Raw genomic sequence first — 115343 nt, 5'->3', positions numbered from 1 at the left:
TGGCGCGCAAGCCGGCGCTCGGCGGCCTGCTGCTCGGCCTGGGCGCCCTGATCAAGGTCTGGCCGGTGCTGGCCCTGACCGGCACCCCGCGCGGGCGCCGGACCAGGCGGTCCTGGACGGCCGCCGTGGCCACCGCCGCAGCGCTCGGCTTCCTGCTGACGGCCGGCATGAACGGCGCGTTCGACTTCCTGAAGTTCCAGAAGGAGCGCGGGATCGAGATCGAGTCGCTGGGCGCCCTGCCGCTGCACTTCGCCCGGCTGTTCGGCGGCTGGGACGGCCAGGTCACCATGAACTACGGCGCCCAGGAGATGCTCGGCCCCTGGGTGCCGGTGATCGCCAAGCTGTCGCTGGCGGGCACCGCGATCGGCTTCGGCTGGCTGCTGGTCTGGCGGCTGCGGGCCACCCGGTGGCAGGCCGCGACCCCGTTCGACGCGGCGCTGGCCGCGCTGCTGGTGTTCACCGTGACCAGCCGGGTGATCAGCCCGCAGTACATGATCTGGCTGATCGGCCTGGCCGCGGTCTGCCTGACCGTCCGGGGCACCAGCCAGAAGCCGGTGGCCGTGCTGATCCTGGTCGCCGCGGTGCTGACCACCCTGGAGTTCCCGCTGCTCTTCGGGCAGGTGCAGCGCAGCCAGGCGCTCGGCGTCGCCGTGATCAGTGCGCGGAACCTGACCCTGCTGGCGGCCACCCTGATCTCCTGCCGCCGCCTGTGGCGCTCCACCCGGCGGATCGAGCCGGCCACCACCGTGGTGCTGCCGGCCGCCGACCCCACCCCGGTCGGGTACCCGGTCCGGCCCGGCATCGCGTACGAGCAGGCCCTGCTGGACGGGCTGGACCAGCCGGTCGGCCGCGGCACCGCGTCCTGAGCCGGCCGGCGGGCCGCTGAAACTTGCTGCAAGCCCTTGCAGCGCATGCTCTCCCCCTGGCACGATCGGGAGCCGTCCGGCCCCGCCGCCCACCCCTGGGGGATGCCTCATGTCCGAGTACGACGTCCTGGTCGTCGGCGGTGCCGGCGTGGACACCATCGTCCGGGTGGACCGGCTGGAGCTGCCGGACGCCGACTCGGTGCAGGTCCCCCCGGTCCACGACTACGTCGGCCACACCGGCAGCGGGGTGGCCCTGGGCTGCCACGCGCTGGGCCTGCGGACCAAGTTCATCGACTTCCTCGGCGACGATCCGCAGGGCGCCCAGGTGCTGGCGGCGTACGGCCGGCACGGCCTGGACTTCAGCCACCTGGTCTCCCCCGCCGGCACCCCGCGCGGGGTCAACCTGGTCGACGCCGCCGGCCGGCGGCTGTCCTTCTACGACGGCCGCCACCCCGCCGGGCTGCGGCTCCCCCGGGAGTTCTGGCTGCCGTTCCTGGAGCGGGCCGCCCACGTGCACCTGTCGATCACCGGCGTCAACCGCGACCTCTACCCGGACATCCACCGCCTGGGCCTGAGCTGCTCCACCGACCTGCACGCCTGGGACGGCGCCGACGAGCACCACCGCCACTACGCCCTCAACTCCGACCTGGTCTTCCTGTCCACGGCCGGCTGCCGGGGACGGCACGAGGAGGTCATGCGCGCGGTGCTGGCCGACGGCCGGGCCCAGCTGGTGGTCGCCACCGCCGGTGAGCACGGCAGCTACCTGCTCACCCGGGGACGGGACGAGGTCCGGCACTTCCCGGTGGCCGACCCGGGGCTGCCGATCGTGGACAGCAACGGCGCGGGCGACGCCTTCGTCACCGGCTTCCTCCGCGCCCGACTGGCGGGCCACCCGCCGGAGGCCTGCATGCGGGCCGGAGCGGTGGCCGGGGCGTACGCCTGCACCGGCGCCGGCACCCACACCTCGCTGATCGACCGGGAACGGCTCACGGCCGCCCTGCCCGGGATGTTCCAGCTCCCGGGCCGGACCTCGGACGGGGCCTGACCTCGGACGGGCCTAACCCAGGAAGGCCGCCTCGCTCCTCCAGCGCGCGGTGAACTCCGCCGCGCCCACCCCGAGCCGCCCGCGCAGCAGCCGGTCCAGCACCGCGTCCGCGCTCTCCCCCGCGACGGGCCGGCCGGAGGTGCCGAAGTCCCGGTAGAGGCCGACCAGCTGCCGCTCCCCGTAGTCGTGGGCGATCACGTGGCAGGCGAGCCAGGAGAGCTCGTACGCCTGGCCGATCCGGTCGGCGCCGGCCGTGAAGTCGGCGTCGGAGGGCAGCGCCGCGGGCAGCCGGCCGGCCGTCACCTCCTGGGTCAGCGCCGGGGCGATCTGCCGGGGGGTGCGCCCGGAGCCGAGGTACGCGGTGTGGTCGGCGACGCCCTCGGAGAGCCACATCGGGGTCCAGGCGTGGGTGTCGGCCCGGGTCGCGACGTGGGTGGCCTCGTGGGTGATGACGACCCGCCGGCCCAGCTCGCTGAGGCCCCGGTACGCCTCCGGGTTGACCGCGATCCGGTCCGCCGGGGTGTGCTCGGGGGCGCCGCCGGCGGCGACCGTGACGGCCGCGATGCCCTGGTAGGGCTCCGGCCGGACGTCCAGCAGTGAGGCGAACTCCAGTTCGGTGGCGGGGAGTTGGAGCAGCAGCCGACCCGGCCAGGCGTCCCCCCAGACGGACTGGACGGCCGGCACCGCCTGGTCCGCGCGGGCGGCCAGCCCCGCCAGGTCCTGGTCCGCCCCCAGCCCGAGCACCAGGCAGCGGCTGCCGCGCACGGCCTTGACCGGGCCGAGGTCCCACAGCGCCGGGGCCCCGACCGGCTCGTCCGAGACCAGTCGCCAGCCCTCGGCCAGCCGGACCAGCTCCAGCCGCCGGTTCAGCACCGCAGGGTAGCGGTCGAGGTCGGCCAGCCGGTGGCCGAGCTCGGCCGCGACGGAGATCCGGTCGGCGCCGGGCGGCGGCTCGGTGAAGGAGGTCAGCCGGTAGGAGAGCTCGGCCAGCGGCACCTGGGCCATCCGGTCCAGCAGCCCCTGCTGGACCGGCCGGGCCGCCGGCGCGGTGCCCGCCGCCAGCGCCGCGCCGTCCCGCCCGAGCAGGGCGGCGGCCCGGGCCGCGAGCAGTTCCTCCACCACCGGCCGCAGCGGGGCCGCGACGGGGGGCCCGGCAGCGGCGGGCCGGCCCGGCGGGCGCAGCAACGGCAGCGAGAGCTGGGCCGCCCCGGCCCCCGCGAGCAGCAGGGCGGCGCGCCGGGACAGCACGGGACGACCCGCCCCCGGCTCGGGGGGCAGGTTCGTCACCAGCCGCTCCAGCTCTCCGCTCAGACCCGCACCACCCCGGCGACGGGCATCGCGTTGACGCTCTCGTAGCGGACCTGGGCGCCCGGGTACGGCGCGTGCACCACCACACCGCCGCCGGCGTACATGCCGACGTGGTGCATGTCCTTGTAGAAGATCACCAGGTCTCCGGGCCGTGCGTCGGCGAGGCTGATCCGCTGCCCCGCGTGGGCCTGGGCCTGCGAGGTCCGCGGCAGGGTCACTCCGGCCTGCCGCCAGCTCCAGTACATCAGACCCGAACAGTCGAACGTACGGGGGCCGGTCGATCCGTAGACGTACGGCGAGCCGATCTTGCTGACGGCGGCGGCCAGCGCCGCGGCGGCCCGGTCGGAGGAGGGTGGCAGGCTACCGAGGTCCAGCCGGTCGGTGCCCCGGGTGGCGCGCTGCTCGGCGGCCCGGGCGTCGTCGGCGACCATCCGGGCCCGCTCGGCCGCGCCCAGGCCGCTCAGCAGCCGCTGGGCCTTGAGCAGCCGCTGCCGGATCTCGGACTTACTCTCGGCCAGCGAGCGGCGCACCTCCTCCAGCTCGGCCAGCTTGGCGGTCGCCTCGGCGCGGCGCTGGTCCAGCCGGCGCTGGCGGTCCAGCACCTGGCGCAGGGTGTCGTTCTGCCGGTCGGTGGCCTGGCCGAGCGCGCGGGCCCGGGCCAGGTAGCCGTCGGGGTCGGAGTCCAGCATCAGCTGCACACCCGGGCCCATCCCGCCCGAGCGGTACTGGGCGCCGGCCAGCGCGCCGAGGTCCTGGCGCAGCCGGTTGAGCTCCTCCTGGCCGCCCGCGATCTGGCTCTGCAGCGCGGCGGCCTCGGTCTGCAGGCGCCGCTGGTCCTCCTGGGCCGCGTTGTACCTCTCCGAGGCCTGCTCGGCCTCGTCGTAGAGCTGGTCGACCTGGGCCTTGACGTCGTTCTTGGCCACCGGCTCGGCCGGCTGGCCGGGGAGGGCCTGGGCGCTGCCCGCGACCGTCACTCCCAGCGCGGTGGTGGCCGCGGCCGTGACGGCCAGGGCGCGGGCGATCCGCCGGACGCCTGGCAGTGGGGGACGGCGGTGCACGGTCATGCTTCGGCGACTCCGTTCCTGCGGGCCGGGCCACCGCCGCCGCCCGGGGGTGGGCGGCCGTCCGTGCGGAGGTCCGGGGGCAGACGTTAGCGAGTCAGGCCGAGCTAGTCCAAACCCCTCCAGCAGCGAATATTTGACCACTAATCGGACACCTGGCCCACCGCTCGGTCCCGCCGCAGGCCGGCGGCCGTGACGCCACCGGCCCGGCACTCACGGGGAGTGCCGGGCCGGTGGACGTGGACGGGGACGCGACGGCGTCAGGGCCGCACGATCGCGTTGATCGGCGCCATGGTGGCGGTCTCGTAGCGGACCACGGAGCCGGTGTGCGGGGCGTGGATGACCTGGCCGTTGCCGACGTACATCGCGACGTGGCTGGCGTCGCTCCGGTAGATGATCAGGTCGCCGGGCTGGGCGTTGGCGATGTTGGTGCCGACGTTGGTGCCGGCGCCGCGCTGGTCCTGCGAGGTCCGCGGCAGGGACACGCCGGCCTGCGCGTAGGCCCACTTCATGAGGCCGGAGCAGTCGAAGCTGCTCGGACCGGCCGCGCCGTAGGAGTACGGGCTGCCCAGCTTGGACTGGGCGGCGGCGATCGCGGCGGCGGCGTGCGAACCGGCCGGCACGTTGACGGCGATGTCCGTACGGGCCGAGTCGCGGGAGGCCCGCTCGGGGGCCGGGGCGGCGGTCGCCTTGGCCTTGGCCTCGGCGGCGGCCTTGGCCTCGGCAGCGGCGAGCTCGTCACGCTCCTGCTGGGTGAGCGTCTCCAGAAGGGCGGTCGCCTTGGCGATCTTCGCCTGGACCTCCTCCTTGTCGGCCTTCAGCCGCTTGGCGGTGGTGTCCAGCTCGGCGAGCTTCTGCTCGGCCTCGTGCTTCTGCTGGTCGAGCTTGCCCTGCTCGTCCTTGAAGGCCTTCAGCACGTCGGCCTGCGAGCTGCCGACCTGGTTCATCGCGCCGGCCTGGTTGAGGAAGGAGTCCGGGCTGGCGGAGAGCATCAGCTGCACGGTCTGCGGGATCCCACCGGTGCGGTACTGCTCGGCGGCGATCTCCCCCAGGCTGCCCTGAATGGTGCTCACCTGCGCCTGCTGGCGGGCGACCTGGTCCTGCATCTGGGAGACCTGCTTCTGCAGGTTCTGCTCCTTCTCGACCGCGGCGTTGTACTCCTCGGTCTTGGACTCGGCCTCCTCGTTGAGGGCGTCGACCTGGGCCTTGACCTGGTCCTTGGTCGGAGCCGGGTCGGCGTGCGCACCGGACTGCGAGGAGAGCGCCACGGCGGTGGCGGCGGCGGCCGTCAGGATGGAGACGCGGGCCCGGCCTGCGGGCTTGGGACGACGATGGGACGCCACGAAGGCGGACTCCTTCTTCCTCACACCGCCTACCGGGTGAGCTGACGGGTTCGGGCCGGAAGACAAGCCCTACAACGCCTCACCGACTGCCCGTCAGGCGCGCGGACCAACTCCGCGCGCCGCCCCTGCGGTCGACCTGGCGCCGATTCACCCCGAGGAACGTGGTTCCCCGGCTCCGATGCACAGCACCCCCTCAGGGGCTCCCCCACAGGCAGTCAGACTGCCCGGCTGCTTCTCGGACTCGGCGGTGACCACCGTTGCCACCCGGGCTGGGTGGACGACTGCGCGGCGGTCCGTGACATGACCCTAGTAACCCATCCGTGATCCGTTCAAATCCTTGTCGGAAAAAAGTCGGAATCATTGCCATGTTTGATTCCGATTACGACCGACAGTGACAGAACACCTACCCAGGGCTGATAAATACTCAGCATATGGTCGCACAATGAAACGCCCGGCGTGTCGGAGATCACAGCGGGATCTCGACCCGTCCGGGCGTGTCATGGAGCGTCAACTAGCCCCTCAAGAGGGCAAATGTCCGAAATGGGACTGCAGGGTCGGGGTGTCGATCCCGTCCCGGAGCGACCGGTCTCAGACCCGTCGGATGGTCTTGATCGGCATGGCGTCGGCCTTCATCACCTTCACCACGTCACCGGTGCGCGGGGCGTGCACCACCAGGCCGTTGCCGATGTACATCGCCACGTGGTGGGCGTCGCTGTGGTAGATCACCAGGTCGCCCGGCTGGGCGTTGGCGATGTTGGTGCCGACGTTGGTGCCGACGGTCGCCTGGCTCTGCGAGGTGCGCGGCAGCGAGACGCCGGCCTTCGCGTACGCCCAGACCATCAGACCCGAGCAGTCGAAGGTGCTCGCGCCGGTGGCGCCCCAGACGTAGGCCGAACCGCGCTTGCCCATGGCGGCGTCCACCGCGACACCGGCGTAGCCGCCGGGGGCCGGGAGGTTGGCCAGGTCGAAGCGGTCGTCGCTGCGCGAGGCCCGGTCGCCCATCACGGCGGCCCGGTCGGCCGCGCTGAGCTGGCCCAGCAGCTTCTGCGCGTCCTTGAGCTTGTTCTGGACCTCGGTCTTGGCGTCGTTCAGCGTCTGGGTGCTGCGGTCCAGCTCGGCGAGGACGGCCGCGGCCTCCTGCTTCTGCTGGTCCAGCCGGCGCTGCTGGTCCTTCAGCGACTTCAGGGTGTCCGCCTGGGTGCTGGCGGCCTGCTCGAAGCTGGACGCCTGGGCCAGGTAGCCGTCCGGGTTGGTGGAGAGCATCAGCTGCATCGACGGGTCGATGCCGCCGGAGCGGTACTCCTGGCCGGCCACGGCGGCCAGCCCGGACGCCAGCTCGGTCATCTGTCCCTGGCCGCGGGCGACCTGGTCCTGGAGCTGGTCGGCCTGCTTGCGCAGCTGGTCCGACCGCTCCTTGGCGCCGTTGTACTTCTCGGCCGCCTGCTCCTGCTCCTCCAGCAGCTTGTCGACCTGCGCCTTGACCTCGTCCTTGTTCGGCTTGGCCGGTGCCGCGTGGGCGCTGACCTGCGCGGAAAGGGCGACCGCGGTCGCTGCGGCAGCGGTCAGCACGGTCACTCGTGCGCGGCTGGGCTGCTTAGGACGGCGGTGGGAGGCCAAGGGGGTTGCTCCTTCTTCCTGCTGGACTCACCCGAACGAGGGAAAGTCCGGAATATAGGTTTGACGCCAGACCCTAGTGAAGATCATGCTCCGGCGCCACTCCCCTACTGGAACGAACTTCCTTCCCGCCACGGGATTTCACCCCACCGACACAACCCGGTCAACGGGGGCTGACGCGAGGTCACCGGAATCAGGCCCGGGCCAGGCGGTTGAGCAGCAGGATCGACGCCACCGGACGCGCCCCGGCCTGACGGACGCCGTCCGCGACCTCCCGGTCGGTGGACACCACCACCACCGGGCGCCCCTGCGGCTCCGCGCGCACCAGACGCCGGATCAGCTCGTCCGCCGTCTCCCCGGTCCGGCTGAACCGCACCCGCACACCGCGCGGCGGCGCCATCATCACCGGGACGTCCAGGTCCTGCCCGTCGAAGACGCAGGTCACCTCGGCCTGCGTCCGCTGCGCCAGCATCGCCAGCCCGCCGAGCAGCCGCAGCCGCTGCTGCTCCAACGGCAGCGTCGGGTAGCCGGACTTGGTCACGTTGTACCCGTCCACCACCAGATGGACCTGCGGGATCGCCAGCAGCTGGTCCAGCAGTGCCGGGTCATCCTCCGCGAGGCCGCGCCGGGCCACGTCGTTCGGCGAGGCCGACACCGGGACGACCGCGTCCACCAGGTCCGCCGGGCGCAGCTGGGCGACCGGCAGCGCCAGCTCCCGCTGAAGGCCCTGCGCGGAGTGCAGCACGGTGTCCAGCAGCAGCCGCAGCCGCATGTCCTCCACGGTGCGGCCCTCGCGCGCCGACCGGCGGCCGGCCTCGACCGCCGTCTCCAGCTCGGTGATCCGGTGCTTCAGCCGCCGGGCCTCGCTCTCGGCGGCGCTGCGCTCGGCCGCCCCCGCCGCCCGCAGGGTCTCCAGCTCGCCCTGCAGCTTGCGGCTCTCGGCCTGGGCCCGCCGGGTGTCGCTCTCCAGGGTGCGGACGCGCTTGCGCAGCGACTCGGCCTCCTTGCGGACGCCCTCCGACTCGGCCCGCTGCCGGTCCAGGTCGGCCCGGGCGGTGGCCCGTACCTCGGCCAGTTCCTCCTGGAGCTTCTCCACCTGCCGGGCCGCCTCGGCCGCGGCACCCTCCGCACCGGCGCGCTCGACCTCCTCGCCGGCCTCCACGACCACCCGCGTCCAGCCCGCCGTGCGCAGCAGGTAGGCGCCGGCGGCGACGTCCATCGGGTCGGCGGCCCCGGGCACGGTGCCCGACTCCAGGGCGGTCACCAGGTCCGGCTGGCCGAGCCGCAGGCGGTCGGCTATCCGCAGCCGGAAGACCGGGTCGGCCTCCAGCGCGGCGGCCAGCGCCGTGCCCGCGTACTTGGCGCGGCGGGCGGGGGTGAACTTGGCGTACTGGCGCAGCGAGGCGGGCAGGTCTGCGGCCGGGATGCCGCCCAGCGCGTCGGCCGCCAGCCCGACCACGCGGCGGCGGACGCCCTCGGGCAGCGGACGGTCCAGGTGCTCGGGTGCCGGCGCGGGTCCGCCGTCGCCGTCGGGAGCCGCGCCCTCGTCGGGCGCCGCCCGGTCGGCCTCGGTCGCGGGGACGGTCTCGTCCGTGCCGGGGAGCACCGGCCCCGCAGCGGGCTGCTGCCCCTGCGGCTCGGCGGGCCCCCTCGCTGCGTCCACCACGTCCTCGGCTCCGATCCTGGTCCGGCGGGGTCCGTACGGCCGTCTGCCGCCGCCCCGGAACTCACCGCTCTCTGCAATTGTCCCGTCTACCGTGCCCCACCGACAGCACGCCACACATCCGTGCCGGACGCGCCGGGCCGGCGCCCCGCGGGGATCCGACCCGGAGGCCGGCCGACCGCGGGGCCGTCCGGGTCAGGCGCCGGGCGCTTCCCCGGCGCTCTCGGGACCGTCCTCGTCGGCGCCCGGACGGGCCACCAGCTCGACCTGGTCGACGGCGTTGCACCAGCGGCAGCGCACCGACTCCAGGGTCTCGCTGAGCACCTCGGTCTCCTCCACCTTGGACTCGCCGGCCAGGTCGAAGTGCAGGTACTCGACCACACGGGCGGTACGGGTCACGTCGAAGCGGGTGAGGTTGCCGCACAGCGTGCAGCGCCAGCGGGTCTCGGCGGTAGGGGCGGCGATGGTCATCGAGGTCCTCTCGGATGGTCCCTGTTCCGGGCCCTCAAGCCTATTGCCTGCACCTCGGCGCACGATCACCGGCCACCGCGAACACCCGTTCACCCACCCGCAGCAACCGCGGTGTCGCCCGCCCGGCCGGGAGGGATGCTCGGGGAATGGCGCTCCCCGTTCTCACCCGGGCCGGCCGTCCGCCCGCCGTCCCGTCCGGGCGGCCGCCGGTGGTCACCCTCACCCTGATCGCATTGAGCGCCCTGGTCCTGCTGTGCGGCCCCAGCTTCGGCCTGAACCCGGTCTACGGCACCGGCGACGCCCGGGTCTGCGCCGAGCAGCGCTACGAGCAGCGCTGGGGCGCGGTCCCGGTCGAGCTGCTGGAGCGGCACCCGCTGACGGCCGACCAGCTGCGCGCGCTCGCCCCCGCGGCGGACGGCTGCGCGCTGCCGCCGAACCCCGGCAAGAGCCCCGTCCTGTCGGTGCTGACCTCGCTGTTCGTCCATGCGGGCTGGTTGCACCTGCTCGGCAACATGTTGTTCCTGTTCGTCTTCGGCCCCGGGGTGGAGGAGCGGCTGGGGCGGATCAGGTTCCTGCTCTGCTACCTGGCGATCGGTTACCTGGCCACCTACGGCTACGCGCTGGCGGAGGCGCACTCCGACGAGTCGGTCCGGGCCCTGGTCGGCGCGTCCGGCGCGATCGCGGGGGTGCTCGGCGCGTACCTGCGGCTCTTCCCGCGGGCCCGGGTCACCACCCTGGTGCCGGTACTCCTCTTCCTCCCGCTGCGCTTCCCGGCCTGGCTGGTCCTGGGCCTGTGGTTCGCCCTGCAGTGGTGGTCGGTGCGGGCCGGCGGCTCGGGGGTGGCGTACCTGGTGCACGTGATCGGCTTCGCGACCGGCTGGCTGATCGCCTGGGCGGGGAGTGCGCGGGGCAGCAGACGGCCCACCTGACGGCCGATACGCTGGGGCCGTCCCCTCACACAGGAGCCCAGCCGTGATCACCGCGATCGTCCTCATCAAGACCAGCGTCGACCGGATCCCCGAGATCGCCGAGGCGATCGCCGCCATCGAGGGCGTCAGCGAGGTCTACTCGGTCACCGGGAGCTACGACCTGGTGGCGATGGTCCGCGTGCGGCAGCACGAGGACCTGGCCGAGGTGATCCCCGGCCAGGTCAACAAGGTGCCGGGGGTCGAGCACACCGAGACCCACATCGCGTTCCGCACCTACTCCCAGCACGACCTGGAGGCCGCGTTCGCCCTCGGCCTGGAGTAGGCCCCCGGGCGGGGCCGGCCGGGGCCTATCCGCGGGCGGGCGACAGCACGTCCGCGACGCAGCGGCCGCCCTCGTTGCGGTAGCTCCAGCGGGCGCCGTCGGTGACCAGTTCGCGGACGGCGCCCAGGAAGCGGTCCAGGTGCTCGTCGGGGGTGCCGGCGCCGAAGCTGACCCGGATCGCGTTCAGGCTGCGCTCGCCGGGGAGCGAGGCCTCCGGCGCACCGCACTCGGACGGCGCCGCCTCCTCCCCGCCGAGCAGGGTCCGCACCAGCGGGTGGGCGCAGAACAGGCCGTCGCGCACGCCGATGCCGTACTCGGCGGAGAGCGCGGCCGAGAAGTGCGAGCTGTTCCAGCCGCGCACCACGAAGGAGAGCACGCCGACCCGCTCCGCGTCGGTGCCGAACAGGCTGAGCACCTTGACCTCGGGGATCCCGGCCAGTCCGGCCTTCAGCCGCTCGATCAGCCGCTGCTCGCGGGCCCGGAGGGCGTCGAAGCCCGCCTCGGTGAGCGCCCGGCAGGCGGAGGCGATGGCGTAGGCGCCGATCACGTTCGGCGAGCCGGCCTCGTGCCGGGACGGCCCCCGGTGCCACTCGACGGCCACCGAGCCGTCCGCCTCGCGGGCCACGGTGCGGCTGGCACCGCCGCCGGCCAGGTACGGCTCCGCCTCGTCCAGCCAGTCGCTGCGGCCGGCCAGCACGCCGGCGCCGAAGGGGGCGTAGAGCTTGTGGCCGGAGAAGGCGATCCAGTCGACGTCCAGCTCGCGGACCGAGACCCGGTGGTGCGGGGCCAGCTGGGCGGCGTCCAGGACGATCCGGGCGCCGTGCCGGTGGGCGGTGGCGGTCAGCTCGGCGACCGGCCAGAGCTCGCCGGTGACGTTGGAGGCACCGGTGACGCACAGCAGCCGCGGCCCGTCGGGGTGCTCGGTCAGCGCGGCGTCCAGGGCGGCGACCGCCTCGGCGTGCGAGCGGGGCGCGCGCAGGTAGTGGACGGTGACGCCCTCTCGACGCCAGGGCAGCAGCGAGGCGTGGTGCTCGGTCTCGAAGGCGAACACCCGGGTACCGGCGGGCACGGCGGCGGCCAGCAGGTTGAGCGAGTCGGTGGTGGCCCGGGTGAAGACCACCTGGTCGCCCTCGCGCAGGTCGAGGAAGTCGGCGACGGTGCGCCGGCTCTGCTCGAACAGGTCGGTGGACAGCTGGGAGAGGTAGCCGGCGCCGCGGTGCACGCTGCCGTAGTACGGGGCGTAGGCGGCGACGTCGTCCCAGACCCGCTGCAGGGCGGGGGCGCTGGCGGCGTAGTCGAGCGCGGCGTAGGTGACCTTCTCCCCGCCGACCAGCGGGACCTGGACGTCGTGGCCGAGGACGGCGAGCGGGGCGCAGAGGTCGGTCGACAGGGTCATGGGGGTGCACTCCTCCTGGGAAAGGACCCCGGGAGTGCGATGCCGGCGGTCCGCGCTTGCCACGCGGACGGATCGCCGAGTGGCCCGGTCCTCACCCAGGGCACCCCGCCACGGACGGAGGGTTGCCGGACAGCAAGCTGGGGCTTGTCGCTGTCACTCATGACCTGGCACGGACTCTAGGTCAGCATCCGGAGAGTGGTCAAACACCGTTCCGGCATTCGGACGCGACGGGGCCCGCCGGGCGGATCGCCCGGCGGGCCCCGCCCGCCGCGGTCAGTCCCGGGCCGTCGCCTCGACCCAGTTCTTGAGGGTCGCCGCGGCCGCGCCGGAGTCGATCGCCGCGGCCGTCCGCTCGATGCCGGCCGCGAGCTGCTCGGCGAGCGGGGCGTCGGTGAGGTCGAGGGCGACCAGCGCGGCGGCGCTGTTGAGCAGCACCGCGTCCCGTACGGGCCCCTGTTCCCCGGCCAGCAGCCGGCGCACCACGCCCGCGTTGTACTCGGGGTCGGCGCCGCGCAGCGCCTCCAGGCCGACCAGGTCGATGCCGACCTCGCGCGGGTCGAAGGAGCTCTCGGTGACCCGGCCGCCGTCGACCAGCCAGATCCGCGAGGTGGTCGAGATGGTCAGCTCGTCCAGGCCGTCGTCACCGCGGAAGACCAGGGCGGTGGAGCCCCGCCGGGCCAGCACGCCGGCGATCAGGCCGGCCAGCCGGGTGTCGAAGCAGCCGATGGCGTGGGCGGTGACCCGGGCCGGGTTGGTCAGCGGGCCCAGGATGTTGAAGGCGGTCGGCACCCCGAGGTCGCGGCGGGCCTGCGCGGCGTGCCGCATGGCGGGGTGGAACTTGGCGGCGAAGCAGAAGGTCAGCCCGGTCTCCTCGGCCACCTCGGCGACCCGCCGGGCGCTCAGGTCCAGCCGGATGCCGAGCCGTTCCAGCACGTCGGAGGAGCCGCTGGCGGAGGAGGCCGCCCGGTTGCCGTGCTTGACCACCTTGGCGCCGGCGGCCGCCGCGACGATCGCGGACATGGTGGAGATGTTGACCGTCTTGGCCCGGTCGCCGCCGGTGCCGACGATGTCCACCGCCGGGCCCGGGATGTGCAGCGGCTCGGCGTGCGCGTACATCGCGTCGACCAGGCCGGAGACCTCCTCGACGGTCTCGCCCTTGGCGCGCAGCGCGACCATGAACCCGGCCACCTGGACCGGGGTGGCCTCACCGGTCATGATCCGGTCCATCGCCCAGGCGGTGTCGGCCTGGGCGAGGTCCTCCCCCTTCAGCAGTGCGGTCAGGACGTCCGGCCAGGTGCGGACCACCTGCGCGGGGTCGTCGCCGCCGTTCGCAGGGTGCACGTTCACCATGGCTGACTCCAGCTCTCATCGGTACATCACCATCGGGTCGGAGCCAGCCTAGCGAGCGGCGCGGGGCACGCGCCGGAATCCAGGGACGGCTTCTCTCCTGCTGAGACGACCGGTCGAACCGGGCCGGTGGGGGCCTACTGGTGCGCCGGGGCCCGCCGGGCGACCCGGGCCCGCAGCAGCGCCGCGGCGGCCTCGGCCAGCGCGACCGGGTCGACCGGGTGCGACACGGCGGCGTCGGCCCGGCTCCAGGCGGCCAGCCAGGAGTCCTGCGGGCGTCCGATCAGCACCAGCACCGGCGGGCAGCCGTAGATCTCGTCCTTCAGCTGCCGGCCGAGGCCGAGCCCGCCGGCCGGGGCGGCCTCGCCGTCCAGCACGCAGAGGTCGACGCCGCCCTTCTCCAGGGCCCGCAGGACGGCGGGAGTGGTCGCGCACTCCAGGTACTCGATCTCCGGGAGGTCGGCGGCGGGCCGGCGGCCCAGCGCCAGGGTGACCTGCTCGCGGATGTTGCGGTCGTCGCTGTAGACGAGAACGGTGAGCGTCTCGTCGGTCCTGTGCGCCATGGGCCCTGCTCCCGGGTGCTCGTCCCCATTAATAGGTGTCGTGCGTGTCGGCTCCGCGCGACCCGGTGTGATCCGGACCACGTTCACCTCGGATGCTACTCCCGCCCACCCCCCGTGGTGAGCCCCTGACGCGATCTCGCTCAAGCCGCCGCGCCCGCCGCTCACCCTCCCGGGCGTAACGGCGTCACCCTCCCCGCCGCAGACCACCCGGACGGCTCTGCCGGTACACCCCCAACGAGCGGCGGGCGCCGGGGGACACGCCGGGCAGACGGGTGGTGGACCCGGTCCGGGCCCCTCGAACAACCGTCAGAAATCGGACAACGCCCAGCCAGCGGCACCCGCGGGCGGCCGGCCCGAGTCCACCGGGGCATACCGCACGCACCGGACACTCCGAGGGAGACCCCCCGACGTGAAGACGGAATAAGGGACCGACATAATGTCCGTCGTGGCGACAGCAACAGCAACAGAAACCGGACACGCGCACGGAGCGGTCAACAGGCCGAACCTGGTCAGCGTCGGAACCATTGTCTGGCTGAGCTCGGAGCTGATGTTCTTCGCGGCCCTGTTCGCGATGTACTTCACGCTCCGCTCGGTCAAGGGCGCAGAGTTCTGGACCGAGAAGGCGAGCGCGCTCAACGTGCCGTTCTCCTCGGTGAACACCACGATCCTGGTGCTCTCCTCCCTCACCTGCCAGCTCGGCGTCTTCGCCGCCGAGCGCGGTGATGTGAAGAAGCTCCGGTCGTGGTTCGTCATCACCTTCGTGATGGGCGCGATCTTCATCGGTGGTCAGATCTTCGAGTACACCGAGCTGGTGAAGAAGGACGGCCTCTCGCTGTCCTCCGACGCGTACGGCACGGTGTTCTACCTGACCACCGGCTTCCACGGTCTGCACGTGACGGGTGGTCTGATCGCCTTCCTGCTGGTCCTGGGACGGACGTACGCAGCCAAGCGGTTCACGCACGAGCAGGCCACCGCCGCGATCGTGGTGTCGTACTACTGGCACTTCGTCGACGTCGTGTGGATCGGCCTGTTCGCGACCATCTACCTGATCAAGTAACCAGCTGATCAGGTCGCTGGCCGCCGGCCGGAGACTGCGCCTGCCCCTCGGCTCGCGCCGCACCGACCCGACCGCGCGTCCCCGTGCCCGGCCTGAGCAGCCGAGGCACCCGGACGCAGCCACCAGCCGACCAGATCCTGACACCGGGGTTATTCCGTGAAAAAGCTCTCCGCACGACGGCGCCACCCACTGGCGGCGCTGGTCGTCCTACTTCTCGCCCTGGCGACCACCGGGGGGCTGTACGCCGCATTCGCGCCGGCCGAGAAGGCCCAGGCCGACACCTCCGCGCAGTCCCTGGCCATCGACGAGGGCAAGAAGCTCTTCGCCCTGGGCTGCTCCTCCTGCCACGGCCTCAACGGCGAGGGCAGCTCCGACGGTCCGAGCCTGGTCGGCGTCGGTTCCGCCGCGGTCGACTTCCAGGTCGGTACGGGCCGCATGCCCGCGCAGCAGCCCGGTGCCCAGGTCCCGGCCAAGAAGAACATCTACTCCCAGGCCCAGATCGACCAGCTGGCCGCCTTCGTCGCCTCCCTGGGCCCCGGCCCGGTGACGCCGACCAAGGAGCAGTACACCGCGACCGACGCGGACGCCGTGGCCAAGGGCGGAGAGCTCTTCCGCACCAACTGCGCCCAGTGCCACAACTTCGCCGGCCAGGGCGGCGCCCTGACCAAGGGCAAGTACGCGCCCTCGCTGGAGGGTGTCGACGCGAAGCACATCTACGAGGCCATGCAGACCGGCCCGCAGAACATGCCGTCGTTCCCCGACACCACCATGCCGGAGGAGCAGAAGAAGCAGATCGTGGCGTTCGTGCGCCACACGACCAACGATGAGCCCAACCCGGGCGGCCTGACCCTGGGCAGCCTCGGTCCGGTGACCGAGGGCCTGTTCGGCTGGATCTTCGGTCTCGGCCTTCTCATCGCGGTTGCGATCTGGGTCGCCGCCCACACCACCAAGGCCAAGAAGTCATGAGCCACGACATCTCTGAAGAGAACCTGCCGGAGTCGCACGGCGACTCCCACGGCCACGCGGTCGCCGTCCACGACGACCCCTTCGCCGACCCGGGCCTGCCGGTCCACGAGCCGCGACGCACCGACATCGACGAGCGGGCCGCCAAGCGGGCCGAGCGCCAGGTGTCGCTGATGTTCGTGATCTCGATGCTCGCGACGATCGGCTTCATCGCCTCGTACGTGATCTTCGACATCGACAAGATCGTCTACATCTTCCCGCTCGGTCACGTCAGCGCGCTCAACTTCGCGCTCGGCCTGACCCTGGGTGTGGCGCTCTTCTGCATCGGCGCCGGCGCGGTCCACTGGGCCCGCACGCTGATGTCGGACCACGAGATCCCGGCCGAGCGTCACCCGATCGAGGCCGACGACGAGGTCCGCGCGGACGTCATCGAGCAGTTCAGGACCGGCGCCGCCGAGTCCGGCTTCGGCCGCCGCAAGATGATCCGCAACACCATGATCGGCTCGATGGCCCTGGTGCCGCTGTCCGGCGTCGTGCTGCTGCGCGACCTGGGCCCGATGCCCGAGCAGAAGCTGAACCACACCGGCTGGGAGGTGGCGACCCCCAAGAAGCCGCTCCAGCTGATCAACATGAACACCAACGAGCCGATGAAGCCCGAGGACGTCATCGTCGGCTCGCTGACCTTCGCCAAGCCCGAGGGCCTGGAGGAGGAGGCGGAGGACTTCCAGGTCCAGATCGCCAAGGACGCGCTGATGCTGGTCCGGATCGCTCCGGACGACATCAAGGACAGCGAGTCGCGCGACAAGGGGTTCGAGGGCATCCTCGCCTACTCGAAGATCTGCACCCACGTCGGCTGCCCGATCAGCCTGTACGAGCAGCAGACCCACCACGCGCTCTGCCCCTGCCACCAGTCGACCTTCGACCTGGCGGACGGCGCCCGCGTCATCTTCGGCCCGGCCGGTCACCCGCTCCCGCAGCTGAAGATCACCACTGACGAGCAGGGCTTCCTGGTCGCCACCGGCGACTTCGACGAGCCCGTCGGTCCGAGCTTCTGGGAGCGCAAGCGATGAGCACCACGAGCGGCGCCACCTCCAGCGCCTCGAAGCCGGCCAGCACCCGTGCCAAGCCCGCCAACAAGGCGGAGTCGGTCGCGGACTGGGCGGACGGACGGCTCGGGATCTACACCCTGGCCAAGTCCAACCTGCGCAAGATCTTCCCGGACCACTGGTCCTTCATGCTCGGCGAGATCTGCCTCTACAGCTTCGTCATCATCATCCTCACGGGTGTGTACCTGACGCTGTTCTTCAAGCCGAGCATGGCCGAGGTCGTCTACCACGGTCCGTACACGCCGCTCGAGGGCATCCGGATGTCCGAGGCGTACGCCTCGACCATGAACATCAGCTTCGAGATCCGCGGCGGTCTGCTGATCCGCCAGATCCACCACTGGGCCGCGCTGGTCTTCGTGGCGGCGATGCTCGTGCACATGATGCGCGTCTTCTTCACCGGCGCGTTCCGCAAGCCCCGCGAGATCAACTGGGTCTTCGGCTTCCTGCTGCTCGTGCTCGGCATGTTCGACGGCTTCTTCGGCTACTCGCTCCCCGACGACCTGCTGTCGGGCACCGGCATCCGGTTCATGGAGGGCGCGATCCTGGCGGTGCCGATCGTCGGCACCTACATCCAGATGTTCCTGTTCGGCGGCCAGTTCCCGGGCACCGACATCGTGCCGCGGTTCTTCACCATCCACGTGCTGCTCATCCCGGGCATCATGCTGGGCCTGCTGGTGGCGCACCTGATCCTGGTCTTCTACCACAAGCACACCCAGTGGGCGGGCCCGGGCAAGACCGAGAAGAACGTCGTCGGCATGCCGCTGATGCCGGTCTACATGGCCAAGGCCGGTGGCTTCTTCTTCCTGGTCTTCGGCATCATCTCGGCCATCTCGGCGATCGCCACGATCAACCCGATCTGGGCGTACGGCCCGTACCGTCCGGACCAGGTGTCGACCGACGCCCAGCCCGACTGGTACATGGGCTTCTCCGAGGGCCTGATCCGCGTCATGCCGGGCTGGGAGATCTCGGTCTGGGGCGGCCACACCCTCAACCTGGGCGTGATGATCCCGCTGGCGATCTTCCCGCTGGTCCTGGTCGCGATCGCGGTCTACCCGTTCATCGAGGGCTGGATCACCGGCGACAAGCGCGAGCACCACATCCTGGACCGCCCGCGCAACGCCCCGGTCCGCACCGCGCTCGGCGCCGCCTGGATCAGCCTGTACCTGGTCCTGCTGGTCGGCGGTGGCAACGACCTGTTCGCGACCCACTTCCACCTGTCGCTGAACTCGATCACGTACTTCGTGCGGGTCGGCTTCTTCGTGGTGCCGGTCGTCGTCTTCTTCGTCACCAAGCGCTGGTGCCTCGGCCTCCAGCGCCGCGACAAGGACAAGGTGCTGCACGGCCGCGAGAGCGGCGTCATCAAGCGCCTGCCGCACGGTGAGTTCGTCGAGGTCCACACGCCGCTGGCGGCCAAGGACCTGCACACCCTCACCGCGCACGAGCAGCCCCAGCCGGTCGAGCTCCCCGCGGCGACCGACGAGAACGGCGTCGCCCGCAAGGCCGGCGTCCTGGCCAAGACCCGCGCCAAGCTCTCCGAGGGCTACTACGGCGAGGGCGGCCAGATCGCCAAGCCCACGGTGGAGGAGTTCCGCGAGATCGAGAGCGGCCACGGCCACCACTGATCCCGTCCTGAACGGTCACCACTGATCGCCACCGCACGAGGGCCCCTGCGCAGTCCGCGCAGGGGCCCTCGTCGTACCCGTCCCGCGAGGCACAATGGGTGCCCCACGTACCGTCAGGAGCGCCCGTGCAGCTGTCCGTCGACCACGACTCCCCCGTCCCCCCGTACGAGCAGGTCCGGGCCCGGATCTCGGAGCTCGCCCACAGCGGCGAACTGCCGGTCGGCCTGAAGCTGCCCACCGTCCGGGCGCTGGCCGAGGAGCTCGGCCTGGCGGCGAACACGGTCGCCCGCGCGTACCGGGAGCTGGAGTCGGACGGGGTGGTGGAGACGCACGGGCGGCGCGGCACCCTGATCGCCGCGGTGGGCGACACCGCGCACCGGCTGGCGGCCGCCAAGGCCGCGGAGTACGCCCGGCACGCGCTGCGCCTGGGGGTCAGCCAGCAGGAGGCGCTGGAAGCGGCCCGGGGAGCGCTCGCCGTGGCCTACGGCGAGCGCTCCCCGCAGGGGGCCTGACCGCGCTCCGCCGTCACACCTGGGGCAGCAGGCCGCCCCAGGCCTGTCCCGGGCCGCCGTCGGCGGTGCCGGAGGTGGACACCGGCTTGCCCAGGGCGCTGTGCTTGACCCAGTCCTCCCAGGACACGTTCCAGTCGCCGAAGCCGTTGCCGAACGGCTCCATCGGGTCGCCCAGGCTGTTGACCACCTGGACGATGTCACCCACCCGGGTGTTCTCGAAGAACCAGTGGGCGTTCTCGGTGCTCATGCCGGTACAGCCGTGGCTGACGTTGGCGACGCCCTGCGAGCCGACCGACCAGGGGGCCGCGTGCACGTACTCGCCGCTCCAGGTCACCCGGGTGGCCCACATGACCTGGAGGTCGTAGGACTCCGAGCTGCCGGCGGCTATGCCTATGCTCTCGCCGCTCATCCGCACCTGGGACTCCTGGCCGAGCACCACCTTGACGCCGTTGCGGGTGTCGAAGCCCGGCTTGCCGGTGGTCACCGGCAGCGTCTTGACCAGCTCGCCGTTGCGTTTGAAGGTCATCTCGTGGGTGCCGGCGTCCACCACGGCCTCCACCCGGTCGCCGGTGCGCAGGCTGAGGCTGCTGCGGTCGCCGCCGTAGAGGCCGTCGGCGATCCGGGCGCCGGCGGCGTCGAAGACCAGCTGCACCTTGGCGTTGGCCGGCCAGTAGGTCTGCGGCCGGAAGTGCAGGTTCTGGTCGTCCACCCAGTACCAGGCGCCGGTCGCGGCCGGCTCGGAGCGCACGGACAGGCTCCGCTCGACCTCCTGGCGGCCCGCCGGGTCCTTGACCGGGGCGGAGAGCTTCACGGTGAGCGGCTGGCCGACGCCGTAGACGCCACTGCCGGAGGAGTCCGGTCCCAGCTCGGCGGTGAGCAGGTTCTGCGCCGTCAGGGTGGTGAAGGCGGTGCTGGTCACGCCCCGGCCGCCCTTGCCGTTGTCAGCGGCGATCTGCACGGTGTAGTGCGTGCCGGCCCTGAGCCGGCCGGTGGTCTGCCAGCTGGCCTGGTCGTCGGCCAGCCGGCCGGCCACCTGCTTGCCGTCCGGCCCGGTGACCGTGACGTCGGTCAGCCGGCTGCCCTGCGCCGCGGTGACCGTGTACGGCTTCGAGGGGTCGACGTCGGTGTCGGCCGCGGCGTGCACCAGTGGCGCCGCGTCCACCGTCGAGAAGGTGCTGGTCTCCCTGGTCCCACCTGCCGACGAGCAGGCTGCCACGGGTACCAGCAGCAGTATCGCGGCGGCGGCTGTCCGTCCGTTCGTGTGTCTCCGACTACGGCCCATCGTGGCCTCCGAGCTCTTCGGGACGATTACTCGGAGCGTAGGAAGCACCCGTCCGGACGGCACCCCGGCGCCCGGCCCGTTGGCCCGGCCGGGTGACGGGCCGCCGGGCGCACGAGGACGGGCCGGGCACCCCCGAGGGGTGCCCGGCCCGTGCCGGGAGCGGGAGGAACCTACTGGTTCTGGTTCTCGCCGCGGTAGAACTCGAAGACCCAGCCGTACAGGCCGATCAGGATGATCGGGATCGACCAGTACAGCAGCCACCAGCCGAAGATGACGCCCAGGAAGGCCAGTGCGCCACCGATCGCCAGGGAGAGCGGCTGCCAGCTGTGCGGGGCGAAGAAGCCCACGTCACCGGCGTCGTCGGCGACCTCGGCGTCCGGGTTGTCACCCGGGCCCGCGTCCACCCGCTTGGCCGTGAAGGCCAGGTAGTAGCCGATGAAGGCGCACAGCGAGAAGGCCAGGAACAGCGCGGTGGTACCGGCCGGCTCCTTCGACCAGAGGCCGTAGGTGATGGCCATCGCCAGGATGAAGACGGCGAAGCCGATGAAGATCTTGCCCTGCTCCTTCATCAGGCGTCACCCTCCTTCTTGCCCTTGCCCAGCGGGGGGCGGTCGTACTGCGCGGGGGTCACACCGGCGAAGTGCTTGGCCGGCTCGCCGTGGTTCTCCAGGTAGTCCAGCGCGGCGATCTCCGGGTAGTGGAGGTCGAACGCCGGCGATTCGGAGCGGATCCGCGGCAGGGTGAGGAAGTTGTGCCGCGGCGGCGGGCAGGAGGTCGCCCACTCCAGCGAGCGGCCGTAGCCCCACGGGTCGTCGACGTCGACCTTCTCGCCGTACTTGGCGGTCTTCCAGACGTTGTACAGGAACGGCAGGATCGACAGGCCGAGCAGGAACGAGCCGATGGTCGAGACGGTGTTCAGCGTGGTGAAGCCGTCCGAGGCCAGGTAGTCGGCGTAGCGGCGGGGCATGCCCTCGGCGCCGAGCCAGTGCTGGACCAGGAACGTCGCGTGGAAGCCGATGAACAGCGTCCAGAAGCAGATCTTGCCGAGCTGCTCGTCCAGCATCTTGCCGGTCATCTTCGGCCACCAGAAGTGGAAGCCGGCGAACATCGCGAAGACGACGGTGCCGAAGACCACGTAGTGGAAGTGGGCGACGACGAAGTACGAGTCCGAGACGTGGAAGTCGATCGGCGGGGAGGCGAGCAGCACACCGGTCAGACCGCCGAAGAGGAAGGTGACCAGGAAGCCGACCGTCCAGAGCATCGGGGTCTCGAAGCTCAGCGAGCCCTTCCACATGGTGCCGACCCAGTTGAAGAACTTCACACCGGTCGGGACCGCGATCAGGAAGGTCATGAAGGAGAAGAACGGCAGCAGCACCTGGCCGGTGACGTACATGTGGTGGGCCCACACGGTCACGGACAGGCCGGCGATCGCGATGGTGGCCGCGATCAGGCCGGAGTAGCCGAACATCGGCTTGCGGCTGAAGACCGGGATGATCTCCGAGACGATGCCGAAGAACGGCAGCGCGATGATGTAGACCTCGGGGTGACCGAAGAACCAGAACAGGTGCTGCCAGAGCATCGCACCGCCGTTGGCCGGATCGAAGACGTGTGCTCCGAACTTGCGGTCCGCCTCCAGCGCGAAGAGCGCGGCGGCGAGGACCGGGAAGGCCAGCAGGACCAGCACGGCGGTCAGCAGGACGTTCCAGACGAAGATCGACATCCGGAACATCGTCATGCCGGGCGCGCGCATGCAGATGATGGTGGTGATGAAGTTGACCGCACCGAGGATGGTGCCGAAGCCGGAGAACGCCAGACCCATGATCCACATGTCGGCGCCGATGCCCGGGGACCGGACGGCGTCGGACAGCGGCGAGTAGGCGAACCAGCCGAAGTCGGCGGCACCCTGCGGGGTGATGAAGCCGGCCACCGCGATGATCGAGCCGAACAGGTAGAGCCAGTAGGCGAACATGTTCAGCCGCGGGAAGGCGACGTCGGGGGCGCCGATCTGGAGCGGCATGATCCAGTTGGCGAAGCCCGCGAACAGCGGCGTCGCGAACATCAGCAGCATGATCGTGCCGTGCATCGTGAACGCCTGGTTGAACTGCTCGTTCGACAGGATCTGCGTCCCGGGACGGGCGAGCTCGGCGCGCATGACCAGGGCGAGGATGCCACCGATCAGGAAGAACGCGAACGACGTACCGAGGTACATCGTGCCGATCGTCTTGTGGTCAGTGGTGGTGAGCCACTTGATGATGGTGGAACCCGGCTTGCGGGTGCGCTGGGCACCGCCGGCCGTGACGGCCCCGGCTCCCCCGCCGGCCGCGGCGGGCTCGTTGAGGATGGTCACTCTTCTTCACTTCCCGTGGTCGTGATGCCCGAGGGCACCGCGCCGGCCTGGCCCTTGGCCCGCAGCTCCTTGAGGTGCTGCTCGTACGCGTCGTGCGAGACGACCTTCACGTTGAAGAGCATCCGCGAGTGGTCGACGCCGCAGAGCTCGGCGCACTTGCCCCGGTAGGTGCCCTCCGCGGTGGGGGTCACCTCGAACTTGTTGACCACGCCCGGCACGACGTCCTGCTTCATCAGGAAGTTGATCGGCCAGAAGTCGTGGATCACGTCACGCGAGGTCAGCCGGAACGTCACCGACTCGTTGACGGGCAGCCACAGGGTCGGCGGCTCGGCGGGGGTGCCGACGTCGTACGCGGCGTTGGTGTTCGCCGGGTCCGGGTTCTCGGTGTTCTCGTAGTTGAACGCCCAGCTCCACTGGAAGCCCACCACGTTGACCACGTGCTGGGGCTTGGCGGAGGTGGAGGTCAGCGTCGCCTCGTCGCGGGCGACGAAGTAGAAGAGCACCGAGACGATGACGAGGGGGACCGCGGTGTACAGCGCCTCGATGGGCACGTTGTACCGGGTCTGAGCCGGGATCTCCACCTTGGTGCGGCTGCGCCGGTGGAAGATCACGCTCCAGAGGATCAGACCCCACATCAGTGCGCCCACTGCCAGCGCCGCGATCCACGAGCCCTGCCACATGTGGAGGACCAGGGGCCCTTCCTTGGTGACGGGGGTGGGGAGGCCAAGCCTGGGGAGGTCGTTGGCCGAGCAGCCGGTGGCGGACGCGATGACGAGGCCCAGTGCCAGCGCCTGAGGCAGCTTCCGCCGCATCGTGCGCCGCGGCGAGCGGTCGGAGCCGTTGGGACTCACGTAGCGCCTTCCCGAAGTCTCGCCCGCGATCGCGCCACCCTGAGCTGGAGCCTTGGCTCCCCCGGCGGCCCGGCCACGGGCACGGTTTGAATGCTTATGCGGGCCAAACGCTACTGCATCCTTATGCGCCACTCACGAGCAGCCCCCGGTAACGCGCCGCCCGGCTACCCGATCAGACCCGGCGGGGAAGGAGCCCCAGGTCATCGTAGGCATCCGAGGGTCGCACAGCCGATCGGGCGACGGCGCTGCGACACGCGGGTGACGGACCGTCGGGTGGGGACGAAACCGACAAAGAGGGCGGTTCGCAGCCGAGCGACCGGTCCCCCGCTGAGCCGGTGTCAGCGAGCACCGGGTCCGGCCGGGCACCGGGATAGCGTGGGACCGTGTCCTACTTCGACGTCGCCTCCACCGCCCCGCTGCACCCCGTCGCCCGGCAGGCGCTGACCGCCGCGCTCGACGAGGGCTGGGCCGACCCCGCGCGGCTGTACCGCTCCGGACGCCAGGCCCGGATGCTGCTGGACTCCGCCCGCGAGACGGTCGCCGAGGTGCTGGGCGCCCGCGCCGACGAGGTCTCCTTCACCGCGAGCGGGACGCAGGCCGTCCAGCTGGGGATGCTCGGGGCCCTGCGCGGCAACCGTCGCCGGGGCTCCCACCTGGTGCACTCCGCGGTCGAGCACTCCGCGGTCCTGCACACCGCCGAGCAGCACGAGGCCGCCGGCGGCGACGTCGGCGTGGTGCCGGTGGACCGGCTCGGCCGGGTCGACCCCGCCGCGTTCGCCGCCGCGCTCCGGGCGGACACCGCGCTCGCCGTCCTGCAGTCGGCCAACCACGAGGTCGGCACGCTCCAGCCGGTCGGCGAGACGGCCGGGCTCTGCGGCGAGGTGCCGCTGCTGGTGGACGCCGCGCAGAGCGCGGGCCGGCTGCCCGTACCGGAGGGCTGGTCGCTGCTGGCGGCCAGCGCGCACAAGTGGGGCGGGCCCGCGGGCGTCGGGGTGCTGGCCGTCCGCAAGGGCGTGCGGTACGTCTCCCCGCTGCCGGCCGACGAGCGTGAGCGCGGCCGGGTGCCGGGCTTCGTCAACGTCCCGGCGATCGTGGCCGCCGCCGCCTCGCTGCGCGCGGTGCGGGCCGAGGCCGAACGGGAGAACGCCCGGCTGCACACCCTGGTGGAGCGGATCCGGGCGAGGGTCCCGCAGCTCGTCCCGGAGGTCGAGGTGGTCGGCGACCCGGTGCACCGGCTGCCGCACCTGGTCACCTTCTCCTGCCTCTACGTGGACGGCGAGGTGCTGCTGACCGAACTGGACCGGGCCGGTTTCGCGGTCTCCTCCGGCTCCTCCTGCACGTCCTCCACCCTGACGCCCAGCCATGTGCTGGCGGCGATGGGCGCGCTGACCGAGGGCAACGTACGCCTCTCGCTGCCGTACGGCGTCGCCGAGGCGGACGTCGAGCGGTTCCTCGCGGTGCTGCCGGACCTGGTCGAGGGGGTGCGGGCGCCGCTCGGACTGGACCTCGCCCGGCCGGCGCCGGGCACCGCGGAGGTGGTCCTGGACGCGCTGGGCAAGCGGTGCCCGCTGCCCGTCATCGAGCTGGCCAAGCGGATCGGCGACGTCGCGGTCGGCGGCACGGTGGTGGTGCTGGCCGACGACGAGGCGGCCCGGCTGGACATCCCGGCCTGGTGCGGGATGCGCGGGCAGGAGTACCTGGGCGAGGCCCCGGCCGCCGCGTACGGCGGCGACCGGGGCCGGGCCTACCTGGTGCGCAGGGTCGACTGAGGGCGGCCGGCGGGCTCCCGCCGAGCTCGTCGGCCTCGTCAGGCGAGCTTGGCGCGGACCTCGGCGGCGGCCTCGGCGCCGTACGCGGCCTCGAAGCGGCCGACGAAGGAGCCGCGGCGCAGCTGGTACTCCTGGGTGCCGACGGTCTCGATCACCAGGGTGGCGAGCATGCAGCCGAGCTGGGCCGAGCGCTCCAGGCCGAGGTCCCAGGACAGGCCCGCCAGGAAGCCGGCGCGGAAGCCGTCGCCGACGCCGGTCGGGTCGGCCTTGCGCTCCTCGGCCGGGCAGCCGACGGTGATGTCCGGCTCGCCCTTGCGCTGGATCCGGACGCCCTTGGCACCCAGCGTGGTGACCCGGGTGCCGACCCGGGACAGGATCTCCTCCGTGCCCCAGCCGGTCTTGGTCTCGATCAGCGCGGCCTCGTACTCGTTGGTGAACAGGTACGCGGCGCCGTCGACGATCTCCCGGATGTCGTCGGCCTCCAGGCGGGCCAGCTGCTGGGACGGGTCGGCGGCGAAGGCGTAGCCGCGGGTGCGGCACTCCTGGGTGTGGCGGACCATGCCCTGCGGGTCGTCCGCGCCGATCAGCACCAGGTCGAGGCCGCCGACTCGGTCGGCGATCGGCTTGAGCTCGATGTTGCGGGCCTCGGCCATGGCGCCGGTGTAGAAGGACGCGATCTGGTTGTGGTCCTGGTCCGTGGTGCACATGAAGCGGGCGGTGTGCCGGGTCTCCGAGATGTGCACGGACTGGGTGTCCACGCCGTTGCGCTCCAGCCAGCTGCGGTACTCGTCGAAGTCCGCGCCGGCCGCGCCGACCAGGATCGGCCGCAGGCCCAGGCGGCCCATGCCGAACGCGATGTTCGGGCCCACGCCGCCACGGCGGATGTCCAGGGTGTCGACCAGGAAGGAGAGCGACACGGTGTGCAACTGCTCGGCGACCAGCTGATCGGCGAACCGACCGGGGAAGGTCGTCAGGTGGTCGGTGGCGATCGAGCCGGCGACGGCGATGCGCACGGAGGTCTCCTCGGGCGGAAGGGGGCCGGAAGCGGTGAACGGGAACTCACCTACGGTACAGGGGAGTGCGCCGAAGGGCCGACCGTCAGCCCCGCGGGTGCTACCCCGCGGTAGGCCTGGCCCGACCGCCCGGGCAGGCCTAGGGTCGCAGTCGGGGGCCGGTACCGACCCCCCCGGACGTCCGCGGCGCCCGCCGCGGCTCGGCGATCGGAGCGATGACCGATGATGCCCAGCCACTCCCCCGTTCGGCCCCCGCGTGCGCTGCGGGGCGACGGCGACCCGGACAGCCTGGCCGCCCTGGTCCGCTCGTCCCGCCGGCTCGGGCGCTTCTGGCCCCCGCTGGCCTCCGGTCCCGAGCCCGTCCCGGCCACGCCGGCCGGTGTCGAGGTGACGGCCGGGGCGCAGCGGCTGGTGGCCGGAATGCCGGACTACGGCGGCTGATCCGCGGCCGGGGAACCGGATTCCTCCGGGGCACGTCAAATCCGCGCAGCGCCGCGGAGAGGCGGGCTGCACAGCCCTCGGGAGGAAGTCACACCATGGACGACAGGACCGCAGCCGTACCGTTCCGGGCCGCCCGCCGTCGCCGGGCCGCCGCCGCACTGGCCGGGCTGATGCTCTCGGTCGGCGCGCTGGCCGCCTGCGCGGAGGGCGGCCCGACCGCGTCCTCGCCCGGACCGGCCTCGGGCAGCGCCGCACCGGGTTCCACCGGCCCGACGGCGTCGGCGTCCCCGTCCCCGTCGGACTCCGCGAGCGCCGCGCCGAGCACCGACCCGCGCCCGTCGACCGCGCCGCCGTCCGCTTCGGCCGCCCCCACCATCCCGGGCATAGCCGTCGGCGAGCCGGACCCGACGGCGCCGCGGTTCCCGGTCACCGGGTACCGGGTGGACGGCGGGACCAAGCTGGTCGTCTCGTTCTACGGCGGGGTCTGCGACCGGTACGGGCTGAAGGCCGAGGAGGCCACGCCCGGGGTGATCCGGGTCCGCGTGGTGATCACCGAGCCGGCGCCCAAGGGCCAGGCCTGCGCGGCCCTGGCCAAGCCGACCGACGTGAGTGCCCAGCTCGACAAGCCGTACCACGGCGAGGCCGTGCTGGACCTCGCCACCGGCGAGCAGGTCCAGCCGGTCGGCGAGCCCGGCCCGCGCTGACCCGCCCCGCCCGTGCCGAAGGGCGGCGCCGGGATCTCCCGGCGCCGCCCTTCGGGTGTGTCAGGGCTTAGCTGAACGAGTCGCCGCAGGCGCAGGAGCCGGTGGCGTTCGGGTTGTCGATGGTGAAGCCCTGCTTCTCGATGCTGTCGACGAAGTCGACGGTGGCACCGCCCAGGTAGGGGGCGCTCATCCGGTCGGTGACGACCTTCACACCGTTGAAGTCCTTGACGACGTCGCCGTCGAGCGAGCGCTCGTCGAAGAACAGCTGGTAGCGGAGGCCCGAGCAGCCGCCCGGCTGTACGGCGACCCGCAGCGCGAGGTCGTCGCGGCCCTCCTGGTCGAGCAGGCCCTTGACCTTGGCCGCCGCGGCATCGGTCAGCTGGATGCCACTCTCGACCTTGGTGGTCTCGTCCTGGACGGTCATGCTTACTCCCGGTCTTTGACGACTGTCTGCCGCCAGTGCCAACCAGCGGCCTCCCGGAATCATTTCCGGTCGGTGGTGCTTCCGGGGGACGTTTTCGTCGCCCGCTCCCCCACACACCCATGCTCGCACACCCGGGAACCTTGTTCACCGTCCGATCTGGGCGAACCGGCCACGTCGGAGGGCTGCCGCGGGGAGGATGGCGGATGTGATCCTTCGTCGGCTCCGGGACACGGCGGCGGACGCCCGCGCCGTACAGGCCGTCGCGCGGGCGGCCTTCCGCCACTTCTACGGGACGTCCCGGGACAGCCCGGACGACCAGGCGCTCTCCGCGCAGCAGCTGGCCCGCACCCGGCACCTGGCCCGGGCGGACGCCGGGGGCTGCTGGATCGCGGAGCGGGACGGCGAGACGATGGGCGCGGCGCTGTCGCTGCGGCGCGAGGGCGTGTGGATCCTGGCCCTGTTCGTGGTGCTGCCCGAGGCCCAGGGGCAGGGGGTCGGACGGCTGCTGCTGGAGCGGGCCGCCGCGTACGGGCGGGGCTGCCTGCGCGGCATGCTGTGCGCGTCGGCCTCGCCGGCGGCTGCCCGGCACTACCGGCGGGCCGGGTTCACCCTGCACCCGGCGATGACGCTCCGGGGCGCGGTGGACCGGGGCGGTCTCCGGGATCCGGGGGACATCCCGGTGCATCCGGGGAACGCCGGCCACCAGCACCTGCTCGACTCGGTCGACCGCCGGCTGCGGGGAGCGGCCCACGGGCCCGACCACGCGTACATGATCGGCCACTACGACGAGCTGCTGGTCGCCGACAGCCTGGCCGGCAGCGGGTACTGCTACCGGCACGGCGGCGAGGTGAAGCTGCTCGGCGCGACCTCGAAGCGGATCGCCACCCGGCTGCTGCGGGAGGCGCTGTCCCGTGTCCCGCAGGGGCGGGAGGCGCTGGTCGAGCACCTCACGGCGGAGCAGGAGTGGGCGGTGGACGTGGGGCTGGAGCTCGGCCTGAGCCTGGAGACCCACGGCTGGGTCGCGCTGCGGGGGATGCGGCCGCCGACGCCGTACGTGCCCAACGGCGGTCTGCTCTGACCGCGCGCACCAGCGGTTCCGACGTTCCGGCGGCTCCGGCTGCGCGGACCGCGGGAGCGCGCGAGGGCGCGCCGGGGACGTCCCGGCGCGCCCTCCCGGCCGGCCGTTCGGGCCGGTGGGGCGGTCAGGCCATGGTGGCGAGGATCTCGTGGACCATCTCCATCGTGGTGCCCGGGTGCACGAAGGCGAAGCGGGCGACGGTCTCACCGTCCCAGCCGGTCGGGGTGACGAAGCCGACCTGGTCGGCGAGCAGTTGCTGGGACCAGCGGTAGTAGTCCTCGCTCGTCCAGCCGGTGCGGCGGAAGCAGACGGCCGACAGCTGCGGGTCGTGCAGCAGCTCCAGGTGCTCGGTGTCGCGGATCACCTGGGCGGTCTCGCGGGCCAGGGTCAGGCCCTCCTCGATCGCGGCGGTGTACGCCTGGGTGCCGTGCACCGCCAGCGAGAACCACAGCGGCAGGCCGCGGGCGCGCCGGGTGAGGTGGTAGGCGTAGTCGGTGGGGTTCCACTCGTCGCCCTCGGTGTGCAGGACGTCGAGGTAGGAGGCGTCCTGGGTGTGCACGGCGCGAGCCAGCTGGGGGTTGCGGTACAGCAGGGCGGCGCAGTCGAAGGGCGCGAACAGCCACTTGTGCGGGTCGACGATGAACGAGTCGGCGTGCTCGATGCCGTTGTAGCGCTCGCGCACGGAGGGGGCGAACAGGCCCGCGCCGCCGTACGCGCCGTCCACGTGGAACCACATCCCGCGCTCGCGGGTGACCTCGGACAGGCCCTGGAGGTCGTCGACGATGCCCTCGTTGGTGGTGCCGGCGGTGCCGACCACGGCGATGACCGTCTCGGGGTTCGGGTCGGCGGCCAGGGCGGCCCGCAGCGCCTCGCCGGTGAAGCGGCGGTCGACGGTGGGGACCTTGAAGGCCTCCACGCCGATGATGTTGAAGGTGTTCTTGACCGAGGAGTGCACCTGGTCGGCGACGGCGATCCGCAGCCGGGCCTCGGGGCCGACGCCGAGCCGGCGCCGGGCGGTGTCGCGGGCGACCACCAGTGCGGAGAGGTTGCCGGCCGATCCGCCCGACACGAAGGTGCCGCCGGCCGTCTCGGGCAGGCCTGCCCGGTCGGCGATCAGGCGCAGCACCTGGTTCTCGGCGGCGATCGCGCCGGCCGCCTCCAGCCAGGAGATGCCCTGGAGGGAGGCGCAGGATACCACCATGTCGAAGAGCAGGGCGGCCTTGGTGGGGGCGCAGGGGATGAACGACAGGTAGCGCGGGCTGTCGGCGGAGATCACCGCTCTGGACAGCTCGTGGTCGTAGAGCTTGAGCACGTCGGTGGCGGCGTTGCCGCGCTCGTTGAGCAGGCCGGCCAGCCGGCTGCGCAGGTGCTCCCCGTCGCCCGGGTGGTCGAGCGGCACGGGGTCGTACTGCAGCCGCTCGCGCATGTAGTCGAAGACCAGGTCGACCAGCTGGTTGTCGGGCTGGTGCATGCGGTCGGGAGCTGAGGACACCGGTGTCCCTCTCAGTCGTTCTCGGGGCTCGACGGGATCGTCCCGGAGCAGGGGTTCCGGTGGCGGGTGGGGTTGCTGGGGGCCGACCGGACGCTCTTCAGCCTAGGCAGCAGAAACGTTCCTCCGCGCGTCGGAAGCGGGCCCACCGGGCAGGATTCGAGCGCGTTGGAGGCACCCCGCGCAGGATTCCTGCGCGGGTGCGGATCCGCCGCCCGGGGCTGCGCGAGGGCGCCCCCGACGGCACCCTCGCGCCGCCCGGGCGGCGTCAGCCGATCAGCCGGGAGAGCACCACCGAGCTGCGGCTGCGCTGGACGCCGGGCTCCTTGCGGATCCGCTCGATCACCGCCTCCAGGTGGCGGGTGTCGGCGGCACGCAGGTGCACCAGCGCGTCCGGGTCCCCGGTGACCGTCCAGGCCGCGACCACCTCGGGGAACTGCCGCAGGCTGGCCAGGATCTCCTCGGGGGCGGTGCGCTCGCGGCAGTACACCTCGACGAAGGCCTCGGTCTGCCAGCCCAGCAGCGAGGGGTCGAGGACCACGGTGAAGCCGCGGACCACTCCCCGGGCCCGGAGCCGGTCGATCCGCCGGCGCACGGCGGTCGCGGAGAGGTTGGCCAGCAGTCCGATCTCCGCGTACGAGGCGCGGCCGTCGCGGCTCAGGTGCTCCAGCAACAGCCGGTCGGTCTCGTCCAGGGACGCCCCGCCCTGGTCTGCCGGTCGGTGCGTGCTCATCGGTGCGGGCTCCACGGGTGGTGCGGGTGGGGGCGGCGGGGCGTCGGGGTCGCCGGCGCACCGCCCCCATTCTGACCAGACCCGGCTCAGTCCACCAGCAGCACGATCTTGCCGCGGGTGCGGCCCTCCGCGTTCAGCGCCTGCGCGGAGGCGGCCTGGGCGAGCGGGAAGGTGGACGCCACCGGCACCCGGAGCCTGCCCTCCTCGGCCAGCGCGGCCAGTTCGGCCAGGCCCGCCGCGTCCGGGCGGACGAAGACGTAGCGGCCGCCGAGGGCCACCACCCCGTAGTCGGCGACCGACACCAGCCGGGACGGATCGGCCACCAGCTGGGCCGACACCTCCAGCGGCTCGCCGCCGCCGACCAGGTCCAGCGCCGCGTCCACCCCGTCCGGGGCCAGCGCGCGGACCCGGTCCACCAGCCCGTCCCCGTACGCCACCGGCTCGGCGCCCAGGCCCCGCAGGAAGGCGTGGTTGCGCTCGCCCGCGGTGCCGATCACCCTGGCGCCGCGGGCGACCGCGAGCTGCACCGCCAGGCAGCCGACGCCGCCCGCCGCGCCGTGGATCAGGACGCTCTCCCCCGCCCGCAGGCCCATCGCGCCGATCAGGGTCTGGTGGGCGGTCAGCCCGGCCAGCGGCAGCCCGCCGGCCTGCGCCCAGTCCAGGGCGGCGGGCTTGCGCGCCAGGGTGCGGACGGGGGCGGAGACCAGCTCGGCGTAGGTGCCGTGCTCCACGGCGTCCTTGCGGACGTAGCCGATCACCTCGTCGCCCGGGCTGAACTCGGTGACCGCGCCCCCGACCGCCAGCACCACCCCGGCCAGGTCCCAGCCCATGATCAGCGGGAAGTGCACGTCCATCAGCCCGTCCAGGTACCCTTCCCGGACCTTCCAGTCGACCGGGTTGATCCCGGCGGCCTTCACTCGTACGAGCACCGAGTCCGGGCCCACCTTGGGGTCGGGGAGCTCGGTGTACTCGACGACCTCGGGGCCGCCGTACTTCCTGATCGCGATTGCCTTCATGGCCCAAGCCAAGCGCGAGCCGGTCCGGATATCGATTCGGCCACGCCGGGAAGACGCCGATTCGGCGAGCGGTTCTCGTCACACTGACAGGGCGGCCATCGTCAGAGTGACGCTAACGGGTTATCATAGATAGTGTCAGATAGACGAGAAGGCTGGTTCGTTCGATCGGCCGCACAGGAGGGCACCCGCCCGTGACCACCACCACCGAGACCTACGGCGTCGACCCCACCCCGACGCCGCTCGCACTGCTGCTGCTCGGCCGGGAGGCCGACCCGAACAGCGAGCGCGGCGTCGAGTGCCCCGGCGACCTCCCCGCCGCCTCCGACCCGGACCTCGTCGAGCGCGCCCGCGCGGCCAAGGAGAAGCTGGGCGACCGCGTCTTCATCCTGGGCCACCACTACCAGCGCGACGAGGTCATCGAGTTCGCCGACGTCACCGGCGACTCCTTCAAGCTGGCCCGCGACGCGGCCGCCCGCCCGGAGGCCGAGTACATCGTCTTCTGCGGCGTGCACTTCATGGCCGAGTCGGCCGACATCCTCACCACCAGCGCCCAGCAGGTGGTCCTGCCGGACCTCGCCGCGGGCTGCTCGATGGCCGACATGGCCACCGCGGAGCAGGTCGCCGAGTGCTGGGACGTGCTGACCGAGGCCGGGATCGCGGACGTCACCGTCCCCGTCTCGTACATGAACTCCTCGGCCGACATCAAGGCCTTCACCGGCAAGCACGGCGGCACCATCTGCACCTCCTCCAACGCCCAGCGGGCCCTGGAGTGGGCGTACGAGCAGGGCCAGAAGGTGCTCTTCCTGCCGGACCAGCACCTCGGCCGCAACACCGCCGTCCGCGACATGGGCTTCTCGCTCGACGACTGCGTGCTCTACAACCCGCACAAGCCGAACGGCGGCCTGACCGTCGAGCAGCTGCGGAACGCCCGGATGATCCTGTGGCGCGGGCACTGCTCGGTGCACGGCCGCTTCTCGCTGGACTCGGTGAACGACGTCCGGGCCCGGATCCCCGGGGTCACCGTGCTGGTGCACCCGGAGTGCAAGCACGAGGTGGTCTCCGCCGCGGACATGGTCGGCTCGACCGAGTACATCATCAAGGCGCTGGACGCCGCCGCGCCCGGCTCCGCGTGGGCCATCGGCACCGAGCTCAACCTGGTCCGCCGGCTGGCCAAGGCCCACCCGGACAAGGAGATCGTCTTCCTGGACCGGGCGGTCTGCTTCTGCTCGACCATGAACCGGATCGACCTGCCGCACCTGGTGTGGGCGCTGGAGTCGCTGGTCGAGGGCCGGGTGCCGAACGTGATCACCGTCGACCCGGAGACCGAGAAGTACGCCAAGGCGGCGCTGGACCGGATGCTGGCGCTCCCGTAGCGACGGCCCACCGGCCCGTCCCCGTCAGCAGAATCGTTTCCGCACATCGGTTCGGGGCGGAGACGCGGGGCCACGGCCCGGGCGGGGACAGCGAGCGGGGCGGCACCCGGTGGGTGCCGCCCCGCTCGCTGTCACGGACTACTCCGGAAGCCCCGGGATCAGGCCGTCGCCCTCGTCCCGCAGCATCGCCCGGACCTCCTCGATGGTCGCCTCGGCGTCCGGGAGGATCAGGTCGGACGGCTCCAGGGAATCGTCCGGCACCGGCGTGCCGAACTCCTTCACCGCGCCGAGCAGGCCGGCGAGCGCGGCCCGGAAGGCCGCTTCGTCGCCCGACTCCAGTGCGCTCAGCAGCTCGTCGTCGAGCCGGTTGAGCCGGTTCAGGTGGCTGTCGCCGACCTGGAACTGCCCCTCACCCATGACCCTCATGATCATGCCGCGCGTCTCCCGGTCCCTGGAGGTCAGGTCACTTGTTGTAGTTGATCGTGGGCGGTGTGTCCTGCTTGCCCTGCTCGATGGCCTGCGGCGCCCCGCCCGGGGTGCCGCCGGTGAGCTCGGCCTTCATCCGGGCCAGCTCCAGCTCGACGTCGCTGCCGCCGGCCACCCGCTCCAGCTCGGCCTCGATGTCGTCCTTGCGGCCGAGGCCGCTGGCGTCGTCGAGCGCGCCGGAGGCGAGCAGCTCGTCGATCGCGCCGGCCCGGGCCTGCATCTGGGCGGTCTTGTCCTCGGCCCGCTGGATCGCCAGACCGACGTCGCCCATCTCCTCCGAGATGCCGGAGAACGACTCCGCGATCCGGGTCTGCGCCTGGGCCGCGGTGTAGGTGGCCTTGATGGTCTCCTTCTTGGTGCGGAAGGCGTCCACCTTGGCTTGCAGCCGCTGGGAGGCCAGCGTGAGCTTCTCCTCCTCGGCCTGGAGCTGCTGGTACTGCACCTCCAGGTCGGTGATCTGGGACTGCAGGTTCGACTTGCGGGTCAGCGCCTCGCGGGCGAGGTCCTCGCGGCCCAGCGAGAGCGCCTTGCGGCCCTGGTCCTCGTACTTGGCGGACTGCTGCTGGAGCTGGGTCAGCTGGAGTTCCAGGCGCTTGCGCGAGGTGGCCACGTCGGCGACGCCCCTGCGGACCTTCTGCAGCAGTTCGAGCTGCTTCTGGTAGGAGTAGTCGAGCGTCTCGCGCGGGTCCTCCGCACGGTCCAGGGCCTTGTTCGCCTTGGAGCGGAAGATCAGCCCCATACGCTTCATGATTCCGTCGCTCATGGGCGTCGAGTGCCCCCTTCTTCGGGCCTGCGGATTCGTCTCGTAACACGTCGAGTGTATTCGCAGCGAGGTCCTCGCCGCAGTGCACGAGCTGCAACAAGACTGCTACAGCACGGGCCCGCGGGGCATCGTCCCTGGGGTGGAGCCGACCCTGACTCCATGATCCACCGGAGGCCGGCGGCACCCTTAGGGACACGCCAGGTGATCGATACCGGTTTGGGTCCGACTGCCCTGGCCGAAAGCACCCGGTCAACACGTACGCTGGTGATGTGTTCCGACGCCGCTCAGAAGATGCCTCCTCCGCCACCGCGCTGGCCGAGCAGGACGAGAAGACCCTGTCCCGTGACCCGCAGGCCCCCAAGGGCCGGCCGACACCCAAGCGCAGCGAGGCCGAGGCCAACCGCCGCACCCGGGTGACCGTGCCCAAGGACCGCAAGGAGGCGAACCGCCAGGCGCGCGAGCGGATGCGCACCGAGCGGGAGAAGCAGCGCACCGCGCTGCTGGAGGGCGACGAGCGCTACCTCCCGGCCCGCGACAAGGGCCCGGTGCGACGCTTCGCCCGCGACTTCATCGACTCCCGCTGGTCCGCCGCCGAGTTCTTCCTGCCGTACGCGGTGGTCGTGCTGGTGCTCAGCGTGATGAAGGTCCAGTCGCTGCAGCTGCTGTCGACGCTGCTGTTCATGGCGTTCTTCGTCGTGGTGATCCTGGACTTCCTGCGGCTCGGCTTCGGCCTGCGCAAGGCGCTGCGCGAGCGCTTCCCCGACCAGAACACCCGCGGTGTGATCGCCTACGCGATGATGCGCACCCTCCAGATGCGCCGGCTGCGGCTGCCCAAGCCGCAGGTGAAGCGGGGCGAGCGGCCCTGACCGCGGAGCCGGTGCCGCCCGCCTGGGTCTCCGCCGTCGATCCCCAGACGCCCGGGCTGTACGCGCTGCCCGGGCAGGGCGGCGGCGGCCACGACCGGTTCGCCGCACCGCCCCTCCCGTCACACCTGCCAGCCCGCGGCAGCGCCCCGCTCGGCAGCTCCACCGGCCACTGGCTGGAGCGGCAGGGCGGGCTGCGCACCCTGGTGCGCCAGGAGCTGGTGGCCCGCCAGCTCGCCGAGCAGCTCAGCGGGCGGACCGGCCTGCGGGTGCTGGACGTCGGCTGCGGCCAGGGCACCCAGGCCCTGCGGCTCGCACGGGCCGGGCACCTGGTCACCGCGCTCGACCCCGACCCGGTCGTCCTCGGCGCGGCGCAGGCCGCACTGGCCGCCGAGCCGGACGAGGTCCGCGCCCGGGTGCGGCTGCACACCGGCGACGGTCACCACTGCGGTCGCTGGTTCGGCCCGCGCAGCTTCGACGTGGTGCTCTGCCACGACGTGCTGCGCTACCTCTCCGACCCGGACCCGATGCTGGCCTCGCTGGCCCGGGTGCTCGCCCCCGGCGGCGTGCTCTCCCTGGTGGTCCGCAACGCCGACGCGCTCGCCATGCGACCCGGCCTGACCGGCGACTGGCGCACAGCGCTGCAGTCCTTCGAGTCCACCCGCTACACCAACCGGCTGGGGCTGTCCGCGCGCGCCGACCGCCTCGCCGACCTGGCCGTCACGCTCGCCGAGGTCTCGGTGCCGCTGCGGCACTGGTACGGCGTGCGGGTCTTCACCGACACGACGCCGGACCACGCCGCACCGGTCGACGGGCGCCAGCTCGCCCAGCTCTTGGACGCCGAGGAGCGGGCCGGCCGGCAGGACCCGTACCGGCAGGTCGCGGCCCTGCTCCACGTGTTCGGCGGCAAGTAGCGGCGGGCCGTCGGCGGGCCGGCGCGCCTGGTGCGGGCCCGGTGCGGGCTCAGCCCTCGTGCAGGCTCATCGAGTAGACGACCTGGTCGTCGTCGCGCAGCACCGCGCGGTCGGCCCCGCCCTCCAGCAGGTCCTTCCAGCTCTCACCGATCCAGGACTCGGCGTCCCCCTGGCTGCTGAACTCCTCGTCGGCGCCGGCCCCGGCCACCACGGAGCCGTCCTCCTTCTCGAACCGCCACGTCCACACCATGCCGTGCTCCTCCCACCGTCCGACCGCTCTTCCGTACGGACAGTAGCGTGCCCGCCGTGATCGCTCCCATACCTCGCCGGGACGCTTCTCCGGCAGGATGGGGCGCATGACCATCCCCCGCACCCTGATCCTCGGTGGCGCCCGCTCCGGCAAGTCCACCCGCGCCGAGCAGCTGCTCGGCGACCGGCCCGACGTGCTGTACGTGGCGACCGGCGGGGACCGCGACGGCGACGCCGAGTGGGCGCAGCGGGTGGAGCTGCACCGCGAGCGGCGGCCGGCGAGCTGGCGCACCGCCGAGACCTGTGACCTGGAGGCGGTGCTGGCCGACCGGGCCGACCCCGCGCCGGTGCTGGTGGACTGCCTGGCGCTGTGGCTGACCGCGGTGATGGACGAGCACGACGCCTGGGACGACGCGGCCTGGGCGGCCGGTGGCGAGCGGGCCGTCCAGGCGCGCTGCGACGCCCTGGCGGCGGCCTGGCACGACACCGGGCGCACGGTGATCGCGGTGAGCAACGAGGTGGGGATGGGTGTGGTGCCCGCGACCGCCGCCGGGCGGCGGTTCCGGGACGCGCTCGGCCGGCTGAACATGGCGGTGGCCGAGGCCTCGGAGCGGGTCCTGCTCGTCGTAGCGGGTCAGGCGCTGATCATCAAGCCTGCTGCTGGCTAGGCACGGCCGCCGTGTAGCCTTCCGACCGATGGACACCACCGTGGATCTCGATACGTTCTCCTCGCTCGTCGAGCGCCCCGACGAGAGTGCCCGGCGCGCCGCCGAGGAACGCTGGCTGGCGTCGCCCAAGCCGCGCGGCGGCCTCGGCCAGCTGGAGGCGCTCGGCAGCTGGCTCGCCTCGGTCCAGGGCGGTTCCCCGACCCGGCCGCTGACCGCGGCCAAGGTGCTGCTGTTCGCCGGCGACCACGGCGTGGCCTCGCTCGGGGTCTCCCGGCTGGACGCCGCCGGCGGCACCGCCCGGCGGGTGCACGCCGTGCTCGACGGCACCGCCCCGGTCGCCGTGCTCGCCCGCCGGTACGGTGCGGCGGTGCGGGTGGTCGACCTCGCGGTGGACGCCGATCCGGGCGAGTTCCCGGCCGAGGTCGTCCGGCACCGGGTGCGCCGCGGCTCCGGCCGGATCGACGTCGAGGACGCGGTGAGCGCCGAGGAGGCCGCCCGTGCCTTCCTGGCCGGCGTCGCCGTCGCCGACGAGGAGGCCGACGTCGGCACCGACCTGGTCGTGCTCGGTGACCTCGGGGTCGGCTCGACCACCGTCGCCTCGGTCCTGGTCGGCGCGCTGTGCGGCACCGACGCCGCCGCCGTCACCGGACGCGGCTCGGGCATCGACGACCGGATCTGGATGGTCAAGTGCGCCACCGTGCGCGACGCGCTGCGCCGGGCCCGGCCCGTCCTCGGCGACCAGCTGGCCCTGCTCGCCACCACCGGCGGCGCGGACTTCGCCGCGATCACCGGCTTCCTGCTCCAGGCCGCCGTGCGCAAGCTGCCGGTCGTGCTGGACGGGGTGGTCTCGGCCGCCTGTGCCCTGGTGGCCCAGCGGATCGCGTTCCGGGCGCCCGAGTGGTGGCAGGCCGGGATGGCCACCGGGGAGCCCGCCCAGGCGACGGCGTACGACCGGCTGACCCTGAGCCCGTTGCAGGACCTGGGTGTCTCGATGGGCGAGGGCACCGGCGCGCTGCTGGCGCTGCCGCTGCTCCAGGCCGCCTCGGACACCCTGGCCGAGCCCTCCGCGGTGCCGGCCGCCGCCCCGCAGGAGCCGCGGCCGCCGGCCCGGCTGCCGAGCGCGGCGGAGCTGCTGGGCCGGGGGTAACCGGGCCGTGCTGGACGGGCTGCGGTTCGCCTTCGGCACGCTCTCGGTGCTGCGGGTCCGGGTCGAGCGCTGGGACCGGCCGACGGCGGGGCGGGCGATGCTCGCGGCGCCGCTGGTCGGTCTGGTGCTGGGCGGTGCGGCGGCCGGGGCCGGCGCGCTGGTCGCGTCGCGCGGCGGCGCCCTGCTCGGGTCGGTGGCGGCGGTCGCGGTGCTCGCCGGGCTCACCCGGGGGCTGCACCTGGACGGGCTGGCCGACGTGGCGGACGGGCTGGGCAGCGGCAAGCCGGCCGAGGACGCGTTGCGGATCATGAAGCAGTCGGACATCGGCCCGTTCGGCGTGCTGACCCTGCTGCTGGTACTGCTGGCGCAGATCGCCGCGCTGGCCGACGCCTTCGCCGCTTCCGCGGGCCGCGGCGCCCTCGCCGTGCTGACGGCCGCCGTGACCGCGCGCTGCGCGCTCGCCTGGGGCTGCCTGCGGTCGGTGCCGGCCGCCCGCCCCGGCGGCCTGGGCGCGATGGTCGCGGGCACCGTCCCGGTCGGCGGGGCGCTGGCGGTGACGGCCGGCTCGGCGCTGGTCCTGGCGCTGGCGGGCGCGGCCGAGGGCTGGTCGACACTGCGTCAGCCGGTCGCGCTGGCGGTCGGCCTGGGCTGCGCGTGGGCGCTGCTGCGCCGGTGCCAACGACGATTCGACGGCGTCACGGGGGACGTGCTGGGCGCACTCGCGGAGACCGCGGCGACCGGCGCGCTGCTGGTGCTGGCGCTCGTCTGACGGCCGGGCCCGGCAGGGCGCCTGACGGTTCGGATGCCGACGCCCGTTCAGCTGACGGGCGCTCGGGCCGCCGGGCCGCCGCTCGGTCACTCGCTGTAGTCGCCGGTCGACGGTCGTGACAGGTGCCGCACAACCCGCGTACCGGGGGCGGCGCGATCCCAGCATGCGGACTACCATGCGGGGAGCAACCGTAGCCCTGCGCCCGTTTCCCCGCGGAACACGCCGGGGTTATGCCGGTACGGCACCGGTGCCGTACCCGGCCGTGGACCGCGAAAGAACAGGACGCATTTACGTGACTGCACTGTCTGTGAGCACCTCCTCCGCCGCAACGCTGCGTGCGGATGCCCTGGTGATCGGTGTGGCGAAGGGCTCCAAGGGCCTGGTCGTCGCTCCCGGCGCCGAGGCCGTGATCGAGGCGTTCGACGGCAAGCTGGCCGAGGTCCTCACCACCCTGGGCGCGACCGGCGCCGAGGGTGAGGCGGTCAAGCTCCCCACCACCGCGGGCTTCAAGGCCTCGCTGGTGCTGGCCGTCGGCCTCGGCGAGGCCGCCGAGGCCGGGTACGGGGCCGAGGCGCTGCGCCGGGCCGCCGGTGTCGCCGCGCGCACGCTGGCGGGCGCCAAGAAGGCCGCGCTGGCCCTGCCGGCCGAGTCGGCCGAGGAGATCGAGGCGGTCGCGCTGGGTGGCCTGCTCGGCTCGTACAGCTTCGGCACCTACAAGGGTGCGGGCAGCGGCAAGGAGCCGGTCGGCGAGCTGGTCGTGCTGGCCGCCCGCAAGGGCAGCAAGGACGCCAAGGCCGCCGTGGAGCGGGCGACCGCGCTGGGCGAGGAGATGAACCGCGCCCGCGACCTGGTCAACACCGCCCCGAACGACCTCAACCCGAAGTCCTTCGCCGCGCTCGCCCAGGCGGCCGGCAAGGAGCACGGCCTCAAGGTCGAGGTGCTCGACGAGAAGGCGCTGACCAAGGGCGGCTTCGGCGGCATCATGGGCGTCGGCATCGGCTCGGCGAACCCGCCGCGGCTGGTGAAGATCGCCTACACCCACCCCAAGGCCCGGGCGACCCTCGCCTTCGTCGGCAAGGGCATCACCTACGACTCGGGCGGCATCTCGCTGAAGCCGGCCGGCCACAACGAGACCATGAAGTGCGACATGTCCGGCGCCGCCGCCGTGTTCGCCGCCGTGGTCGCCGCCAAGCGTCTCGGCCTGGCCGTCAACGTCACCGGCTGGCTGGCGCTGGCCGAGAACATGCCGTCCGGCTCCGCGACCCGCCCCGGCGACGTGCTGCGGATGTACGGCGGCAAGACCGTCGAGGTGCTGAACACCGACGCCGAGGGCCGTCTGGTGCTGGCCGACGCGATCGTGCGCGCCGGCGAGGAGAACCCGGACGTCATCGTCGACGTCGCGACCCTGACCGGCGCCATGGTGCTGGCCCTGGGCAACCGCACCTTCGGCGTGATGGCCAACGACGACGAGCTGCGCGACCGCCTGCACGCCACCGCCGGTGCGGTCGGCGAGCAGTCCTGGCCGATGCCGCTCCCGGCCGAACTGCGCAAGGGCATGGTCGACACCACCGTCGCCGACCTCGCCAACATGGGCGAGCGGATGGGCGGCGGCCTGGTGGCCGGCCTGTTCCTCAAGGAGTTCGTCGCCGAGGGCATCGACTGGGCCCACCTGGACATCGCCGGCCCGGCCTACAACGAGGGCGGCCCGTTCGGCTACACCCCCAAGGGCGGCACCGCGAGCGCCGTCCGCACCCTGGTGCGCTTCGCCGAGGACACCGCCGGCGCCTGACGCCGCTGCCCGGAGGGGCCCGGATGCCGTGACGGCACCCGGGCCCCTCCGGCATTACCAGCCGGTAACGGCCCTCCGCAATGCGGGGGCGTGTTCGCCTCCGGCGAAACTTTGTTCCACACAGCGGAACGATCCGGGCCACCAGCCGCCCGACACGGCCACTCGCAGACCCGCCGACACCGCTGTGAGCTGCGACGATAACCACACGTACGGGGTATTCGGCCGCCTGTCGACGCCCTCGACGGACCCTTCGGGGCAGCCCCGGACATCAGCCGCCGCCAACAAGTGCAAAGATGTATTTCCGGCACGACTGGGCGCCTTACAAAGGCCAGCCCGACCACCGGACCGCGACCGGCCCGGCGAACCGCACACCTTTGCATGGAGGACGTGACGTGGCGAACGACGCCAGCACCGTTTTCGACGTAGTCATTCTCGGAGGCGGAAGCGGCGGTTACGCCGCGGCGCTCCGCGCCGCTCAGCTGGGTCTGAGCGTCGCCCTGATCGAGAAGGGTGAGCTCGGCGGCACCTGCCTGCACCGCGGCTGCATCCCCACCAAGGCCCTGCTGCACGCGGCCGAGATCGCCGACGAGACCAAGGAAGCCGCCGAGTTCGGCGTCCTGGCCACCTTCCAGGGCATCGACATCAAGGGCGTCCACAAGTACAAGGACGACGTCGTCTCGGGCCTGTACAAGGGCCTGCAGGGCCTGGTGGCCTCGCGCAAGGTCCACTACATCACCGGCGAGGGCAAGCTCTCCTCGCAGACCTCGGTGGACGTGAACGGCCAGCGCATCGAAGGCCGCCACATCCTGCTCGCCACCGGTTCGGTGCCGAAGTCGCTGCCGGGCCTGAACATCGACGGCGACCGGATCATCTCCTCGGACCACGCCCTCAAGCTCGACCGCATCCCGAAGTCGGCCGTGATCCTCGGCGGCGGCGTGATCGGTGTCGAGTTCGCCTCCGTCTGGAAGTCGTTCGGCGTCGACGTCACCATCGTCGAGGCCCTGCCCCACCTGGTGCCGCTGGAGGACGAGAACTCCTCCAAGCTGCTGGAGCGCGCCTTCCGCAAGCGCGGCATCAAGTTCGAGCTCAAGGCCCGCTTCTCCGGCGTCGAGTACACCGCCGACGGTGTCCGCGTCTCCACCGAGAACGGCAAGCAGATCGACGCCGACCTGCTGCTCGTCGCGATCGGCCGCGGCCCGGTCTCGGCCGGCCTCGGCTACGAGGAGAACGGCGTCGCCACGGACCGCGGCTACGTCCTGGTCGACGAGTACATGCGCACCAACGTGCCGACCATCTCGGCCGTCGGCGACCTCGTCCCGACCCTGCAGCTCGCCCACGTCGGCTTCGCCGAGGGCATCCTGGTCGCCGAGCGGCTGGCCGGCCTCAAGGCCGTGCCGATCGACTACGACGGCGTCCCGCGCGTGACCTACTCCAACCCGGAGGTCGCCTCGGTCGGCATCTCCGAGGCCAAGGCCGTGGAGATCTACGGCAAGGACAAGGTCGTCACGCTCAAGTACAACCTGGCCGGCAACGGCAAGAGCAAGATCCTGAAGACCGCCGGCGAGATCAAGCTCGTCCAGGTCAAGGACGGCGCCGTGGTCGGTGTCCACATGGTCGGCGCCCGCATGGGCGAGCAGGTCGGCGAAGCCCAGCTGATCTACAACTGGGAGGCGCTGCCGGCCGAGGTCGCCCAGCTCATCCACGCCCACCCGACCCAGTCCGAGGCCCTCGGCGAGGCGCACCTGGCGCTGGCCGGCAAGCCGCTGCACGCGCACGACTGATCGCGCCCAGCCACCCCCATTCCTGTACGCAAGACTTGATAGGAGTCGCTGAAACCATGGCGGTCTCAGTAACACTGCCCGCACTGGGCGAGAGCGTGACCGAGGGCACCGTCACCCGTTGGCTGAAGGCCGAGGGTGAGCACGTGGAGATGGACGAGCCGCTGCTGGAGGTGTCCACCGACAAGGTCGACACCGAGATCCCGGCGCCGGCCTCCGGCATCCTGGCCTCGATCAAGGTCGGCGAGGACGAGACCGTCGAGGTGGGCGCCGAGCTGGCGATCATCGACGACGGCTCCGGCGCCCCGGCCGCCGCCGCGGCCCCGGTGGCGGAGGCCGCTCCGGCCGCCGCCCCGGCCCCGGCCGCTCCGGTGGCCGAGGCTCCCGCCGCCCCGGCCCCGGTGGCCGAGGCCCCGGCCGCGGCTCCGGCCGCCGCCGCTCCCGCCGCCGACGCCACCCCGGTCCTGCTGCCCGCCCTGGGCGAGTCGGTCACCGAGGGCACCGTCACCCGCTGGCTCAAGGCCGAGGGTGACACCGTCGAGGTCGACGAGCCGCTGCTGGAGGTGTCCACCGACAAGGTCGACACCGAGATCCCGTCGCCGGTCGCCGGCGTCGTGGTCAGGATCCTGGTCGGCGAGGACGAGACCGCCGAGGTCGGCGCCCAGCTCGCGCTGATCGGTGCGGCCGGCGCTGCCGCCGCCCCGGCCGCTGCCGCTCCGGCCGCTCCGGCTTCGGCTCCGGTGGTCGAGGCTCCGGTGGTCGAGGCTCCGGCTCCGGCCGCCGCTCCGGCCCCGGCCCCGGTCGCCCCGGTCGCCGCGGCTCCGGTCGCCCCGGTGGCCGCTCCGGCCCCCGTCGCCGCCCCGGCTCCGGCCCCGGTCGCCGCCGCTCCGGTCGCCGCCGCGCCGGCTCCGGCCGCTCCGGCCGCCGACGCGGGTGACGCCTACGTCACCCCGCTGGTGCGCAAGCTCGCCGCCGAGCAGGGCGTCGCGCTGTCCGCCGTCACCGGCACCGGTGTCGGCGGCCGCATCCGCAAGCAGGACGTCATCGCCGCCGCCGAGGCCGCCAAGGCTCCGGCCGCCGCCCCGGCCGCCGCCGCGAAGGTCCCGGCCACCGTCGCCGAGGTCTCCCCGCTGCGCGGCACCACGGTGAAGATGTCCCGTCTGCGCTCGGTCATCGCCAAGCGGATGGTCGAGTCGCTCCAGGTGTCGGCGCAGCTGACCACCGTGGTCGAGGTGGACATCACCAAGGTGATGCGCCTGCGCGCCAAGGCGAAGGCCGGCTTCGAGGCCCGCGAGGGCGTCAAGCTGTCCCCGATGCCGTTCTTCGTGAAGGCCGCCACCGAGGCGCTGAAGGCCCACCCGGTCGTCAACTCCCAGGTGAACGAGGCCGAGGGCACCATCACCTACCACGGCGCCGAGCACGTGGGCATCGCGGTGGACACCGACCGCGGCCTGCTCGTCCCGGTCATCCACAACGCGGGCGACCTCAACATCGCCGGCATCGCGAGGAAGACCGCCGACCTGGCGGCCCGCACCCGCGACAACAAGGTCACCCCGGACGAGCTGGGCGGTGGCACCTTCACCATCACCAACACCGGCTCGCGCGGTGCGCTGTTCGACACCCCGATCATCAACCAGCCGCAGGTGGCGATCCTGGGCATCGGTGCCGCTGTGAAGCGCCCGGTGGTCATCAACCACCCGGACCTGGGCGAGACGATCGCGGTCCGCGACATGGTCTACCTGGCCCTGTCGTACGACCACCGGATCGTCGACGGCGCCGACGCCGCCCGCTACCTGGGCGCGGTCAAGGCCCGTCTGGAAGAGGGCGCCTTCGAGGGCGACCTCGGCCTCTGACGGTCGGCACGCCGGTGCCCCGCTCGTCCTCGGACGGGCGGGGCACCGCCGTTCTCCCGCCCTTCTCCCGCCCTTCCCCCGCCGAACCGGACGCGCCCGGCGCGCGCTCGCCCGTGCGCCGCGTGTGCATCGGCGCGGGCGAACAGGGATGCTGGAGCGGTGATGTACGAGACGGACTTCTGGCAGCTGATCGACGAGACCAGGGACGCGGCCGAGGGAGACCCGGACGAGCAGGCCGACGTGCTGGTGGAGCGCCTGGCCCAGCTGACGCCCGACGATGTGATCGACTTCGCCCGGCTGTTCGAGGCGCGGTTCCGGCGGGCCTACCGCACCGACCTGTGGGCGGCGGCCCACCTGATGCTGGACGGCGCCTCCGAGGACACCTTCGACTACTTCCGGTGCTGGCTGATCGGCCAGGGCCGGGAGGTCTTCGAGGGAGCCGTGCACCAGCCGGACTCGCTGGCCGAACTGGTGCCGGACTTCGACGAGGAGGAGGACGGGGACGCCGAGGACCTGGGCTACGCGGCCGACGAGGCGTACGAGCAGTTGACCGGGCTGCCGCTGCCGGACCTCGGGCTCGACCAGCCGGCCGGGCCCGAGGGCGAATCCTTCGACTTCGAAGACGCCGGGGTCATGGCGAAGCGCCTCCCCCTGCTGTGGGAGCGCTTCGGCGACTGACCCCGCGGCGGCGGATCAGGTACCGCTGCCGGAGCCGGTGGTCCGGATGCCCGCGACGATCTGCTCCAGCACCGCGGGCTTCGGGGCCAGTGGGTCGTCGTCCACCCCGCCGCGCAGCAGGACGAACCCGCCGCCCTCGGCCGGGCACGCGATCATCAGGGTGTACCCCTGCGCGCCCTGCTCCGGCGTGACGTACCAGCGCACCGCGTAGCCGTCGACCCCCGCGACCACGATCGGGCCGGAGGCCAGCTCGCGGTGGCCGAGCAGCTTGCCGAAGACCGAGGGCGCGAACTCGGCCATCGCGGCCTCGGCCGCGCTCCTGGCGTCGGCACCCGTGACGGCGTTGCTCTCGATCGAGAACTGGCCGCGCACGCACTGCTGGGCCATGCCGCAGTCGTACGGACCGCTGGTGGACCGCATCGAGACCACGTCGGTCGGGGTGCCGGTCGTCCAGCCGTACGGGACGGTGACCCGCAGCGAGTGCACGGTGTCGGTGACCGTGGTCGGGGCGCCGGTGCTGCGGGACGCGCCGGCGCTCGGGCTCGGGCTCGGGCTCGCACTGGGCCGGGGGCTGCGGCTGGGCGAGGCGGACGCGCTGCGGGAGGCGGAGCCCGACGCGGACGGGCCCGGCGGGGGCGGGCTCGGGTCGTCGCCGCGGGTGAAGGCGTACCCGATCGCGCCGGCCGCGACCAGCACCACGACGACCGCGACGCTGATGCCGATGACCAGCCCGTTGCGCCGGGGCGAGGGCGGCGGCCCGGGGTAGCCGTAGCCACCGCCCGCCAGGCCCTGCGGCGGGTAGCCGTAGGCCGGCTGCGCGGTCGGCGGGCCCACGGGCGCCGCGGGCGGGCCGTAGCCCGCGCTCTCCCACGCCTGGGTCGGCGCGTCGGCGAGCTGCCCGGCCGTGGGCGCACCCGCCTGGCGTACGTCGGCCGTCCAGGCGCTGCCGTCCCACCAGCGCTCCTCGGACGTCCCCTGGACGGGGTACCAGCCGGGAGGAATCGAGTTGGTCACCCCGGAACGGTACCGGCCGCACACCGGCGCGGGGCAGGGGCGGCCGGGTCACGACTTGGCACGGCGGCACCGCCCCCGGGCGCCGCGGCGGCCGGCTGACGCGCCGCCAGAACATCGTCCACGCAGGACCGCTCCGGGCGGAGCCGGGCAGCCCGGCGCCCCGCCCGGGCCGGCCGATCCGCGCGGCCGGGCCCGTGACGGCCGCGGCGGCTGCGAGGATGGGACCATGCGCATCGCGGTGACGGGTTCCACAGGTCTGATCGGTTCGGCGCTGGTCCGCTCGCTGCTGGCGGACGGCCACCAGGTGGTGCGGCTGGTGCGCCGGCGCAGCCGTACCGGCCCGCAGGCGGACGGCACCGTCGGGGTGGGGTGGAACCCGCACCTGCTGCGGGTGGACACCGCCGGCCTGGAGGGCGTGGACGCCGTGGTGCACCTGGCCGGCGCCGGCGTCGGCGACCGGCGCTGGACCGACTCCTACAAGCGCGAGATCCGGGACAGCCGGGTGCTGGGCACCGAGGCGATCGCCGGCGCGCTGGCCGGGCTGAAGCGGCCGCCGCAGGTCCTGGTGAGCGGCTCGGCCGTGGGCTACTACGGCCAGACCGGTGACCGGGTGATCGACGAACGGGACGGCGCCGGCGACGACTTCCTGGCCTCGGTCTGCGTGGAGTGGGAGGCCGCGGCGCGGCCCGCCGCCGAGGCGGGGATCCGGGTGGTGCACCCGCGCACCGGGCTGGTGCTCGCGGCCGGGGGCGGCGCCGGCGCCCGGCTGTTCCCGCTGTTCAAGCTGGGGCTGGGCGGCCGGCTCGGCTCCGGTGAGCAGTACTGGAGCGTCATCTCCCTGGCGGACGAGGTCGCGGCGCTGCGCTTCCTGCTCGACACCCCCGAGGTGAGCGGCCCGGTCAACCTGGTCGGGCCGGACCCGGTGACCAACCGCCGGCTGACGGAGGTGCTCGGGCGGGTGCTCGGGCGGCCGACGGTGTTCACCGTCCCGCACCTCGCTCTTCAGGCCGCCCTCGGCGAGATGGCCGTCGAGGTCTCGGGCAGCCACCGGGTGGTGCCGCGGGCATTGCTGGACGCCGGGTTCGTCTTCCGGCACCCGGACGCGGAGTCGGTGGTGCGGGCCGCCCTGTAGGGCGCGGACGGGCCGCTCGGGGGCTGCCGCACGGGGGCGTCGGGGCGGCCCCGGGGGCGGCGCGGGGCTGCGGCAGGGACGGCGCGGGAGGCGGTCACCGGGGGGCGCACGGAGGCATGCGGGCGGCGCGCTGCGCGCCTGTGGTGACCGTGCGCGCCCGTCACCCCGCTACCCGCCCCCTGATGGCGCACGCTCCGTGACCGTGCCCCCGTACCGTGCCGCCACGCCCCCGCCGTGCCGCCGTAAATCACCGGATCCGACTGTCTGATCAGGACAGTGACTGGGCATCACCCGAACGGACCGGTTCCCGGCACGTCGCCGCCCGCTCGGCCGGAGTTCACCGGTCCGGCGGCGCCCGGCCGCGGAACCCACCGTCAGGGAGGAGCACATCCGTGCCCGCATACGACTTCACCCGCCGCATCCGCCAGCCGTCGGATCCGGACGTCATCGTGGTCGGCGCCGGGCTCGCCGGCCTCACGGCAGCCCGGGCGCTGACCGCCCGCGGCGTCACCGTCCAGGTCCTGGAAGCCACCGATCGGCCGGGCGGCCGGATGGCCGCCCGCGAGCTGGACGGCTTCCGGCTGGACCACGGCAGCCTGCTGCTCAACACCGACTTCCCGGAGCTGGCCCGGCGGTTCGACCTGGACCGGCTGGCCCTGCGCCCGCTCGCCGCCGGGATGCTGGTGCACAGCGGCGGCCGCCGCCACCGGGTCGGCGACCCCCAGCAGACCACGGCCCGGCAGGCCGCCTCCCGCGGGCCGCTGGGCAGCCCGCTGGACAAGGCCAGGCTGGCCGCCACGCTCGCCCGGCTGGCCGCCACCCCCGCCGCCAAGCTGCTGGCCCGCCCGGAGACCACCGCCGCCCGCGCCCTGACGGAGCGCGGACTGTCCCCGCGGACGGTGGACGGCTTCCTGCGCCCGCTGCTCGGCGTGCTGCTCGCCGACCCGGCGCTCACCACCAGCAGCCGGGTCGCCGACCTGGTGCTGCGCAGCTACGCCCGGGGCCGGCTCTGTCTCCCGGCCGACGGGGCGAGCGCGGTGCCCGCCCAGCTGGCCGAAGGCCTGCCGGCCGGGACGGTCCGGCTCGGCGTGCGGGTCACCGCGATCGCGGCGGACGGCGTGGAGACCGCCGGACACAGCCGGATCACCGCCCGGGCCGTGGTGGTGGCCACCGACGCCCGCGCGGCCGCGGCCCTGCTGCCCGGCCTGCGCATGCCCGGCTTCCACCCCGTCACCACGTACTACCACGCGGCGGACCGCTCGCCGCTGGAGGAGCCGCTGCTGCTGCTCGACGCGGACCGCGGAACCGAACGCGGCGGCGTCGCGCACTCCCTGGTGCTCAGCGAGCTGGACCCCTCGTACGCCCCCGCCGGGCGGGCCCTGATCGCCACCACCGTGCTCGGCCGGCAGCGCTTCGACCCGGGCGGCCCCGCCGGGGAGGAGCCGGCCGTCCGGCGGCGGCTGGCGGAGCTGTACGGCACCGGCACGGCCGGCTGGGAGTTCCTGAGCGTGCGGCACCTCGCGGACGCCGTGCCGGCGATGCCGCCGCCGCACAACGTGCGCCGACCCGTCCGGCTGCTGGCCGGCCTGTACGTCTGCGGCGACCACCGGGACACCAGCACCGTGCAGGGCGCGCTGGTGTCGGGGCGGCGGGCCGCGCAGGCCGTGCTCGGCGACCTCGGCGTGCCGGCCGCGGACCGGGCGGCCGACGTGGCGGCGTAGCCCCGGCCTGGCCTGCCGGGCCCCTCCGCCGCCGCGTGTCAGTATGCCGATATGACCATGAGTCGGGCATCGCGGACGGCCGGTGGTGCGCGGTGAGCGCGGCCGACGTGCAGCTCCAGGCGCTGGTCCTGGTCCCGGCCTGCGCGGTTGCCGCACCCCTGCTCGCCGACCGGCTGGGGCGGTGGCTGGCCGTACCGACCGTCGTGCTGGAGATCGTGCTGGGCATCGTGATCGGCCCGGACGCCCTGGGCTGGGCGAGCGCCGGCGGGTTCGTCGAGGCGCTGTCCGGGTTCGGCCTGGCGATGCTGATGTTCCTGGCCGGCTACGAGGTCGACTTCACCCGGCTGCGCGGCGGCCCGCTGCGGCGGGCGGGCGCCGCGTGGCTGCTCTCGCTGACGGTGGCCCTGGTGTTCGGCGGGCTGCTCAACAGCGACCCGCTGAACGGTGCCTTCGCCGGGCTGGCCTTCACCACCACGGCGCTCGGCACGCTGCTGCCGATCCTGCGGGACGCGGGGGTCCTGGCAAGCCCGTTCGGCGCGATGACCATGGCGACCGGGGCGGTCGGCGAGTTCGGGCCGATCGTCGCGGTCGCCGTCCTGCTCAGCGGCAACACACCCCTGCGGTCCGCCGTGATCCTGGCCGCCTTCGCACTGATCGCCCTCGCCGCCCTCGGCCTGGCGCGCCGGCCCCAGCCCGCCTGGGTCGCCCGGGTGATGGTGCGCACCCTGCACACCTCGGGGCAGTTCGCCGTGCGCGCGGTGATCCTGGTGCTCGGCGCGATGGTCGCCGCCGCCCTCTGGCTGGAACTCGACCTGGTGCTGGGCGCCTTCACGGCCGGCGTCGTCGCCCGGCTGCTGCTGGCCGGCGTCCCGCGGCCCGAGCAGGAGGTGGTCGACGCCAAGCTGGAGGCACTCGGGTTCGGCTTCCTGGTCCCGGTGTTCTTCGTGGTCAGCGGGATGGAGTTCGACCTGGCGGCGCTGGTGCACGACCCGGGGACGCTGCTGCTGGTCCCGGTCTTCCTGGCGGGCCTGGTGGTGGTCCGCGGCGTCCCCGCGGCGCTCTTCGCCCCCGACCTGGCCCGCCGCGACCGCGCCGGCCTCGGCCTGTACGCCGCGACCGCGCTGCCACTGGTCGTCGTGATCACCACGATCGAGGTGGACGCCGGCCACCTGCGCACCTCCACCGCCGCCGCGCTGGTGGGCGCGGGCCTGCTCTCCGTCCTGCTGTTCCCCCTGCTGGCCCGGCGCGTGCGCGGCGGGACGACCCCGCCCGTGCCCCCGGCGGACGGGCCGGGGGCACGGGCGGAGAGCTGGTGACGCCCGGGGTTCAGATCACCCCCGACTGCCGGGCGGCGTCCTCGAAGCCGCGGACGACGGTGGTGCTGCGGTACGGGGCGAGGCGGCGGTGGAAGTCGCGCAGGTACTCCACCGTCCGGGCGGAGCGCATCTCCCCGGCGGCGCGCAGCGCGTCGGTGGCCATCCCGCAGGACTCCTCCACCTCGCCCATGCCCAGGCGGGCGGAGGCGAGGACGAGCCGGCAGAGGATGCGGCTGCGGGCGTAGGCGGGGCCCCGCAGGCGCAGCGACTTCTCGGCGTGCTGGGCGGCCGGCCGCCACTGCTGGAGGTCGCGGTAGCAGTGCGCGAACTCGTCGGCCAGCTGGGCGTCGTCGAAGTACTTCGCCCAGGAGGGCACCTCGTCGCCCGGCCGGCTGGTGCCGAGGGCCCGCTCGCAGCGCACCAGCGCGGTGGTGCAGGAGCGGACGTCGCCGAGCAGGCCGTGGCCGCGGGCCTCCGCGGCGTGCATCAGCGCCTGGACGACCGGGACGGCGGTGCTGCCGACGCCCTGTTGGGCGACCCGGGCGAGCTGGATGGCCTCCCGGGCGTGGCCGAGGTGCACGGCCTGCTGGCTCATCGTGGTGAGGATGAAGCCGCCGAGCACTCTGTCCCCCGCCGCCTGGGACAGCCGCAGGGACTGGACGAAGTACCGCTGCGCGAGCCCGTGCGCGGCGATGTCGAAGGACGTCCAGCCGGCCAGCCTGGTCAGGTCGGCGACGGCGCCGAACAGCGCGCGGCCGACCGGCTCGCCGTAGCGGCCGCGCAGCATCGGCTCGGCCTCGCTCTCCAGGTAGCGGACCAGTGCCTGGCGGGCGTGGCCGCCGCCGTAGGCGTGGTCGAGCGCGCGGAAGAGGTCGCCGACCGCGCGGATGGCGGCGATGTCGCCGCGGCCGACCCGGACCGGTGGGCGGTGGTCGCGCGGGCCCTCGGCCGGGTCGGGGCCGGCGGCGGGCGGGCGGCGGGTCTGCTGCGGGACCCGCCCCTGGTGCGGGACCCGCGGGCGGCCGGGGCCCGGGCCGCCCCTGGGGAGCGGCGGCTCCGGGCGGGCGGCCCGTTCCTCCTCCGGGGGCGGCGCGGAGCCGTCCCGGGCGACCCGCTCGTCGGTGCGGCCGATCAGCCAGTCCCGGCTGGGCACCACCAGTCCGGCCGGGGTGAAGGCGATCTTGCGCAGCTCGGCGTACGGGCCGTTGTCCTTGCGCCACATGGAGGCGACGATGTCGACCGCCTCCTGCGGGGTCTCGGCGAACTCCAGGCCCGCGTAGACCGGTGCGCAGGCGTCCAGGCCGACGTCCTGCGCCGTCAGCCGGCGGCCCAGCCGCCGGGTGAAGACCTCCGCGATCAGGGCGGGGGTCGCGCCGCGGGGCTGCTGGCCGCGCAGCCAGCGGGTCACCGAGGTCTTGTCGTAGCGCAGATCGAGCCCGTGTTCCAGGCCGAGCTGGTCGACCCGGCGGGCGAGGCCGGCGTGGGAGAAGCCGGACTCCTCGATGAGGGACGCGAGTTGTGGGTTCTGGGGCCTGGCGGCGGCCGGCGCCGGGTCGGCCGGGTGATCGGCGGGGTGGTCGGCGGCGGCCGCGGCGGGCACGACGGATGCGTGCGCAGGGACCCCGGTCGGCACCTCGTGCCGGTCCAGCGGGTCGAGCGGGTCGAGCGGTCCGTACGCCGGGCTGTCGGTTGCAGGCCGTTGGGGCATGTCTGTCAACACCTCTCGAGCGCCGCACCGGATCCCCCCGGTGCTCGGGGCGGCGCCCCCTGTCGGGAATCGGCGTGAATGTAGCGAGCATTCGGGCGCTATGGGCGGATCTGGGCGGGCAATCCTCCGAACGGGTGACGCATTGGCGCCCGTTGTGGGGAAGCTCCGGCCCCGCGTGTTTGGCTTGGATGTCCGCTGTGCCGAATCCGGGCCCATGGGTCGGCCCGCCACGCCGCGGTCCCGCTCTGTGGCGGTCGGCCACATAGGAGCGCGGGCCCGCGGTTCCTATCGTTCTCGGCCATGGACACCACTTCCGCCCCGCCCCCGCTCGGCGGCCGGACCGCCCTGGTCACGGGCGCCGCGTCCGGCATCGGCCGGGCCTGCGCCGAGGCGCTCGCCGCGGCCGGCGCCACCGTCCGGGTCGTCGACCTCCAGGCGCGCGCCGCCGAGGAACTGGCCGAGCGGATCGGCGGGAGCGCCCACATCGCCGACCTCGCCGACCCGGCCGCGGTGGAGGCCCTGCCGGACGACGCCGACATCGTCGTCAACAACGCCGGGCTGCAGCACGTCGCGCCGCTGCACGAGTTCCCGGTGGAACGGTTCATCCAGCTCCAGCGGGTCATGGTGGAGGCGCCGTTCAGGATCCTGCGCCGCACCCTGCCGCACATGTACCGGCAGGGCTGGGGACGGATCGTCAACATCTCGTCCGTGCACGGGCTGCGCGCCAGCGCCTTCAAGTCCGCCTACGTCACCGCCAAGCACGCTCTGGAGGGCCTCAGCAAGACGGCCGCACTGGAGGGCGCGCCCCACGGCGTCACCAGCAACTGCATCAACCCGGCGTACGTGCGCACCGCCCTGGTGGAGCGGCAGATCGCCGACCAGGCCGTCGCCCACGGCATCCCCGAGGACGAGGTGGTCGAGCGGATCATGCTCGACCGCACCGCCGTGAAACGCCTGATCGAGCCCGCCGAGGTGGCCGCGCTGGCCGTCTGGCTGTGCTCCCCGGCCGCCGCCTGCATCACCGGCGCGAGCCTGCCCGTCGACGGCGGCTGGACGGCGCGCTGACCCCGGGCCCGCCGGCCCGTGCCTCCGCGCCTCCCGCCGCTCCCCGCCCGTACCCCCCGCCCGTGCCTCCCCCGCCCGGAAATCCCCACCCGAAAACCCGAGGTGACCCTGATGTCCAGCTCCCCCGACGCCGCGAGAAGCGGCTCCCGGCTCTGGAAGGTGGTCGGTGCCAGCCTGATCGGCACCACCATCGAGTGGTACGACTACTTCCTCTACGGCACCGCCGCGGCGCTGGTCTTCGGCAAGGTCTTCTTCCCGAACAGCGACCCGCTGACCGGTACCCTGCTCTCCTTCCTCACCTACGCGATCGGCTTCGCCGCCCGCCCGCTGGGCGCCCTGGTCTTCGGCCACTTCGGCGACCGGATCGGCCGCAAGCGGCTGCTGGTGCTCAGCCTGCTGCTGATGGGCGGGGCGACCACACTGATCGGCTGCCTGCCGACGTACCACCAGATCGGGGTGGCCGCGCCGCTGCTGCTGACCGCGCTGCGGCTGGTGCAGGGCTTCGCGCTGGGCGGCGAGTGGGGCGGGGCGGTGCTGCTGGTCTCCGAGCACGGTGACCAGCGCCGGCGCGGCTTCTGGGCCTCCTGGCCGCAGGGTGGCGCTCCCGCCGGGAACCTGCTGGCGGCCGGTGCGCTCTCGCTGCTGACGACCGTGCAGAGCGACGCCGACTTCCTCGCCTGGGGCTGGCGGATCCCCTTCCTGCTCTCCGCACTGCTGGTCCTGGTCGGTCTGTGGATCAGGCTGTCGGTGGACGAGTCCCCACTGTTCAAGCAGGCGCTGGACGCCGTCCGGGCCCGGGGCGGTGAGGAGCGGCCTCCGATCGTCGCGGTCCTGCGGGACCACTGGCGGGACGTCCTGGTCGCGATGGGCGCCCGGATGGCCGAGAACATCTCGTACTACGTGATGACCACCTTCGTCCTCGCGTACGCGGTCGGCCACGTGCACCTGCCCAAGCAGACCGCGCTGAACGCCGTCCTGATCGCCTCCGCCGTCCAGTTCGCGCTCATCCCGGCCTTCGGCGCGCTCTCCGACCGGGTCGGCCGCAAACCCGTCTACCTGGTCGGCGCCGTCGGGGTGGGCGTGTGGGCCTTCGTCTTCTTCGGCCTGGTCGACACCGCGGACTTCGGCTCGCTGGTGCTGGCCGTCACCGTCGGCCTGGTCTTCCACAGCGCGATGTACGCACCGCAGGCCGCCTTCTTCTCCGAGCTGTTCGCCACCAGGACGCGCTACTCCGGCGCCTCCATCGGCGCCCAGTTCTCCTCGGTCGCCGCCGGCGCCCCCGCGCCGCTGATCGCCACGGCGCTGCTCAAGGACTACGGCAGCGCCACCCCGATCTCGGTCTACGTCGCGATCGCCGCGGTGGTCACCGTGCTCGCGGTGCTCTGCGCCCGGGAGACCCGCGGCCGCGACCTGGCCGCGGTCGGACCCTCCGGACCCTCCGGCCCCGCCGGCGAACACCCGGCCGGGCAGGCGGTCACCGTCTGAGCCCCCGTACGGCCCGGCGCGCTCCGCCATCCGCGCCGGGCCGTTCCCCCCTTCACCGAGAACTGGCACGATGTCCCGCACCATGGACGACCCCGCCCACCGCACCGCCCCCGCCCCGGGCGGCCCCGCGCCCACCGGTCCGGCCACCACCGCGGCGCCCGCGCTGCGACGGCTGCTCGACCTGCTCGCCACCGGCGCCGCCACCGAGGACTTCGCCGAGGTGCTCGCCGACGCCCGCCGCCGCGGCGCCGGCGCCCAGGTGCTCGCCGAGATCGAGGACGCCATCTGGCAGGCCCTGCGGGTGCACCGGACCCTGCGTCAGCACCGCCGCCGGGAGACCGAGCTGACGGCGCTCTTCGACACCGCCGGCGACCTCGCCGCCTCCCGCGACCTCGACTCCGTCCTGAGCGCGATCGTGCGCCGGGCCCGGATGCTGCTCGGCACCGACACCGCGTACCTGACGCTCCCCGACGAGAGCGCCGGGGACACCTACATGCGGGTCACCGACGGCTCGGTCTCCCCCCTCTTCCAGCAGTTGCGGCTCAGCCTCGGCGACGGCCTCGGCGGCTTGGTCGCGCAGACCTCCCGCCCCTACGCCACCCCCAACTACCGCACCGACGAACGCTTCCGCCACACCGGCCGGATCGACGCCGGGGTGCTGGACGAGGGCCTGGTCGCCATCATCGGCGTACCGCTGCTGCTCGGCGGCCGGGTGATCGGCGTGCTGTTCGCCGCCGACCGCTCCGCCCGGACCTTCTCCCCCGACGAGGTGGCCCTGCTCTGCACCCTCGCCGCGCACGCCGCGATCGCCCTGGACACCGCCGAGTCGCTCGCCGGGACCCGCACCGCGCTCGCCGAACTCGCCGGCGCCAACGAGGTCATCAGGGCCCACGCGGCCGCCGTCCAGCGCGCCGAGCAGGCCCACGACCGGCTCACCGACCTCGTCCTGCGCGGCGCCGAGGTCGCGGACGTCGCCGCCGAGGTGGCCGCCCTGCTCGGCGGCGAGGTCTCCGTGCACGACGCCGAGGGCCGCCCGCTCACCGGCCGTCCGCTCACCGGCGACCAGCTGCCGCAGGCGCTCGCCGCCTCCCGGACGGAGGCCCGCGCGGTGCGCCACGGGAGCGGCTGGGTGTGCGCCGTCCTCGCCGGACAGGAACTGCTCGGCGGCCTCGCCCTGCACCACCGGCCCGACCTGGACGACGCGGACCGACGGATCTTCGAACGGGCCGGCGTGGTCACCGCCCTGCTCCTGCTGCTGCGCCGGTCCGTCGCCGAGACCGAGAACCGGATCCGCGGCGAACTCCTCGCCGACCTGCTCACCGCACCCGAACGCGACCCGGCCGGGCTGACCGCCCGGGGCCGCCGGCTCGGCGTCGACCTCGCCCGGCCGCACCTCGTGCTGGTCGCCGAGAGCGGCGCCGAGGGCCGCACCCGGCTGGCCGGCGCCGCCGCCCGCCACCTCTTCGGCTCCCGCGGCATCAGCGCGGAGCACGGCGAGGCCGTGGTCCTGCTGCTGCCCGAGGACGGCACCTCCCCCGGCCGGCTGGCCCGGGACACCGCCGAGCGGCTGGCCCGGCTGGCGGGCGCCCCGGTCACCGTCGGCGTCGGCCGCCCCGCCACCGGTCCCGTCCCGCTGGCCGCCGCGTACGCCGAGGGGCTGCGCTGCGTCCGGGGGCTGCGGGTGCTCGGCCGCGAGGGGGACGGCGCGTCCGCCGCCGACCTGGGCTTCCTCGGCGTGCTGCTCGGGGACGGCCACGAGGTGGACCCCTTCGTCGCGGCCACGCTCGGCCCGCTGCTCGACTACGACGCCCGTCGCGGCACCGAACTGGTCCGCACCCTGCGGGCGTACTTCGACTGCGGCCAGAGCCTCACCCGCGCCAAGGACCACCTGCACGTCCACGTGAACACCGTGGTCCAGCGCCTGGACCGGATCGAGGCACTGCTCGGCCCCGACTGGAACCAGCCCGAGCGCTCCCTCGAACTCCACCTCGCGCTGCGCCTGCAACTGCTCGCCGCCTGACGTCACCGGCGGGAGTGCCGCAGCGGCCCCGGCCCCGGCCCCGGCCCCGCAGGAGTGCCCCGGCGCAGGCGTACAGTTCTGGGGTTGGTCTCGAACGCCTGGCAAGGAGCAGTGGTGAGCGAGCAGATACGGTTCGTGCGGTCGGGGACCGGCGAGGGCGCCGTGCCCTACGAGGAAGCCTGGGCCGAGCAGCAGCGCCTGCACGCGCTGCGGGTCGCGGACGAGATCCCGGACACCGTGCTGCTGCTGGAGCACCCGCCCGTGTACACCATGGGCAAGCGCACCAACCCGGCCGACCTGCCGCTGGACGGCACCCCCGTGGTGGAGGTGAACCGGGGCGGCGAGATCACCTGGCACGGCCCGGGCCAGCTGGTCGGCTACCCGATCGTGAAGCTGCCGGACCCGATGGACGTGGTGGCCTACGTCCGCCGGCTGGAGGAGGCGCTGATCCGGGCCTGCACCGAGTTCGGCGTGCAGACCACCCGGATCGAGGGCCGCAGCGGGGTCTGGAAGCTCGGCCAGGAGATCCCGGACGCGGTGGTGGACCCGTCGCAGGTGGTGGAGATCGGCAAGCTGACCCTGCGGATGGGCCTGCCGCTGGGGATCGACCCGCGGCTGGCCGGGCCGGAGTACGCGCCGTCCAACGCCGGCCAGCGCGGCGACGACCGCAAGCTGGCGGCGATCGGCGTCCGGGTGGCGCGCGGGGTGACGATGCACGGGTTCGCGCTCAACTGCAACCCGGACATGACCTGGTTCGACCGGATCGTCCCGTGCGGGATCCGTGACGCGGGCGTCGGTTCGGTCAGCTCCGAGCTGGGCCGGGACTTCCCGGTGGCCGAGGCGCTGCCGGTGGTCGAACGGCACCTGGCGGCGGTGCTGGCCGAGCTGCCGGAACCCTCGCTCGTCCGCTGAGGCGGGGAATCCACACCGGGTTCCGGTTGTTGCCCTGCGATTGCAGGGCCGGGGCCCGGCACAGTTGATGAAAGCACAGGCGTACCCTGGGGGTACCCCGTCTAGTCCTAGGAGTCGCACGTGTCCGCTGTCGCACCCGACGGCCGGAAGCTCCTCCGTCTGGAGGTCCGGAACGCCGAGACCCCCATCGAGCGGAAGCCTGAGTGGATCAAGACCCGGGCGAAGATGGGCCCGGAGTACAACGCGCTGCAGTCGCTGGTGAAGAAGGAGGGGCTGCACACGGTCTGCCAGGAGGCGGGCTGCCCCAACATCTTCGAGTGCTGGGAGGACCGCGAGGCGACCTTCCTGATCGGTGGCGACCAGTGCACCCGACGCTGTGACTTCTGCCAGATCGACACCGGCAAGCCCGCCGACTTCGACCGGGACGAGCCCCGCCGGGTCGCCGAGTCCATCGTCACGATGGACCTCAACTACGCCACCATCACCGGCGTCGCCCGCGACGACCTGGAAGACGGCGGCTCCTGGCTGTACGCCGAGACCGTGCGCCAGGTGCACGCGCTCACCGCCGAGCGCGCCGCCGGCCGCACCGGCGTCGAGCTGCTGATCCCCGACTTCAACGGCGTCCCCGCGCTGCTGGACGAGGTCTTCGACTCCCGCCCCGAGGTGCTCGCGCACAACGTCGAGACGGTGCCGCGGATCTTCAAGCGGATCCGTCCGGCCTTCCGCTACGAGCGCTCGCTGGACGTCATCACCCAGGCCCGCGCCGCCGGGCTGGTGACCAAGTCCAACCTGATCCTGGGCATGGGCGAGACCCGCGAGGAGGTCAGCCAGGCACTGGCCGACCTGGTCGGGGCCGGCTGCGAGCTGATCACCATCACCCAGTACCTGCGGCCGTCCGTGCGCCACCATCCGGTGGAGCGCTGGGTCAAGCCGCACGAGTTCGTCGAGCTCCAGCAGGAGGCCGAGGAACTGGGCTTCGCCGGTGTGATGTCCGGGCCGCTGGTCCGCTCCTCGTACCGGGCCGGCCGGCTCTACCGGCAGGCGCTGGAGCACCGCGCGAAGGCCGCGGTCTGAGTTTCGTCCGATGATGGGGCGGGTCCGGTACGGGCCCGCCCTTCGTCGTGCCGGGGCCGCCACCGGCTCCCGACGTCACCGGCCGCTGACCTTCATCGGCCTTTGACGCCCGGGTCACCGGCCGGTAACACCGCTCGGCCAAGATGACATTGTCGGACCAGCCTCGACAGCCAGGGGAGCACGCGACATGCAGGCAGCAAGGGGAGCGCTCCGGGACGCCCGGGTGCTCGGCCGGGTGCGTTCGGTCAAGGACGCCGTCCGGCTGGCCGAGACCGTGCTGCTGGGCGGCGGCCAGCGCCGCGCCCGGCGCAACGCCTGGTCGGCGGTGTGCGAGAACCGCCGGTACGCGGCCGACCGGGTGGACGGCGCGACCGCGTTCGGGCGGCCGGACCAGGCGCGGCAACGCGCCTGAGCAGCGGCCCGGCTGCGGCCGCCGGGCCCCGCGCCGCGCCCGGGCGGCCTTCCGCGGGCGGCCGTCCGGGAAGACGCAGGTCACGAACCGGCACCGCCCTTGGATATCCCGTACCTGCCACACGTACCATGAGCGGTATGGCGAGGGAAACATCCGAGAACCCCGGGCGGCTGAAGCAGATCCGCACGGCGTACCAAATGACCAAGAAGGTCGACACCAAGATCGGCCTGATCATCGGAGGCATCGGCCTCCTCACCTTCGGCGTGTTCCTCGCCATCGGTTTCCTGATCGGTCACCCCATCTACCTGGGCATCCTGGGCTTCATCGTGGCGTTCCTCGCCATGGCGATCGTCTTCGGGCGCCGGGCCGAGCGGGCGGCGTTCGGGCAGATGGAGGGGCAGCCGGGCGCGGTGGCCGCCGTGCTGGACAACATCCGCCGCGGCTGGAGCGCCAACTCGACCCCGGTCGCGGTGACCCGCAACCAGGACGCCGTCTACCGCGCGGTCGGCCGGGCGGGCATCGCGCTGATCGGTGAGGGCAACCCGAACCGCGTCCGCCCGCTGCTGGCCTCCGAGAAGCGCAAGATGGCCAAGGTCGTCGGCGACGTCCCGGTGCACGACATCATGGTCGGCAACGGCGAGGGCGAGATCCCGCTGAAGAAGCTGCAGATCCACCTGATGCGGCTGCCGCGCGCCATCTCCCCGGCCCAGGTCACCGAGACCAACGACCGGCTGCGCGCGCTGGGCGACCTGCTGTCCAAGGCGCCGATCCCCAAGGGCCCGATGCCCAAGGGCGCGCGGATGCCCAAGGGCGGCCAGGTCCGCTGACCCCGGCGTCCCCGCCTCGGCCCGCTCCGGGCCCCTCTCGACACCACGGCCCCGCCGCGATCCTCTCGCGGCGGGGCCGTTTGACGTGCGCGGTCCGGGGGGTCAGATCCGGATCTCCACGGTGCCGACCGCCTTGTCGTGCAGGCCGCGGGTGTCGCGGTCCCAGACCAGGGCCGGCACCACCAGGCAGAGCAGCAGGGTGCGCAGCAGCACCTGCGGGATGGTGGCGCGGGTGCCGTCCAGGCGGACCACCCGCAGGCCGAAGAGCCGCTTGCCGACGGTGAAGCCGGCCGTGGCCAGCAGCAGGACGGTGACCACGTAGAAGAGCGGGGTGGTCCACAGGTTGGCCGCGGCCTGGTCGCCGCGCGCGAGCAGCCCGTACGCCACCAGGCTGACCAGCCAGCCGTCGACGAACAGCGCGCCGATCCGGCGGCCGGGGCCGGCCAGCGAGCCGGGGCCCTCCTTGGGCAGGCCCAGGCGCTCGCCGCGGTAGCCGAAGTCGGCGCCCATCCGCTCGGCCGCGGCCTTCGGGCCGTCGATCCACGATCCCAACGCTTCTCTGGTATCCACGAATCCACAGTATCCGGACCTCCCGGGCGATCTTCGCCACCCTCCCCCCGGGCGGGTGAATCCGTGTCGACCGCTCTGCACAAGTGGTCTGGACCACTTGGGGAGCACGGCGCCGACCGGGGCTGCGTTTTGTCCGAAACCGTACTGCTTTGCCACCCGCCGGAGCGGGCCGGTTAACATTCAGGAAACGGTGGAGTCACCGGCCGGAAACGGCCCAGCTCTAACGTGAGCCGCCCTAGGGTGAGCCACCAGACCGCACGCTGAGGAGGATGGATGTTCACCAACGCCGACGAGGTGAAGCAGTACATCGCCGACAACGACATCAAATTCGTCGATGTCCGCTTCTGCGACCTGCCGGGCGTCATGCAGCACTTCTCGGTACCGGCGGCGACCTTCGACCCGTCCGAGACCCTGATGTTCGACGGCTCGTCGATCCGCGGCTTCCAGGCCATCCACGAGTCCGACATGGCACTCGTCCCGGACCTGGCGACCGCCCGGCTGGACCCGTTCCGGACCGAGAAGCACCTCAACATCAACTTCTTCATCCAGGACCCGATCACGGGCGAGGCCTACAGCCGCGACCCGCGCAACGTGGCCAAGAAGGCCGAGGCCTTCCTCGCCTCCTCGGGCATCGCCGACACCGCGTACTTCGGCCCGGAGGCCGAGTTCTACGTCTTCGACTCGGTGCGCTTCGAGACCAGCGCCAACGCCTCGTACTACCACATCGACTCCGAGGCCGGCGCCTGGAACAGCGGCTCCGCGGAGGGCGACGCCCGCGGCTACAAGGTCAAGTACAAGGGCGGCTACTTCCCCATCCCGCCCGTCGACCACTTCGCCGACCTGCGCGCCGAGATGTCGCTGGAGCTCGCCGCAGCGGGGCTGGAGGTCGAGCGCCAGCACCACGAGGTCGGCACGGCCGGCCAGGCGGAGATCAACTACAAGTTCAACACCCTGCTGCACGCCGCCGACGACCTGATGCTGTTCAAGTACATCATCAAGAACGTCGCCTGGCGCAACGGCAAGACCGCCACCTTCATGCCCAAGCCGATCTTCGGCGACAACGGGTCCGGCATGCACGTCCACCAGTCGCTGTGGACCGAGGGCTCCCCGCTCTTCTACGACGAGCAGGGCTACGCGGGCCTGTCCGACACCGCCCGCTACTACATCGGCGGCCTGCTCCGGCACGCCCCCTCACTGCTGGCCTTCACCAACCCGTCGGTGAACTCCTACCACCGGCTGGTGCCCGGCTTCGAGGCCCCGGTCAACCTGGTCTACTCGCAGCGCAACCGCTCCGCCGCGATCCGGATCCCGATCACCGGCTCCAACGCCAAGGCCAAGCGCATCGAGTTCCGCGCACCCGACCCGGCGTCCAACCCGTACCTGGCCTTCGCCGCCATGCTGATGGCCGGCCTGGACGGCATCAAGAACAAGATCGAGCCGCTGGAGCCGGTCGACAAGGACCTGTACGAGCTCGCCCCCGACGAGCACGCCGCCGTCCCGCAGGTCCCGGCCTCGCTCGGCGCGGTGCTGGAGGCCCTGGAAGCCGACCACGAGTACCTCCTCGCGGGCGGCGTCTTCACGCCGGACCTGATCGAGACCTGGATCGACTTCAAGCGCACCAACGAGATCGCCCCGATCGCCCTGCGGCCGCACCCGCACGAGTTCGAGCTGTACTACGACCTGTAGGAGCGGCTCTGACCTGCGGAAACGCGGTTCGATCTCTCATCGTTTCCGCAGGTCAGCACCCTGCTGACCTGCGGAAACGCGCTGCACTTGGCAACCGGTCGCACCTCAACCGGTTGCCGATGTGACATGAGTGTGCACGCAGATCGAACTCGCGCAGGGCCATCGGCGGCCATCTGATGTACAGCCTCGTGGGCGGCAGCGGAACCACCGTCGGCCAGGCAGGTACGGGTCGGGATTACTCCGCAGAAGGTTCGGGGATGCGCCAGAGGATGGGGAAGCGATCCGCGTCCGGCAGGCTGAGCGGGCCGGGTGGGCCTATTTGCTTGATCAGGTAGCCGAAGACCATGTGATGGGCCTCCTCGGACACGTCGTCCCAGGTGTCCGGGGTCACGATCATGACCTCTCTCATCAGGCTCAGGTCCGATTCGTTCTCAAGCATCTCCGCCCGGTCGTCGCGGTCCATCGTGTCGTCGGCCCGCATCGCGCGAATCGACTCCGCGAGGAGATTGGGCTCGGCCCGCAGGCGGCGGCGCACTTCCCGGCAGCCGTACTGGAAGGCCGCGTACGCGTCCATCACCTCCCGGTCCATGTCCTGGTAGCCGAACGGCGTGCCTTCGGCAGCTCCGATGTAGTCGCCCTTCAGTGTGTGCAGTAGGACCCTCAGCGCGTGCTCGGCCCCGTCCTCCTCGATGAACTTCTCCATCGCCCGGATCCACACGTCCTCGGAGATGATCGGTTCGTGCGGGGCTGCGAGCCCGGGGGCGATCTGGATGGCGCTGAAAGGGTTGACCAGAATGCCCATGACCATCTCGGGTGTCCACTTTCCGTCCTCACCGCCCCAGCCGCTGTTGGCCAGTTCCTGGAACGACTTCCGGGCGCCCTTCTCTCCTTCGCGGGCTCCCCGCAACAGCAGCAGGATCCTCCCGACCTCGGCTTCCTCGTCCCGAGGCGGGCTGCACAGGCCCGCCAGAACCACGACGATGTCGTGCACCGTCTCCCAGCGCGGCATCTGCTTTCCGTTGATCGCGGACCGCACGGTCTCGTGACTGGGCCCGGACAGATGGTCCTCCCGCTCGCGGATCAGCGTGCTCACCTTGCGGAAACTCAACTGACCCGCCGCCCGGTGCAGTTCCTGCAACGCGTCGACCAGTTCCTGGTGCCAGCCCTCCGGCCGGGACTCGTCCGGGGTGTCTACCACTTGGATCCTCCTGTTTCGGGGCCGGTGAACGGGCTCCGGCCGGGGTGTCAAGTTTCGCCGGCGCGGCGGACGACGCAGTCAGCTTTCGTCAAGTTCGCAGCCCAGCCTTCCACTTGGTGACTAGCGACTGAACGCCCAGGTGAGGATGGTGAGGACACCAGCGGAGCACGACACCCGAGGAGTTCGCCCCGTGCACATCCCTGCCTACGCACACGGCACGATCCGTGCCGCCCTACCCGCCATACCGACGGGCCGGCAGATGGCGAGCCTGGACTGCTGTGTGTGCGGTGCCGCGTTCGGCCGGGACCTCGGGGCGGTGCCGCTCGGCCCCGCCCCGGAGGCCGGTCTGTCCGGGTGCCGCCCGTGCCTGAGCCGACTGGTCACCCGGGCGCGGGAGACCCGGGACGCCGGCCTGGCACGGAACGCCGAGCAGGTCCGCAAGGATTCCGAGGCCTGGGAATCGGTCCGCGACCACTACTCGGCCCGGCTCGACGCGGTCCGGCAGGCCGCGGAGGAAGTCGCCGAGCTGGCCGGGAACGAGGAGGTCCCACCGTTGCGGATCGCCTGGCTGTCGATATCACTGGAGTCGGCCCACGCCTGGATCTCCGACGCCCCGGAGCCCCCGCCCTCGGTCGACCGGGAGGACCACCTGCTGACGAACGCGGAGATGCTGCTGAGCGGCGCCATGATCACGGCCCGCGGGGCGGTGGCCGAGAGGCTCGTCTACCACCTGGTCAATGAGGCACAGCCCGAGGAACCGGAGATGTGCGAGGAGCTGGAGTGCCCCGAGGACTGCTCGGGGCGGCATGACACATCGCACATCGACTGCGGACCGGACGCCATTTTCGAGGACCTCCTGGAGTACGGCGTCTCCATCGAGGAACCCGGCCCGGCTCCCTTGTCCCCGCGGCTCGCCGCACTCCTCGCGCCACGGTCCGAGGAGCAGCCCCCGTTGTTCCCGGGGCTGGAGGAGCAGGCCTCGACCGCACTCGCTCATCTCGGACTCGACGCCAGCGACCCGGAGGTCCTGCTGAGCGCGGCGGCGGCCGGGCTGGCCGCCGAGGCACTGTTGAACGAACCACTCGACGCGATCCGTGCGGCACCCGGCGGGCCGGACTCCGGCGACGTCTTCGCACAGGGCGTCGACTTGTACCGTCGGGCCCGCAAGGCGCTCGTCGCCGCCCGTGACGGCGGGCCTGAACGACTGGGTGCATTCACGGCCGTCGCCTCGGACCTGGACCTCCCGTGGGCAGGCGGCTCCCGTTTCACGCTGCGGGCCGCGTCCGGGCCAGTGGCCGACTTCGTCCGAAACATCGAGGAACAGGTCGGGATCACCGAGGAGTTGATGCGTCGGCAGGGCTGGCACGACGCCGTTCTGCACCGGGCGTTCACAGCTGTCTTCAAGGCCACACACCACTTCGGCATGCCCGGTTGGCCGGGCATTGTCGACGCCGCGATGAAGCGTCTCGCCTCGCTCGATCGCATGTCCGCACCCCCGGAGCTCGCCGATCTCCGTGCCGTGGAGACCGCGCTGCTCCAGGAGCCGGACCGGTTGGGAACGAACGCCCTCGGGTGGCTCGTCCGTCATGCCCTCCTCGGCTAGCGGACGACGGCCTCGGCGGCCGCGGAACCAGTCGTGCCAGCAGAAGGTACGGAGTGTCGAGATGTCCAGAGCCGTTACCGGACTCCTCGGCCCCATCCGGCCGGGCCCTCACGACGAGGAGTCGGCGGAAATCCTGATCACGTCACTCCGAGGTGGGTCGGGTACTTGGGTAGCAGGAGGAACACGGTGAGCTGGGATCGGGTAACGCTGTTCGTTCTCGCGTCGTTCGGCTGTGTCACCTTGCTGCTGACGCAGATCAGCGAGGTGCTGTCGAAAGTGCCTCCGATCATCCGTGCTTGGCGGCGGGTCCGGGATGAGTTGCGCCCCGGCGGCCGTGACTGTCCGGCTGCCGACCGGCCCACCCAGGAGGAAGCCGTGGAGGCAGGAGAAGAAGAGAGCGAAGCCGTGGAACAACGGGCAGAGGGCTGAGGCGGGCTGACAAGTGCCCCGGCCAGGCTCGGCAGTTCAGCCGGTCACACTCGACAGCGCTGCGTGGCGGACCACCGTGAGCAGACAACGTGACCTCTCGGCAGTTCTCAGCGCATCTCACCCGTGTACGACGACCTGTAGGCCGACCCGATAACGGTGCACGGAGGGCCCTCGCCGGTGAGCGGGGGCCCTTCCCCGGGGCGGCGGCCACCGCGGCCTGGCACCCAGCGGGGGGGACGCATGAGCTTCTACGGGCAGCACCGCGAGTACCTCCGGCGCCACGCCCCCGAAGGGGTACGAATCGAGTGGGCGGGCGACACGCTGATATGCAGGCCGCGCCGCGCCGTCCGACATCCACCGGCGGAACCCGACCCTGATCATGCGCCAGTTCGTTCGAACGCCGTGCCCCCGACGGGTATCTCCCCAGCGGCAACAGCGAGTTGGTCAACCCCGATCTCTCCAAGGGCCGTTCCCCCGGCCTCACCGGGGGGAACACGCTGAGCGGTCAGTCCTGCGCCGACAGGCCGGGGAGGGGGTCCTGGTCGCCGGGGAGGACCCGGATGGGGGCGGGCGGGCGGCGGCACTCGCGGCCGAGGCGCAGCATCCGGGACTCGGGGTCGTGCAGCAGCCGGCCGCAGCGCAGGCAGCGCACCTTCGCGGGCAGGCGGGCCGGGATCGGCGGGATCAGTGCGTGGTCGGGATCGGGTTCGGGCACCCCCACAGTGTGCCGCGCCGGGCCGGCGGTCAGGCCGGGGTGAGGGCGAGGACGGCCAGGTCGTCGGCGAGGCCGGTGGAGTGGCCGCGGACGTCCCGGTCGAGGAAGTCGACCACGGCCTGCGGGTCGGTGGTGCCGAGCCCGGCGAGGCGTTCGGCCAGCGGGTAGAACGCGCCGGACCGGTCGCGGGCCTCGGTGACGCCGTCGGTGTGCAGCAGCAGGGTGCGGCCGGGCCGCAGCTCGACCGCGGTCGGCGGCGTGCCGTCGGCGGCCAGGTGGCCTAGGCCGAGCGGGAGCCGCTCCGGGCAGTCGACCGGGCGGGCGGTGCCGGGACCGAGCAGCAGGGGCGCGAGGTGGCCGCGGTTGACCAGGTCGACCCGCCCGGTGTGCGGGCGGTGCTGGAGCAGCAGCGCGGTGACGAACAGTTCCTCGTCGCCGCGGTCGACCGCCTCCCGCCGCACCTGGCGGTCCAACTGCCGTGCCAGGTCGGCGAGGTCGGCCGTCTCGTGGGCGGTGATCCGGAACGCGCCGATCACGTCGGCGACGGTGCGCACCGCGTCCAGACCCTTGCCCCGGACGTCGCCGAGCAGCACCCGGGTGCCGAAGCGGGTCTCGCACACCTCGTACAGGTCGCCGCCGACCGCCACGTCGGGCCGGGCCGGGCGGTAGAGGCCCGCCGCGCGCAGCCGCCCGACCTCGGCGGGAACCGGCCGCAGCACAGTGTGCTGGAGGGTGTCGGCGATGGTGCGGACCCGGACGAGGTCGCGGGCCTGCCGGCGGCGCTGCCAGGACAGCGCCGCTCCCAGCGAGCCCGCCAGCAGGGTGGTGACGTACATCCAGACGTGGTGCTGCTCGACGAGGTGACCGGCGCGCTCGGCGAGCAGCGCCTGCAGGGAGATCGCGAACGCGGTGGCGGAGCCGACCAGCACGGGCCCGAGGCCGAACGCGACCACCACCGGCAGCACGGTGCACAGGAATCCGGCCGCCACCGCCTCCGGCAGCGCGAACTCCAGCGCGAGGTCGACCAGGACCAGCAGCACGGGCAGCCAGAGCACCCAGCGCGGCGCCCGGGTCGCGTCCGCCAGGGCGTGCTGCCAGCGGGCGACGGCGGTGGGCACGGCGGCGGGCGCCGCGTCGGGCCCAGGGGCGGACACGGTGGCGGGCCTCGGAGGCGTGGGCGTCGGGCGGGCGGGCTGGGGACGGGCGGACAAGCGAACCTCCTGGAGCGGCGCGCCGCCCGGACGGCGGTCCGGGCCCGGCGGGGCGGCGCTGCTCCCATGGTCGCCCGGCCGCCCGGCCCGATCGGGCGATCGAAGGTCCCGTGCGGGCGGGACCAAGGGCCCGTCAGCCGGTGGTGACCGGCACCGTGCGGTACCCGCGCAGCACCAGGCGGTCGCGGCGGACCGGCGGGCCGGCCGCGGTGAGGCGGGGGAAGCGGGCCAGCAGGGCGGGGATCGCCAGGTCGACCTCCAGCCGGGCGAGCCGGGCACCGAGGCAGAAGTGGGCGCCGGCCCCGAAGCTCAGCGGGCGCGCGGCCGGGCGCGGCGCCCCGGAGCCGCCGAGGTCGAAGCGGTCCGGCTCGAAGCGGTCCGGCCGCGTGTACCGGGCGGGGTCGCGGTTGGCGGCGCCGAGCAGCAGCAGGACCGCGGTACCGTCCGGCGCGGGCAGGGTGCCCACCCGCAGGCCGTCGCCCCGGGCGATCCGGGAGGTGAGCTGCACGGGCGGGTCGAAGCGGAGCACCTCCTCGGTGAAGGCGCTCGGCGCGAGGTGGCCCGCGCGCAGCCGGGCGCCCGTCCCGGGGCGCTCCAGCAGCAGGGTGAGGCCGTTGCCGAGCAGGTTGGTGGTGGTCTCGAAGCCGGCCACCAGCAGCACCACCAGGTTGGCGATCAGCTCGTGCCCGCCGATCCGTCCGCCGTCCTGGGCGCCTGCCCGGACCAGGGCGCTGACCAGGTCGTCCCGCGGGTGGGCGGCGCGGCGCGCGGCGAGTTGGACGAAGTAGTCGGTGAGTTCCTCGGCGGCCTCGTCGGCGGCGTCCGACTCGGCCGGTTCGACGAGCAGTTCGAGGGCCGCCGTGAGGTCGGCGGCCAGCGCGCGGAAGCGGTGGTGGTCGCGTTCGGGGACGCCGAGCAGTTCGCAGATCACCCCGACCGGCAGGCGGTAGGCGAAGGCGTCCATGAAGTCGACCGGCGCGCCGGCGGCGCCTCGCCCGGCCAGCTCGTCCAGCAGCCGTTCGACGGCGGCGGCCACGGCGGGGCGCAGCGCCTCCACCCGGCGGGGTGTGAAGACCGAGGCGATCAGGGACCGCACCCGGGCGTGGTCGGGGCCGTTGGTCTCCAGGATCGAGCGGCCGAAGACCTCCCGGGCTGCGCCGCCGGACCACGCGTCCGCCGCCGAGGGCTGCCCGGCCTCGTTCTGGACGATGAAGGCGGGGTCGCGCAGCACGCGGTCGGCCTCCTCGTACCCGGTGACCAGCAGGATGCCGCCCTCGCAGGGGATCACCGGGCCGAGCCCGCGGGCGAGCTCGTACAGGGGGTACGGATCCGCCCGCCCCTGTGGTGCCAGCAAGTGTTCGATGACCGCCGTGCCGTCCATGGCGCCGCCCCTCGTGGTCCGTCCCCGTCCTGTCACCGGGCAACGTCCTGTCACCCCGGGCAACGGCGGCGCCCGCGGCGGCGTTCCCCGGTGCTGCGGCTCGTTCCCCGGCGTCCGCGGCGGCCCTCCCGCGAGGCCGGGGGGCGTCGGCGCGCGGGCGTGCCGGTCGGCGGGTGCGGTGGCGCTGAGTAGGGTGGCGGGCATGGAAATCTGGATCAACCCGCGCTGCGGCAAGTGCCGTAGCGCCCTCACCGAGCTGGACGCCGTCGGCGCCGAGTACACCGTCCGCCGCTACCTGGAGGACCCGCCGTCGGCGGCCGAGCTGGAGGAGGTGCTGGGGCGGCTGCTGCTGGAGCCCTGGGACATCACCCGGCTGGACGAGCAGGCGGCGAAGGACCTCGGGATGAAGCAGTGGCCGCGCGAGGACGGCGACCGGGCGCGCTGGATCGCGGCGCTGGCCGAGCACCCGATCCTGATCCAGCGGCCGATCATCACCGCGGACGACGGCCACGCCGTGGTGGCGCGCACGCCGGACGCGGTGCGCTCGGTGCTGCCCGGCTCGTCGGCCTGACCGACCGATCGGCTGACCGACCGATGGGCTGAGCGACCGATCGGCTGAGCGACCGGTCGACCCGATCCGCGCCGCGGGACCGATCAGTCGCGGGTGACCGTCCTGACCTCCTCCCCCGGACGCCAGGAGCGGATCACCAGCCGGTTGTCCGCCACGGTGGTCAGCACCACCTCGGTGATCCCCAGCCGGAAGGCGTGGAACGGGCCGGGCGGCGCCTGCGGGAGGTCGCCCGCGTACGCGGACAGCTCGACCTCGTCGGTGATCTCGACCGCGCGGCCGGAGATCTTGGCGTCGCCGTCGGTCATCGTCTCGTCGCCGGGGTGGCTGTGCAGCGCGTAGCGGCCGTCCCGGCGCAGGTCCAGCGCCTTGACGGCGTTGTCCATCGAGCCGATGGTGAGCTCCGCCCCGATGAACTGCACCTCGGTGCCACTGACCCGAGGGGAGCCGCCCTTGCGCAGGGTGGCCAGGACGTGGTGTTTGCGGGCCTCGAACCGGGCGCGTACGGCGGGCGCGAAGTCCGGCGCCTGCTGCTCGAAATCCTGCCAGGTAACCATGCCGCCAGTCTGTCAGCGGCCACGGACGACGGCCCGCCGCCCGCCGGCCCCGACAGGTCCGCGGCCCCGACAGGTCCATGGCCCCGCCGGGTCGGCGGCCGCTGGCAGACTGGCCCGATGGCACAGACCTACATCGCATTCCTGCGCGCGATCAACGTCGGCGGGCGGACGGTCAGGATGGAGCGGCTGCGGGAGCTCTTCGCCGAACTCGGCCTGGAGCGGGTCCGCAGCTACATCCAGAGCGGAAACGTCTTCTTCGACACCGCGCGGACCGACCGGGCCGCGCTCACCCGCCGGATCGAACAGCACCTGGAGACCGCCCTCGGCTATCCGGTCCCGACCATGCTGCGCACCGTGGAGGAGGTCGAGGAGCTGGTCGCCGCCGAGCCGTTCGCGGGCGTGGAGGTGACCCCGGAGCTCAGGCTCTGCGTGGTGTTCCTGTCCGAGCCGCTGCCGGACGGCCTGGAGTTCCCGGTGCACTCCCCCAAGGGCGACTGGGACATCCTGGGGGCCGACCCGGGCGCCGCGTACGTGGTGGTGCACCTGCGCAACGGCCGGCTCGGGACCAACCCGGCAACGGCCTTCCCGCCGAACTACACCGGGCAGGGCACCTCGCGGTTCTTCCACACCACCGCCAAGATCGTCGCGGCGGCCCGCAAGGACTGAACCCGCCCGGCGCACGTCCCGCCCGGCGCAGGTCCCGCCCGGCCCCGGTCCGACCCCCACCGGCCGGGCCGGGTCCGGTGTCAGTGCGGGAACTGCCGGGGCGGGCGCCGGACCGGCAGGGTGTCGCGGAACTCCTCGACAGCGGAGCTGATCTGGCGGGTGAGCACGGTGTGCTCGATCCGGTCGAGGTAGCGGTGGTGGGCGGCCAGGGCCTCGACGGTGACCGAGAAGTAGAGGGTCATCAGCGGGTTGACGAAGAGTGTGCTGTGCCGGGTGCGCTCGGTGAAGCGGACGTCGCCGAACTCGCCGCGCAGGGCGGCGGCGACCGAGCCCTGGACGATGCTGGGGTGTTCGGGGAAGGCCGCCCGGGCGTGCTCGACGGCGTCCAGGTAGAGGGCGCCCTCCCGGGAGTCGCGCGGCAGCGAGAACGCGCCGAGGTAGCCGCCGGCACGGTCGAGGGCGGCCAGGTTCTCCAGCACCAGGCTGTGGTTGACGCCGTGGTAGGCGTCGACGCCGAAGCCCAGGCAGCTGACCAGCCGTTCGGGGATCTCGGTCAGGCCGGCCACCGCGCCGAGGCTGGCCATGTCCTCCTCGGGAGTGCCGAGCCCGGCCTCGTCCCCGCGCATCAGGATGTCGGTGCCGCCGTCCACCAGCAGGATCGCGTCGATCCCGAGGTGCCGGGTGAGCGCGCGGTAGGCGGCGCGCAGCGGCTGGACGCCGACCGAGGCGAAGGCCCAGACCGTGTCGGGCAGGTGGTGCAGGCGCAGCCAGCGGGCCAGGGTGCGTTCCGGGAAGTAGGACTCGGCCGACCTGGTGTCCGGGCGGATCGCCGCCACGTCGGGCTCCAGCCAGACGTCCGCGTCCAGGCCGTAGAGGTGGCTGAAGGAGAGGTTGGCGAGGTGGACCTCCTTGCCGGCCGCGCGCAGCGCGAGGGCGACCGGCAGTCCCGCGTAGACGTCGAATCCGCCGCCGGCCCCGGCGACGAGGATCCGTTCGGCGGCCTTCAGACGGGTGAGCAGCGGGGGTTCGAAGATCGAGGGCATCCGGGGACGGTACCGCGGCGGCCCGGGCCCGGGCGAACGTGAACTGCTCCCGTACCGACGGCGGTTGCCGCCGCCCGGGGCCGCGGGTCGGCGCCGCCCGGGGCCGCAGGTCGGCGCCGCCCGGGGCCGCGGGTCAACGCCGCGCGAGGGCGGCGACGCCGGCCGTGACGATCGCGAGGCCGCGTTCGAAGCGCCGTTCGTGGTCGCCGAAGAGGTCCTCGCCGGCGGCCGTGGCGAGCGGGTGGTCGGGTCCGATCCTCTCGGCGCGTTCGGCGCTGTCGTAGCCGGGGGTCCGTTCGCCGGGCAGTGGGTGGACGGCCTGTTCCTCGATGACGAAGCCGATGGTGAAGCTGTAGGCGGTGAAGAAGGCGTCGACGGCCTCGGTGGGGGTGAACCCGGCCCGGCGGAAGACGTCGAGCTGGGTTTCCTGCTGCCGGGCGTGGGCGCCGTCGGTCAGCAGGGTGCCGCTGAAGACCTTGGCGCCGTCGCGGTAGCCGAGCAGGGCGCGGCGCAGCACCCGGCAGGCGGCGAGCAGGTGGTCCTGCCAGGGGGCGTCCGGGGCTGGGGGTTCGGCGGAGGCGGTCATGCGGCGGAGCATCTCGGTGGCGAGTTCGTCCAGCAGGGCCTGCTTGTTGGCGAAGTGCCAGTAGAGCGCGGGGGCCTTGACGTCGAGTTCGGTGGCGATCCGGCGCAGGGTCAGGCCGTCCAGTCCGACGTCGTTGAGCAGCCGCAGGGCGGTGTCCGTCACCTGGGCCCGGTCCAGCTTCGCCGCCATACGTCCGCTCCTCCTCGATGGCCCCCTGGGGCGGCCCTCCCGCGATGACCCCTTGACAATTTAACACCGTTAAGGCCACGCTCGGAACGGCAGCAACTTAACACCGTTAAGGAGACCGGAGTGCACACTCCCGTACTGATCGTCGGCGCCGGCCCGACCGGCCTCACCCTCGCCGTGGACCTCGCCCGCCGCGGCGTGCCCACGCTGCTCGTCGAGCGGGCCCCGGCCCTGTTCCCCGGCTCGCGCGGCAAGGGCCTGCAGCCCCGCACCCTGGAGGTCCTCGACGACCTCGGCGTGATCGACGCCGTCCGGGCCGCGGGCGCCCCCTACCCGCTGATGCAGAGCTGGGAGAACGGCGAACGCGGCGCCCGGTGGGACCTGGTGGAGCGCAGCGGGGCCGACGACCCGTCGGTGCCCTACCCGGACATCTGGATGCTGCCGCAGTGGCGCACCCAGGAGATCCTGCGCGCCCGGCTGCGGGAGTTCGGCGGCGAAGCGGTGCTCGGCACCGCGCTGACCGGCCTCACCCAGGACGCCGAGCGGGTCACGGCACGGCTGACCGGCCCGGACGGCACCGTCCGGACCGTCACCGCCGACTACCTGGTGGCCGCCGACGGCGGGCGCAGCACGGTACGGCGCGCGGTGGGCGTCCCGATGGTCGGCGAGACGGTCGACCCGCACCCCGCCCTCGTCGCCGACCTGCGGGTGACCGGTCTCGACCGGGACGACTGGCACATCTGGCCGGCGGCCCCGGGCGGCCCGCTGCTGCTCTGCCCGTTGCCGGGCACGGCGGACTTCCAGCTGTTCGCCCAGTTCACCGACGGCGTCCCCGACACCTCCGCGGACGGTGTGCGCCGGACCGTCGCCGAACGCACCCACCTGCCCGCCGAGGCCGTCACCGACGTCCGCTGGGCCTCGGACTTCCGCCCGCGCGCCGCCCTCGCCGACCGCTTCCGCAGCGGCCGGGTCTTCCTGGCCGGCGACGCCGCGCACATCCACTCCCCGGCCGGCGGCCAGGGGCTGAACACCAGCGTGCAGGACGCCTACAACCTGGGCTGGAAGCTCGGCCAGGTGCTGGCCCACGGCGCGCCGGCCGAGCTGCTGGACAGCTACGAGGCCGAACGGCTGCCGGTCGCGGCCGACGTACTGGACATCAGCACCTCGCTGCACCGCGCCTCGGCCGGCACCGCCCGCGAGAGCGACCGGGCCCCGCGGCGCGGCGAGCGCACCGAGCAGCTCGGGGTGGGCTACCGGGGCGGTCCGCTGAGCCTGGAGACCCGCACCGGGCTGCCCGGGGGCGCCCTGCGGGCCGGCGACCGCGCGCCCGACACCCCGCTGCCCGGCGGCGGGCGGCTGTTCGACGTGCTGCGCGGGCCGCACTTCACCCTGGTGGCGGGCGGCGGTGAGCCGCCCGCGGTGCCCGCGGGGGTGCGCACGGTGCGGCTGGACGACTGGGGCCCGGGGCTGTTCCTGATCCGCCCGGACGGGTACGTCGGGCTGGCCACCACCGACCCGGCGGACCTGGCCGGGTACGGCGCCGCGGTGGGTCTGCGCGGCTGAGCCGGCGGACCGGCCGCGGCTCAGATCGTGGGGCCCCAGAGCTGGTCCGTGCAGCGGGCGTAGGTGTCCCGCCAGTGCGGCCAGTGCCGGACGGTCTCGTCGTCGCAGTCGGCGAGCAGCCGGTCGACCACCCGCTCGTCGACGCCCTCCAGCAGCCAGACCAGCGCGTCCGAGGAGGACGGCCCGTCGGCCGCCCGGAGCAGGTCCAGCAGCTCGGGGAGGGTACCGATCCGCGATCCGGCCGGGAAGACGCCCTCCATCCGGGGCAGCAACTGCCGCTCCTCGATCCGCAGGTGGGTCTCCAGCCGGGCGGCCAGCTCCTCCACGGCGTACGCCACCGGCCAGCTGCTGGCGGCGTCCCGGGTGGCGATCCGCACCAGGGTGGTGACCCGGGTGAAGGAGTGGTCCAGGTTGTGGTGGTCGGCCTCCAGCCAGTTCAGCAGCAGGCGCAGCTCCGGCACGAAGCGGCGCAGCAGCGGCCACAGCCGGCTGTCCTGCTGCTCGTGGTGGCAGGTGATCATGGCGGTCATGAAGTCCCAGTGCCGCTGGAGCGCCTCCCCCGCGACCTGGTCGCCGGGCTGCAGCAGGCGCAGCGCGTTGGGGAAGCGGGCCAGGTCGCGGCGGATCGCGGAGTGCACCAGGCGCAGGCCCGCGAACGGGACGGCCTCGGTGGCGGGCGGCTCGGCGGCAGCCCGGGCACCCTCCCCGTCGGCCGGGGCGGGGACGTGCGGGGTCCTGACGGGCAGCAGGTGGCTGGGCATGGCGCTCTCTTCACGACTGACTGAGGCTGGCCGCTGCGGACACCGCGTCTGTGGTGTCCCGGCCCGGGTCTTCAGGGTGGTGACATGCCATCAGGGTCGAATGAATATCTGATTGACGCGCAGGTCAGAGGCCTGTCGACGGCTTTCTGCCGGACTTACCGGGGCCCACGAACCAGTATGGCGCGCGCGGAGCCGCCGAGGTGGCGGCTCCGCGAAATCCGCGGCGGTCAGTCGCTCTCGGGGCCGGCCACGTTCTTGGTCAGCCACTCCAGGGTGTTCGGGATCATCTTCTTGAAGTCCGAGGTGAGGTGGTTCCCGCCGGGCTGCTCGTAGTAGTCGATCGTCAGCGGCGGCTTGGCCTTCGCCACCCAGGCCTTGACCAGCTTGACCTCACCCGCGTTGGCACCGCCGGCGGTCGCGAGCATCCGCACGTCGGCGGTGCCGGCGGCGACCATCTGGCCCGGGCTGTTGGCCACCCGCTCCTGCTCGTACCCCTTCCAGAGCGGGGAGTCCGGGTTGTAGTAGCCGTCGATCGGCACGGCCGCCTTGAAGACGTCCGGGTACTGCATGGCCAGCTTGGCGCTGCAGAACGCGCCGGTGGAGGCGCCCATCACGGCCCAGCCGTCGCGGCCGCGGACGGTGCGGAAGTTGGCGCGCACGAAGTCCGGGATGTCCTGCGACATCCAGGTGCCGATCTTGGGCTGGCCCGGGATGTCACTGCACTCCAGGGCCTTGGCCTCGTTGGACTCCAGGTTCTGCACCGGCATGATCATGATGAAGGGGTGCGCCCGGCCCTCCTTCGCCATCGTCGCGTCGGCCTCCTCGATGGGCAGCTGGTTGTCCGTCCAGGTGTTGTAGCCGGCACTCTGGCCACCCGAGTACAGGGTCAGCACCGGGAAGCCCGTGTTCGCGTACTTGGGGTCGTTGTACTCCGGCGGCAGCCAGACCCAGACCTTGCCGCTGACCCCGGACTTCGCCCCGGCCAGCGTGGTCATCATGATCGGCCCGGCCGCGGTGTCCCGGACCTTCTTGAGCTCGGCGGCCGGGCCGGTCGGCTTCAGCACCTTCGACGGCTTGGTGGGTGTGGGGCTCGGCGGCGCGGCCGGTGTCGCACCGCCGCCCGACTTGGCGCCGTCGGCGGCCGGACCGGCGGCGTCGGTACTCCCGCAGGCGGCCAGCGCGGCGGCCAGCGCGAACGCGGCGGCGGCGCTCAGGACGGCACGGGTACGGGAGGAGGGCGGCTTCGGCTGCACGGTGGGGACTCTCCGAGCGGTGTCTCGCCCGGTCGGTGTGTCCGGGCGGCGGCCCCGGCGGGGCCTGGGATCGGGCGGCGAACCTCTGACTGTCGGCCGCCCCGGAACGGGCGAGGCGGCCTCCGACCGGAGACCGCGCCATCCGTGATCCTATGACGGACCGGACGGGTGACCCGGTTGCGCCAAGGATCCGGAACCCGCCGTCCGGCGGGTGTGACCCCCGCCGGACGGCAGGGTTCGCACCCGCGCGGCAAGCACCCCGTCCACCGCGGAGCCCCGGCGGGGCCCGCCCGTTCGGGCGGGTGGACCCCGGTGCCGGCCGCGACCCGGCGGACGGCGTGAGCGCCGCACCCGTGACCACTGTCACCCCGCCGCACCGCACCCGGGACCGCGTGCCGCGCCAACGCGGGCAACTGCCACTCGGTCGGCCGATCGGCCGGTGCGCTCCCGCGGCGGCCGGTCCGGCCCGCCCGGGAGATCCGCCAGCGGCCGTGCCCCGCACCGCCGCCCGCCTTGGACGCTCGTACCAGTGACGCCCGGGCCGTCGCTGCGGGATCATCGGGGCAGCCGGGCACTCGCCGAACACCCCGAGGAGCAGCACGTGTCGCAGCAGGTCGCCGTGGTCACCGGAGCCGGCAGCGGGGTGGGGCGCGCCGTCGCCCTGGAACTCGCGGGGGCCGGCTGGCAACTCGTCCTGGCCGGGCGCCGGGACGGGCCGCTGCGCGAGACGGCCCGGCTGGGTGCCCCGGCCGCCACCGTGATCCCGACCGACGTCACCGACCCGGCCGCCGTGGACGCGCTCTTCTCGGAGACCGCCGACCGCCACGGCCGGCTCGACCTGCTCTTCAACAACGCCGGCACCTTCGGCGCCGCCACCCCGGTCGAGGACCTGGACCCGGCCGCGTGGCGGGCGGTGGTCGAGCTCAACCTGACCGGCGCCTTCCTCTGTGCGCAGGGCGCGTTCCGGCTGATGAAGGCCCAGCGGCCGCAGGGCGGCCGCATCATCAACAACGGCTCCGTCTCCGCCCACGCGCCGCGCCCGCACAGCATCGCCTACACGGCCAGCAAGCACGCCGTCACCGGTCTCACCAAGTCGCTCTCGCTCGACGGCCGGCCCTACCGGATCGCCTGCGGCCAGATCGACATCGGCAACGCGGCCACCGACATGACGGCGGCGATGACCAGCGGGGTCCGCCAGGCGGACGGCCGGACGGCGCCCGAGCCCACCATGGACGTGGCCGACGTCGCCCGTACCGTCCGGCACATGGCCGAGCTGCCGCTGGAGGCCAACGTCCAGTTCGCCACGGTGATGGCGACGGCGATGCCGTACATCGGACGCGGCTGAGGCACCGGCGCCGGGCCCGGCGGAACGGACCGCGACCCCCGCCCGCGGCAGCGCCGGGCGGGGGTCGCGGGTGGGGCCGTCGGCCGGCAGGCGGGGTCAGCCGCGCCAGGTGTCGTTCAGCGTGACCTTGCCGCCGGACGGGACGGTGGCGGTGCGGTTGGCGCCACTCTCCCAGGTCACCGTGCCGTTCGCCTCCTTGCGGACGTACTTGTACTCGAAGGCCGTGCCGGCCGGCAGGGACAGGTCGAGCTTCCAGACCGGGTAGGCCGCCGAGGAGAGCGGCAGCGCCTTGCCGGTGTCCCAGTTGCCGAGGGCCGCGGTGTTGCCGACGACGAAGATGTTCTGACCGAGGACCGTGGTGGCGTTCACCGCGAACGAGGCGCCGGTGGCGGCCGACGGGGTCGGGGTGGACGTGGAGCCGCCGCCCGCGCCGACGTACAGGGCGACCGCGTCGCCGGCGCCGACGGTCGCGGTGAACCTCCCGTCCGTGCCCACGCCGTAGCTGGTGCCGGTGCAGCCGCCGCCCGCGACCGGGTCGCCGTGCTGGACGTCGCAGTAGCTGCCGGCGGGGAGCGAGGTCTGGAAGGTCTGGGTGATCGCGCCGTTCTCGTGGTTGATCGCCACGTAGCCCTTGCCGCCGCGGCCGAAGGCGACGGCGTTGCTGCCGTTGGACCACCAGTTGGTCAGCGCCGTGCCGGAGACGGCGTTGCGGAAGCCGACCATGTTGGCCACCTGCCGCCAGGCGTGGGTGCAGTTCCAGCCGTCCTGGTAGCAGGCGTTGACGGTGCCGCCGTTCGGCGGGCCGTCGTCGTGACCGGAGAAGGCGTAGCCGGAGTAGACGTTGGGCGCGCCGTAGGGGTGGGCCAGCATGAAGACGTTGGCCAGGGTGTAGCTGTTGCCGTACCGGTAGGTCAGCGTGGAGCCGTTGCGCTCGGTGTCCCAGTTGTCGACGAAGGTGCGGGCCTGGCCGCTGCCGAGCAGGCCGGAGCCCCAGGAGGAGAGGTCGGCGATCCGGCCGCCGTCGAAGGCGCTCTTCAGCCAGGTGCCGGAGCGGAACTCGTCGACGTCACCGGTGCCGGTGTACTCGCCCGGCTGGATCGGCTCGCCGGCCCCGTAGATGACCTCCTGCACCCAGTACGCGTTCGGGTTGCTCATCTTCGCCTTGATGCCCGCGAGGTCGGAGGCGGCGATGTGCTTGGCCGCGTCGATCCGGAAGCCGTCGACGCCGATCGAGAGCAGGTCGCTCAGGTAGGTGGCGATGGTCTGCTGGACGTACGTGCTGCCGGTGTCGAGGTCGGAGAGGTTGACCAGCTCGCAGTTCTGCACGTTGCCGCGGTCGCCGTAGTTGGAGATGGCGCTGCGGCAGGAGTGGAAGTCCTGGTCCTGGTAGTACCCGGGGTAGTTGTACTTGCTGTAGACGGTGCCGCCGGTCCCGGTGCCGGAGCCGGCCGACATGTGGTTGATCACCGAGTCGGCGATCACCTTGACGCCCGCGGCGTGACAGGTGCTCACCATCGACTGGAACGAGGCCCGGTCGCCGAGCCGGCCGGCGATCCGGTAGCTGACCGGCTGGTAGGAGGTCCACCACTGGGACCCCTGGATGTGCTCCTGGGGCGGCGAGACCTCGACGAAGCCGTAGCCCTTCGGGCCGAGGGTGTCGGTGCAGGCCTTCGCGACCGAGTCGAACTTCCACTCGAACAGGGTGGCGGTGACGTCCTTGCCGCCGCCGGGTGGGGTGGCCGCCGCGGTCGGGGCCAGTGAGAGCCCGGCGCCGATCGACAGCGCCAGCGCCGCGGCGGCGGTGAGCGCGCCGGCGGCGCGGACGGGACGGGAGGTGGGGGAATGGGTGACCACGATGTCTCCAGGGGGCGGGTGGGCGGCCTGGTTCGGCCCGCGGACGCAGGTGCGCGGGCCGGGGTGCGAGGGTGCGAGGGTGCGGCGGTGCGAAGGTGCGGCGGTGCATGGGACTGCGGACGCTGGGGCGCAGTCCGACCGGGGTGGGGCGCGGCGGGGTGGGGTGGGGTGGGGTGGCCGCACTACCGACCGGTCACTTGCTGCAAACTCCATGAAACTTTCTGGAAACTTGCAGTGCGGTGAGAACATATGACCGCGCGAAGGGTGCGTCAAGGCCGCCGTCGACAACGGTTCGATGTCACCGGAAAATCGGCCGATACCTCCGGCGGGTCCACCGCGTCAGTAAGAGTGACGTCAACCAGCAGCAAGCACTCGGGGGAGCAGCGGATGGACGACCCGGACCTCGAATTCGAGGAGTTCGCGAGCACCCGCGCCCGCCGACTGTTCCATGTCGCGTACATGATGTGCGGCGACTGGCACCAGGCCCAGGACCTGGTGCAGACCACGCTCGCCAAGATGTACTCCGTCTGGGGCCGGCTGCGCCGCGGCCAGGACGAGCCGGGACTCGACGCGTACGCCCGGAAGGTGATGCTCCGGTACTACCTGTCGCACCGCCGGCTGCGGAAGTCGACGGAGATCGTGATCGCCGAGCCGCCGGACTCCCCCGACTCCCCGCTCAGCCCCGATCTGCGGGTCACCCTCACCGCCGCGCTGCGGCTGCTACCCCCGCGCAACCGCGCGGTGGTGGTCCTGCGATACCTGGAGGACCGCAGCATCGAGGAGGTCGCCGACCTGCTCGGGATGTCCACCGGCTCCGTCAAGAGCCTCAACACCCGCTCTCTGGCCAAGTTGCGGGGCATTCTGGGCGGCGACCGCGAGCTGATGTTCCTGTCCTGACCCCTTCGCCCCCTCCCCGCCGACCCCGCAGACCGGCAGACCCCGCAGACCCGCAGACCCGAACGAGGAACCCGGCCATGGACCTTGAACGCGACGGCGCCCCCGACGGTGACCTCGACCGCGATCTCGACCGCGATCTCGACAGCGAGCTCTCCCGCCTGTTCCGGGAGAGCGTGGACGACCTCTGCGCTCCCCCGGTGGTGCTGATGGTCTCGCAGGCCACCGCCCGGGGACGCACCCTGCGCCGTCGCCGGCGACTGGCCGTGGCGGCGTCCGCCCTGGTGGCCGCCGCGCTGGTGGGCACGGTCGGCATGGCGACCGTGCGGCACTCCCGGGGTCCGGTCGTCGCCGCCGCGTCCGCCACCACCGCCCCGGGCACCGCGAGCACCCCGGCCGCCGCCCCTGCCCCCGAGCCGCGGTCGGGTCCCGCCGCCGACCCGGCGGCCACCCCCGCCGACGGCATGCTCGCCGTGCTCAGCACGCTGCTGCCGAGCGGGGCGTACAGCAACTACGCCCCCGCGCCCGGATCACCGGCCGCGGTCGGCGGTTTCCGGGTCGACTTCAACGACGGCCGGGGGCCGACCACCGTGGTGGTCTCGCTGACCGGCATGAACGGCAGGGCGTTCGGCTGCCCGCAGGTGCCGGCCCTGCCCGGGGCGGCGACGCCCCCGCCGGACGGCTGCACGCAGAGCGTCCTCGACAGCGGGGACCCGGCGGTGGCGTACCGCAACGCCCCCGGGGAGAGCGGTCTCGCCGGGCGGACGGTCGCGGTCCGGCACGAGGACGGCACCGTGGTGCTGATCACCTCGATGAACGGCACCGCCCACCCGGCCGACGGCGGCGCGGCCCGCGGGACCAGACCCGAACCGGCCCTGGACGAGGAGCGGCTCGCCGCGATGGCCGACGACGAGACCTGGCTCCAGGCGCTGTCCCCGCAGCTGATCGCGGACGGCGCGGCCTGGCGGCGCGCCTGGGCGTGACCCGGCGCCCGGCCGGCCGACCGGGCCGCTCGGACCGACCCGGCCGGTGGCCCGCCCCGGCCCCGGCGCCCGGCCTGCTCAGACGGCGTCGGGCCCACGCTCCCCGGTCCTGACCCGGACGATCCCCTCCACCGGAACGGACCAGACCTTGCCGTCGCCGATCTTCCCGGTCCGTGCGGCGGCCACGATCGCCTCCATCACCGGCTCGGCGTCCTCGTCCTCCACCACGACCTCGATCCGCACCTTGGGCACCAGGTCGATCCGGTACTCGGCGCCCCGGTAGACCTCGGTGTGCCCGTGCTGGCGGCCGTACCCGCTGGCCTCGGTGACGGTCAGTCCGTGCACCCCGATCTCCTGCAACGCGGTCTTGACCTCGTCCAGCTTGAACGGCTTGACGACGGCGGTGATCAGCTTCATGTCCCGGGGGTCCTGTCGGACGAGTGCGTGAGCACGGTGGCGTGGGCCCCGGTGGTGCCGTGGCCCAGGACGCCGTGATCGTACGCGGTCTCGGCGTGCACGGCGAGGTCGAGCCCGGTCAGTTCGTGCTCGGGCGAGGCCCGGAAACCCATCAGCCGGTCGATCGTCTTCCCGATGCCGTACGTCACGGCGAACGCGTACGCGCCGACCGCCAGGACCGCGACCAGTTGCCGGCCGAGCTGGCCGAGGCCACCGCCGTGCAGCAGGCCGTCGGCGCCGCCGGTCATGGTGGCGGTGGCGAACAGTCCGATCAGCACGGTGCCGATCACCCCGGCCACCAGGTGGACGCCGACCACGTCCAAGGAGTCGTCGAAGCCGAGGCGGAACTTCCAGCTCACGGCGTACGAGCAGACCACGCCGGCCGCCAGGCCGATCACCAGTGCGCCGAGCAGGTCCACGCTGCCGCAGGAGGGGGTGATGGCGACCAGGCCGGCCACCGCGCCGGAGGCCGCGCCGAGCGTGGTGGCGTGGCCGTCGCGGCGCTTCTCCACCAGCAGCCAGCCGAGCAGTCCGGTGCAGCCCGCCGCCTGGGTGTTGAGCAGCGCCGCCGCCGCGAGACCGTTGGCGCCCAGCGCCGAACCCGCGTTGAAGCCGAACCAGCCGAACCACAGCAGGCCGGCGCCGAGCAGCACCAGCGGCAGGCTGTGCGGCCGCATCGCCTCCTTCCGGAAGCCCAGCCGCGGGCCGAGCACCAGGGCCAGCGCCAGACCGCTCGCGCCGCAGTTCACCTCGACCACGGTGCCGCCGGCGAAGTCCAGGGCGCCGAGCCGGCCGAGGATCCAGCCGCCGGGGGTGAACACCCAGTGCGCGACCGGGACGTAGACCAGCAGCGTCCACACGGCGGTGAACGCCACCCAGGCGCCGAACCGGGCCCGGTCCGCGATCGCGCCGCTGATCAGCGCCGCGGTGATGATCGCGAAGGTGAGCTGGAAGGTGGCGAAGAGCAGCGTCGGCACGTGGCCGGTGAGGCTGGTCGGGGTGATCCCGGTCATCCCGAGGTGGTCCAGGCCGCCGATCAGACCCCAGCCGCCGGCGTCCGTGCCGAAGGCGAGCGAGTAGCCGGCCAGCAGCCAGACCACGGTGACCACGGCGATCGAGACGAAGCTCATCATGATCATGTTGAGCGTGCTCTTGCTGCGGACCATGCCGCCGTAGAAGAGCGCGAGGCCCGGGGTCATCAGCAGGACCAGGGCGGTGCTGGCCAGCAGCCAGGCGGTGTCGCCGGTGTCGAGACCGGACGCGGATTCGGCGAGCAGCATGCGGAACCTTCCCGTGCGGCGCGGATCGCACCGTGGGTGGGGTTGTGCGCGCGCCGACGCGGAGAGTTTCGCCGGACGGGGTTTCCTGTTGCGGACAGCGGTGTTTCACCGGTGTTTCGTGTTGCGCCGATGTTGCCGAACGCTCACGGGCCCGTCGCGGCCGCAGGACCCGGCGCCGCACGGCCGAAGGGCCCGGCGGCCGAAGCCGCCGGGCCCTTCACCGCCCCGGGGTCAGGGTCAGTTGCTGGTGTTGATCGCGGTGTCGTCGATCACGAAGCTCGTCTGGAGCGAGGAGTCCTCGACGCCGTTGAACTTCACGGTCACCGACTGGCCCGCGTAGGAGGACAGGTCGACCGTCTTCTGGACGTACCCGGTGGCCTTGTTGAGGTTCGAGTACGAGGCGACGGTGGTGCCGTTGACCGTGACGGTCAGCTTGTCGTACGCGGTGGAGGTGGTGGTCTCCGCCGTGTCGATGTGCAGCCAGTAGCTGAGGGTGGCCTTGCAGCCGGCCGGGATGGTCACCGTCTGCGCGGCGGAGTCCGTGTGGGCCGAGCCGTAGCCGTTCAGCCAGGCCTTCCAGGAGCCGGAGTGCGAGGCCTGCGAGGCGCTGTTGTCGACCACGCCGCTGGTGACGGTCCACGGCGCGGCGGTGCCGGTCTCGAAGCCCGCGTTGCCGAGCAGCTGGGTCGGGGTGCAGCCGCCGCCACCACCGGTGTTGACCGTCCAGGTGAAGCTGGCGGTGCCGGTCTTGTTGGCGGTGTCCTTGGCGGTCACGACCACGTTGGAGGTGCCCGCGGTGGTCACGGTGCCGGTGATCTTGCCGGTGGAGGCGTTGATCGACAGGCCGGCCGGCAGGCCGGTGGCCGAGTAGGTCAGCGCGCCGGTGCCGCCGGTGGCCGAGACCTGGAGGTTCACCGCGGTGTTGATGGCGGTCACCTGGTTGCCCGGGTTGGTCACCACCGGCGAGTTGCTGACCACGGAGCCGACGTTGACGCCGGCCCAGGTGTTGGCGACCGCGGTGGCCTCGACGCCGCCCGCGCCGTACAGGTCGTTGGCCGCGTTGATGGTCGCGGTCCGCGCGGCGGCGTAGTTGGTGGTGGAGGTCATGTAGGTGGTCAGCGCGCGGTACCAGATCGCGGCGGCCTTGTCCCGGCCGATGCCGGTCAGGGTGGAGCCGTTCGAGGTCGGGCTGTTGTAGCTGACGCCGTTGATGACCTTCGCGCCGCTGCCCTCGGCCAGCAGGTAGAAGAAGTGGTTGGCGACGCCGGACGAGTAGTGGACGTCCTTGTTGCCGACGGTGGAGGACCAGTTGTCGGCGGACTGGCCGTCCTTGGACGGCTTGTCCATGTAACGGAGCGGCGTGCCGTCCCCGTTGATGTCGATGAGCTCGCCGATCAGGTAGTCCGGGTTGTCGGACGGGATGTTGGCGTAGAACTCCACCATCGAGCCGAAGATGTCCGAGGTGGCCTCGTTGAGGCCGCCGGACTCGCCGGAGTAGTTGAGGTTGGCGGTGGCGGCGGTGACGCCGTGGCTCATCTCGTGCCCGGCCACGTCGAGCTCGGTGAGCGGGTGGGTGTTGCCCGACCCGTCGCCGTAGGTCATGCAGAAGCAGGAGTCGTCCCAGAACGCGTTCACGTAGTTGCTGTCGTAGTGGACGCGGCTGTAGGCGCCGACACCGTCGTTGCGGATGCCGTTGCGGCCGAAGGTGTTCTTGTAGTAGTCCCAGGTCATCGCGACGCCGAAGTGGGCGTCGACGGCGGCCGACTCCTTGTTGCTGGCCTGGCCGTTGCCCCAGGTGTCGGTCGACTTGGTGAACAGGGTGCCGTTGCCGGACGTCCCGTTGTTCATGTTGGTGGTGTACATCCCACCGCGGGTGGTGTCCTTCAGCTGGTACGTCGAACCCGACAGCGATGTGCCGATGGTGACGTTGCCGACGAAGACGCCCTGGCCGGTGCCGGTCTGCACGCCCTCGAACTTGTGGATGACGGTGCCGGTGGCGGCGTCGGTGACGACGTGCAGCTTGCTCGGCGTGCCGTCGGCCTCGGTGCTGGAGACCACGGTCTCCCAGGCGAGGCGCGGCGAGCCGTCGGCGGCCCAGACGACCAGCCGCGGGGCGGTCTGCAGGCTGGAGCCGGCCTCCGCGGCCAGCGCGGTGGCCTGCGCCTTCGGGGCGGCCAGCGCGGGGGTGGTGCTGACGCCGTTGAGCGAGGCCTCGGAGGCCCGGTCGACGCTCTTCACCGTGCCGGCGGGGGTCTGGTGCACCACCATGTCGCCGCCGAGCACCGGGAGTCCGCCGTAGGTGCGCTCGTAGCGGAAGTGCTGGCTGCCGTCGGCGTCGCGGAAGGCGTCCTTGACGACCAGCTTCTCCTGGCTGCCGAGGCCGAGGGTCTGCGCGAGGGCGGCGCTCTGCTGGCCGGCGGCGGCGAGGGCGGCGGTCCGCCCGGCGGGCGCGACCGGGGCGGGGGCGCTCGGCGCGGCCTGGGCGGCGACCACGGGGAAGCCGGTCACCAGCAGTGCGGTGGTGGCGGCGAGTGCGGCCAGACTCGTCCGGACATGGGTGTGACGGGACAATGCAGACTCCTTATCCGACCGTTCGCGGGGTCACGAAACGGTGGAGAGAACCTGGGCCGCGGGGTTGCGGCGCAGCGGGGGCCCTGCCGCCGGGTGCGCGGCGCGGGTGCGGTGCAATCAGGAGCGGTAGCGCTGAACCTGCGCTGGATCGGCTGCCCCCGGGGGGTGGGGCCCCCTCGCGTCTGCAGCCGGGGGAATCGTGGCAGCAAACGGACCGTGAATGACAGATGCATGCCACTGATTGGCCAATTACTGCCAATGGCACCGGACGGCCGGACCGGTGCCACCGCGGAGCCTGCTGGACATGGATGTCATTGCGACCCGGCAGCGGCCGAGCTCGCGGTGCCGCTGCACGCGTAGACCGTCCGAACGACCGGTCGGCGTCAGCGGCGTATAAAGGCCGGTGCATGCCAAGTTTTTCCGGCCTCGATGGACGCCTTTCGGCCATCCGGCGCCCCACGGCCCGAAACGCGCCCCAGGGGCCCCGCGACCGCGGAGCCCCTGGGTTCGTCCGATGCGCCTTCCGGGCACACTTCCTGACGTGTCGTCAGCCCTGCACGAACACCGCCACCGTCCGGCCCGGCACGGTGAAGCTGCCGGTGGCCGGATCGAAGGCCGCCTGCTTGACCACCGGATCGGCGCCGCGGGCCTGCACCGGGTGCAGCGACTGCGCGGTGCCCGCCAGCGCGCCCACCGACTGCCGCTGCGCGGTCGGGGTCGCGTTGAACACCACGGTGACGCCCTTCTCGGCCCCGTTCAGCCCGGTGCCGTCCAGGTGCATGGTGATCACCCCGGGCGTCTCGCCGGCCGTCCCGGAGAGCGGGAAGGACAGCCGCCGCTGGACCTCGGCGGCGGTGCTCAGCGCGAACAGCGGCGAGGAGCGGCGGATCTGCAGGTACTGCTGGTACAGCGCGGTGCTCGCCCCGGTCTCGTTGCAGCCGACGGTCAGCCGGGGGTCGGTCAGCAGGGACTTGGCGGTCGGCCACATCGAGCGGTTGTCGGCCGCCATCGGCACCCCGCGGCCCCAGCCGTTGCCCTGCTTGCAGTCCCAGTGGATCGCGTTGAACCAGTCGCCCGAGTCGTAGGAGTTGGCGTCCAGCGACTTGGAGCGCAGCAGGTCGCTGCCGGCCTGGGCGAAGCCGGGCCCCTGCGTCAGGGCCGTCAGGGACAGGCCGAGCGCCTGCATCCGGGCCCGGTCGGCGGGCGTGGTGGCCTGCGGCAGCTTGTAGGCGAGGGCGTCGAACAGGTCGGCGTTGTCGTGCGCGTCCAGGTACTCCACCGCCTCGCCGGGCGCCGCGGCGTAGCCGGTCGGAGCGCCGTTGTAGTCCACCCCGGCGCCGCTGACGGCCTTGCCCGAGCTGTCGGTGAAGGTGAATCCGGCCAGATTGCCGGTCAGCCCGACCTTGATCTGGTCCATCTGGTGCAGCAGCCGGGCCTTCTGCTGCTCGGGGGTGCCGTTGTCCGGCGAGCCGTTCGGGTCGGTGTACAGGCCGGAGGCGAAGCCCTGCTGCGGCGCGGAGGACAGCTGGAAGTTGCCGCCCCGGCCGGCGTCGCGGACCCGGTCGTTGAAGGTGGCGATCCCGGTGCCCGCCATGTTGGTCTGGGTGGCCTGGACGAACCGCGCGTCGTTGGCGACGGTGCCGAAGTTCCAGCCCTCGCCGTACAGGAAGACGTCCTTGCCCTCGACCCCGTCCCGCTCCCGGGTGAGCCCGCGCAGCGCGGACTGCACGTCCAGCACGGTGGACTTCGGGTCGAGCCCCATCAGGTCGAAGCGGAAGCCGTCGACCCGGTACTGCCGGGCCCAGGTCACCACCGAGTCGACCACCAGCTTGTTCATCATGGCGTGCTCGGGCGCGGTGTCGGCGCAGCAACTGTCGGTGGTCACCTGGCCGTTGTCGCCCAGCCGCTGGTAGTAGCCGGGAACCACCCGGTCCAGCACCGAGTGCTCGGCCTGACCGGCGGCGGCGGTGTGGTTGTAGACCACGTCGAGCACCACCCGCAGCCCGGCCTCGTGCATCGCCTGCACCATCGCGCGGAACTGCACCGTCCGCGCGGTGCCGTTGGGGTCGGTGGCGTACGAGCCCTCGGGCACCGTGTAGTGCAGCGGGTCGTAGCCCCAGTTGTAGGCGTCGTCCGCCTGGACGGCCGCCACGCACTCCTGCTGCTTCTCGCCGTCGGCGGGCAGCGAGGCGAGGTCGCAGGCGGGCAGCTTCTGCTCGGCCCGGTTCTCCCGGATGGTGGCGATGTCGAAGGTGGGCAGCAGGTGGACGGTGGTGACGCCGGCCTTCGCCAGGTCCCGCAGGTGCTGCATGCCGGCCGAGGCGGACTCGGTGAAGGCCAGGTAGGTGCCGCGCTCCGGGGTCGGGACGGTGGTGTCGGCCACCGAGAAGTCGCGGACGTGCAGCTCCTGGATCTGCTGGCGGGCGGCGGGGACGGCGGCCGGGGTGCGGTGGGCGTCCCAGCCGGCCGGCTTGTTCGCCCGGTCGCCGAGGTCGGTGACCAGGCTGCGCCGGGAGTCGGCCGACAGCGCGACCGAGTACGGGTCGGTGACGGTGTTGGTGACCACCTGCTGGACGCTCGGCGCCCACACCTTGACCTGGAACAGGTAGTAGCGGCCGTCGAGTTCACCCGCGTCCCGGGTCAGCGACCAGACGCCGCTGGCGTCGTCCCGGCACAGCGGCACGGTTCTCGGGGTGCCGCCGGTGGCCCGGTCGAAGAGCTGGACGGAGACCTCGGTGGCGGTCGGCGCCCAGAGCGACAGGGTCACCCGGCGGCGGTCGCGGCGCAGCCAGTCGTCCTGCGGGCGGCTGCTGTAGACCGGCCCGAGCGCCGCCCCGGCGGCCTTGCCCGCGTACAGGTCGTCGAGCACGCCGGGGATCTGCACGCCGGTGGCGGCCAGGACGGCGCCGTTCGGCAGGTGCTCGGTGAAGAGCAGCTGGCCGCGCAGGGCGGCGGTGACCCGTCCGGTGTCGCGCTGGTCGACGGTGAAGGCCCGGTAGCCCGCCAGGTGCGGGTACTTGGCCTTCTGGGCCGCGGTCAGACCGGCCGCCGGGGTGAGCCGGATCCAGTGGCCGGGCTTGGTGAGCCCGCCCTTGTCGGCCTTGATCCCGCCCTCGGGGTCGTAGACGAGCTGGGCGCTGGTGCCGCCGCCCAGCGCGGCGTCGCCCGCGCCGTACCCGGCCGGGACCACCACCGTGCGGGCGTCGATCCACTGGGCCCGCGCGGAGCCGAGGTCGAGCTGGGAGCTGCTGCCGGGGGCCTGCGGGAGGAGGTGTCCCTCCTGGCCGCCGATGATCCAGATCTCGCGGCCGGAGGTGGCGAAGTCGAGCGACTGGTCGGTGGGCAGGTCCTTGTCGTTGCCGTTGTGGACGATGTAGCTGAGGCTGGTGGCGCCGGGTGCCAGCGGCACCTCGAAGACCGCGCCGAAGGCGTCCCGGCGGGCGGGCGGCAGCGGCTTGCCCCAGTCGGTCGGGGTGGCGGCGCCGGTCCAGTCGTGCAGGCCCCAGCCGTCGTACTGGCCGTCGGCCCGGTGGTAGTGGATGACGGCGGTGCCGGCCGGGACGGGGACGGCCGGGTCGGGGTCGGCCGTGCGCACGGTGGGGTCGCCCTCCTTCAACCAGACCTCCCCGGTGCTGCCGAGCTCGATGTGGCGGTCGGTGTCGACGTCCTTGACGCCGTCCTTCTCCACGATGAAGCCGAGGTCGGCGGCGCCGTTCCGGAGCTTCACGTAGGCGAAGGCGCCGTAGGCGTCCCGGCCGACGAAGGGGTGGCCGGCCGGCCAGGGGGTGGACTCGCCGTCGGCGAGGTCGCCCCAGGCGTAGAGGTTCCAGCCGTCGTAGTCGTTGTTCCTGCGCTGGTAGTGCACCACCGCGTACGGGCGCGAGCTCGCCGTGGGCACCGGCGCGGGCGCGGGGGTGCCGGTGGTGAAGCTGCCGGTGGCGGAGCGCAGGTGCCCGGCGGAGTCCCGGACCACGGCCTTGTAGCGGACCACCGTGCCCGGTGCCACCCCGGCGAGGTCCTGGGTGACCCGCCAGTCGCCGTTGTCGGCGGTGCCGAGGGTGCGCCAGGGCCCGGTGCCGATCTGCGCGGCGAAGCCGACCCGGTCGAACCCGCCGCCGGCCACCTCGGCGCCGACGGTGACCGTGCCGCTGGAGCCGTCGGCCGGGGGCCGCACGCTCAGCGACGGCGCGGCGGCGGGCTTGGCCAGCCGGCCGGCGGCCTTCAGCACCACGGAGGAGAGCGGTGGCACGGTGACGGTGATCTTCTTGTCGGCGCCGGTGGTCAGCCGCTCCCCGGCCGCCGGGTAGAGCCGGTCGAAGCCCAGGCCGGCCGAGTAGGTGTCCAGGGTGACGGTCTTGGCCTCGGCGGCGTTGTTGACCGCCACCAGGTACTCGACCTGCTCGGCGGCGTCGATCCGGGAGAAGGCGTACACCCCGGGCCCGTCGGCGGCGTGGCGTTCGATCTGCGCGCCGTCGGCCAGCGCCGGGTTGTCCCTGCGGAGCTTCGCGAGCGCGGATATGCCCTGGTAGAGCGGGCCGCTGCGGCCGTACCGGTCGGCCGGGCCGGTGGGGCCGCCGATCACCGGGTCACTGTTGTAGGAGGGTGTCCTGGAAGCGAACATGTCCTGCCGGGCGTCCTTGTCGCCGCCCGCGCCGGTGAAGCCCTGCTCGTCGCCGTAGTAGACGACGGGCTGGCCGCGGGTGAGGAACTGCAGCTCGTTGGCCAGCCGGTCCTTCGCGAGCAGCTGCTCGGGGCTCGCGCCGGGGTTGTCGGCGCGCAGGAAGGACCCGATCCGGCCCATGTCGTGGTTGCCGAGGAAGGTCGGCAGCTCGTACGCGTCGGTGTCGGCGGTGGTGTAGCGGTAGTCCTGGCCGTACACCGAGGCCAGCGCCCTGGCCGAGCCGTTCTGCGAGACGAAGGCGCGGGCCGCCTCCTGGAACGGGAAGTCCAGGGTCGCCTGCAGCTTGCCCTTGGTGACGTACGGCGAGGTGACGGCCGGGTCGCCGGAGTAGACCTCGCCGAACATGAAGAAGCGCCGGTTGCCCTGCTCGGCCGCGTATTTCTTGAGCGCCGGCGCCCACTGCTGCCAGAAGGCGAGGTCGACGTGCTTGACGGTGTCGATCCGGAAGCCGTCCACGCCGGTCTCGCGGACCCACTGCTCGTAGACCTTCCTGAAGCCCTCGACCACCCGCGGGTTCTGGGTGTCCAGGTCGTCGAGGCCGGAGAAGTCGCCCTCGGTGGCGGACTCGCCGGCGAAGGTCGAGTTGCCGCGGTTGTGGTAGAGCGAGGGGTCGTTCAGCCAGGACGGGGTCTTGGCGGTGGCGTCGGCCTTGCTGCGCAGCACCGGGCTGTAGGGGAAGGAGTCGGCGGTGATCGCGGGCCACTTGGCGCCGGCGTCGGCGAGGGCGGTCTCGTCGACCGGGTTGCCGTCGGCGTCCAGCGTCGGGTACGCGCCGGTGGAGCGGTAGCCGGAGGCCTGCTCGCGGTTGTCGAGGACGTCGGCGGTGTGGTTGGTGATGACGTCGAAGAAGACCTTGATGCCCTTGGCGTGGGCCTTCGCGATCAGCTCCTTGAGCTGGGCGTTGGTGCCGAAGTGCGGGTCGACCTGGGTGAAGTCGGTGATCCAGTAGCCGTGGTAGCCGGCCGACGCGTCGGCTCCGCTGCCCTGCACCGGCTTGTTCTTGAAGATCGGGGCCATCCAGATCGCGGTGGTGCCGAGCCCCTGGATGTAGTCGAGCCGGTCGATCAGGCCCTTGAGGTCGCCGCCGTGGTAGAAGCCCTTGTCCGCGGGGTCGAAGCCGTTGTCCAGCCGTCCTCCGGTGACACCGCCGGCGTCGTTGGCGGTCGAGCCGTTGGCGAAACGGTCCGGCAGGACGAAGTAGAACTGCTCCCTGGTCAGGTCGTGCCGGCCCGCGGTGGCCGCGAGGGCGGAGTCGGACGGCGGCGCGGGCGCGCCGGCAGCGGCGACCGGGGCGGCGCCGAGGGTGACGGCGATCAGTGATGCGGCGAGCAGTACGGCGGCTCGGCCGGGACTGCGGTAGGGCGTCGTGCTCCGGGGCGGGCGGGGCTGGACTTCGGCCACGGCTGGCTCTCCCTCGATGCGGCTCGTCGTCGATGAGTGGCCGGACCGTAGCGCGCTGAAATATGTTTCAGCAAGATGCTGAAAATGTTGCAAGCAAGGTCTTGACCGAACCGTTGTGCAGACCGCAGAGTCGGTACCGAGCGCGCCCGCCGGACACCTGACCCCCGGCGGGCACCCTCGCTCGACCAAAGTCCAGGTCAAGAACGACCACCCCGGTTCGACCGCCCGTTACCCGCGAGCAACAATGGTCGATATGCGCCCGGACACTCCTCCTTCCCCTACCCCCACGGGGGGACAGTCGGTGAAGAATCCCCGACCACAGGATGAGCAGGCGGCTACGAGACGTCTGGCAGACTTCTCCCCCATGGGGGAATCGACCGAGATCCACGCAGCCGGCGCCGACCGCGCCGCCACGGCGCCCACCGGCGGTTCCGGACCCGTCGCCGCCCGACCGGGCCGGCCGGCGGACGGAGCCACCCGCGTCGCCCAGTCACCGACCGCCGCCCTGCGCGGCCGGGTCCGGGAGCAGCGTCTGCGCCCCGCCCGCCCGCGACTGTGGTTCGAGCTCGCCCTGATCGGCATCAGCTACTGGCTCTACTCACTGGTCCGCAACGCGGTCCCCGAGCAGGCCTCGATCGCCCAGCGCCACGCGACCTGGATATGGGACTTCGAGCGCGCCCTGGGCGTGGCCGTGGAGCGCTCGGTGAACCACGCGATCGACTCGGTCGGCTGGCTGATCGTGGGGATGAACTACTACTACGCGACCCTGCACTTCATCGTGACCATCGGTGTGCTGGTCTGGCTCTACCGCAGCCACCCCGGACGGTACGCGGCGACCCGCACCGTCCTGTTCGTCACCACCGGCATCGCCCTGGTCGGCTTCTACTTCTTCCCGCTGGCCCCGCCCCGGCTGATGACCGGCGGCAACTTCGTCGACACCGTGGCCGTGCACCACACCTGGGGCTCGATGGCCTCCGGCCCGGCCGCCCACGTGTCCAACCAGTACGCGGCGATGCCCTCGATGCACATCGGCTGGTCGCTCTGGTGCGGCCTGACGATCTTCTTCCTGGCCCGCCCGCTCTGGGTCCGGCTCCTCGGCCTGCTCTACCCCGCCGCCACCCTGGTGGTCATCGTCTCCACCGCCAACCACTTCTGGATGGACGCCGTCGGCGGCGCCCTGTGCCTGGGCGTCGGCTTCCTGGCCGCCCGCGCCGTCTACCACGTGTGGGCCTACCAGCTGCCGAGGGCGCCCCTCGCCCCGCCGCACGGCGACGAGGTCACCGTCCCCGAGCAGTGGACGGCCGAGGTCGGCGCCGGCCGGCCCTGAGACGGCCCGACACCCCGACACCCCAGTGCCCCGCCCGGACCGGATCCCGGCGGGGCACCGCCGTCTCACGGCCCGTAGAACAGCCGCTCCACCACCGCGCGGGCCCGGCGGGTGGTGCGCCGGTAGTCGTCCACCAGCTCCCCGCTGTGACCGGCGCCGTACCCGAGGTAGCGGGCCACCCCGGACAGCTCCCTGGCATCACCGGGGAAGGAGTCCCCGGCCCGGCCGCGCACCAGCATCACCGCGCTGCGCACCCGGGAGGCCAGCAGCCAGGCGGCGTCCAGCACGGCGGCGTCCTCGGCCCCGATCAGACCGGCCTCGGCCGCCGCGGCCAGCGCCCGCCGGGTCCGGGTGGTGCGCAGCGCCGGGACGGCGTGGCCGTGCTGGAGCTGGAGCAGCTGCACCGTCCACTCGACGTCGGCCAGACCGCCGCGTCCGATCTTGGTGTGGGTGGTCGGGTCGGCGCCGCGCGGCAGCCGTTCGGACTCGATCCTGGCCTTGATCCGCCGGATCTCCACCAGGTCCCGCTCGGGCACCCCGTGGCCCGGGTAGCGCAGCGGGTCGATCAGCGCCCGGAACCGCTCCCCCAGGTCCGCGTCGCCCGCCACCGGCTCGGCCCGCAGCAGCGCCTGGCTCTCCCAGACGTGCGACCAGCGCCGGTAGTAGGCCGCGTACGAGGCCAGCGTCCGCACCAGCGGCCCCTGCCGTCCCTCGGGCCGCAGATCGGCGTCGACCAGCAGCGGCGGCTCGGTCGAGGGCGCGGCGAGCAGGGTGCGCAGCTCGTTGCAGACGGCCCGGGCCGCCCGGGCGGCGTCCTCCTCCAGCATCCCGAGCTGCGGCTCGTGGACCAGCAGGACGTCGGCGTCGGAGCCGTAGCCGAGCTCGTGGCCGCCGAAGCGGCCCATCGCGATCACCGCGAGCCGGGTCGGCAGTTCGCCGTGGTCGGCCTCCCAGCCCGCGATGCAGGCCCGCAGCGCACCCTGGAGGGTCGCGGCGTTCAGCGCGGTGAGGGCCTCGCCGGCGGCGTCCAGGGCGCTCGCCTCGTCCGGGCCGAGGCGGCCGAGCAGGTCGGCGGCCGAGGTGCGGAACAGTTCGCGCCGACGGACGGCGCGGGCGGCGGCCACCCCGGCGGCAGCCGTCGGGGCCCGTCCCACGGCGGCCAGGATCTCCTGCTCCAGGGCGGCCCGGCCACGCGGGTCCAGGCCCTGCGGGTCGCCGAGCATGGCGACCGCCTCGGGGGCGCGCAGCAGCAGGTCGGGGGCGAGCCGGCCGGCCGAGAGCACCCGGGCCAGCTGCTCGGCGGCGGCGCCCTCGTCCCGCAGCAGCCGCAGGTACCAGGGGGTGCGGCCGAGCGCGTCGGAGACCTGGCGGAAGGTGAGCAGCCCCGCGTCGGGGTCGGCGGAGTCGGCCAACCAGCCGAGCATGACCGGCAGCAGGGTCCGCTGGATGGCCGCCTTGCGGCTCACCCCGGAGGCCAGCGCGGTCAGGTGGCGCAGGGCGGCGGCGGGGTCCGCGTAGCCGAGCGCCTCCAGCCGGGCCCTGGCCCCCTCGGGGGTGAGCCCCGCGTGGCCGAGCCCGGCCGCGCCGGACGGCAGCTCGGCCACCGCGTCCAGCAGCGGGCGGTAGAACAGCCGCTCGTGCAGCCGCCGCACCTCGACCGCGTGCCGCTTCCACTCCCGGTCCAGCGCGGCGACCGGGTCGGTCCGGGTGTCGCCCTGGATCCCGGCGGCGAGCGAGCGGGCCAGCCGCCGCAGGTCGGCCGGGTCCTTGGGCACCAGGTGGGTCCGGCGCAGCCGGTGCAGCTGGATCCGGTGCTCCAGTGAGCGCAGGAAACGGTAGGCGGCGTCCAGCGAGGCCGCGTCGGCCCGGCCGACGTAGCCGCCGGCGCTGAGCGCGGCCAGCGCCTCCAGCGTGTTGCCGCTGCGCAGGGACGGATCGGTGCGGCCGTGCACCAGCTGGAGCAGCTGGACGGCGAACTCGACGTCCCGCAGGCCGCCCGGGCCGAGCTTCAGCTGCCGGCCCACCTCGGTCGCCGGGATCGCGTCGACCACCCGGCGGCGCATCTGCTGGACGTCGGTGACGAAGTTGTCCCGGGCCGCGGCCTGCCAGACCAGCGGGGCGATCGCCTCGGCGTACGCGGCGCCCAGCTCGGCGTCGCCGGCCACCGGGCGGGCCTTGAGCAGGGCCTGGAACTCCCAGGTCTTGGCCCAGCGCTGGTAGTAGGCGAGGTGGCTGGCCAGGGTGCGCACCAGCGGGCCGTTGCGGCCCTCGGGCCGGAGGTTGGCGTCGACCGGCCAGATGGTGCCCTCGCCGGTGGTGTCGGAGCACAGCCGCATGGTGCGGGCGGCCAGCCGGGTGGCGGCCCGGGTGGCCCGCTGCTCCTCGACGCCCTCGCGCGGCTCGGCGACGAAGATCACGTCGACGTCGGAGACGTAGTTGAGCTCGCGTCCGCCGCACTTGCCCATGCCGATCACGGCCAGCCGGCAGTCCGTGGCGGCCTCCTCGTCCTCCTCGGCGGCGATGTCCAGGGCGGCCTGGAGGGTGGCGCCGGCCAGGTCGGCGAGCTCGGCCGCGGTCTGCGGCAGGTCGGTCGTGCCGCTCAGGTCCCGGGCGGCGATGGCCAGCAGGCAGCGGCGGTAGGCGGCGCGCAGTTCGTCGGCCCGCGCGGCCGGCGCGGCCGCCCGGACCCGGGTGGACAGCTCGCGCTGGAACTCGGCCTGTCCGGGGTGCATGTCACGCTGCTCGAAGGTGACCAGCGCGTGCCAGTCCCGGGGGTGGCGGCCCAGGTGGTCGCCGAGCGCGGCGGAGGCGCCGAGCACCCCCAGCAGCCGGTCGCGCAGCGGCTTGGAGGTGGTGAGGGTGTCCCGCAGGGTGTGCCGCTCGGCCTCGTCCAGGGCCTCCAGCAGGTGGGCCAGGCCGCGCAGGGCGAGGTCCGGGTCCGCGACCGTGCCGAGGGCGTCGAGCAGCACCGGGTCGGCGGCCAGGCCGTGCAGGGCCGGCCCGGAGAGCAGCCGCAGGGCCTGCTCCGGGTCGGTGAATCCCCGGCGTACCAGCCTGGTCTCCGGTCGGCTGGTCCGGCTCCCGGTCCGTTCCTCCACTGCCATGGCCCCTCCGGTGCGGTGGTCGGCCCGAACGAGCTGTGCGGACCTACGAACCTACGAACGAAGCCATGAGCCTACGATCGCCGGGCCTCGGCCCGGGAGAACCGCCTGCGACCCCGTCACTCGCGCTGTCACTGAACCCTGCCTCAACCCTGCCACTTCCGGTGGTCGAACACCCGGCGCGGGGCGGACGGCCCGGGCCGCCCCGGCCCGCACGCTCACCGCAGCTCGGCCGGTGGGGTCCGCCCGGCGTCCACCGGTTCCTCGCGCACCAGGCTGCCCCAGACCGCCATCCGGTAGAGCGAGGTGTACACCGGCGTGCAGGTCGTCAGCGTGATGTAGCGGCCGGGTCCGCGGTACGGCGACCCGGTCGGCACCGGCGCGATCACCCCCGTGTCGTACTGCGAGGTCTCCGGGAGGGTGGCGTCGACCCGGTAGACGTACCAGGTGTCCCGGGTCTCGACCACCACGGCGTCACCGGGCCCGACCTGGTCCAGGTCGTGGAACTTCGCGCCGTGCCCGTCCCGGTGCGCGGCGAGCGCGAAGTTGCCCTCGCCGTCCCAGGGCATCGCCGCCGCGTAGGGCTCGGTGTACACCCCGGCGACGCCGTCGGCGAGCGTCCCCTCGTCCGTCCCCATCCTGATCAGCACCTGGTAGTCCCTGCCCATCGCCGGCACGTGCAGGAAGCCGACGCCGTCGCCGGCGGCGAACGCGGGCGGCGCCGGCGACGGGGCCTCCGGGGTCGCCGGGCCGGCCGGCGGCAGCGGGACGGGCGCTGTCGCCGTCGCCGTCGCCGACCAGGCCTTGCGCAGCCGGTCGCCGGCCTGGTCCGCCCGGTGGTCCGCGATCACGTCCGTCCACCAGAGCGAGTACGCGGCGAACAGCGCCAGCAGCACCCCCAGGGTGACCAGCAGCTCCCCCGCCCCCTGGACGGCCACCAGCACTGCCCGACCCCGGCTCTGACCCTGCGTCACCATCGGCTTCCCTCCTGGAGCGACGACACGGACGGAGCCACTCACTCCACCGCGCGCCCCCACCGTCCGCAAATCGACACGCCCTGCGGCGCCCGACTGCGCGCGGCGGGCGGTCGCGGTGCGGGTGACGGCGTTCGGCCATCGGGAGGCGGCGGCCGTCCCTCGAAACGGTGACCCAGCGGCGTCGCTCAAACACTTACCGTACGAACTGCCATAAACAGAGGATCCGTTTTACCGATCATCTGGGAGAGTCATGCAAACCCGTGCAGCCGGTCTGGTCCTCTCCGGACTGACCTCTTTCGCGCTCGTCTGGGGCGCCAACAGCACCTCGTACGCCGCCACCTTCCCCGACCAGAACACCAGCGTCGACGCGGTGGACGCCGCCCGCGGCGGACCGTGGGTGAACGACCTGCTCCAGATCGCACGCGACGGAGCCGGTCCGGCCGACCACGCCTGGCTCCAGGGCGCCACCGTCGCGGACCCGCGCTCGGCACCGGTGGCCGCACCCGCGGCCGCGCCGGCGACCGACGCCACCGCCCCCGCCGCCGACGACACCGCCCCCGCCGCCGTCGCCACCGACGCCGACGAGTCCGGGGAGGCCGCGGAGGCGACCGGGGCCGACAACGAGCAGGCGACGGCCGACCAGGCGGAGCAGGACGCCCTCGCGTCGGACGAGGAGTCGGACCCGTCGTTCTGGGAGGACGACGCGGACGACTCCATGGACGAGGACGACGCGCTGCGGTCGCACGCCGTCAAGCCCAAGCACTGCCCGCCGAAGCACGGGATGCACGGTCACAAGCCGCCGACCCACGGCAGCCACAGCCACAAGCCGCCCGTGCACCACGAGCACGGCCACAAGCCGCCGACCCACCAGCCGCCGAAGGAGCAGCCCCCGACCCACGGGGAGCACGGCGACCACGCGGACCACAGCGACCACAGCCACAAGCCGCCGACGCACCAGCCGCCGAAGGAGCAGCCCCCGACCCACCAGCCCCCGAAGGAGCAGCCCCCGAAGCACGACGAACACGGGAACAAGCCCGGCGGGACCCAGACCCAGGACCAGGACCAGCTGCAGGCGCAGAAGCAGGACCAGGGGCAGCTCCAGGCCCAGGGCCAGTTCCAGAACGTCGTACTGACGGTCGTCCAGCAGAACCACCAGAACGTGCACGTGTCCAACGACGCCGTCGCCTCCGGCAAGCAGCACCACGCGGAGGCGGCGAAGGGCTCCTACCACGCGAAGCCCGCCACGTCCTCGCACCCGGGCAAGTCCTCGTACTCGGGCAAGTCCTCCTACTCGGGCAAGTCGTACGCCCACGGCAAGGGCTCGCACGGCTCGTCGTCGCACGCCGAGGGGAAGCTGGCGCACACCGGCTCTAGCCAGATCCCGCTGGCCCTCGGCGCTGCCGGACTGCTCATGGCAGGCGGCGCTCTCCTGCGGTTCCGCCACACCCGCCGGTCCTGACCGACTCCGGCCCCGCCGGACACCCCCGGGCCACAACGCCATCGGCCTGTCCGACCCTCGCGGGTCGGGCAGGCCGTTGCGGCGTCCGGGGCGCCGGCCTTCCGGCGATCCACCGACCCGGGGGCCACCTGCGGTTACAGCACCTGGAGGTTCTTGCGCAGCTCGAACGGGGCGACCTCGGAGCGGCACTCCGATGATTGCCCACTCGGCAGCCGTGCAGTGGCGGAGGGACAGCGGTGACGGCCGACGGCGCTCAGGGCCGTCACTCCACTCGCTCACGTCGGATCGGCGCGCGATCGAGATCATGAGCGGACCACGCGCCGAACCCAGCTGGCGTGGGCGCCTTCCAGGCCGCAGAGGCCTCGTCCCACGGGTTTCCCGTCGCCATCACCGGTCGGCCGCCTGGCTCACCTTGGGGGGCGGGCGTTGGCAGACCGGCGGCACGTCGAAACCCCCTCGGACGAGGGCGACTTGGAAAGGTCACCCTGCCCGACGGGGCTTCGACGCGTGTCGCTGCGGCTCCGGCGCACCTCGTCACACCGCCGTGACCTGAACGTTCGCAAGATCACCCCGGCTGCGGGGGTGTCCTTGGCGCGGGTGTGCCGGTGTCGTGCCGGTGGCTGCTCAGAAGTGGAGCATCCACTGGAAGTCGGACTGTGCGTTGCTGACGTGGACGTGGCTGCGAGTGCCGTAGGCGAGGGGGTTGTTCCAGTTGTATTCCTCGACGTCGAAGGAGCCGTCGGAGTAGACGGCGTTGACGTAGGCGACGTGGCCGACCCGGTGGACGTCGTTGACGGCGATGGCGCCGACGGTGGGGGTGGTGTTGACGGTGACGCCGACGCGGCGGGCGGCGTCGTCCCAGGTGCCGGCGTTGCCCCAGGTGGTGCCGCCCCAGGAGTTGCTGAAGTTCGGGACGCCGAGACGGCTGGCGATGCGGTACGCCGCGAAGGCGGTGCAGTTGTCGGCGGCGAAGCCGCGGGTGCCGTGGTCGAAGTCGTTGGTGGTGCTCTCGTTGTCGCCGCCGCCGCTGCTGAGGAACTGGTGAGAGGCCTCGTTGTTCTTCAGGGTGGCGTTGAGGTTGCCCTTGGCGCCGGGGGCGAAGTCCTGGCTGGCGCCGCCGTGGCCGCTGTTGACGTAGACGCGGACGGTCTGCCCGGTGCGGTTCCACACCGATGCGGCGTTGTTCTTGACGCAGATGCCCTGGCCGGCGCCGGCACCCTTGAATTCGTAGCAGGTCGGCTGGGTGGCTCCGAGGTCGCCGATGGAGCCGGTGAAGTCGGAGATCGAGCCGGCCTCGTTGCTGTTGTAGTAGTAGCAGAACTCGCCGGCGTCGCAGACTCCGTCGCGGGACGCGGCGAAGGCGGGGGTGGAGGTGGTGGCGACGAGGGGAAGGGCCATGGCCAGTGCGGTGCCGGCGACGGTGAGCGTGGTGCGTATGTTCTTCATGGTCTCTCTGTTCGTGACGTGTCACCGACGGGTGCTTCGGTCGTGCTCGGGTGGTGCCGTGCGCGGTCAGTGGGTGCGCTGGTACGCCTCCCAGGTCTGGATGGGGATGCGAGGGCCGTCGTCGGCGGCGTGGTTGGCCAGGCCGTTGAGGCCGAGGTAGTAGTCACCGGTCTGGTTCTGGGCCTGGGCGGACAGATCGGTGTCGTTGATCGCTGCGGCGTGGATGTGCCACGGCCAGTCGCCCTGGCTGGGGTTGCGGATCCAGGCGGCGAATCCGACCTGGCGCAGTGCTCGGGCGACGGCGGTGCGGGTGCTGCTGGACATGCCGTCGATGTTGATGTCCACGACGCCACCGCCGTCGTGGGTGCCGGCGGAGGTGGGATCGCCGCCGGGGTTGTAGGAGCCCTGGGACAGGGTGAGGTGGAATCCCAGGAGGCGTTCGGTTTCAGCGAGCATGTTCTGGGTGCGGGTGTTGACGGTGTATCCGTCGCGTTGCAGCTTCGCCCCGGGTCCGATCTGGTGGGTGAGGGTGAATCGGCCCTGCCCGAGTGCGGTGAGGGAGGAGGTGCCGGGCAGTCCGTTGGCGTCCAGGCCGGTGTAGCCGAGGGAGCGCTGGAAGGCGGCGTAGGCGGTGATGGTGGTGGTGCCGAAGTACCCGTCCACCCAGCGGGCGTCGAGGAGGTTACGGGCCTGCAGGGCCCGCTCGACGGCCAGGACCGAGTCCTTGGCCCCCGGGGTCAGCGTGCTGTCGGGGCGTCGCGGGTCGATCTGGGCGGCCAGGACGGTGGCTTCCATGTCCACCACGGGCAGCGTGGCAGCGGTGGCCGCCGATGGCCCGGTTTGGGACGGTGGGGTTGCCGCGTGGGCCTGTGCGGCGCTCAACACCAGACCGCTCAGGACGGCGACGGCCGTGAGCAGTCGGGTGACGGCGTTCCGGGTCTTGACGACGGATGCCATGCGGTGGCTCCTTCTGGTTCGGTGGAGGATCGGCCCCGACCCCGTCCCGTTGTCGGGCAGGGGGTTTGCGTCGTCGGGCCCGCGCCGGGGCCCGAGATCCGTTCGAGACGCTAGGAGGTGCCGATAGCGCGCGCGTATCGCCTCAGGGCGCCCCGGGCAGGCCCGCCGGGCCGCAACGACGGCCCCGCGCACGGGAGTCAGGGCCCGGGCGAGCCGCGCCATCGGGCGGCTACGGCCGCGATACCGCCCTTCGCCGGCATGAATGCGCCACCGGCCGCCGTGATCACCACGGCGGCCGGCATCACGGGGCGGGGAACGGACGGTCGCCCGCGGAGGGCGTCGGACGCCCCGGAGCCCCGTACGGAAGGGTCACCATGGCGATCGGGGCGTTCGTCTCGGCCGCTCTCGGAGAGCGCCGGCACGCCGAGCGACTTCAACACGTACGCGTGGAAGCCCGCCCCGGTGAGCACCGGGGGCTCGGTGCTGCTGGACGCCGGCGAGAGCGTCAAGGCGCTCAGCGGGTACCTCGGGCACAGCGATCCCGGGTTCCACCCTGCGGCGACGCCCGCACCCGGCGGGCCGTCGACGCGCTCCACGAGGCGCTCGGGTGGGCCACCGATCACGGCACCGACGGCCCACAGACGGCCCAGGAACGAAGAGAAGCCCCCGGGGCCGACGGATGCGTTCCGTCGACCCCGGGGGCTTTCTTGCTGCTCAGACCACCGCTGAGCTGCGGTTACAGCACCTGGAGGTTCTTGCGCAGCTCGAACGGGGTGACCTCGGAGCGGTACTCCTCCCACTCCTGGCGCTTGTTGCGCAGGAAGAAGTCGAAGACGTGCTCACCGAGGGTCTCGGCGACGAGTTCGCTGCGCTGCATCAGGTCGATGGCCTCGCCCAGGTTCTGCGGCATCGGCTGGATGCCGAGGGCGCGGCGCTCGGCGTCGCTGAGGGCCCAGACGTCGTCGTCCGCGCCGGGGGGCAGTTCGAGGCCGTCCTCGATGCCCTTGAGGCCGGAGGCGAGGACGACGGCGTAGGCCAGGTAGGGGTTGCAGCCGGTGTCCAGGGAGCGGACCTCGACCCGGGTGGAGCCCTGCTTGCCCGGCTTGTACATCGGGACGCGGATCAATGCCGAGCGGTTGTTGTGGCCCCAGCAGACGTACGAGGGGGCCTCGCCGCCGGCGCCCGCGGTGCGCTGGGAGCCGCCCCAGATGCGCTTGTAGGAGTTGACCCACTGGTTGGTGACGGCGGCGGTCTCGGCGGCGTACTTGAGCAGGCCGGCGATGAACGAGCGTCCGACCTTGGAGAGTTGGTACTCGGCGCCGGACTCGTGGAAGGCGTTGCGGTCGCCCTCGAACAGCGACAGGTGGGTGTGCATGCCGGAGCCGGGGAAGTTGGAGAACGGCTTCGGCATGAAGCTGGCGTGCACGCCCTGCTCCAGCGCGACCTCCTTCATGACCAGGCGGAAGGTCATGATGTTGTCGGCGGTGGAGAGCGCGTCCGCGTACCGCAGGTCGATCTCCTGCTGGCCGGGGGCGCCCTCGTGGTGGGAGAACTCCACCGAGATGCCCATCGACTCCAGCATGGTGATCGCCTGGCGGCGGAAGTCGTGGCCGACGCCGCGCGGGGTGTGGTCGAAGTAGCCGGACTGGTCGGCCGGGATCGGCGGGGTGCCGTCGCCCGGGAGGTTCTTCAGCAGGAAGAACTCGATCTCCGGGTGGGTGTAGAAGGTGAAGCCCTGCGCGGAGGCCTTCTCCAGCGTCCGCTTGAGCACGAACCGCGGGTCGGCGTAGGAGGGGGAGCCGTCCGGCATCATGATGTCGCAGAACATCCGAGCGGTGCCCGGCGTTTCGGAGCGCCACGGCAGTATCTGGAAGGTGGTCGGGTCCGGCTTGGCGATCATGTCGGACTCGTAGACCCGGGCGAAGCCCTCGATCGCCGAGCCGTCGAAGCCGATGCCCTCCTCGAACGCCTGTTCCAGCTCCGCCGGAGCGACCGCGACCGACTTCAGGAACCCGAGGACGTCGGTGAACCACAGCCGGACAAAACGGATGTCACGCTCTTCGAGCGTACGAAGCACGAACTCCTGCTGCTTGCCCATGGGGACAGTCTCACCTCTGCTCTTTACGTCCGTGTTACGCCCGGAACCGGCCCGCGTGGCGACTGGTCCCATCATGTCGGATCTCCGCCCGGATGCCGACACCGAGTTCCGTCCCACCGACCCGGACCCCGGCCGGACCCTCGGCCCGAGCCGCCGGGACGGGGCCCGGGGGCGACATAGCGTCAGTTAGACGATTACACTCCCGGGCATGCCCAATCTCCGTCTCGCCCTGTGCCAGACCGACCCCTGGGTCGGCGACCTCGCCCACAACGGCGACGAGGTGGTACGGCGGTCCCGGCAGGCCGCCGAGGCCGGCGCCCAGCTGGCCGCCTTCCCCGAGATGGCCCTCACGGGGTACCCCGTCGAGGACCTCGCCCTGCGTAGCTCGTTCGTGGAGGCGTCCAGGACGGCGCTGGTCGAGCTGGCCGCCCGGCTGGCCGCCGAGGGGCTGGGCGAGCTGCCGGTGGTGGTCGGCTACCTCGGCCGTTCGGAGCACGCCTCGGCGAAGCTCGGCCGCCCGGCCGGCGCGCCGCAGAACTGCGCCGCGGTGCTGCACCGGGGCGAGGTGGTGAACCGGTTCGCCAAGCACCACCTGCCCAACTACGGCGTCTTCGACGAGTACCGCTACTTCGTCCCCGGCGACCAGCTCTCCGTGCTGCGCCTGCACGGCGTGGACGTCGCACTGGCGATCTGCGAGGACATCTGGCAGGACGGCGGCCGCGTCACCGCCGCCCGCGAGGCCGGGGCCGGCCTGCTGCTGGTGGTCAACGGATCGCCGTACGAGCGGGACAAGGACGACGCCCGGCTGGCGCTGGTACGCCGCCGGGCCGCCGAGGCGGGCTGCACGCTGGCCTACCTGAACATGGTCGGCGCCCAGGACGAGCTGGTCTTCGACGGTGACTCGCTGGTGGTCACCGCCGACGGCGAGGTGCTCGCCCGCGCCCCGCAGTTCGAGGAGCGGCTGATGCTGGTCGACCTGGAGCTGCCCGCGGCCGCCGGCGACCGCGCCGACGGCCTGCCGCTCGGCGACGGCCTGCGCCTGGTCCACACCGACCTGGGCGGCGACCCGCTGCCCGCACCGGCCGAGCCGGTCCCGGCCGGGATCGCGCCGCGGGTGGAGGACGAGGCGGAGATCTACTCCGCGCTGGTCGCCGGCACCCGGGCGTACGTGCGCAAGAACGGCTTCTCCTCGGTGCTGCTCGGCCTCTCCGGTGGCATCGACTCGGCCCTGGTCGCGGCCATCGCGGTCGACGCGGTCGGCGCGCCGAACGTGCACTGCGTCTCGATGCCCAGCCGGTACTCCTCGCAGCACTCCCGGGACGACGCGGCCGACCTGGCCACCCGGACCGGCCTGCACCTGCGCACGGTGTCGATCGCGCCGATGTTCGACTCCGTCATGGACGCGCTCGGCCTCACCGGCCTGGCCGAGGAGAACCTGCAGTCCCGGCTGCGCGGCACGGTGCTGATGGCGATCTCCAACCAGGAGGGGCACCTGGTGCTCGCTCCCGGCAACAAGAGCGAGCTCGCGGTGGGGTACTCCACGCTCTACGGCGACTCGGTCGGCGCGTACGGCCCGATCAAGGACGTCTACAAGTCGCTGGTCTTCCGGCTGGCCCGCTGGCGCAACGAGGAGGCCGACCGGCGCGGCGAGGTGCCGCCGATCCCGGAGAACACCATCGTCAAGCCGCCCTCCGCCGAGCTGCGACCGGACCAGAAGGACACCGACTCGCTGCCGGACTACGACCTGCTGGACACCGTCCTCGACCTGTACGTCGAGGGCGACCAGGGCCGGGACGCGATCGTGGCGGCCGGCTTCGACCCCGCGGTGGTCGACCGGATCGTCCGCCTGGTCGACACGGCCGAGTACAAGCGCCGCCAGTACCCGCCGGGCCCGAAGATCTCCGCGAAGGGCTTCGGCCGCGACCGCCGGCTGCCCATCACCAACCGCTGGCGCCGCGGCTGACGCTCCGCCGGCTCTTCACCAGGTCACCACCAGCCCCGTCCCGGACGCCCCCGCCGCATCCGGTGCGGGGCTTCGGCATTCGCACTACTATCGCCTGTGTGGTGACGGCGCGTCACACACGGTGATGACGGGGGGTCATCTTGGCGATCGAGCTACCGGGCGAACTGGTGTGGGTCATGGACCTGTTGGGCCTGAACTGGCCGCAGGTCAACGAGGACAGCGTGCGGCAGTACGCCGACCACGTCCGCAGGTTCGCCACCGACATCGACGGCACGCACGCGGCGGCCACCGCCACGATCCGCGCCATGGCCGAGGCCTACCAGGCCGCCTCCTACCAGCAGTTGGCCGACACCTGGACGCGGATGTCCGCCGACCACATGGACGACCTGGTCCAGGTCTGCAACGCGAGCGCGATCGCGCTGGAGGTCGCGGCCGACGTGATCGTCGCCGCCAAACTCGCTGTCATCACCCAACTCGGCATCATGGCAGCCGAGTTGGCGGCAGCCGTGGCCAGCGCGGTGGTCACCCTGGGCGCCTCCGCGGCGGCCGAGGCCGCCCTCGCCGAGGTCCAGCGGCGGATCGTCAAGGAGATCATCCAGGAGGCCGAGGACCAGGTGGTCGGCATGCTGGTGGAGCGGGCGGTCGCGCCGTTGGAGGACGCCGTCACCCGGGCCCTGACCGGCCTGGTCTTCAAGGGCGTGCAGGCCGCGGTCGGCGCTGCCGGAGGTGGCGCCGGCGGGGCCGGCGAGGGGTTCAGCATCGATCCGGAACGGATGCTCGCGCACGCCGCCGAGCTCCAGCGCCACGCCCAGGACGTCGTCGGCCACGCGCAGACCTTCGCCGGCGCGACCGCGGGGGTGTCGTTCAGTTGAGTCACCCGATAGCCAAGGCCCTGGAGGACGCCGCCCAGCGGGTCGGCAGGACGATCAGCAAGGACGCGGCCAAGGCCGTCTCCGAGATGTACGAGCAGGCCGGCCACGGCGCCAAGAAGGTGGTCCAGAACCTCAAGGACGCGGACGACGCCCACGCCAAGCACATCCTCGACCTCGCCGACAAGATCGCCAAGAACGGCGGGGAGACCGGTGAGGGGGCCAAGGCCCGGCTGATCGCCCAGCACGACGCGCGCACCAGGATCGCGTCGGCGGTGGGCGTCCGGGGCGACTACGACGCCGAGCTCGTCGTGGACCACGTCAAGTACCCCGAATCGGCCGACCACATCCGGGAGGCCCAGCGCGGCCAGGTGTGGACCGGCTCCACCTGGGTCCAGGGGCCGGCCAAGCCGTCCGTCCTCACCATCGACCGGCCGAACGCCAAGAAGAACCGCCGGGCCTCGCTGCGCGGCATCGCCACCCGGCCGCCCGAGGAACGGGACGAGTACCCGCCGGCCATGTTCGCGGAGGGCGGGGCCGGGGCCAGCGTCAAATATATTGACGGCCCGGACAACGGCGGTTCCGGTTCGGTGATGGGCAGTGCGCTCAGCGGCTTGCCGGACGGGGTCAGAGTGAGGATCAGAGTGAGATGACGGGCAGGGGTGACGGGTGGTGAACGCTGCGGAGAAGCTGGTCTCCCGAGCGCGGCAGGGAGCCTTCCTGGAGGTGCTCCCCGAGCTCGTGGAGCTGGCGGGGCGCAGGGGCGGTCACCGCAACCCGGTCTGGGAGGCCACCGCGGCGGCGATCCAGATCATGTTCTGGCAGGACCGCTTCGCTGAGGCGGCCGACCTGGCGGCCGCCCTGATCGCCGCGGACGGTCCGCGCGGCGGGGAGCTGTGCGACCAGTCGGTGCCGTTCCGCAGCGCGTTCCTGGCGGCCGAGCTGCACGCGGGCGTACCGGCGGGCCCGCGCCTGCTGGCGGCCTCGGAGCAGGTGCCGGAAGGCCGGGTCCTCGGGACGGACCTGCGGTGGACCGCGGAGCAGCGGGCGACCCGCCCGATCGAGGACCTGCTGCCCAATCCGGGCGACTGGGGCGGGCCGGTACGGCCTGCGGCGAGCCCCACCGCCGCGGCTCTCCTGACCCGGGACCCCGGGAGCCTCACCGACCGCGAGCGGCGACGGCTCTGGGACGCCTTGGCGGCGGGGAACGACTTCGCGGCGGCCGACCGGCTGGCCCGGTCCTCGGGCGAGACCCCGCCGCAGTTCGCGGTCTGCACCTGGATGGCAGGCTGGTACGCGACGACCGGTGAGACCGAGGCCGGTGAGAGGATGTTGATCGCCGCCCACGGACGGTGGTGGCCGTTCGCGAAGTGGGACGCCCTCCCCGATCCCCCGGTCCTGCAGCCCACCCTGCGCCCGGTCGTCACCGACCGGGTGCGCGAGCACTACCTGACCAGGCCGATCGGCCCCGAAGCGAGGAGTGACCGGACATGACCCAGAGCGCCCTTGAGCAGTTGCTCGGCCGGGCCCGGGGCCCGATGGGGCCCTCGACGGAGCTGGACTTCGGCGTGGCGGGCGGCCCGCTGGCCGAGTTGGGCGCGGTGCTCTCCCGGGTCAACGGGTTCTTCCTGTTCAACGCGGGCGTGCAGGTGTTCCGGGTCGGCGAGGAGGGCCTGGGCCCGGACCTGCTGAGTTGGAACGGCGAGAACACCTGGAAGGACACCTACGGCGGCCTGGCCGACGGGCTGTTCAGCTTCGGCCAGGACATCTTCGGCAACCAGTTCGCGATCATGGACGGCTCCGACGTGGTCGTCTTCGACCCGGAGACCGCCGAGGTCGAGGTGCTCGGCACCGGCCTGGAGTCCTGGGCGCAGTGGCTGCTGGCGGACCCGGAGGTCAACGCCGCCGCCAACTTCGCCTACGCCTTCCAGCAGCGCAACGGTGCGCTGGAGCCGGACCAGCGGCTGGTCCCGCTGCAGTTCTTCGTGGCCGGCGGGGACTACGAGTTCGACAACTTCGCCGTCCGGGACGCGGTGACCGCGATGCGGATCCGCGGGCCGATCGCCCAGCAGGTGTACAACCTGCCGGACGGCGCGACCATCGACCTCAGCGCCGGCTGAGCGTACCGAGCCCGGGAATCCACATCAGCTGACTCCCGGTCGGCCGAAATTCACCCTGGCGCACGACGGCCTCCCCTGACAGGCTTACCCGCACGTGTCCGGACACCGAAGCCACCTGACGCGTCGTCGGAGCGGCGGGGGCCACCGATGACGGCCTCCCGTCCGGCCGGCCCGCGCGGGTCGGCCGGACGGGGTCCGCCCCGGGGAAGGGGCGGCGCCCGGTCAGTAGCGGTAGTCCGCGGCGACCGCCCGGTGGTCGCTGCCGTCGGCCGGCAGCACCCGGGAGTCGGTCGGCCGCAGGCCGCCCTTGCTGAGGATCTGGTCGATCCTGGCCATCGGGAAGGAGGCCGGCCAGGAGAAGCCGAAGCCGTCGCCGGCCGCCCCCTGGGCGGACCGCATCTGGGCGCTGATCGGGGCCAGGCTGCGGTCGTTCATGGTGCCGTTGAGGTCACCCATCAGCACCACCTTCTTGAGCGGCTCCGCCTCGATGGCGTCGCCGAGCGCCTGCGCGCTGACGTCCCGCCGGCCGGCGGTGAAGCCGCCGTCGAACTGCACCCGCACGGACGGCAGGTGCGCCACGTAGACCGCGAGCGGCCCCTTGGGGGTGGTCACCTCGGCGCGGAACGCCCTGGTCCAGCCGATCCGGATGTCCACCACCTGGACGCCGCCGATCGGGTAGCTGGACCACAGCCCGACGGTGCCCTCGACCACGTGGTACGGGTACCTGGCGGCCAGGCCCTTGGTGTACGCGGGGACGGCCCCGGCGGCCAGCTCCTCCAGTGCGACGATCTGCGCGCCGGATTCGTTGAGCAGCCGCAGGGTGCCGGCCTGGTCGCTGTTGGCCGCCGCGACGTTGTGGGTGAGGACGGTGAAGTCGCCCTTGCCGGAGGCCTTGTCGGTGAGCAGCCCGCCGAAGAGGTTCAGCCAGATCACCGCCGGCATCAGGACGGCGGCCACGGCGATCGCGGAGCGACGCCACAGGGCGAGCCCGAGCAGGACCGGCACCGCGAGTCCGAGCCAGGGCAGGAAGGTCTCCAGCAGGCTGCCGACGTTGCCGACGGCGTTCGGGACCTCGGCGTGGAAGGCCAGCAGGCAGGCGACCAGGACGGCGAGGACGGCGAGGATCCAGCCACGGCGGGGGTCGAGCCAGGGGTCGAACCGGGCCCGCAGCCCGGCCGGCGGCCGGATGCCCTCGGACTCCGGCTGTCCGCCCCCCGCGGCCGCCGCCGGACTGTCCGCCTGCACCATCGCCACTCCTCCGCACGTGCCCTGATCCGCCCGGCCGATGCCGTTTTAGTCTGATTCTCGGCTCAGCCTATGACGGGACAGACGCCCTGCGGACACGCGAAGGTTGCGGCACGCACCGATCAGTGACATTCCCCACCGGACGGGCCCGCACCCACGCCGTTCAGCACCGCGTCGATCATCTGACGGGCCAGGTCGGGGTCGTCCAGCGGGGCGTCGTCCCACAGGATCGACCGCAACAGGATCGGGCCGATCACCACCTCGCAGACCAGCTCCATGTCGAGGTCGGCGCGCAGCACGCCCTCGTCGATGCCGCGGCGGACGATGGTGCGGACCAGCTCGCGGCGCGGCTTGACCACCCGCTCCTGGTAGGTGGCGCGCAGTTCCGGCCAGTCGTTCATCTGGCCGAGTGCGGACTTCAGGACCCAGCGGGAGCGCTTGGCCAGGCCGCGCTTGCGCATGTACTCGACCATGCCGACCAGCTCTTCACGGACGGTGCCGCCGGTCAGCTGGGGCGCCGGCGCCTCCAGCCGGGCGACCACGTCGACCAGCAGGGCCTCCATGTTGGGCCAGCGCCGGTAGATGGTGGCCTTGCCGACCCCGGCCTGGGCGGCCACCCGTTCGATGGAGAGTTCGGCGAGGCCGACCCCTTCCTCCATCAACTGCTCCACGGCGGCGAAGATGGCCTGCTCGGCCGCCTCGCTGCGGGGCCGTCCCCGCCGCGGAGCACCGGGCTCCGGAACGGGGACGGCCACGGGGGTGCGGCTGGCGGCCGGGGTGTCGGTCTGCATGCCGCTATTGTCCACGGCCCGGGCTCAGACCTGGGCGGGACGCTGCGGCGCGGGCACCCGGTCGGGCGTCCCGGGCCCGGCCGCAGCGGCCGGGGCGCGGCCCGGCAGCAGCAGGAGGGCGACCAGGGCGCCGGCGACGGTGATCCCTCCGGAGAGGCCGGCGACCGCGTGCATGGCGTGGACGAAGGCGTCCTGGGCCGGTGCCACCAGCCCCGGGTTGTGGGTGCTGCCGGCGATGGCGACGGTGGCCTCCAGCGACTCGCCGGCCTTGTCCCGCAGGGCCGGCGGGAGCGTGGCGAGCCGGTCGGCCATGCCGTCGCGGTAGACGGTGGAGAGGACCGCGCCGAGGATGGCGACCCCGAGCGAGCCGCCGACCTGCCGGAAGGTGTTGTTCAACGCGGAGCCGGCGCCGGCCTTCTCGCGGGGCAGCGAGCCCATGATCGCCACGGTGACCGGCGGCATCACGTGGGCCATGCCGGTGCCCATCACGAAGCCGAGCACGATCAGCACCCAGATCGGGGTCCCGGTGTCGAGGCCCAGGTAGCCGAACAGGCCGACCGCGACCAGGGCCATGCCGGCCACGCAGGTGGCGCGGACGCCGAAGCGGTCGACCATCAGCCGGGCCCGCGGAGCGAAGATCATCTGCGCGCCGGCCAGCGGGAGCATCAGCAGGCCGGCCTGGAGGGCGCTGTAGCCGCGCACGCTCTGGGTGTAGAAGACGCCGAAGAAGGAGACGCCCATCAGCGCGAAGAAGATCACGCCGATCACCACGACCGAGGCCGAGAACACCTTGTTGCGGAACCAGGTGATGTCCAGGGCGGGGTGGCTGGTGCGCTTCTCGAACAGGACGAAGGCGGCCAGGGCGACCAGGCCGACCAGGATCGGCACCCAGGCCCCGGGGTCGGTGAAGTCGGCCAGCTCGCCGCCCTTGATGATGCCGTAGATCAGGGCGACCAGGCCGATGATCGACAGCAGCACGCCGACCGGGTCGAGCCGGCCCGGGTTCGGGTCCTTGGAGTTGGGCACCAGCAGGCCCATCGCGAGCAGGGCGAGGGCCACGATCGGCACGTTGACCAGGAAGACCGAGCCCCACCAGAAGTGCTCGATCAGCAGGCCGCCGGTGATCGGGCCGATGGCGATGGCCAGGCCGACCGCGCCGGCCCAGACGCCGATCGCCTTGGGCTGCTCGTGCCGCTCGAAGACGTTCATGATGATGGCCAGCGTGGCGGGCATCACCAAGGCGCCGCCGAGGCCCATCACGGCCCGGAAGGCGATCAGCTGGCCGGGCGAGTCGGCGAAGGCGGAGAGCAGCGAGCCGAGGCCGAAGACCAGCATGCCGCCGAGCAGCGTCCACTTGCGGCCGAGCCGGTCGCCGAGCAGGCCGGCGGTGAACAGCAGGCCGGCGAAGACCAGCGTGTAGGAGTTGATCGACCACTCCAGATCGCTCTGGGTGGCGCCCAGGCCGGTCGGCGCGGGGGTGGCGATGGTCTTCATCGCGACGTTGAGGATCGAGGTGTCGAGCACGACGACGAGCAGGGCGAGCACCAGGGTGCTGAGGATCGCCCATCGGCGGCGGTGGATGGCTTCGGGCACGCGGGGCGTGGCGATGGCGGTGGTCATGGTGTCTTCCCTGTCCGTACGAGGATGTCCGGACTTACGAGTCGAGCTCGTCTCGTAACCCCTGGGACCAGGGTAGCCCTCATTTCGATACGAGACAGACCCGTATCGCAAACTCTGGGTAAAGAAGCGGCGCACGGTCCGCACGTGCACCCCTCTTTGCGCTCGGGCGCGGGCGTGCAAGCATGGGAGCAGATCCGGGGACGCCGCACGGCGCCACGAGACGACAACCCTTCAGGAGCCTGTTCGATGAACGCTTCTCCGCTTTCGCCTGCCCCGACGCAGGCACCCGCCGCCCAGGGCAACACCCTCTACGGGGGTGTCACCAACCGCCGCGTCACCGTCCGCGACCTGGCCGCCGCCAAGCAGCGCGGCGAGCGCTGGTCGATGCTGACCGCCTACGACGCGCTCACCGCGGGCGTCTTCGACGAGGCGGGCATCCCGGTGCTGCTGGTCGGCGACTCGGCCGGCAACTGTCACCTCGGCTACGAGACGACCGTGCCGGTGACCATGGACCAGATGGTGATGCTGTCCGCCGCCGTGGTCCGCGGCACCGGACGGGCCATGGTCGTGGGCGACATGCCCTTCGGCTCGTACCAGGAGTCCCCCGGCCAGGCCATGCACAACGCGGCCCGGCTGATGAAGGAGGCCGGGGTCGGCGCGGTGAAGCTGGAGGGCGGCGAGCGCAGCGCCCGCTCGATCGAGCTGCTGGTCGAGGCCGGCATCCCGGTGATGGCCCACATCGGGCTCACCCCGCAGTCCGTCCACGCGCTCGGCGGCTACCCCGTCCAGGGCCGCGGCGACGAGGCCGCCCACCAGCTGCTGCGCGACGCCAAGGCCGTCCAGCAGGCCGGTGCCTTCGCGGTCGTGCTGGAGGCCGTCCCGGCCGAGCTGGCCGGACAGGTCACCGAGCAGCTGGTGATCCCGACCGTCGGCATCGGCGCCGGCGCCGGGACGGACGCCCAGGTCCTGGTCTGGACCGACATGGCCGGCATGACGGCCGGCCGGGTGCCCAAGTTCGTCAAGCAGTACGCCAACCTGCGGACCGTCCTCGGCGACGCCGCCCGCGAGTTCGCGGCCGAGGTCACCGCCGGCACCTTCCCGGCCCCGGAGCACACCTTCAAGTGACCGTCCGGCCCGGCCACGCGCCGGGCCCGACGGCGGGACGACAGGGCGCTGTCAGCGGCGACAGCGCCCTGACAGCGCCCTGACAGCCGGGCCGGGCAGCCTGATGGCATGACAGGAATCGCCACCGCCCCGAACGACCGGGGAAGCCGCACCAACGCCGTCGAGGTCCGCGGCATCGTGAAGCACTACGGCGCGACCAAGGCGCTCGACGGCGTCGACCTCACCGTCCGCGAGGGCACCGTGCTCGGCCTGCTCGGCCCGAACGGCGCCGGCAAGACCACCCTGGTCCGGGTGCTGTCCACACTGATCAAGCCGGACGCCGGCAGCGCCTTCGTCGGCGGCTACGACGTGCTGCGCCAGCCGAAGCAGCTGCGCCGCACCATCGGCCTGACCGGGCAGTACGCCTCGGTCGACGAGCTGCTCTCCGGCTACGAGAACCTCTACCTGATCGGCCGGCTGCTGGACCTCCCCGGCAAGGAGGCCAAGTCCCGCGCCACCGAGCTGCTGGAGCGCTTCTCGCTGACCGAGGCCGCCAAGCGCCCGGCCAAGACCTACTCCGGCGGCATGCGCCGGCGCCTCGACCTGGCCGCCAGCATGATCGGCCGCCCCAGGGTGCTGTACCTGGACGAGCCCACCACCGGCCTCGACCCGCGGACCCGCAACGAGGTCTGGGACGAGGTGCAGCGGATGGTCGGCGAGGGCTCGACCGTGCTGCTGACCACCCAGTACATGGAGGAGGCCGAGCAGCTCGCCGACGAGCTGACCGTCATCGACCGCGGCCGGGTGATCGCCAACGGCGGGATCGAGGAGCTGAAGACCCAGGTCGGCGGTCAGACCCTCCAGGTGCGGCCGGTGAACCCGGCCGAGCTGCCCGAGATGGTCCGCTGCCTCCAGGAGGCCGGCACCGGCGCGACCTTCTCCGCCGACACCGGGCTGCTCTCGGTGCCGCTGACCGGCGACGAGCAGCTCACCGCCGTGATCGGCGTGCTGGGCGGCCGCGGCTTCGCCATCGCCGGCATCGACACCAAGCTGCCCAGCCTGGACGAGGTCTTCCTGACGATCACCGGCAAGCCGGCCGGCGCCGAGCCCACCGCCCCGACCCTCACGAAGGAGCCCGTGGCATGAGCGCCGCGACCCTGGCCCCCGGCCACCTCGACGACTCCCGGATCGGCCTGCGCGCGACCGTGCGCCACATCGGGGCCCTGACCCGGCGCAACCTGATGCGGATCAAGGCCGACCCGGAGTCCATGCTGGACGCCCTGCTGATCCCGATCATCTTCACCGTGCTGTTCGTCTACGTGTTCGGCGGCGCGGTGGCCGGCACCCAGCAGGACTACATCCAGTGGATGATCCCCGGCCTGCTCGGCACCACCGGCCTCAACCTGGCGATGTCGGTGGGCACCGGCCTCAACAGCGACTTCCAGACCGGTGTGATGGACCGCTTCCGCACCCTGCCGATCGGGCGCTCGGCGGTGCTGCTGTCGAAGATCGCGGCGGAGACCTGCCGGGCGCTGGTCGCCTTCACCATCCTGATCTCCTTCTCGCTGCTGATCGGCCTGCAGATCAAGACCGGCTTCCTGGAGGTGCTGGCCGCGGTCGGCCTGTCCCTGGTCTTCGGCATGTCGATCGTCTGGATCTCGATGCTGCTGGGCATGGCCCTGCGCAGCGCCCAGGCGGTCCAGGGCGTCGGCATGCTGGTGATCATGCCGCTGCAGTTCGGCAGCTCGATCTTCGCGCCGACCACCACCATGCCCGGCTGGCTGCAGGCGTTCACCGAGTACAACCCGCTCTCGGCCCTGGCCGACGCCTGCCGGAGCCTGATCAACGGCGGGCCGCTGGCCCACTCGGTGACCGTGGTGCTGGTGACCTCCGCGGTGATCACCGCGGTCACCGCCCCGCTCGCGGTCGCCCGGTTCCGCAAGCGCACGTGACCGGCGAACACGGGTAGCGGCGGCCCGGGGTCAGAAGCCCCCGTGGTCGTTGAGCAGGGCGGTCGCCTCCGAGAGCGTGAGGCGGCCGCCCTCGTCGAGCGCCGCCCGGTACTCCTGCTCGCCGAGCAGGGCCGCCAACCCGTCGCCGGCGTGCGCCCGTTCGGTGCGCTCCAGGCCCGAGCCCAGCGCGCCGTGCAGGGAGAAGTGCGCGCCCAGCAGGACGGCGCCGCGCCGGGCCGCCCGCGGCTCGTCCCGCTGCTCCGCGTACGCGAGCATGATCCCGGACGCGGGCAGCAGCAGCATCACGCTCATGTGCTCGGCGAAGACGGTGGCCACGCCCGCGACCCGGGCGATCCGGCGGCGGCTCTCCCGCAGGAGCTCGATCCCGTGCACGGCGTCGCCGGCCCGGCTCACCACCCAGCCGCGCACGCAGGACACGATGCCGTCGAAGATCTCCGGCGCCATCGGCCCGAAGCTCTCCTGGTCCGTCACCAGCAGGTCCAGCTGCTCGACCGCCTGCGC

Annotated in this window: 98 protein-coding genes, 1 pseudogene and 2 riboswitches (2 of these 101 cut by a window edge); of the genes and pseudogenes, 52 read left to right on the top strand and 47 right to left on the bottom strand. The window is 72.9% G+C overall.

From position 1 onward, the window contains the following. Positions 1-866: the 3' portion of a glycosyltransferase 87 family protein gene (locus tag ACIOFR_RS02270; RefSeq protein ID WP_400991725.1), read on the top strand. It extends 514 nt beyond the left edge of the window; 866 of the gene's 1380 nt are visible here — the last part of the coding sequence; its start codon lies off the left edge, out of view; the stop codon is at positions 864-866. A 109-nt stretch (positions 867-975) separates the two neighbouring features. Continuing rightward, positions 976-1911: a carbohydrate kinase family protein gene (locus tag ACIOFR_RS02265; RefSeq protein WP_400991724.1), complete on the top strand. Its 936-nt coding sequence runs from the start codon at positions 976-978 to the stop codon at positions 1909-1911. A 12-nt stretch (positions 1912-1923) separates the two neighbouring features. Here ACIOFR_RS02265 and ACIOFR_RS02260 read toward each other — a convergent pair whose 3' ends face one another. The 6 genes from ACIOFR_RS02260 to ACIOFR_RS02235 all read right to left on the bottom strand — a co-directional run bounded on the left by ACIOFR_RS02260 (position 1924) and on the right by ACIOFR_RS02235 (position 9371). After that, a complete protein-coding gene (locus ACIOFR_RS02260) occupies positions 1924-3198 on the bottom strand; it encodes a hypothetical protein (RefSeq protein ID WP_400991723.1) in 1275 nt (424 codons plus the stop codon). Positions 3199-3218: 20 nt separating this feature from the next. Beyond that, positions 3219-4283 (bottom strand): NlpC/P60 family protein, encoded by a 1065-nt coding sequence (locus tag ACIOFR_RS02255; RefSeq protein ID WP_400991722.1) that lies wholly within the window; start codon positions 4281-4283, stop codon positions 3219-3221. Positions 4284-4540: 257 nt separating this feature from the next. Then, a complete protein-coding gene (locus ACIOFR_RS02250) occupies positions 4541-5623 on the bottom strand; it encodes an NlpC/P60 family protein (protein WP_400991721.1) in 1083 nt (360 codons plus the stop codon). Between the two features lie 10 nt (positions 5624-5633). After that, positions 5634-5821, bottom strand: a riboswitch (cyclic di-AMP (ydaO/yuaA leader). Between the two features lie 390 nt (positions 5822-6211). After that, positions 6212-7240, bottom strand: coding sequence for an NlpC/P60 family protein (locus ACIOFR_RS02245; RefSeq protein WP_400991720.1), 1029 nt, complete (start codon positions 7238-7240; stop codon positions 6212-6214). Positions 7241-7430: 190 nt separating this feature from the next. Beyond that, positions 7431-8843 carry an NYN domain-containing protein gene (locus ACIOFR_RS02240; RefSeq protein WP_400992122.1) on the bottom strand — a complete coding sequence of 471 codons (1413 nt, stop codon included), beginning with the start codon at positions 8841-8843 and terminating at the stop codon, positions 7431-7433. Positions 8844-9095: 252 nt separating this feature from the next. After that, positions 9096-9371: a hypothetical protein gene (locus tag ACIOFR_RS02235; protein ID WP_400991719.1), complete on the bottom strand. Its 276-nt coding sequence runs from the start codon at positions 9369-9371 to the stop codon at positions 9096-9098. A gap of 146 nt (positions 9372-9517) precedes the next feature. On the opposite strand from ACIOFR_RS02235, the gene ACIOFR_RS02230 reads away from it, so the two are divergent. Both ACIOFR_RS02230 and ACIOFR_RS02225 read left to right on the top strand, forming a co-directional pair. Further along, positions 9518-10300 (top strand): rhomboid family intramembrane serine protease, encoded by a 783-nt coding sequence (locus ACIOFR_RS02230; RefSeq protein WP_400991718.1) that lies wholly within the window; start codon positions 9518-9520, stop codon positions 10298-10300. 43 nt (positions 10301-10343) lie between these two features. After that, a complete protein-coding gene (locus ACIOFR_RS02225; RefSeq protein ID WP_400991717.1) occupies positions 10344-10622 on the top strand; it encodes an Lrp/AsnC family transcriptional regulator in 279 nt (92 codons plus the stop codon). Positions 10623-10647: 25 nt separating this feature from the next. Here ACIOFR_RS02225 and ACIOFR_RS02220 read toward each other — a convergent pair whose 3' ends face one another. From ACIOFR_RS02220 to ACIOFR_RS02210, 3 genes are all read right to left on the bottom strand, one after another. Beyond that, positions 10648-12018 (bottom strand): aminotransferase class V-fold PLP-dependent enzyme, encoded by a 1371-nt coding sequence (locus tag ACIOFR_RS02220; RefSeq protein ID WP_400991716.1) that lies wholly within the window; start codon positions 12016-12018, stop codon positions 10648-10650. A 47-nt stretch (positions 12019-12065) separates the two neighbouring features. Further along, a riboswitch (SAM riboswitch) is annotated at positions 12066-12183 on the bottom strand. 108 nt (positions 12184-12291) lie between these two features. After that, entirely contained in the window at positions 12292-13368 is a 1077-nt protein-coding gene (gene trpD / locus ACIOFR_RS02215; RefSeq protein ID WP_400991715.1) for an anthranilate phosphoribosyltransferase, read from the bottom strand. Positions 13369-13502: 134 nt separating this feature from the next. Then, the gene (locus ACIOFR_RS02210; RefSeq protein ID WP_400991714.1) at positions 13503-13928 is read right to left on the bottom strand and encodes a hypothetical protein; all 426 of its coding nucleotides are present in this window, start codon (positions 13926-13928) and stop codon (positions 13503-13505) included. A gap of 436 nt (positions 13929-14364) precedes the next feature. On the opposite strand from ACIOFR_RS02210, the gene ACIOFR_RS02205 reads away from it, so the two are divergent. The 5 genes from ACIOFR_RS02205 to ACIOFR_RS02185 all read left to right on the top strand — a co-directional run bounded on the left by ACIOFR_RS02205 (position 14365) and on the right by ACIOFR_RS02185 (position 19188). Beyond that, complete coding sequence (locus tag ACIOFR_RS02205) at positions 14365-14985, top strand: heme-copper oxidase subunit III (protein ID WP_400991713.1); 621 nt, start codon at positions 14365-14367, stop codon at positions 14983-14985. A gap of 156 nt (positions 14986-15141) precedes the next feature. Continuing rightward, positions 15142-15951: a c-type cytochrome gene (locus tag ACIOFR_RS02200; RefSeq protein WP_400991712.1), complete on the top strand. Its 810-nt coding sequence runs from the start codon at positions 15142-15144 to the stop codon at positions 15949-15951. Further along, the gene (locus tag ACIOFR_RS02195) at positions 15948-17018 is read left to right on the top strand and encodes a Rieske 2Fe-2S domain-containing protein (protein ID WP_400991711.1); all 1071 of its coding nucleotides are present in this window, start codon (positions 15948-15950) and stop codon (positions 17016-17018) included. The genes ACIOFR_RS02200 and ACIOFR_RS02195 overlap by 4 nt, the downstream gene beginning before the upstream one ends. Next, complete coding sequence (locus ACIOFR_RS02190; protein ID WP_400991710.1) at positions 17015-18676, top strand: cytochrome bc complex cytochrome b subunit; 1662 nt, start codon at positions 17015-17017, stop codon at positions 18674-18676. The genes ACIOFR_RS02195 and ACIOFR_RS02190 overlap by 4 nt, the downstream gene beginning before the upstream one ends. Before the next feature lie 125 nt (positions 18677-18801). After that, positions 18802-19188, top strand: coding sequence for a GntR family transcriptional regulator (locus ACIOFR_RS02185; protein WP_400991709.1), 387 nt, complete (start codon positions 18802-18804; stop codon positions 19186-19188). 13 nt (positions 19189-19201) lie between these two features. On the opposite strand, the gene ACIOFR_RS02180 is transcribed toward ACIOFR_RS02185, so the two are convergent. The 4 genes from ACIOFR_RS02180 to coxB form a co-directional block, all read right to left on the bottom strand. Next, positions 19202-20404 (bottom strand): Ig-like domain-containing protein, encoded by a 1203-nt coding sequence (locus tag ACIOFR_RS02180; protein WP_400991708.1) that lies wholly within the window; start codon positions 20402-20404, stop codon positions 19202-19204. Positions 20405-20640: 236 nt separating this feature from the next. Next, positions 20641-21039, bottom strand: coding sequence for a cytochrome c oxidase subunit 4 (locus ACIOFR_RS02175; RefSeq protein ID WP_400991707.1), 399 nt, complete (start codon positions 21037-21039; stop codon positions 20641-20643). Further along, complete coding sequence (ctaD, locus tag ACIOFR_RS02170) at positions 21039-22817, bottom strand: cytochrome c oxidase subunit I (protein WP_400991706.1); 1779 nt, start codon at positions 22815-22817, stop codon at positions 21039-21041. Before ctaD ends, ACIOFR_RS02175 begins: the two co-directional genes overlap by 1 nt. Then, the gene (gene coxB / locus ACIOFR_RS02165) at positions 22814-23668 is read right to left on the bottom strand and encodes a cytochrome c oxidase subunit II (RefSeq protein WP_400991705.1); all 855 of its coding nucleotides are present in this window, start codon (positions 23666-23668) and stop codon (positions 22814-22816) included. The genes ctaD and coxB overlap by 4 nt, the downstream gene beginning before the upstream one ends. 383 nt (positions 23669-24051) lie before the next feature. Between coxB and ACIOFR_RS02160 the strand changes: the two genes are divergently transcribed. Beyond that, the gene (locus ACIOFR_RS02160; RefSeq protein WP_400991704.1) at positions 24052-25437 is read left to right on the top strand and encodes a cysteine desulfurase/sulfurtransferase TusA family protein; all 1386 of its coding nucleotides are present in this window, start codon (positions 24052-24054) and stop codon (positions 25435-25437) included. A 38-nt stretch (positions 25438-25475) separates the two neighbouring features. Here the strand turns inward: ACIOFR_RS02160 and ACIOFR_RS02155 are convergent, their stop codons facing one another. Continuing rightward, the gene (locus ACIOFR_RS02155; RefSeq protein ID WP_400991703.1) at positions 25476-26450 is read right to left on the bottom strand and encodes a carbohydrate kinase family protein; all 975 of its coding nucleotides are present in this window, start codon (positions 26448-26450) and stop codon (positions 25476-25478) included. Positions 26451-26675: 225 nt separating this feature from the next. Between ACIOFR_RS02155 and ACIOFR_RS02150 the strand changes: the two genes are divergently transcribed. Both ACIOFR_RS02150 and ACIOFR_RS02145 read left to right on the top strand, forming a co-directional pair. Continuing rightward, positions 26676-26891 carry a hypothetical protein gene (locus ACIOFR_RS02150; RefSeq protein ID WP_400991702.1) on the top strand — a complete coding sequence of 72 codons (216 nt, stop codon included), beginning with the start codon at positions 26676-26678 and terminating at the stop codon, positions 26889-26891. Between the two features lie 95 nt (positions 26892-26986). Next, positions 26987-27595, top strand: coding sequence for a hypothetical protein (locus ACIOFR_RS02145; protein ID WP_400991701.1), 609 nt, complete (start codon positions 26987-26989; stop codon positions 27593-27595). A gap of 67 nt (positions 27596-27662) precedes the next feature. Here the strand turns inward: ACIOFR_RS02145 and erpA are convergent, their stop codons facing one another. Continuing rightward, on the bottom strand, positions 27663-28019 hold the full coding sequence (erpA, locus tag ACIOFR_RS02140; RefSeq protein ID WP_350636516.1) for an iron-sulfur cluster insertion protein ErpA: 357 nt from the start codon (positions 28017-28019) through the stop codon (positions 27663-27665). A 205-nt stretch (positions 28020-28224) separates the two neighbouring features. On the opposite strand from erpA, the gene ACIOFR_RS02135 reads away from it, so the two are divergent. Next, positions 28225-29097: a GNAT family N-acetyltransferase gene (locus ACIOFR_RS02135; protein WP_400991700.1), complete on the top strand. Its 873-nt coding sequence runs from the start codon at positions 28225-28227 to the stop codon at positions 29095-29097. 124 nt (positions 29098-29221) lie between these two features. On the opposite strand, the gene ACIOFR_RS02130 is transcribed toward ACIOFR_RS02135, so the two are convergent. The 3 genes from ACIOFR_RS02130 to ACIOFR_RS02120 all read right to left on the bottom strand — a co-directional run bounded on the left by ACIOFR_RS02130 (position 29222) and on the right by ACIOFR_RS02120 (position 32335). After that, the gene (locus ACIOFR_RS02130; protein ID WP_400991699.1) at positions 29222-30589 is read right to left on the bottom strand and encodes a pyridoxal phosphate-dependent decarboxylase family protein; all 1368 of its coding nucleotides are present in this window, start codon (positions 30587-30589) and stop codon (positions 29222-29224) included. A gap of 265 nt (positions 30590-30854) precedes the next feature. After that, the gene (locus ACIOFR_RS02125; RefSeq protein WP_400991698.1) at positions 30855-31319 is read right to left on the bottom strand and encodes an Lrp/AsnC family transcriptional regulator; all 465 of its coding nucleotides are present in this window, start codon (positions 31317-31319) and stop codon (positions 30855-30857) included. An 86-nt stretch (positions 31320-31405) separates the two neighbouring features. Then, positions 31406-32335 carry an NADP-dependent oxidoreductase gene (locus ACIOFR_RS02120; RefSeq protein ID WP_400991697.1) on the bottom strand — a complete coding sequence of 310 codons (930 nt, stop codon included), beginning with the start codon at positions 32333-32335 and terminating at the stop codon, positions 31406-31408. 191 nt (positions 32336-32526) lie between these two features. On the opposite strand from ACIOFR_RS02120, the gene nadA reads away from it, so the two are divergent. After that, positions 32527-33708 carry a quinolinate synthase NadA gene (gene nadA / locus ACIOFR_RS02115; protein ID WP_400991696.1) on the top strand — a complete coding sequence of 394 codons (1182 nt, stop codon included), beginning with the start codon at positions 32527-32529 and terminating at the stop codon, positions 33706-33708. 138 nt (positions 33709-33846) lie between these two features. Here the strand turns inward: nadA and ACIOFR_RS02110 are convergent, their stop codons facing one another. Together ACIOFR_RS02110 and ACIOFR_RS02105 are read right to left on the bottom strand one after the other, a co-directional pair. Continuing rightward, entirely contained in the window at positions 33847-34140 is a 294-nt protein-coding gene (locus ACIOFR_RS02110) for a hypothetical protein (RefSeq protein WP_400991695.1), read from the bottom strand. Between the two features lie 31 nt (positions 34141-34171). Further along, the gene (locus tag ACIOFR_RS02105) at positions 34172-34957 is read right to left on the bottom strand and encodes a PspA/IM30 family protein (protein WP_400991694.1); all 786 of its coding nucleotides are present in this window, start codon (positions 34955-34957) and stop codon (positions 34172-34174) included. 269 nt (positions 34958-35226) lie between these two features. On the opposite strand from ACIOFR_RS02105, the gene ACIOFR_RS02100 reads away from it, so the two are divergent. Then, a complete protein-coding gene (locus ACIOFR_RS02100; protein ID WP_400991693.1) occupies positions 35227-35823 on the top strand; it encodes a DUF3043 domain-containing protein in 597 nt (198 codons plus the stop codon). Between the two features lie 218 nt (positions 35824-36041). After that, complete coding sequence (locus tag ACIOFR_RS02095; RefSeq protein ID WP_400992121.1) at positions 36042-36734, top strand: class I SAM-dependent methyltransferase; 693 nt, start codon at positions 36042-36044, stop codon at positions 36732-36734. A gap of 49 nt (positions 36735-36783) precedes the next feature. Here ACIOFR_RS02095 and ACIOFR_RS02090 read toward each other — a convergent pair whose 3' ends face one another. Then, positions 36784-36984: a hypothetical protein gene (locus tag ACIOFR_RS02090; RefSeq protein ID WP_400991692.1), complete on the bottom strand. Its 201-nt coding sequence runs from the start codon at positions 36982-36984 to the stop codon at positions 36784-36786. Between the two features lie 118 nt (positions 36985-37102). Between ACIOFR_RS02090 and cobU the strand changes: the two are divergent. The 7 genes and pseudogenes from cobU to ACIOFR_RS02055 all read left to right on the top strand — a co-directional run. Then, positions 37103-37651 (top strand): annotated as a pseudogene (gene cobU / locus ACIOFR_RS02085) (bifunctional adenosylcobinamide kinase/adenosylcobinamide-phosphate guanylyltransferase); the annotation flags it as partial. Positions 37652-37679: 28 nt separating this feature from the next. After that, positions 37680-38798 carry a nicotinate-nucleotide--dimethylbenzimidazole phosphoribosyltransferase gene (locus tag ACIOFR_RS02080; RefSeq protein ID WP_400991691.1) on the top strand — a complete coding sequence of 373 codons (1119 nt, stop codon included), beginning with the start codon at positions 37680-37682 and terminating at the stop codon, positions 38796-38798. Between the two features lie 7 nt (positions 38799-38805). After that, positions 38806-39567: an adenosylcobinamide-GDP ribazoletransferase gene (locus ACIOFR_RS02075; RefSeq protein WP_400991690.1), complete on the top strand. Its 762-nt coding sequence runs from the start codon at positions 38806-38808 to the stop codon at positions 39565-39567. Between the two features lie 292 nt (positions 39568-39859). Beyond that, positions 39860-41356 (top strand): leucyl aminopeptidase, encoded by a 1497-nt coding sequence (locus tag ACIOFR_RS02070; RefSeq protein WP_400991689.1) that lies wholly within the window; start codon positions 39860-39862, stop codon positions 41354-41356. A 392-nt stretch (positions 41357-41748) separates the two neighbouring features. After that, positions 41749-43137: a dihydrolipoyl dehydrogenase gene (gene lpdA, locus ACIOFR_RS02065; protein WP_371496682.1), complete on the top strand. Its 1389-nt coding sequence runs from the start codon at positions 41749-41751 to the stop codon at positions 43135-43137. Between the two features lie 56 nt (positions 43138-43193). After that, a complete protein-coding gene (gene sucB / locus ACIOFR_RS02060; RefSeq protein ID WP_400991688.1) occupies positions 43194-44987 on the top strand; it encodes a 2-oxoglutarate dehydrogenase, E2 component, dihydrolipoamide succinyltransferase in 1794 nt (597 codons plus the stop codon). 162 nt (positions 44988-45149) lie between these two features. Then, positions 45150-45665, top strand: coding sequence for a DUF4240 domain-containing protein (locus ACIOFR_RS02055; RefSeq protein ID WP_400991687.1), 516 nt, complete (start codon positions 45150-45152; stop codon positions 45663-45665). 15 nt (positions 45666-45680) lie between these two features. On the opposite strand, the gene ACIOFR_RS02050 is transcribed toward ACIOFR_RS02055, so the two are convergent. Then, on the bottom strand, positions 45681-46679 hold the full coding sequence (locus ACIOFR_RS02050) for a DUF2510 domain-containing protein (RefSeq protein ID WP_400991686.1): 999 nt from the start codon (positions 46677-46679) through the stop codon (positions 45681-45683). 226 nt (positions 46680-46905) lie between these two features. On the opposite strand from ACIOFR_RS02050, the gene ACIOFR_RS02045 reads away from it, so the two are divergent. From ACIOFR_RS02045 to ACIOFR_RS02035, 3 genes are all read left to right on the top strand, one after another. Beyond that, entirely contained in the window at positions 46906-47811 is a 906-nt protein-coding gene (locus ACIOFR_RS02045; RefSeq protein WP_400991685.1) for a TIGR01777 family oxidoreductase, read from the top strand. A gap of 392 nt (positions 47812-48203) precedes the next feature. Next, a complete protein-coding gene (locus ACIOFR_RS02040) occupies positions 48204-49532 on the top strand; it encodes an NAD(P)/FAD-dependent oxidoreductase (RefSeq protein WP_400991684.1) in 1329 nt (442 codons plus the stop codon). Positions 49533-49624: 92 nt separating this feature from the next. Then, positions 49625-50848, top strand: coding sequence for a cation:proton antiporter (locus tag ACIOFR_RS02035; protein ID WP_400991683.1), 1224 nt, complete (start codon positions 49625-49627; stop codon positions 50846-50848). A 10-nt stretch (positions 50849-50858) separates the two neighbouring features. On the opposite strand, the gene ACIOFR_RS02030 is transcribed toward ACIOFR_RS02035, so the two are convergent. Further along, positions 50859-52556: a regulator gene (locus ACIOFR_RS02030; protein ID WP_400991682.1), complete on the bottom strand. Its 1698-nt coding sequence runs from the start codon at positions 52554-52556 to the stop codon at positions 50859-50861. Positions 52557-52856: 300 nt separating this feature from the next. Between ACIOFR_RS02030 and ACIOFR_RS02025 the strand changes: the two genes are divergently transcribed. The 7 genes from ACIOFR_RS02025 to ACIOFR_RS01995 all read left to right on the top strand — a co-directional run bounded on the left by ACIOFR_RS02025 (position 52857) and on the right by ACIOFR_RS01995 (position 60351). After that, positions 52857-53621 carry a 3-hydroxybutyrate dehydrogenase gene (locus tag ACIOFR_RS02025; RefSeq protein ID WP_400991681.1) on the top strand — a complete coding sequence of 255 codons (765 nt, stop codon included), beginning with the start codon at positions 52857-52859 and terminating at the stop codon, positions 53619-53621. Between the two features lie 111 nt (positions 53622-53732). Next, positions 53733-55106, top strand: coding sequence for an MFS transporter (locus ACIOFR_RS02020; RefSeq protein ID WP_400991680.1), 1374 nt, complete (start codon positions 53733-53735; stop codon positions 55104-55106). A gap of 82 nt (positions 55107-55188) precedes the next feature. After that, a complete protein-coding gene (locus ACIOFR_RS02015; RefSeq protein ID WP_400992119.1) occupies positions 55189-57126 on the top strand; it encodes a helix-turn-helix domain-containing protein in 1938 nt (645 codons plus the stop codon). Between the two features lie 111 nt (positions 57127-57237). After that, a complete protein-coding gene (gene lipB, locus ACIOFR_RS02010; protein WP_400991679.1) occupies positions 57238-58038 on the top strand; it encodes a lipoyl(octanoyl) transferase LipB in 801 nt (266 codons plus the stop codon). A 120-nt stretch (positions 58039-58158) separates the two neighbouring features. After that, positions 58159-59112 (top strand): lipoyl synthase, encoded by a 954-nt coding sequence (lipA, locus tag ACIOFR_RS02005; RefSeq protein WP_400991678.1) that lies wholly within the window; start codon positions 58159-58161, stop codon positions 59110-59112. A gap of 187 nt (positions 59113-59299) precedes the next feature. After that, positions 59300-59524 carry a hypothetical protein gene (locus ACIOFR_RS02000; RefSeq protein WP_400991677.1) on the top strand — a complete coding sequence of 75 codons (225 nt, stop codon included), beginning with the start codon at positions 59300-59302 and terminating at the stop codon, positions 59522-59524. Between the two features lie 137 nt (positions 59525-59661). Continuing rightward, positions 59662-60351 (top strand): DUF4191 domain-containing protein, encoded by a 690-nt coding sequence (locus ACIOFR_RS01995; RefSeq protein WP_371496706.1) that lies wholly within the window; start codon positions 59662-59664, stop codon positions 60349-60351. Positions 60352-60453: 102 nt separating this feature from the next. Here the strand turns inward: ACIOFR_RS01995 and ACIOFR_RS01990 are convergent, their stop codons facing one another. Beyond that, positions 60454-60921 carry an RDD family protein gene (locus ACIOFR_RS01990; RefSeq protein ID WP_371496707.1) on the bottom strand — a complete coding sequence of 156 codons (468 nt, stop codon included), beginning with the start codon at positions 60919-60921 and terminating at the stop codon, positions 60454-60456. A 273-nt stretch (positions 60922-61194) separates the two neighbouring features. Between ACIOFR_RS01990 and glnA the strand changes: the two genes are divergently transcribed. Then, positions 61195-62607 carry a type I glutamate--ammonia ligase gene (gene glnA / locus ACIOFR_RS01985; protein WP_400991676.1) on the top strand — a complete coding sequence of 471 codons (1413 nt, stop codon included), beginning with the start codon at positions 61195-61197 and terminating at the stop codon, positions 62605-62607. A 235-nt stretch (positions 62608-62842) separates the two neighbouring features. On the opposite strand, the gene ACIOFR_RS01980 is transcribed toward glnA, so the two are convergent. After that, on the bottom strand, positions 62843-63805 hold the full coding sequence (locus tag ACIOFR_RS01980) for a hypothetical protein (protein ID WP_400991675.1): 963 nt from the start codon (positions 63803-63805) through the stop codon (positions 62843-62845). Between the two features lie 190 nt (positions 63806-63995). Here ACIOFR_RS01980 and ACIOFR_RS01975 point away from each other — a divergent pair, with 190 nt between their 5' ends. After that, positions 63996-65408: a hypothetical protein gene (locus ACIOFR_RS01975; protein WP_400991674.1), complete on the top strand. Its 1413-nt coding sequence runs from the start codon at positions 63996-63998 to the stop codon at positions 65406-65408. Between the two features lie 186 nt (positions 65409-65594). Next, positions 65595-65837, top strand: a complete 243-nt coding sequence (locus tag ACIOFR_RS01970) for a hypothetical protein (RefSeq protein ID WP_400991673.1) — start codon at positions 65595-65597, stop codon at positions 65835-65837. Between the two features lie 505 nt (positions 65838-66342). On the opposite strand, the gene ACIOFR_RS01965 is transcribed toward ACIOFR_RS01970, so the two are convergent. From ACIOFR_RS01965 to ACIOFR_RS01955, 3 genes are all read right to left on the bottom strand, one after another. After that, the gene (locus tag ACIOFR_RS01965; protein WP_400991672.1) at positions 66343-66552 is read right to left on the bottom strand and encodes a DUF6011 domain-containing protein; all 210 of its coding nucleotides are present in this window, start codon (positions 66550-66552) and stop codon (positions 66343-66345) included. Positions 66553-66581: 29 nt separating this feature from the next. Then, positions 66582-67706: a PP2C family protein-serine/threonine phosphatase gene (locus ACIOFR_RS01960; RefSeq protein WP_400991671.1), complete on the bottom strand. Its 1125-nt coding sequence runs from the start codon at positions 67704-67706 to the stop codon at positions 66582-66584. Positions 67707-67896: 190 nt separating this feature from the next. Next, complete coding sequence (locus tag ACIOFR_RS01955; RefSeq protein WP_400991670.1) at positions 67897-69144, bottom strand: cytochrome P450; 1248 nt, start codon at positions 69142-69144, stop codon at positions 67897-67899. A 202-nt stretch (positions 69145-69346) separates the two neighbouring features. Between ACIOFR_RS01955 and ACIOFR_RS01950 the strand changes: the two genes are divergently transcribed. Next, a complete protein-coding gene (locus ACIOFR_RS01950; protein ID WP_400991669.1) occupies positions 69347-69715 on the top strand; it encodes an ArsC/Spx/MgsR family protein in 369 nt (122 codons plus the stop codon). An 83-nt stretch (positions 69716-69798) separates the two neighbouring features. Here the strand turns inward: ACIOFR_RS01950 and ACIOFR_RS01945 are convergent, their stop codons facing one another. After that, positions 69799-70269, bottom strand: a complete 471-nt coding sequence (locus ACIOFR_RS01945; RefSeq protein ID WP_400991668.1) for a pyridoxamine 5'-phosphate oxidase family protein — start codon at positions 70267-70269, stop codon at positions 69799-69801. Positions 70270-70386: 117 nt separating this feature from the next. Here ACIOFR_RS01945 and ACIOFR_RS01940 point away from each other — a divergent pair, with 117 nt between their 5' ends. Further along, a complete protein-coding gene (locus ACIOFR_RS01940) occupies positions 70387-70935 on the top strand; it encodes a DUF1697 domain-containing protein (protein WP_400991667.1) in 549 nt (182 codons plus the stop codon). A gap of 80 nt (positions 70936-71015) precedes the next feature. Here ACIOFR_RS01940 and ACIOFR_RS01935 read toward each other — a convergent pair whose 3' ends face one another. Both ACIOFR_RS01935 and ACIOFR_RS01930 read right to left on the bottom strand, forming a co-directional pair. Further along, positions 71016-71978 (bottom strand): DUF1152 domain-containing protein, encoded by a 963-nt coding sequence (locus ACIOFR_RS01935; RefSeq protein ID WP_400991666.1) that lies wholly within the window; start codon positions 71976-71978, stop codon positions 71016-71018. Between the two features lie 133 nt (positions 71979-72111). Continuing rightward, on the bottom strand, positions 72112-72753 hold the full coding sequence (locus ACIOFR_RS01930; protein ID WP_400991665.1) for a TetR/AcrR family transcriptional regulator C-terminal domain-containing protein: 642 nt from the start codon (positions 72751-72753) through the stop codon (positions 72112-72114). A 120-nt stretch (positions 72754-72873) separates the two neighbouring features. On the opposite strand from ACIOFR_RS01930, the gene ACIOFR_RS01925 reads away from it, so the two are divergent. After that, positions 72874-74313, top strand: a complete 1440-nt coding sequence (locus ACIOFR_RS01925; protein ID WP_400991664.1) for an FAD-dependent monooxygenase — start codon at positions 72874-72876, stop codon at positions 74311-74313. Between the two features lie 20 nt (positions 74314-74333). Here the strand turns inward: ACIOFR_RS01925 and ACIOFR_RS01920 are convergent, their stop codons facing one another. Beyond that, positions 74334-75074, bottom strand: coding sequence for a hemerythrin domain-containing protein (locus ACIOFR_RS01920; protein WP_400991663.1), 741 nt, complete (start codon positions 75072-75074; stop codon positions 74334-74336). Positions 75075-75301: 227 nt separating this feature from the next. Beyond that, positions 75302-76327 (bottom strand): alpha/beta hydrolase, encoded by a 1026-nt coding sequence (locus tag ACIOFR_RS01915; RefSeq protein WP_400991662.1) that lies wholly within the window; start codon positions 76325-76327, stop codon positions 75302-75304. A gap of 601 nt (positions 76328-76928) precedes the next feature. On the opposite strand from ACIOFR_RS01915, the gene ACIOFR_RS01910 reads away from it, so the two are divergent. After that, entirely contained in the window at positions 76929-77672 is a 744-nt protein-coding gene (locus ACIOFR_RS01910; protein ID WP_400991661.1) for an SDR family oxidoreductase, read from the top strand. Between the two features lie 96 nt (positions 77673-77768). Here ACIOFR_RS01910 and ACIOFR_RS01905 read toward each other — a convergent pair whose 3' ends face one another. Next, positions 77769-79526 (bottom strand): carbohydrate-binding module family 20 domain-containing protein, encoded by a 1758-nt coding sequence (locus ACIOFR_RS01905; protein WP_400991660.1) that lies wholly within the window; start codon positions 79524-79526, stop codon positions 77769-77771. Between the two features lie 387 nt (positions 79527-79913). On the opposite strand from ACIOFR_RS01905, the gene ACIOFR_RS01900 reads away from it, so the two are divergent. Beyond that, positions 79914-80423: a SigE family RNA polymerase sigma factor gene (locus ACIOFR_RS01900; protein WP_400991659.1), complete on the top strand. Its 510-nt coding sequence runs from the start codon at positions 79914-79916 to the stop codon at positions 80421-80423. A 77-nt stretch (positions 80424-80500) separates the two neighbouring features. Then, a complete protein-coding gene (locus tag ACIOFR_RS01895; protein WP_400991658.1) occupies positions 80501-81403 on the top strand; it encodes a hypothetical protein in 903 nt (300 codons plus the stop codon). A 78-nt stretch (positions 81404-81481) separates the two neighbouring features. Here ACIOFR_RS01895 and ACIOFR_RS01890 read toward each other — a convergent pair whose 3' ends face one another. The 4 genes from ACIOFR_RS01890 to pulA all read right to left on the bottom strand — a co-directional run bounded on the left by ACIOFR_RS01890 (position 81482) and on the right by pulA (position 91792). Beyond that, positions 81482-81820: a P-II family nitrogen regulator gene (locus ACIOFR_RS01890; RefSeq protein WP_371496732.1), complete on the bottom strand. Its 339-nt coding sequence runs from the start codon at positions 81818-81820 to the stop codon at positions 81482-81484. Next, positions 81817-83139, bottom strand: a complete 1323-nt coding sequence (locus ACIOFR_RS01885; RefSeq protein WP_400991657.1) for an ammonium transporter — start codon at positions 83137-83139, stop codon at positions 81817-81819. Before ACIOFR_RS01885 ends, ACIOFR_RS01890 begins: the two co-directional genes overlap by 4 nt. A gap of 237 nt (positions 83140-83376) precedes the next feature. After that, positions 83377-85710 carry a M4 family metallopeptidase gene (locus ACIOFR_RS01880; protein WP_400991656.1) on the bottom strand — a complete coding sequence of 778 codons (2334 nt, stop codon included), beginning with the start codon at positions 85708-85710 and terminating at the stop codon, positions 83377-83379. 547 nt (positions 85711-86257) lie between these two features. Continuing rightward, positions 86258-91792 carry a pullulanase-type alpha-1,6-glucosidase gene (gene pulA, locus ACIOFR_RS01875; protein WP_400991655.1) on the bottom strand — a complete coding sequence of 1845 codons (5535 nt, stop codon included), beginning with the start codon at positions 91790-91792 and terminating at the stop codon, positions 86258-86260. Between the two features lie 364 nt (positions 91793-92156). Between pulA and ACIOFR_RS01870 the strand changes: the two genes are divergently transcribed. Beyond that, positions 92157-93119, top strand: coding sequence for a phosphatase PAP2 family protein (locus tag ACIOFR_RS01870; protein WP_400991654.1), 963 nt, complete (start codon positions 92157-92159; stop codon positions 93117-93119). Between the two features lie 65 nt (positions 93120-93184). Here ACIOFR_RS01870 and ACIOFR_RS01865 read toward each other — a convergent pair whose 3' ends face one another. Continuing rightward, positions 93185-96223 carry a bifunctional [glutamine synthetase] adenylyltransferase/[glutamine synthetase]-adenylyl-L-tyrosine phosphorylase gene (locus ACIOFR_RS01865; RefSeq protein WP_400991653.1) on the bottom strand — a complete coding sequence of 1013 codons (3039 nt, stop codon included), beginning with the start codon at positions 96221-96223 and terminating at the stop codon, positions 93185-93187. Between the two features lie 215 nt (positions 96224-96438). Next, positions 96439-97197: a class E sortase gene (locus tag ACIOFR_RS01860; RefSeq protein WP_400991652.1), complete on the bottom strand. Its 759-nt coding sequence runs from the start codon at positions 97195-97197 to the stop codon at positions 96439-96441. Between the two features lie 250 nt (positions 97198-97447). On the opposite strand from ACIOFR_RS01860, the gene ACIOFR_RS01855 reads away from it, so the two are divergent. Next, positions 97448-98656 carry a hypothetical protein gene (locus ACIOFR_RS01855; RefSeq protein WP_400991651.1) on the top strand — a complete coding sequence of 403 codons (1209 nt, stop codon included), beginning with the start codon at positions 97448-97450 and terminating at the stop codon, positions 98654-98656. A 624-nt stretch (positions 98657-99280) separates the two neighbouring features. Here the strand turns inward: ACIOFR_RS01855 and ACIOFR_RS01850 are convergent. The 3 genes from ACIOFR_RS01850 to ACIOFR_RS01840 form a co-directional block, all read right to left on the bottom strand. Continuing rightward, entirely contained in the window at positions 99281-100102 is an 822-nt protein-coding gene (locus ACIOFR_RS01850; RefSeq protein WP_400991650.1) for a CHAP domain-containing protein, read from the bottom strand. A gap of 66 nt (positions 100103-100168) precedes the next feature. Further along, positions 100169-101059 carry a peptidoglycan-binding protein gene (locus ACIOFR_RS01845; protein WP_400991649.1) on the bottom strand — a complete coding sequence of 297 codons (891 nt, stop codon included), beginning with the start codon at positions 101057-101059 and terminating at the stop codon, positions 100169-100171. Between the two features lie 736 nt (positions 101060-101795). Beyond that, positions 101796-103157 (bottom strand): glutamine synthetase family protein, encoded by a 1362-nt coding sequence (locus ACIOFR_RS01840; RefSeq protein WP_033820272.1) that lies wholly within the window; start codon positions 103155-103157, stop codon positions 101796-101798. A 208-nt stretch (positions 103158-103365) separates the two neighbouring features. Here ACIOFR_RS01840 and ACIOFR_RS01835 point away from each other — a divergent pair, with 208 nt between their 5' ends. The 5 genes from ACIOFR_RS01835 (at position 103366) to ACIOFR_RS01815 (ending at position 108109) form a co-directional block, all read left to right on the top strand. Further along, on the top strand, positions 103366-105120 hold the full coding sequence (locus ACIOFR_RS01835) for an NAD+ synthase (protein ID WP_400991648.1): 1755 nt from the start codon (positions 103366-103368) through the stop codon (positions 105118-105120). Positions 105121-105260: 140 nt separating this feature from the next. Next, positions 105261-105992 carry a hypothetical protein gene (locus tag ACIOFR_RS01830; protein WP_400991647.1) on the top strand — a complete coding sequence of 244 codons (732 nt, stop codon included), beginning with the start codon at positions 105261-105263 and terminating at the stop codon, positions 105990-105992. Further along, on the top strand, positions 105989-106642 hold the full coding sequence (locus ACIOFR_RS01825) for a hypothetical protein (RefSeq protein WP_400991646.1): 654 nt from the start codon (positions 105989-105991) through the stop codon (positions 106640-106642). The genes ACIOFR_RS01830 and ACIOFR_RS01825 overlap by 4 nt, the downstream gene beginning before the upstream one ends. A 16-nt stretch (positions 106643-106658) precedes the next feature. Beyond that, positions 106659-107483, top strand: a complete 825-nt coding sequence (locus ACIOFR_RS01820; protein WP_400991645.1) for a hypothetical protein — start codon at positions 106659-106661, stop codon at positions 107481-107483. Further along, positions 107480-108109 carry an SMI1/KNR4 family protein gene (locus ACIOFR_RS01815; protein WP_400991644.1) on the top strand — a complete coding sequence of 210 codons (630 nt, stop codon included), beginning with the start codon at positions 107480-107482 and terminating at the stop codon, positions 108107-108109. Before ACIOFR_RS01820 ends, ACIOFR_RS01815 begins: the two co-directional genes overlap by 4 nt. A 222-nt stretch (positions 108110-108331) precedes the next feature. On the opposite strand, the gene ACIOFR_RS01810 is transcribed toward ACIOFR_RS01815, so the two are convergent. The 3 genes from ACIOFR_RS01810 to ACIOFR_RS01800 form a co-directional block, all read right to left on the bottom strand. Then, complete coding sequence (locus ACIOFR_RS01810) at positions 108332-109357, bottom strand: endonuclease/exonuclease/phosphatase family protein (RefSeq protein WP_400991643.1); 1026 nt, start codon at positions 109355-109357, stop codon at positions 108332-108334. A gap of 119 nt (positions 109358-109476) precedes the next feature. Beyond that, complete coding sequence (locus ACIOFR_RS01805; protein WP_400991642.1) at positions 109477-110145, bottom strand: TetR/AcrR family transcriptional regulator; 669 nt, start codon at positions 110143-110145, stop codon at positions 109477-109479. Between the two features lie 24 nt (positions 110146-110169). Next, complete coding sequence (locus tag ACIOFR_RS01800) at positions 110170-111765, bottom strand: MFS transporter (protein WP_400991641.1); 1596 nt, start codon at positions 111763-111765, stop codon at positions 110170-110172. Positions 111766-112011: 246 nt separating this feature from the next. Here ACIOFR_RS01800 and panB point away from each other — a divergent pair, with 246 nt between their 5' ends. From panB to ACIOFR_RS01785, 3 genes are all read left to right on the top strand, one after another. Beyond that, positions 112012-112890 (top strand): 3-methyl-2-oxobutanoate hydroxymethyltransferase, encoded by an 879-nt coding sequence (gene panB, locus ACIOFR_RS01795; RefSeq protein ID WP_400991640.1) that lies wholly within the window; start codon positions 112012-112014, stop codon positions 112888-112890. Between the two features lie 108 nt (positions 112891-112998). Next, a complete protein-coding gene (locus ACIOFR_RS01790) occupies positions 112999-114015 on the top strand; it encodes an ATP-binding cassette domain-containing protein (RefSeq protein ID WP_400991639.1) in 1017 nt (338 codons plus the stop codon). After that, positions 114012-114821: an ABC transporter permease gene (locus ACIOFR_RS01785; RefSeq protein ID WP_400991638.1), complete on the top strand. Its 810-nt coding sequence runs from the start codon at positions 114012-114014 to the stop codon at positions 114819-114821. Before ACIOFR_RS01790 ends, ACIOFR_RS01785 begins: the two co-directional genes overlap by 4 nt. A 30-nt stretch (positions 114822-114851) precedes the next feature. On the opposite strand, the gene ACIOFR_RS01780 is transcribed toward ACIOFR_RS01785, so the two are convergent. After that, positions 114852-115343, bottom strand: the 3' portion of a protein-coding gene (locus ACIOFR_RS01780) for an ATP-binding protein (RefSeq protein WP_400991637.1). Its footprint extends 2871 nt past the window's final position; the window shows 492 of its 3363 coding nt (coding positions 2872-3363); its start codon lies beyond the right edge, outside the window; its stop codon occupies positions 114852-114854.

This window comes from Kitasatospora sp. NPDC088346 (genome assembly GCF_044740765.1).
Taxonomy (GTDB): Bacteria; Actinomycetota; Actinomycetes; order Streptomycetales; family Streptomycetaceae; genus Kitasatospora.
The sequence above is the reverse complement of the archived record's forward strand: the minus strand, read 5'-3'. Positions and strand labels throughout refer to the sequence as shown.

Coding starts and splice junctions, on each gene's coding strand:
- ACIOFR_RS02265 (WP_400991724.1), top strand. CDS start 976: ATGTCCGAGTACGACGTCCTGGTCGTCGGCGGTGCCGGCGTGGACACC.
- ACIOFR_RS02255 (WP_400991722.1), bottom strand. CDS start 4,283: ATGACCGTGCACCGCCGTCCCCCACTGCCAGGCGTCCGGCGGATCGCC.
- ACIOFR_RS02235 (WP_400991719.1), bottom strand. CDS start 9,371: ATGACCATCGCCGCCCCTACCGCCGAGACCCGCTGGCGCTGCACGCTG.
- ACIOFR_RS02230 (WP_400991718.1), top strand. CDS start 9,518: ATGGCGCTCCCCGTTCTCACCCGGGCCGGCCGTCCGCCCGCCGTCCCG.
- ACIOFR_RS02220 (WP_400991716.1), bottom strand. CDS start 12,018: ATGACCCTGTCGACCGACCTCTGCGCCCCGCTCGCCGTCCTCGGCCAC.
- trpD (WP_400991715.1), bottom strand. CDS start 13,368: ATGGTGAACGTGCACCCTGCGAACGGCGGCGACGACCCCGCGCAGGTG.
- ACIOFR_RS02210 (WP_400991714.1), bottom strand. CDS start 13,928: ATGGCGCACAGGACCGACGAGACGCTCACCGTTCTCGTCTACAGCGAC.
- ACIOFR_RS02205 (WP_400991713.1), top strand. CDS start 14,365: ATGTCCGTCGTGGCGACAGCAACAGCAACAGAAACCGGACACGCGCAC.
- ACIOFR_RS02195 (WP_400991711.1), top strand. CDS start 15,948: ATGAGCCACGACATCTCTGAAGAGAACCTGCCGGAGTCGCACGGCGAC.
- ACIOFR_RS02190 (WP_400991710.1), top strand. CDS start 17,015: ATGAGCACCACGAGCGGCGCCACCTCCAGCGCCTCGAAGCCGGCCAGC.
- ACIOFR_RS02175 (WP_400991707.1), bottom strand. CDS start 21,039: ATGAAGGAGCAGGGCAAGATCTTCATCGGCTTCGCCGTCTTCATCCTG.
- ACIOFR_RS02150 (WP_400991702.1), top strand. CDS start 26,676: ATGCCCAGCCACTCCCCCGTTCGGCCCCCGCGTGCGCTGCGGGGCGAC.
- ACIOFR_RS02145 (WP_400991701.1), top strand. CDS start 26,987: ATGGACGACAGGACCGCAGCCGTACCGTTCCGGGCCGCCCGCCGTCGC.
- erpA (WP_350636516.1), bottom strand. CDS start 28,019: ATGACCGTCCAGGACGAGACCACCAAGGTCGAGAGTGGCATCCAGCTG.
- ACIOFR_RS02125 (WP_400991698.1), bottom strand. CDS start 31,319: ATGAGCACGCACCGACCGGCAGACCAGGGCGGGGCGTCCCTGGACGAG.
- ACIOFR_RS02120 (WP_400991697.1), bottom strand. CDS start 32,335: ATGAAGGCAATCGCGATCAGGAAGTACGGCGGCCCCGAGGTCGTCGAG.
- ACIOFR_RS02110 (WP_400991695.1), bottom strand. CDS start 34,140: ATGATCATGAGGGTCATGGGTGAGGGGCAGTTCCAGGTCGGCGACAGC.
- ACIOFR_RS02105 (WP_400991694.1), bottom strand. CDS start 34,957: ATGAGCGACGGAATCATGAAGCGTATGGGGCTGATCTTCCGCTCCAAG.
- ACIOFR_RS02090 (WP_400991692.1), bottom strand. CDS start 36,984: ATGGTGTGGACGTGGCGGTTCGAGAAGGAGGACGGCTCCGTGGTGGCC.
- ACIOFR_RS02080 (WP_400991691.1), top strand. CDS start 37,680: ATGGACACCACCGTGGATCTCGATACGTTCTCCTCGCTCGTCGAGCGC.
- sucB (WP_400991688.1), top strand. CDS start 43,194: ATGGCGGTCTCAGTAACACTGCCCGCACTGGGCGAGAGCGTGACCGAG.
- ACIOFR_RS02055 (WP_400991687.1), top strand. CDS start 45,150: ATGTACGAGACGGACTTCTGGCAGCTGATCGACGAGACCAGGGACGCG.
- ACIOFR_RS02045 (WP_400991685.1), top strand. CDS start 46,906: ATGCGCATCGCGGTGACGGGTTCCACAGGTCTGATCGGTTCGGCGCTG.
- ACIOFR_RS02030 (WP_400991682.1), bottom strand. CDS start 52,556: ATGCCCCAACGGCCTGCAACCGACAGCCCGGCGTACGGACCGCTCGAC.
- ACIOFR_RS02025 (WP_400991681.1), top strand. CDS start 52,857: ATGGACACCACTTCCGCCCCGCCCCCGCTCGGCGGCCGGACCGCCCTG.
- ACIOFR_RS02020 (WP_400991680.1), top strand. CDS start 53,733: ATGTCCAGCTCCCCCGACGCCGCGAGAAGCGGCTCCCGGCTCTGGAAG.
- ACIOFR_RS02015 (WP_400992119.1), top strand. CDS start 55,189: ATGGACGACCCCGCCCACCGCACCGCCCCCGCCCCGGGCGGCCCCGCG.
- ACIOFR_RS02000 (WP_400991677.1), top strand. CDS start 59,300: ATGCAGGCAGCAAGGGGAGCGCTCCGGGACGCCCGGGTGCTCGGCCGG.
- ACIOFR_RS01995 (WP_371496706.1), top strand. CDS start 59,662: ATGGCGAGGGAAACATCCGAGAACCCCGGGCGGCTGAAGCAGATCCGC.
- glnA (WP_400991676.1), top strand. CDS start 61,195: ATGTTCACCAACGCCGACGAGGTGAAGCAGTACATCGCCGACAACGAC.
- ACIOFR_RS01955 (WP_400991670.1), bottom strand. CDS start 69,144: ATGGACGGCACGGCGGTCATCGAACACTTGCTGGCACCACAGGGGCGG.
- ACIOFR_RS01950 (WP_400991669.1), top strand. CDS start 69,347: ATGGAAATCTGGATCAACCCGCGCTGCGGCAAGTGCCGTAGCGCCCTC.
- ACIOFR_RS01945 (WP_400991668.1), bottom strand. CDS start 70,269: ATGGTTACCTGGCAGGATTTCGAGCAGCAGGCGCCGGACTTCGCGCCC.
- ACIOFR_RS01940 (WP_400991667.1), top strand. CDS start 70,387: ATGGCACAGACCTACATCGCATTCCTGCGCGCGATCAACGTCGGCGGG.
- ACIOFR_RS01935 (WP_400991666.1), bottom strand. CDS start 71,978: ATGCCCTCGATCTTCGAACCCCCGCTGCTCACCCGTCTGAAGGCCGCC.
- ACIOFR_RS01930 (WP_400991665.1), bottom strand. CDS start 72,753: ATGGCGGCGAAGCTGGACCGGGCCCAGGTGACGGACACCGCCCTGCGG.
- ACIOFR_RS01920 (WP_400991663.1), bottom strand. CDS start 75,074: ATGCCCAGCCACCTGCTGCCCGTCAGGACCCCGCACGTCCCCGCCCCG.
- ACIOFR_RS01900 (WP_400991659.1), top strand. CDS start 79,914: ATGGACGACCCGGACCTCGAATTCGAGGAGTTCGCGAGCACCCGCGCC.
- ACIOFR_RS01895 (WP_400991658.1), top strand. CDS start 80,501: ATGGACCTTGAACGCGACGGCGCCCCCGACGGTGACCTCGACCGCGAT.
- ACIOFR_RS01890 (WP_371496732.1), bottom strand. CDS start 81,820: ATGAAGCTGATCACCGCCGTCGTCAAGCCGTTCAAGCTGGACGAGGTC.
- ACIOFR_RS01885 (WP_400991657.1), bottom strand. CDS start 83,139: ATGCTGCTCGCCGAATCCGCGTCCGGTCTCGACACCGGCGACACCGCC.
- ACIOFR_RS01870 (WP_400991654.1), top strand. CDS start 92,157: ATGGGGGAATCGACCGAGATCCACGCAGCCGGCGCCGACCGCGCCGCC.
- ACIOFR_RS01865 (WP_400991653.1), bottom strand. CDS start 96,223: ATGGCAGTGGAGGAACGGACCGGGAGCCGGACCAGCCGACCGGAGACC.
- ACIOFR_RS01860 (WP_400991652.1), bottom strand. CDS start 97,197: ATGGTGACGCAGGGTCAGAGCCGGGGTCGGGCAGTGCTGGTGGCCGTC.
- ACIOFR_RS01855 (WP_400991651.1), top strand. CDS start 97,448: ATGCAAACCCGTGCAGCCGGTCTGGTCCTCTCCGGACTGACCTCTTTC.
- ACIOFR_RS01850 (WP_400991650.1), bottom strand. CDS start 100,102: ATGAAGAACATACGCACCACGCTCACCGTCGCCGGCACCGCACTGGCC.
- ACIOFR_RS01845 (WP_400991649.1), bottom strand. CDS start 101,059: ATGGCATCCGTCGTCAAGACCCGGAACGCCGTCACCCGACTGCTCACG.
- ACIOFR_RS01840 (WP_033820272.1), bottom strand. CDS start 103,157: ATGGGCAAGCAGCAGGAGTTCGTGCTTCGTACGCTCGAAGAGCGTGAC.
- ACIOFR_RS01835 (WP_400991648.1), top strand. CDS start 103,366: ATGCCCAATCTCCGTCTCGCCCTGTGCCAGACCGACCCCTGGGTCGGC.
- ACIOFR_RS01815 (WP_400991644.1), top strand. CDS start 107,480: ATGACCCAGAGCGCCCTTGAGCAGTTGCTCGGCCGGGCCCGGGGCCCG.
- ACIOFR_RS01810 (WP_400991643.1), bottom strand. CDS start 109,357: ATGGTGCAGGCGGACAGTCCGGCGGCGGCCGCGGGGGGCGGACAGCCG.
- ACIOFR_RS01805 (WP_400991642.1), bottom strand. CDS start 110,145: ATGCAGACCGACACCCCGGCCGCCAGCCGCACCCCCGTGGCCGTCCCC.
- ACIOFR_RS01800 (WP_400991641.1), bottom strand. CDS start 111,765: ATGACCACCGCCATCGCCACGCCCCGCGTGCCCGAAGCCATCCACCGC.
- panB (WP_400991640.1), top strand. CDS start 112,012: ATGAACGCTTCTCCGCTTTCGCCTGCCCCGACGCAGGCACCCGCCGCC.
- ACIOFR_RS01790 (WP_400991639.1), top strand. CDS start 112,999: ATGACAGGAATCGCCACCGCCCCGAACGACCGGGGAAGCCGCACCAAC.
- ACIOFR_RS01785 (WP_400991638.1), top strand. CDS start 114,012: ATGAGCGCCGCGACCCTGGCCCCCGGCCACCTCGACGACTCCCGGATC.